Annotated in this window: 102 protein-coding genes, 1 pseudogene and 1 riboswitch (1 of these 104 cut by a window edge); of the genes and pseudogenes, 16 read left to right on the forward strand and 87 right to left on the reverse strand. The window is 57.2% G+C overall.

Annotated elements, in window-relative coordinates:
* Nucleotides 1-140 precede the first annotated feature (140 nt).
* The 23 genes and pseudogenes from G7K71_RS05350 to G7K71_RS05460 all read right to left on the reverse strand — a co-directional run bounded on the left by G7K71_RS05350 (nucleotide 141) and on the right by G7K71_RS05460 (nucleotide 18,848).
* Nucleotides 141-356: a sulfurtransferase TusA family protein gene (locus tag G7K71_RS05350; RefSeq protein WP_166344020.1), complete on the reverse strand. Its 216-nt coding sequence runs from the start codon at nucleotides 354-356 to the stop codon at nucleotides 141-143.
* Entirely contained in the window at nucleotides 340-1,422 is a 1,083-nt protein-coding gene (yedE, locus tag G7K71_RS05355; RefSeq protein ID WP_166344022.1) for a YedE family putative selenium transporter, read from the reverse strand. The genes G7K71_RS05350 and yedE overlap by 17 nt, the downstream gene beginning before the upstream one ends.
* A 113-nt stretch (nucleotides 1,423-1,535) precedes the next feature.
* Complete coding sequence (locus G7K71_RS05360) at nucleotides 1,536-1,781, reverse strand: hypothetical protein (RefSeq protein WP_207712661.1); 246 nt, start codon at nucleotides 1,779-1,781, stop codon at nucleotides 1,536-1,538.
* An 80-nt stretch (nucleotides 1,782-1,861) separates the two neighbouring features.
* Entirely contained in the window at nucleotides 1,862-3,034 is a 1,173-nt protein-coding gene (locus G7K71_RS05365; RefSeq protein ID WP_166344024.1) for a permease, read from the reverse strand.
* A 364-nt stretch (nucleotides 3,035-3,398) separates the two neighbouring features.
* Nucleotides 3,399-3,641: a thioredoxin family protein gene (locus tag G7K71_RS05370; RefSeq protein WP_166344026.1), complete on the reverse strand. Its 243-nt coding sequence runs from the start codon at nucleotides 3,639-3,641 to the stop codon at nucleotides 3,399-3,401.
* Between the two features lie 115 nt (nucleotides 3,642-3,756).
* A pseudogene (locus tag G7K71_RS05375) lies at nucleotides 3,757-4,107 on the reverse strand (arsenic resistance protein); the annotation flags it as partial.
* Between the two features lie 150 nt (nucleotides 4,108-4,257).
* Nucleotides 4,258-4,539 carry a hypothetical protein gene (locus G7K71_RS05380; protein ID WP_166344028.1) on the reverse strand — a complete coding sequence of 94 codons (282 nt, stop codon included), beginning with the start codon at nucleotides 4,537-4,539 and terminating at the stop codon, nucleotides 4,258-4,260.
* Nucleotides 4,540-4,671: 132 nt separating this feature from the next.
* Entirely contained in the window at nucleotides 4,672-4,908 is a 237-nt protein-coding gene (locus tag G7K71_RS05385; protein ID WP_313884891.1) for a DUF2703 domain-containing protein, read from the reverse strand.
* Nucleotides 4,909-4,930: 22 nt separating this feature from the next.
* Nucleotides 4,931-5,158, reverse strand: coding sequence for a heavy-metal-associated domain-containing protein (locus G7K71_RS05390; RefSeq protein ID WP_166344030.1), 228 nt, complete (start codon nucleotides 5,156-5,158; stop codon nucleotides 4,931-4,933).
* Nucleotides 5,159-5,275: 117 nt separating this feature from the next.
* The gene (locus tag G7K71_RS05395; RefSeq protein WP_166344032.1) at nucleotides 5,276-6,244 is read right to left on the reverse strand and encodes a sulfite exporter TauE/SafE family protein; all 969 of its coding nucleotides are present in this window, start codon (nucleotides 6,242-6,244) and stop codon (nucleotides 5,276-5,278) included.
* Between the two features lie 103 nt (nucleotides 6,245-6,347).
* On the reverse strand, nucleotides 6,348-7,160 hold the full coding sequence (locus tag G7K71_RS05400) for an extracellular solute-binding protein (protein ID WP_166344034.1): 813 nt from the start codon (nucleotides 7,158-7,160) through the stop codon (nucleotides 6,348-6,350).
* 54 nt (nucleotides 7,161-7,214) lie between these two features.
* A complete protein-coding gene (locus tag G7K71_RS05405) occupies nucleotides 7,215-7,613 on the reverse strand; it encodes a PadR family transcriptional regulator (RefSeq protein ID WP_166344036.1) in 399 nt (132 codons plus the stop codon).
* 109 nt (nucleotides 7,614-7,722) lie between these two features.
* Nucleotides 7,723-8,862, reverse strand: coding sequence for an MFS transporter (locus G7K71_RS05410; protein ID WP_166344038.1), 1,140 nt, complete (start codon nucleotides 8,860-8,862; stop codon nucleotides 7,723-7,725).
* A 153-nt stretch (nucleotides 8,863-9,015) separates the two neighbouring features.
* Nucleotides 9,016-10,635, reverse strand: coding sequence for a radical SAM protein (locus G7K71_RS05415; RefSeq protein ID WP_166344040.1), 1,620 nt, complete (start codon nucleotides 10,633-10,635; stop codon nucleotides 9,016-9,018).
* Between the two features lie 123 nt (nucleotides 10,636-10,758).
* Nucleotides 10,759-11,325: a DUF2284 domain-containing protein gene (locus G7K71_RS05420; protein ID WP_166344042.1), complete on the reverse strand. Its 567-nt coding sequence runs from the start codon at nucleotides 11,323-11,325 to the stop codon at nucleotides 10,759-10,761.
* A gap of 16 nt (nucleotides 11,326-11,341) precedes the next feature.
* Nucleotides 11,342-12,421, reverse strand: coding sequence for a methyltransferase (locus G7K71_RS05425; protein ID WP_166344044.1), 1,080 nt, complete (start codon nucleotides 12,419-12,421; stop codon nucleotides 11,342-11,344).
* 137 nt (nucleotides 12,422-12,558) lie between these two features.
* Nucleotides 12,559-13,833, reverse strand: coding sequence for a B12 lower ligand biosynthesis ThiC-like protein BzaB (gene bzaB, locus G7K71_RS05430; RefSeq protein WP_166344046.1), 1,275 nt, complete (start codon nucleotides 13,831-13,833; stop codon nucleotides 12,559-12,561).
* 3 nt (nucleotides 13,834-13,836) lie between these two features.
* Entirely contained in the window at nucleotides 13,837-15,135 is a 1,299-nt protein-coding gene (gene thiC / locus G7K71_RS05435) for a phosphomethylpyrimidine synthase ThiC (protein ID WP_166344048.1), read from the reverse strand.
* A 107-nt stretch (nucleotides 15,136-15,242) separates the two neighbouring features.
* Nucleotides 15,243-15,523, reverse strand: a riboswitch (cobalamin riboswitch).
* 63 nt (nucleotides 15,524-15,586) lie between these two features.
* Nucleotides 15,587-16,345 (reverse strand): fumarylacetoacetate hydrolase family protein, encoded by a 759-nt coding sequence (locus tag G7K71_RS05440; RefSeq protein WP_166344050.1) that lies wholly within the window; start codon nucleotides 16,343-16,345, stop codon nucleotides 15,587-15,589.
* Nucleotides 16,346-16,569: 224 nt separating this feature from the next.
* Nucleotides 16,570-17,628 carry an Rpn family recombination-promoting nuclease/putative transposase gene (locus G7K71_RS05445; RefSeq protein WP_166344052.1) on the reverse strand — a complete coding sequence of 353 codons (1,059 nt, stop codon included), beginning with the start codon at nucleotides 17,626-17,628 and terminating at the stop codon, nucleotides 16,570-16,572.
* Between the two features lie 204 nt (nucleotides 17,629-17,832).
* Complete coding sequence (locus G7K71_RS05450; protein ID WP_166344054.1) at nucleotides 17,833-18,030, reverse strand: DUF2283 domain-containing protein; 198 nt, start codon at nucleotides 18,028-18,030, stop codon at nucleotides 17,833-17,835.
* The gene (locus G7K71_RS05455) at nucleotides 18,014-18,445 is read right to left on the reverse strand and encodes a hypothetical protein (protein ID WP_166344056.1); all 432 of its coding nucleotides are present in this window, start codon (nucleotides 18,443-18,445) and stop codon (nucleotides 18,014-18,016) included. The genes G7K71_RS05450 and G7K71_RS05455 overlap by 17 nt, the downstream gene beginning before the upstream one ends.
* Before the next feature lie 139 nt (nucleotides 18,446-18,584).
* Nucleotides 18,585-18,848 carry a DUF4351 domain-containing protein gene (locus G7K71_RS05460; protein ID WP_243174572.1) on the reverse strand — a complete coding sequence of 88 codons (264 nt, stop codon included), beginning with the start codon at nucleotides 18,846-18,848 and terminating at the stop codon, nucleotides 18,585-18,587.
* Nucleotides 18,849-19,064: 216 nt separating this feature from the next.
* On the opposite strand from G7K71_RS05460, the gene G7K71_RS05465 reads away from it, so the two are divergent.
* Both G7K71_RS05465 and G7K71_RS05470 read left to right on the forward strand, forming a co-directional pair.
* Nucleotides 19,065-19,298: a hypothetical protein gene (locus G7K71_RS05465; protein ID WP_027357524.1), complete on the forward strand. Its 234-nt coding sequence runs from the start codon at nucleotides 19,065-19,067 to the stop codon at nucleotides 19,296-19,298.
* A 1-nt stretch (nucleotide 19,299) separates the two neighbouring features.
* Nucleotides 19,300-19,728, forward strand: coding sequence for a type II toxin-antitoxin system VapC family toxin (locus G7K71_RS05470; protein WP_243174573.1), 429 nt, complete (start codon nucleotides 19,300-19,302; stop codon nucleotides 19,726-19,728).
* A 350-nt stretch (nucleotides 19,729-20,078) separates the two neighbouring features.
* On the opposite strand, the gene G7K71_RS05475 is transcribed toward G7K71_RS05470, so the two are convergent.
* From G7K71_RS05475 to G7K71_RS05490, 4 genes are all read right to left on the reverse strand, one after another.
* Nucleotides 20,079-21,161, reverse strand: coding sequence for an Rpn family recombination-promoting nuclease/putative transposase (locus tag G7K71_RS05475; protein WP_166344058.1), 1,083 nt, complete (start codon nucleotides 21,159-21,161; stop codon nucleotides 20,079-20,081).
* Nucleotides 21,162-21,323: 162 nt separating this feature from the next.
* On the reverse strand, nucleotides 21,324-22,259 hold the full coding sequence (locus G7K71_RS05480) for a DUF4351 domain-containing protein (RefSeq protein ID WP_166344060.1): 936 nt from the start codon (nucleotides 22,257-22,259) through the stop codon (nucleotides 21,324-21,326).
* A 259-nt stretch (nucleotides 22,260-22,518) separates the two neighbouring features.
* Complete coding sequence (locus tag G7K71_RS05485) at nucleotides 22,519-22,689, reverse strand: hypothetical protein (protein WP_166344062.1); 171 nt, start codon at nucleotides 22,687-22,689, stop codon at nucleotides 22,519-22,521.
* A 367-nt stretch (nucleotides 22,690-23,056) separates the two neighbouring features.
* Nucleotides 23,057-24,127 carry an Rpn family recombination-promoting nuclease/putative transposase gene (locus tag G7K71_RS05490; protein WP_166344064.1) on the reverse strand — a complete coding sequence of 357 codons (1,071 nt, stop codon included), beginning with the start codon at nucleotides 24,125-24,127 and terminating at the stop codon, nucleotides 23,057-23,059.
* Nucleotides 24,128-24,390: 263 nt separating this feature from the next.
* On the opposite strand from G7K71_RS05490, the gene G7K71_RS05495 reads away from it, so the two are divergent.
* On the forward strand, nucleotides 24,391-25,344 hold the full coding sequence (locus G7K71_RS05495; protein ID WP_166344066.1) for an Rpn family recombination-promoting nuclease/putative transposase: 954 nt from the start codon (nucleotides 24,391-24,393) through the stop codon (nucleotides 25,342-25,344).
* Between the two features lie 416 nt (nucleotides 25,345-25,760).
* Here the strand turns inward: G7K71_RS05495 and G7K71_RS19260 are convergent, their stop codons facing one another.
* The 13 genes from G7K71_RS19260 to G7K71_RS05560 form a co-directional block, all read right to left on the reverse strand.
* Nucleotides 25,761-26,669, reverse strand: a complete 909-nt coding sequence (locus G7K71_RS19260; RefSeq protein WP_243174574.1) for a hypothetical protein — start codon at nucleotides 26,667-26,669, stop codon at nucleotides 25,761-25,763.
* 234 nt (nucleotides 26,670-26,903) lie between these two features.
* Entirely contained in the window at nucleotides 26,904-27,749 is an 846-nt protein-coding gene (locus G7K71_RS05505; protein ID WP_166344068.1) for an REP-associated tyrosine transposase, read from the reverse strand.
* 57 nt (nucleotides 27,750-27,806) lie between these two features.
* The gene (locus G7K71_RS05510; RefSeq protein ID WP_166344070.1) at nucleotides 27,807-31,355 is read right to left on the reverse strand and encodes a transglutaminase domain-containing protein; all 3,549 of its coding nucleotides are present in this window, start codon (nucleotides 31,353-31,355) and stop codon (nucleotides 27,807-27,809) included.
* A gap of 112 nt (nucleotides 31,356-31,467) precedes the next feature.
* Nucleotides 31,468-36,798, reverse strand: a complete 5,331-nt coding sequence (locus tag G7K71_RS05515; RefSeq protein WP_166344072.1) for an Ig-like domain-containing protein — start codon at nucleotides 36,796-36,798, stop codon at nucleotides 31,468-31,470.
* Nucleotides 36,799-37,130: 332 nt separating this feature from the next.
* Nucleotides 37,131-37,595 (reverse strand): hypothetical protein, encoded by a 465-nt coding sequence (locus G7K71_RS05520; RefSeq protein WP_166344074.1) that lies wholly within the window; start codon nucleotides 37,593-37,595, stop codon nucleotides 37,131-37,133.
* Nucleotides 37,596-37,871: 276 nt separating this feature from the next.
* On the reverse strand, nucleotides 37,872-40,883 hold the full coding sequence (locus G7K71_RS05525; protein WP_166344076.1) for a cohesin domain-containing protein: 3,012 nt from the start codon (nucleotides 40,881-40,883) through the stop codon (nucleotides 37,872-37,874).
* 19 nt (nucleotides 40,884-40,902) lie between these two features.
* Nucleotides 40,903-41,712: an Ig-like domain-containing protein gene (locus tag G7K71_RS05530; protein WP_243174707.1), complete on the reverse strand. Its 810-nt coding sequence runs from the start codon at nucleotides 41,710-41,712 to the stop codon at nucleotides 40,903-40,905.
* A gap of 112 nt (nucleotides 41,713-41,824) precedes the next feature.
* Entirely contained in the window at nucleotides 41,825-43,672 is a 1,848-nt protein-coding gene (locus G7K71_RS05535) for a dockerin type I domain-containing protein (protein ID WP_166344080.1), read from the reverse strand.
* Between the two features lie 193 nt (nucleotides 43,673-43,865).
* Nucleotides 43,866-45,674 carry a S8 family serine peptidase gene (locus G7K71_RS05540; protein WP_166344082.1) on the reverse strand — a complete coding sequence of 603 codons (1,809 nt, stop codon included), beginning with the start codon at nucleotides 45,672-45,674 and terminating at the stop codon, nucleotides 43,866-43,868.
* 281 nt (nucleotides 45,675-45,955) lie between these two features.
* On the reverse strand, nucleotides 45,956-50,296 hold the full coding sequence (locus tag G7K71_RS05545; protein ID WP_166344084.1) for a hypothetical protein: 4,341 nt from the start codon (nucleotides 50,294-50,296) through the stop codon (nucleotides 45,956-45,958).
* 124 nt (nucleotides 50,297-50,420) lie between these two features.
* Nucleotides 50,421-51,575, reverse strand: coding sequence for a hypothetical protein (locus G7K71_RS05550; RefSeq protein ID WP_166344086.1), 1,155 nt, complete (start codon nucleotides 51,573-51,575; stop codon nucleotides 50,421-50,423).
* A gap of 23 nt (nucleotides 51,576-51,598) precedes the next feature.
* Nucleotides 51,599-53,242 (reverse strand): S-layer homology domain-containing protein, encoded by a 1,644-nt coding sequence (locus tag G7K71_RS05555; RefSeq protein WP_166344088.1) that lies wholly within the window; start codon nucleotides 53,240-53,242, stop codon nucleotides 51,599-51,601.
* 105 nt (nucleotides 53,243-53,347) lie between these two features.
* A complete protein-coding gene (locus G7K71_RS05560) occupies nucleotides 53,348-53,590 on the reverse strand; it encodes a helix-turn-helix transcriptional regulator (protein WP_313884892.1) in 243 nt (80 codons plus the stop codon).
* Nucleotides 53,591-53,892: 302 nt separating this feature from the next.
* Here G7K71_RS05560 and G7K71_RS05565 point away from each other — a divergent pair, with 302 nt between their 5' ends.
* The gene (locus G7K71_RS05565) at nucleotides 53,893-54,321 is read left to right on the forward strand and encodes a helix-turn-helix domain-containing protein (protein WP_166344090.1); all 429 of its coding nucleotides are present in this window, start codon (nucleotides 53,893-53,895) and stop codon (nucleotides 54,319-54,321) included.
* A gap of 162 nt (nucleotides 54,322-54,483) precedes the next feature.
* Nucleotides 54,484-55,020, forward strand: coding sequence for a hypothetical protein (locus tag G7K71_RS05570; RefSeq protein WP_166344092.1), 537 nt, complete (start codon nucleotides 54,484-54,486; stop codon nucleotides 55,018-55,020).
* Here G7K71_RS05570 and hflX read toward each other — a convergent pair whose 3' ends face one another.
* From hflX to G7K71_RS05590, 4 genes are read right to left on the reverse strand one after another with little or no spacing between them, the layout of a single operon-like run.
* Nucleotides 55,021-56,340, reverse strand: a complete 1,320-nt coding sequence (gene hflX / locus G7K71_RS05575; protein WP_243174575.1) for a GTPase HflX — start codon at nucleotides 56,338-56,340, stop codon at nucleotides 55,021-55,023.
* Between the two features lie 40 nt (nucleotides 56,341-56,380).
* Entirely contained in the window at nucleotides 56,381-57,379 is a 999-nt protein-coding gene (gene amrS, locus G7K71_RS05580; protein ID WP_166344094.1) for an AmmeMemoRadiSam system radical SAM enzyme, read from the reverse strand.
* A gap of 26 nt (nucleotides 57,380-57,405) precedes the next feature.
* Nucleotides 57,406-58,809: an AmmeMemoRadiSam system protein A gene (amrA, locus tag G7K71_RS05585; protein WP_166344096.1), complete on the reverse strand. Its 1,404-nt coding sequence runs from the start codon at nucleotides 58,807-58,809 to the stop codon at nucleotides 57,406-57,408.
* 46 nt (nucleotides 58,810-58,855) lie between these two features.
* Nucleotides 58,856-59,680, reverse strand: coding sequence for a LysE family transporter (locus G7K71_RS05590; RefSeq protein WP_313884893.1), 825 nt, complete (start codon nucleotides 59,678-59,680; stop codon nucleotides 58,856-58,858).
* A 108-nt stretch (nucleotides 59,681-59,788) separates the two neighbouring features.
* Here G7K71_RS05590 and G7K71_RS05595 point away from each other — a divergent pair, with 108 nt between their 5' ends.
* From G7K71_RS05595 to G7K71_RS05630, 8 genes are all read left to right on the forward strand, one after another.
* A complete protein-coding gene (locus G7K71_RS05595) occupies nucleotides 59,789-62,212 on the forward strand; it encodes a 3-hydroxyacyl-CoA dehydrogenase/enoyl-CoA hydratase family protein (protein WP_166344098.1) in 2,424 nt (807 codons plus the stop codon).
* 59 nt (nucleotides 62,213-62,271) lie between these two features.
* Nucleotides 62,272-63,447 carry an acetyl-CoA C-acyltransferase gene (locus G7K71_RS05600; RefSeq protein WP_166344100.1) on the forward strand — a complete coding sequence of 392 codons (1,176 nt, stop codon included), beginning with the start codon at nucleotides 62,272-62,274 and terminating at the stop codon, nucleotides 63,445-63,447.
* Nucleotides 63,448-63,489: 42 nt separating this feature from the next.
* Nucleotides 63,490-65,238: an acyl-CoA dehydrogenase family protein gene (locus tag G7K71_RS05605; protein ID WP_166344102.1), complete on the forward strand. Its 1,749-nt coding sequence runs from the start codon at nucleotides 63,490-63,492 to the stop codon at nucleotides 65,236-65,238.
* Nucleotides 65,239-65,268: 30 nt separating this feature from the next.
* Nucleotides 65,269-65,862 carry a TetR/AcrR family transcriptional regulator gene (locus G7K71_RS05610; RefSeq protein ID WP_013821402.1) on the forward strand — a complete coding sequence of 198 codons (594 nt, stop codon included), beginning with the start codon at nucleotides 65,269-65,271 and terminating at the stop codon, nucleotides 65,860-65,862.
* 446 nt (nucleotides 65,863-66,308) lie between these two features.
* Nucleotides 66,309-66,623, forward strand: a complete 315-nt coding sequence (locus G7K71_RS05615) for an autorepressor SdpR family transcription factor (RefSeq protein ID WP_114679211.1) — start codon at nucleotides 66,309-66,311, stop codon at nucleotides 66,621-66,623.
* Nucleotides 66,613-67,284: an SdpI family protein gene (locus tag G7K71_RS05620; RefSeq protein ID WP_166344104.1), complete on the forward strand. Its 672-nt coding sequence runs from the start codon at nucleotides 66,613-66,615 to the stop codon at nucleotides 67,282-67,284. Before G7K71_RS05615 ends, G7K71_RS05620 begins: the two co-directional genes overlap by 11 nt.
* Nucleotides 67,285-67,435: 151 nt before the next feature.
* Nucleotides 67,436-67,699, forward strand: coding sequence for a hypothetical protein (locus G7K71_RS05625; RefSeq protein WP_013821400.1), 264 nt, complete (start codon nucleotides 67,436-67,438; stop codon nucleotides 67,697-67,699).
* Between the two features lie 123 nt (nucleotides 67,700-67,822).
* Nucleotides 67,823-68,200 carry a hypothetical protein gene (locus tag G7K71_RS05630; protein WP_166344106.1) on the forward strand — a complete coding sequence of 126 codons (378 nt, stop codon included), beginning with the start codon at nucleotides 67,823-67,825 and terminating at the stop codon, nucleotides 68,198-68,200.
* 380 nt (nucleotides 68,201-68,580) lie between these two features.
* Here the strand turns inward: G7K71_RS05630 and G7K71_RS05635 are convergent, their stop codons facing one another.
* The 4 genes from G7K71_RS05635 to G7K71_RS05650 form a co-directional block, all read right to left on the reverse strand.
* Nucleotides 68,581-69,207: a flavodoxin family protein gene (locus tag G7K71_RS05635; RefSeq protein WP_013821397.1), complete on the reverse strand. Its 627-nt coding sequence runs from the start codon at nucleotides 69,205-69,207 to the stop codon at nucleotides 68,581-68,583.
* A gap of 424 nt (nucleotides 69,208-69,631) precedes the next feature.
* On the reverse strand, nucleotides 69,632-70,417 hold the full coding sequence (locus G7K71_RS05640; RefSeq protein WP_243174576.1) for a thermonuclease family protein: 786 nt from the start codon (nucleotides 70,415-70,417) through the stop codon (nucleotides 69,632-69,634).
* An 80-nt stretch (nucleotides 70,418-70,497) separates the two neighbouring features.
* Entirely contained in the window at nucleotides 70,498-71,862 is a 1,365-nt protein-coding gene (gene rlmD, locus G7K71_RS05645) for a 23S rRNA (uracil(1939)-C(5))-methyltransferase RlmD (protein ID WP_166344108.1), read from the reverse strand.
* 31 nt (nucleotides 71,863-71,893) lie between these two features.
* Nucleotides 71,894-72,385, reverse strand: coding sequence for a DUF523 domain-containing protein (locus tag G7K71_RS05650; RefSeq protein WP_166344110.1), 492 nt, complete (start codon nucleotides 72,383-72,385; stop codon nucleotides 71,894-71,896).
* A gap of 252 nt (nucleotides 72,386-72,637) precedes the next feature.
* Here G7K71_RS05650 and G7K71_RS05655 point away from each other — a divergent pair, with 252 nt between their 5' ends.
* Nucleotides 72,638-73,120, forward strand: coding sequence for a ferritin-like domain-containing protein (locus G7K71_RS05655; protein WP_313884894.1), 483 nt, complete (start codon nucleotides 72,638-72,640; stop codon nucleotides 73,118-73,120).
* Nucleotides 73,121-73,239: 119 nt separating this feature from the next.
* Complete coding sequence (locus tag G7K71_RS05660) at nucleotides 73,240-73,470, forward strand: hypothetical protein (RefSeq protein ID WP_166344114.1); 231 nt, start codon at nucleotides 73,240-73,242, stop codon at nucleotides 73,468-73,470.
* Between the two features lie 16 nt (nucleotides 73,471-73,486).
* Here G7K71_RS05660 and G7K71_RS05665 read toward each other — a convergent pair whose 3' ends face one another.
* The 24 genes from G7K71_RS05665 to G7K71_RS05775 form a co-directional block, all read right to left on the reverse strand.
* Nucleotides 73,487-74,119: a corrinoid protein gene (locus G7K71_RS05665; protein ID WP_166344116.1), complete on the reverse strand. Its 633-nt coding sequence runs from the start codon at nucleotides 74,117-74,119 to the stop codon at nucleotides 73,487-73,489.
* 46 nt (nucleotides 74,120-74,165) lie between these two features.
* Nucleotides 74,166-75,587, reverse strand: a complete 1,422-nt coding sequence (locus G7K71_RS05670; protein ID WP_243174577.1) for a trimethylamine methyltransferase family protein — start codon at nucleotides 75,585-75,587, stop codon at nucleotides 74,166-74,168.
* Nucleotides 75,588-75,628: 41 nt separating this feature from the next.
* Nucleotides 75,629-77,089, reverse strand: a complete 1,461-nt coding sequence (locus tag G7K71_RS05675) for a trimethylamine methyltransferase family protein (protein ID WP_166344120.1) — start codon at nucleotides 77,087-77,089, stop codon at nucleotides 75,629-75,631.
* A gap of 270 nt (nucleotides 77,090-77,359) precedes the next feature.
* On the reverse strand, nucleotides 77,360-79,246 hold the full coding sequence (locus G7K71_RS05680; protein ID WP_207712663.1) for an aldehyde ferredoxin oxidoreductase family protein: 1,887 nt from the start codon (nucleotides 79,244-79,246) through the stop codon (nucleotides 77,360-77,362).
* Nucleotides 79,247-79,271: 25 nt separating this feature from the next.
* On the reverse strand, nucleotides 79,272-80,261 hold the full coding sequence (locus G7K71_RS05685; protein ID WP_166344124.1) for a 4Fe-4S binding protein: 990 nt from the start codon (nucleotides 80,259-80,261) through the stop codon (nucleotides 79,272-79,274).
* Between the two features lie 148 nt (nucleotides 80,262-80,409).
* Entirely contained in the window at nucleotides 80,410-81,360 is a 951-nt protein-coding gene (locus G7K71_RS05690) for a glycine betaine ABC transporter substrate-binding protein (RefSeq protein WP_166344126.1), read from the reverse strand.
* A gap of 98 nt (nucleotides 81,361-81,458) precedes the next feature.
* Nucleotides 81,459-82,100, reverse strand: coding sequence for an ABC transporter permease (locus G7K71_RS05695; RefSeq protein ID WP_166344128.1), 642 nt, complete (start codon nucleotides 82,098-82,100; stop codon nucleotides 81,459-81,461).
* Nucleotides 82,097-83,218 (reverse strand): betaine/proline/choline family ABC transporter ATP-binding protein, encoded by a 1,122-nt coding sequence (locus G7K71_RS05700; protein ID WP_166344130.1) that lies wholly within the window; start codon nucleotides 83,216-83,218, stop codon nucleotides 82,097-82,099. The genes G7K71_RS05695 and G7K71_RS05700 overlap by 4 nt, the downstream gene beginning before the upstream one ends.
* A gap of 59 nt (nucleotides 83,219-83,277) precedes the next feature.
* Entirely contained in the window at nucleotides 83,278-83,928 is a 651-nt protein-coding gene (locus tag G7K71_RS05705) for an ABC transporter permease (protein ID WP_243174578.1), read from the reverse strand.
* 144 nt (nucleotides 83,929-84,072) lie between these two features.
* Nucleotides 84,073-86,103: a urocanate hydratase gene (locus G7K71_RS05710; protein WP_166344132.1), complete on the reverse strand. Its 2,031-nt coding sequence runs from the start codon at nucleotides 86,101-86,103 to the stop codon at nucleotides 84,073-84,075.
* Between the two features lie 162 nt (nucleotides 86,104-86,265).
* Complete coding sequence (locus tag G7K71_RS05715) at nucleotides 86,266-87,726, reverse strand: sigma-54-dependent Fis family transcriptional regulator (RefSeq protein ID WP_166344148.1); 1,461 nt, start codon at nucleotides 87,724-87,726, stop codon at nucleotides 86,266-86,268.
* A 106-nt stretch (nucleotides 87,727-87,832) separates the two neighbouring features.
* Complete coding sequence (locus G7K71_RS05720; protein WP_243174579.1) at nucleotides 87,833-88,480, reverse strand: cyclodeaminase/cyclohydrolase family protein; 648 nt, start codon at nucleotides 88,478-88,480, stop codon at nucleotides 87,833-87,835.
* 15 nt (nucleotides 88,481-88,495) lie between these two features.
* Nucleotides 88,496-89,401 (reverse strand): glutamate formimidoyltransferase, encoded by a 906-nt coding sequence (gene ftcD, locus G7K71_RS05725; RefSeq protein ID WP_166344150.1) that lies wholly within the window; start codon nucleotides 89,399-89,401, stop codon nucleotides 88,496-88,498.
* A 4-nt stretch (nucleotides 89,402-89,405) separates the two neighbouring features.
* Nucleotides 89,406-90,677: an imidazolonepropionase gene (hutI, locus tag G7K71_RS05730; RefSeq protein ID WP_166344152.1), complete on the reverse strand. Its 1,272-nt coding sequence runs from the start codon at nucleotides 90,675-90,677 to the stop codon at nucleotides 89,406-89,408.
* Nucleotides 90,678-90,713: 36 nt separating this feature from the next.
* Nucleotides 90,714-92,261 (reverse strand): histidine ammonia-lyase, encoded by a 1,548-nt coding sequence (gene hutH, locus G7K71_RS05735; protein ID WP_166344154.1) that lies wholly within the window; start codon nucleotides 92,259-92,261, stop codon nucleotides 90,714-90,716.
* Nucleotides 92,262-92,981: 720 nt separating this feature from the next.
* Entirely contained in the window at nucleotides 92,982-93,788 is an 807-nt protein-coding gene (locus G7K71_RS05740) for a methyltetrahydrofolate cobalamin methyltransferase (protein ID WP_166344156.1), read from the reverse strand.
* Nucleotides 93,789-93,916: 128 nt separating this feature from the next.
* The gene (locus G7K71_RS05745) at nucleotides 93,917-94,354 is read right to left on the reverse strand and encodes a HutP family protein (protein ID WP_166344158.1); all 438 of its coding nucleotides are present in this window, start codon (nucleotides 94,352-94,354) and stop codon (nucleotides 93,917-93,919) included.
* A gap of 147 nt (nucleotides 94,355-94,501) precedes the next feature.
* Nucleotides 94,502-94,627, reverse strand: a complete 126-nt coding sequence (locus tag G7K71_RS19795) for a hypothetical protein (protein WP_279286275.1) — start codon at nucleotides 94,625-94,627, stop codon at nucleotides 94,502-94,504.
* Between the two features lie 165 nt (nucleotides 94,628-94,792).
* On the reverse strand, nucleotides 94,793-95,032 hold the full coding sequence (locus G7K71_RS05750; RefSeq protein ID WP_166344160.1) for an MTH865 family protein: 240 nt from the start codon (nucleotides 95,030-95,032) through the stop codon (nucleotides 94,793-94,795).
* 112 nt (nucleotides 95,033-95,144) lie between these two features.
* A complete protein-coding gene (locus tag G7K71_RS05755) occupies nucleotides 95,145-95,477 on the reverse strand; it encodes a hypothetical protein (RefSeq protein ID WP_166344162.1) in 333 nt (110 codons plus the stop codon).
* Between the two features lie 17 nt (nucleotides 95,478-95,494).
* Nucleotides 95,495-96,178: a Crp/Fnr family transcriptional regulator gene (locus G7K71_RS05760; RefSeq protein WP_166344164.1), complete on the reverse strand. Its 684-nt coding sequence runs from the start codon at nucleotides 96,176-96,178 to the stop codon at nucleotides 95,495-95,497.
* Entirely contained in the window at nucleotides 96,175-96,741 is a 567-nt protein-coding gene (locus tag G7K71_RS05765; protein ID WP_166344166.1) for a DUF1638 domain-containing protein, read from the reverse strand. The genes G7K71_RS05760 and G7K71_RS05765 overlap by 4 nt, the downstream gene beginning before the upstream one ends.
* Nucleotides 96,742-97,149: 408 nt before the next feature.
* Complete coding sequence (locus G7K71_RS05770; RefSeq protein ID WP_013821386.1) at nucleotides 97,150-97,575, reverse strand: PaaI family thioesterase; 426 nt, start codon at nucleotides 97,573-97,575, stop codon at nucleotides 97,150-97,152.
* 330 nt (nucleotides 97,576-97,905) lie between these two features.
* Nucleotides 97,906-99,033 (reverse strand): ATP-binding protein, encoded by a 1,128-nt coding sequence (locus tag G7K71_RS05775; protein WP_166344168.1) that lies wholly within the window; start codon nucleotides 99,031-99,033, stop codon nucleotides 97,906-97,908.
* 475 nt (nucleotides 99,034-99,508) lie between these two features.
* Here G7K71_RS05775 and G7K71_RS05780 point away from each other — a divergent pair, with 475 nt between their 5' ends.
* Nucleotides 99,509-99,958 (forward strand): nucleotidyltransferase domain-containing protein, encoded by a 450-nt coding sequence (locus tag G7K71_RS05780; protein ID WP_166344170.1) that lies wholly within the window; start codon nucleotides 99,509-99,511, stop codon nucleotides 99,956-99,958.
* Between the two features lie 399 nt (nucleotides 99,959-100,357).
* Here G7K71_RS05780 and G7K71_RS05785 read toward each other — a convergent pair whose 3' ends face one another.
* From G7K71_RS05785 to G7K71_RS05855, 15 genes are all read right to left on the reverse strand, one after another.
* The gene (locus tag G7K71_RS05785; RefSeq protein WP_207712664.1) at nucleotides 100,358-100,813 is read right to left on the reverse strand and encodes a type VII toxin-antitoxin system HepT family RNase toxin; all 456 of its coding nucleotides are present in this window, start codon (nucleotides 100,811-100,813) and stop codon (nucleotides 100,358-100,360) included.
* Entirely contained in the window at nucleotides 100,797-101,243 is a 447-nt protein-coding gene (locus G7K71_RS05790; RefSeq protein ID WP_013821379.1) for a nucleotidyltransferase domain-containing protein, read from the reverse strand. Before G7K71_RS05790 ends, G7K71_RS05785 begins: the two co-directional genes overlap by 17 nt.
* A 100-nt stretch (nucleotides 101,244-101,343) precedes the next feature.
* Nucleotides 101,344-101,862 (reverse strand): 2-amino-4-hydroxy-6-hydroxymethyldihydropteridine diphosphokinase, encoded by a 519-nt coding sequence (gene folK, locus G7K71_RS05795; RefSeq protein ID WP_166344172.1) that lies wholly within the window; start codon nucleotides 101,860-101,862, stop codon nucleotides 101,344-101,346.
* Between the two features lie 311 nt (nucleotides 101,863-102,173).
* A complete protein-coding gene (gene folB / locus G7K71_RS05800; protein WP_166344174.1) occupies nucleotides 102,174-102,530 on the reverse strand; it encodes a dihydroneopterin aldolase in 357 nt (118 codons plus the stop codon).
* A gap of 76 nt (nucleotides 102,531-102,606) precedes the next feature.
* Nucleotides 102,607-103,821 (reverse strand): dihydropteroate synthase, encoded by a 1,215-nt coding sequence (gene folP / locus G7K71_RS05805; RefSeq protein WP_166344176.1) that lies wholly within the window; start codon nucleotides 103,819-103,821, stop codon nucleotides 102,607-102,609.
* Between the two features lie 33 nt (nucleotides 103,822-103,854).
* On the reverse strand, nucleotides 103,855-104,370 hold the full coding sequence (locus tag G7K71_RS05810; protein WP_313884927.1) for an HD domain-containing protein: 516 nt from the start codon (nucleotides 104,368-104,370) through the stop codon (nucleotides 103,855-103,857).
* 41 nt (nucleotides 104,371-104,411) lie between these two features.
* On the reverse strand, nucleotides 104,412-104,897 hold the full coding sequence (locus G7K71_RS05815) for a DUF134 domain-containing protein (protein WP_013821374.1): 486 nt from the start codon (nucleotides 104,895-104,897) through the stop codon (nucleotides 104,412-104,414).
* A gap of 218 nt (nucleotides 104,898-105,115) precedes the next feature.
* Entirely contained in the window at nucleotides 105,116-106,876 is a 1,761-nt protein-coding gene (locus G7K71_RS05820) for a formate--tetrahydrofolate ligase (protein ID WP_166344179.1), read from the reverse strand.
* Nucleotides 106,877-107,035: 159 nt separating this feature from the next.
* Nucleotides 107,036-107,440 (reverse strand): thioesterase family protein, encoded by a 405-nt coding sequence (locus G7K71_RS05825; RefSeq protein WP_013821372.1) that lies wholly within the window; start codon nucleotides 107,438-107,440, stop codon nucleotides 107,036-107,038.
* 127 nt (nucleotides 107,441-107,567) lie between these two features.
* The gene (gene ndk, locus G7K71_RS05830) at nucleotides 107,568-108,017 is read right to left on the reverse strand and encodes a nucleoside-diphosphate kinase (RefSeq protein WP_166344181.1); all 450 of its coding nucleotides are present in this window, start codon (nucleotides 108,015-108,017) and stop codon (nucleotides 107,568-107,570) included.
* 364 nt (nucleotides 108,018-108,381) lie between these two features.
* Nucleotides 108,382-110,268: an ATP-dependent zinc metalloprotease FtsH gene (ftsH, locus tag G7K71_RS05835; RefSeq protein WP_395858250.1), complete on the reverse strand. Its 1,887-nt coding sequence runs from the start codon at nucleotides 110,266-110,268 to the stop codon at nucleotides 108,382-108,384.
* A 2-nt stretch (nucleotides 110,269-110,270) separates the two neighbouring features.
* Complete coding sequence (gene tilS, locus G7K71_RS05840) at nucleotides 110,271-111,701, reverse strand: tRNA lysidine(34) synthetase TilS (protein ID WP_166344185.1); 1,431 nt, start codon at nucleotides 111,699-111,701, stop codon at nucleotides 110,271-110,273.
* A 112-nt stretch (nucleotides 111,702-111,813) separates the two neighbouring features.
* Nucleotides 111,814-114,258, reverse strand: coding sequence for a stage II sporulation protein E (spoIIE, locus tag G7K71_RS05845; protein WP_166344187.1), 2,445 nt, complete (start codon nucleotides 114,256-114,258; stop codon nucleotides 111,814-111,816).
* 65 nt (nucleotides 114,259-114,323) lie between these two features.
* Nucleotides 114,324-115,229: a Ppx/GppA phosphatase family protein gene (locus G7K71_RS05850; RefSeq protein WP_166344189.1), complete on the reverse strand. Its 906-nt coding sequence runs from the start codon at nucleotides 115,227-115,229 to the stop codon at nucleotides 114,324-114,326.
* A 92-nt stretch (nucleotides 115,230-115,321) separates the two neighbouring features.
* Nucleotides 115,322-115,343: the 3' portion of a S1 RNA-binding domain-containing protein gene (locus G7K71_RS05855; protein ID WP_013821366.1), read on the reverse strand. It continues 368 nt past the right edge of the window; only the last 22 of its 390 coding nucleotides appear in the window; its start codon lies beyond the right edge, outside the window — the gene reads right to left on this strand; its stop codon occupies nucleotides 115,322-115,324.

A 115,343-nucleotide genomic window follows, 5' to 3' on the forward strand; every position in this document is an offset into this window, starting at 1 on the left:
TGTAAACACCTTTTCAAAATTTCCTGGCCTTTACCTTAAAACCAAAGTCTTTTAAGTTTCCACTAACATTAAAAAGCCCCGTTTCCATAAAACAGGAAGCGGAGCTTAAATAATCCTTGAAATTACCACTGAATTACGAATTACCTTTTTGTTAAGACCAGTAAAATATCCTCACCCTGTTCCAGGACCTCAACCTGCCAACCCCTGCTTTCAGCCAGCCGGGACACATTCTCCCTGGCCGCGGCGCTGCTGACCAGCACCTTAACGGTTCCGGCCCCGAGAGTTTCCAGAGCCTGTTTGGTCAGTAAAACCGGCTCGGGACATAACAAACCCCTGGCGTCAACTTCCCTTACCAACGCTCACACCTCGCTTTACTGCCACTGGACGGTTTGCGCAACCTATAATAAACACTGCTATCAACCCAAGAATAACAGCTATCTGGCCGCCTACCGGCACGCCGGTGGGGCTGCCGGCCAGGCCGAAGTTATGCGAAACTGCAGCTCCAAATATAATACCCATTACAGTCAAAGCACTGTCGGTATTTCCTTCGGCGGCGGCAACCAGCTGGCGCAGCGGGCACCCGCCCAGAAGCACTGCCGCCCATCCGGCCAGCGCCATCCCCAGAAAGTTCCAGAGCCCGTCGGTATGAGCCACCGGCTGTCCCGCAAACCCAATCTTGAAGGCCCCCACCGCCAGGTTTACCACCAGGGCGACCACAAATATGGCCACAAAACCGTACAAGAGGTGGGCATCCCGGAACATAATGAAGTCCCTGATTCCGCCGACCATGCACAGCCGGGAACGCTGGGCCAGCACACCAATCACCAGGCCCGCCCCCAGGGCGGCCCATACGGGAGCATGCATGGAACCGGGACCCTTCTCGCTGAAAAATATAAAGGATGGGCGCGCAAGCAAGAGAATGAGCAAAAGGAACATAAATAAAGTAAATATATAGCCGTTACCCTTTTGCTGGGGAACAGCCCGCCCCAGGCTGAAACCGGACTTAAGAAACTGGACCCCGATGGCTACCCCTGCTCCCAGACCCAGCAGCCCTACGCCGGCGTTGAGATCACCGCCGGCCAACCGCAGGACGGCACGTACGGGACAGCCCAGGAAAACCAGCATGCCGATCATGGCCAGAAAACCCAGTACAAAGCGGGTAAAAGAACTGGAACCGCCAATGGGCCGGAACTCCTTTGTTGCCTGGGATGCAAGGAAGGCTCCCAGCACCAGACCAATAATTTCAGGCCTTATGTACTGTACCGGGGCTGCCCGGTGTAAACCCAATCCACCGGTGATATCGCGGAGGAAACAGGCCACACAGTAGCCCATGTTGGCCGGGTTGCCCATGGCTACCAGCACTACCGCCAGTAAACCAAGGGTACCCCCGGCCGCAACAACCAGCACCCTTTTGCTGTTCAAACATTACCACCTCCCGGAAATATTACATTCTTTTATTTTCGATTGTCTCAAAAAATTCCTTTATCACTCGCATTTAATTTTTAAATACATCAATTTTATGTAAAAAAGTTTGCTTATAATTGTGTATTTGCCTGGAGCATCACCACCGTCATGAATCCCACCCGCCTGGCCGCTCCAACCACTTCGCCGATTTTAATTCCCACCATCATGGGATACAGCATAATGAACAGCGCTACCGGGTAGAAAACCTGCAGCCGCTTGCCGGTATCGGGCAGCAGGTAGCCCAGCAGCAGTCCCAGGGCAATTACCGCCATCAAAAGCTGGATCATGTGTTTATTAATGAATTGTGCCACTCGCACGCGATTTCCCTCCAGCTATACCAGAATCTCAAGTTGGATGCTGCACTGTCCGTTTAGGGCCAGCAGCCCCGGCCGGGTTTCTATCCCCAGATGGCTCCGTAAATCATCCCGGCAATGGTGGACATAATCACAACCAGTGAAATATAGACGGCGGCCTTTTTGGTTCCCATTATCTGCCTGATCACAATCATGTTCGGCAGACTTAAGGCCGGCCCGGCCAGAAGCAGTGCCAGTGCCGGGCCCTTGCCCATCCCGCTGCCGAGCAATCCCTGCAGGATGGGAACTTCCGTCAAGGTAGCAAAGTACATCAGGGCCCCGACTATGGAAGCAAGGAAGTTGGCGCCAAGGGAGTTTCCTCCCACCAGTGCCGAAATATATTTGGCCGGGATGATCCCCGTATCGGCCCCGGGCCTGCCCATGAGAAAGCCGGCCACCAGCACGCCGCCCAGCAGGAGCGGGAAGATCTGCCTGGCAAAGCCCCAGGTGGACTCCACCCAACCCACCAGCTCGTCTTTAGTAAACCAGAGCTTCAATATTATAGCCAGCACGACCAGGAAGAAAGCGGTGAGGTACCAGTGCACCTGGTAAACTGCACTGAAGAAGCCTACGGGCTGGGCCGGCTTGCCCCAGGCGGCAAAGATCAGGATCAGTACCAAGGTCAGGAAGTAAACTCCGTACTGCCACAAAGACCTCCTGTCTTCCGGAGGGGGCGGTAAAGTAAGGGCGGCCTCTTCCCTGGCCTTTTCCTCCTTGATAAAGATCAGGTGCATGAGCAGGCCGATGATAATGGAAAAGACAACCGCACCCACCGCCCGGGCCACTCCCAGATCGAAGCCCAGCACACGGGCAGTAAGAATAATGGCCAAAACATTGATGGCCGGGCCGGAATAGAGAAATGCCGTGGCCGGGCCGATACCGGCACCGCGGGTGTAGATCCCCGCAAAAAGCGGCAACACCGTGCAGGAACACACCGCCAGTACGGTACCCGACACCGAGGCAACGCCGTAGGATAAAATTTTATTTGCCCCCGCCCCGAAGTATTTTAAGACCGAAGCCTGGGAAACAAACACCGCAATGGCCCCGGCGATAAAAAAGGCCGGCACCAGGCAGGTCAAAACGTGCTTCTGTGCGTAGTCCTGGAGCATGAAAAATGCTTCCAGGATGGCCGACTGAACCCGCGGGTTGTGCAGCGGGATGAAAAACGCCGCCAGGAAAATAGCAACCATTAAAAGGAATTTGTCGCGTTCTTTCATTGCCGGCACCCCTTTCACCATTTAATTTACACGCTTTTTAAACCCCGGATTTCTCAATGTAATTCCACCTCCCGTAACCATTGCTTAATTCAAGTATATTAGTATATTGTAATATTGACAATGACTTATTGGTATTGGTAAAAATAAAGTTTAAACAGAAAAAGCGGGGAGTGTTTCTCCCGCGCATTTTCGTGCCCGCAGGTATCGGGCAAAGTGAGGAGATTATTGTACAGGCAGCATCTCAGGCTTATCGTGCGCACCACCCTCACCAGTTATTTACAGATTACACTGCAGGCGTCTCTTCACTTCCGCACAAACTTTCTCGATGTCATTTCTTTCGAGGTCGAAATTATGATTCTTTTTGTTATTGTTTCTCCTCCTCGATGTAACGCTTGATGTCTTCTTTTCCGGGCACCCTGCCGAACACCTTGAGCTTGCCGTTAACCATCAGGCCCGGGGTTAGCATGACCCCGGCTTGAACTATCTCCTCTAATTTTTCCACCTTCTTAACATCAGCACTCAAGCCCATCTCGCTGACCACTTCAGTCACCGCCTTATGCAGCGCCTTGCATTTTGGGCAGCCGGGCCCGAAAATCTTGATCTCCATAACAATCTGCACCTCCATGATTTACTGGCATATTACCGGCATTGATTATGCCAGAATAGCTATCCCGTGGAACGGAACCTGCCAAAAGCCGGTCACATTTGAAAAACTGGCTGGCTCAGCGCAATTCATACGCGAAATACTTGCGCCTGAAGGCAAGGGCCACGTTGACCAGGCCGATCAGCACGGGCACCTCCACCAGGGGGCCGATGACGGTGGCGAAGGCCTGGCCGGAGTTGATGCCGAAGACCGCCACGGCCACGGCGATGGCCAGTTCGAAGTCGTTGCTGGCGGCGGTAAAGGCAAGAGTGGTTGTAGTTGCATAATCCGCTCCAATCAATCTCCCCAGGTAAAAGGTGACCAGCCACATGAACACAAAATATAAAGTGAGAGGGATGACCACCCGGATTACATCAACAGGTAATGTAACGATCACTTCACCCTTCAAGGAAAACATCACCAGGATAGTTTGCCCATTGAGCCGTAAAACACCCACCGGGTGCTAATTTAACAATCATTATTATACTATATGCTATTACTCTAATACAATAGGCTGTTGTAAATTGCCATAGTTTTTGCATTTTTGTTCTGAGCAACAACAGCTGGCAACAAACGCCTGTCATAAAAAAGAGTGGCTTTTACGCCACTCTTTTTTATAGAAAAATTGCCTCTGAAAACCTACGGCCTTGTGCCGTAGGATGAAAGAGGCATCGCCCGGTAGGGCGATAAATACTTCACAAACATCTGTTTCCGTGGTATAATATTCCTGTGCTCTTTGACAATCAGTATGGGGTTGCAGCGGGTCAATGGGCCGCTGCGTAAAACTGATTCCCGAAAGAGACTGGTGCTTTGAAGTAAGCACGTATCTACGTAGCCAAATGGCGAAGTAGTAGACGCCCATGGACCGGGCCTTCCCGGCAAATGCCGGGATGTAGCTCACGAGGAAAGCGTAAGACCTGCGCTTTAGCAGGCAGCATTCCGATGACATGAGAAACCTTCGGGACGAAGCCCCCGGGCTTGTCCCGGAGGAGGTTCACGTTTCTTTATTTCGCCGGGCGGCGAAAAACCGCTTCAAATTGTCCGGCAGGGTTTCCATTTTAGAAGGACCATGCACCGCCCCGGCTGGTCCCCCATATACTTCCCGGAGGATGGCATCGATGATCATTCCTTTGGGCGGTGTGGTGTATTCCTTTCCCTGGTAAACCCAAACACGGCAGTTCACATCTTCCCCGCAGAGATCACCGCAGGATTCGCAGAGGCTTTCCTTCACATCCAGCTGGATGTCCCGCCCGTTAACTGTTAAAAAACCGCTTCACCGTGTAGCCCGCTTCCATCACCGCATTAATCAGCTCATCCTGGGGAGTGTGATCGGGATCGAATATAACCACAGCGGTGCCGGCCGTTTCGTCCACGCAAACCCAGCTGACACCGTCTATACTTTCCAGAACCTTTTTTACTTCCAATCTATCATCCTCGGAACGGATACCCTCGATACGCAGGACCAGATTTTCACTGCCCACCACCACTATCCTCCTTATTAGGCCAAGCCGGAGCATATTTGACAAGTGGGTCTATCGAATCTGAGCCCATGTTAACATAACGACTTCCGCTTTTCAATGAATAATAGACGACATTTTTTAAACAAAAAATTGCAGGATGTAACTTACTGCCAGAAAGGTGACCAGGGAACCCAGGATCCCCCGGATCAGCCGGTCGGGCAAATACTTTTGGAGATAGGCTCCAAAATAGGTGCCCAGCAGGCCACCCACGCCAAAAAGCGCTCCAAGCAGCCAGTCGGGAGAGACGCTGGCCTGGGCCCCTACTGTAGTAAGGGACAGGAGGTGGTAGACGATAACCCCGGCAATGGAGGTGAGAAAAGTGCCGGCCAGTGCGGCCCCTGCAACGGTATATACGGGCAGACCCAGAACAGAGACCACAAAGGGGGCAATGATGGCTCCCCCGCCGATGCCGTAAATACCGCCGATCAAACCAACCACCAGGGCCAGGGTAAAAACTACCATGGTGCTGAAGGAAAAGGTTTCCCCCCAGAAATCATATTCGATTTTGCGCAGGGATACCGAGCGGGTTTTGACCACCGCCTCCGGGGGCAGGCCCGCAGCAATGCGGCCTGCCGATTCGCTTTTGATCTGCTGCACCCGCTCGCGGAACTTCTTTTCCAGGTTTTTGGTCTGCTCTTTGCTCTTCAGGTAACGCCCGGTGGTTTCATACAACAACCGGACACCCAGGTAGAGCAGAACCAGGCCCACAAAAAACTTAAAGGCTTTCGGGTCGGGCAGGTACCGGATGCGGATCCAGGCACCCAGTAAAACGCCCGGTAAGGTGGCAATTACCACCACCCAGGTGAGGGGCCAGGCCATGCGCCCCTCCCTTATGTAACGGGCCAGCCCCCCGGGGATGGCCACAATATTGTAGATCAGGTTGGTGGGACTGACGGCAGGAGTGGTAAACCCGAGGACGCTGACCATAAAAGGCAGGAGCAGAAAGGCTCCGGACACCCCGGCCGAGGCCGTAACTGAAGAAACCAGGAAAGCTACCAGGGGGGGTATAAGGGGGAAAACATCAACTCCGGACACGGGGAAATGCATAAGAAGACCTCCTTTGTCATGATTTTACGCAATAGCTAATATCGGCCCGGCGGTAGAACAAAGTCAATTAACTGAATACCTTGATTAATCCAAGCCTCCCCAACTAACAGGGAATAAGCCCGCAGCCCTCCAGGATCTGCTGGCCCTCCACCCCGGTAATGAACTCTACAAACCATTGAGCCTCCACGGGATAGCGGGCATTGCGGGGCACTGCCACGGCAAACTCGATGGGCGCACCGGTAAGCAGAACCTTTTCCCCCGGCTTCCTGCCTTCCAGAGTGACGCTGGCCGCGGCATAGTAATCGGCCAGGGCGGGGTTGGAAAGATTGATCCGGGAGGGCAGGTTGACCTGGCACAAGCCCAGCTGGCGGACTACCGAGGAGTACAAAAATGCGTAGTCCACCCTTCCTTCCACCAGCGCCCCGGCCAAATCGATGGATTTGGGATATATCCGGGAACAACCGTCCTGCAGGGCTTCGTAAAGCCCCGGCCGGCCGTAAAACTTTTCCGCCAGCTGCCAGACCATCAGCGTCCGGTAGCCGCAGGGATCCAGGTTATGGTTCGAACGGCCGTAGATCACCCCCGGAGAAAGGAGCACATCTATCCAGTTGTCCCGGGTGATTTCCTCACTGCCCCGGGAAAAGCGATCAAAGGCCACCACAATCTGGTCGGTGGCAAAGACAAAATAGCAGTCCACATAATCGGGTGCCAGCCAGCGGGCAAATACAGCTGTATCGGCCAGGGCCACCACATCATATATGCCGCCGTCGCAAATGCGAGCGGCACATTCCCGGGATCCCGCCGACTCCAGCTCCACGGGAAGGTCCGGGTAGCATTCCTTGAAAACCTGCGCGCACTCCCCCATGGGCCTCCGCAAGGCCCCGGCATGGAGGATGCGAAAGGGAGCTCGTGACATTGTTCACACACACCTCCACAGCAACGGGCAGACACAAAACTCCAGGGCGGACAATCATCCCTCCGGTAATAGGTTTTCACCTCCCCGTGCCTTTTCCGAGTTCAGGTGATTTTCATAAAGCTGGATAAACTTCTCCAGCTTCTCCTTCTGCCTGCGTACGGCCACCATCCAGGCATCCAGCAACTCGTCCCCTTTAGGCGTGACCGCGTACCTGCGGCGGGCCGGTCCGGTTCCCGTAGCCTCCCAGCTGGAGATGACCAGCTCTTCCTGCTCCATGCGGCGCAAATTGCGGTACACCGTGGCCGGATCCGCTTCCCCCTCCAGCAAATCGAGCTGCGCCAGCCTCTGGATGAGTTCGTAACCATGGGAAGGCTTTAAACGCAGCAGAAACAGCAGTACCGGCTGCAATAACCGGTCCGCCGTTAAGTTCCAGGAACAATCGTTCTTGCACATAATAGCGCACCTCAGCTATTAGCACGCTGCACTTATTCTTAAAAATATAATAGCATAACCGGTTCCTGCCGGCAAGAACCAGTTATGCTCTGGCAGCAATGCTATTTTTTCATCGAGCTGAATGCCCGGGCGCCTCCCGGGCTGCCGGTACGGCCACCAGCAGGCCGGCCACCCCCAGCCCGGCTGCGAAAAGCATCACTCCATGGTACCCCCAAATCTCGGCGATCAACCCGCCCAGGAAGGGACCCACAGCACCACAGAGGTTTAAGGTGGACTGGAAGATACCGCTGGCGGTACCCCTTTCTTCCCCGCTCCGCAGGACAATAATCAGGGCGCCTACATAAAGACAGGACCACGCTACCCCCAGGAGGGCCTGCACCGCAAACAAGGCCGGCCGTGCGGTGATAAAGGCATAGGCGGTAAATACCCCGATGGAGAGCAGTTGACCAAAGGCAAAGACTTTATTTTCGTCAAACCTTTCCAAAAAGCGCATAACCACAAACTGCACGGCAAAATTAGTTCCCCAGAGCAAACCGATCCAGAACCGGTCTATGCCCAGCAACGAAAAGTACAGGGGCAGGATAATCCAGACGGCCGTGGCCCCCAGGTGGCGCAGGAATACAGCCAGGTAGAGCCGGAAATTGCGCCTGACCACCAGCCTTATCTTCGGGTTAATTTTGCTCTTTTTAACGGCACTTTCCTTGAAAGCCAGGGAAAGGACCAGGGCCACCAGGCAGCAGATGGAGCTGGTGATAAAGAGCAGGTGGAATTCCTTCAACAGCGCCGCCCCCAGAGCGCCGAAGATCCAGCCCAGGGAGCCGTAAGAGCTATATTTGCCCATATCGGCGCCGGACTCAAAGGCGTAAGCAATCAAGGCCGCGGTGGCAATTCCCAGGGACAGGCCCACGGCTGAACGCACCACGATCAGAACGAAAAGATTTTGAACCAACAACTGGGCGGCAAAGGCCATACCGCTGGCGGCTAACCCCAGGCGCACAAATAAAAGCCTTCCCAAAGAGTCGGACTTCCAGCCGCAAAAAAGGGAAGAAAAGAGAAAGGCCGCCCCGTAAGATGCCCCCACCAGACCGATTTGCCAGTCCCTCGCCCCCAGCTGGGCTCCCAGCAGGGGGATGAAGATAAGGGAGCCCTGCACGGCAAAGTTGAGCAAAAAATTGACCAGGCTGATGAACAGGATATGGGGCGTCCTTTGAATGGCTATATTTGTTTCAGGTTCCGGGTATGTACCCAAAAAGCATGCCTTCTTTCCGAGATGAAAAACCTTCCCGTAAATTATTATATAATTAATTTAACTCTCTTCCGTCAATTAGTCCATAGAACATATGACCCTGCCGGTGCCGCCACCGGCGGCAACCGGAGAAAAAGCTGCCTTCCGGCAGCTCTGCTAAGAGTTCCTCACGATCTCCTCTATTTCCGTATGTCCCGCCGCGACAAAGCCGGCCACCGTGCCCAGGTTCAGTTCCCCCCTGCCGGCGGCATCCAGGAGCCGGGAAAGGAAGTCCTGCAGGAAAAGATTTAACCGCCGGAAAATTTCCTGCCGCTGGACATGGGCCGGGATGGAACGGTTGCCGCCACCGGCAGTAAGACCTTCACCCAAACCGCTGCGGCCCTCATCGCCCACTCTCCCGCAGCAGCTCACCTTCGGCCCCCTGGCAGTGTACAGGTCCTCGCCTCCGGTTATCTCCAGCACCAGCCGGCACACCCGGCCCATCACCCGGGCCACCGCCTCCGCCCGGGGGTCTACGATGGTGTACTCCCCCTCGTGGGCGGTGAAACCAACCGGCCTTAACTGCCCCCGGGCCAGCAGCTGGTTGTAGGCCGGGGTTCCCCGCAGGACGACCTGGCGGTGAAAAAACAGGTGGGCGGTGGTGGAGGGGCAGTCCAGCAGCTCCATGCGCTGCAGAAAGTCCAGGTTCTCCCGGATTTCTTCCAGCGTGGTACCGGGATCGAAATTAATGAAACCCAGGGAGATGTTCAGGCCCAGCCGGCGCAGGATAGTAATGGCCCTTTCATTCTGGGCCACGGTGGTGCCCTTTTGAAAACGGTCCAGGGCGCTCTGGGCGCCGCTTTCCACCCCCAGGAACACATCCCGCAACCCGGCCTCCACCAGTCCGGCAAACACCTCCTCATCCACATCGGAGGACCGGCATTCCAGGCCAAAGACCAGGGGGAAGTCCCGCTGCTTCAAAAGCCGGGCCAGTTCCAGGGCGCGCTGCCGCCCCCTTTCCCCGGGGCCGAAAAAGTTGGCGTCGGCAAAGTAAAAGGAAGGGTTGCCGGTGGCCTTGTATACCTCATCAATTTCAACCACGATATTTTCCGGGCTGCGCCCCCGCCAGACCGTTCCGGGTCCGTAAAAGGAATTGAGGTAGCAGAAAGTGCAGCGGCCAAAACAGCCGCGGCTGCCCAGGATGTAGTTGTGCATGCTGCGCCGGGCGGCCAGCTCCGGAGAAGGCCGCAGGGGGAAAGGCAGGGCATCCAGGTCGGCGATGGCACAGCGCGGGGAGTTTTGCACCGGGCCCCCTTCGCCATTCAGGGCCAGCCCTGCAGTGCCTTGCCAGAACCCTTTGTCCAGGCCTGCCAGGCGGCGGGCCAGATCCGTGAGGGTGAGCTCCGGTTCGCCCAGAACCACCGAATCCACAAAGGGAAACTGCCGCAACAGCGGTTCCCAGGCAAAGGTGGGGTAGTGGCCGTAGAGATTGAGGTGGATGTGGGGTTTCTCCCGCTTGATCTCCTGCAGCATGGTCATTATTTCCGCCGTCCGTCCCCACAGGAATTTTAAGTGCACACCCAGCAAATCAAAGTCTTCGGCCAGCAGCTGCTCCCTGGTTGCCTCCACGTCCAGCCCGGCCAGGTCCGCATCCATAACGGCTACGTCCAATCCGGCCTGCTTTAAACAGGCCCCGGCGTAACCGGTGAGCAGGCAGGCCGACAGGGGGGCGTTGACCACCAGGTCATCGGTATAGGGATCGGTCAGCAGGGGTGGGTTGAGGAGCAAAACCCGCATGGCAGCTCACCTCACCGAGAAGTAATGTTAAGGGTAATGTTCAGCAGCCATTTTCACTCACAGTTTTTTCGTACGGGTAACGGCTGTGCCTCGTCGCTGTCTTTGCAGTTAACAGGGCGGTTTTTACTCCAGCAGCACGAGGCCCACCCGGGGGCAGGGTTCTCCCGGTTCCCGGGCCGGGGTTAGATTCAGGCCGTTGTTGCGTGCCGTCTGGAACACATCTATACCGCAGGCCTCCAGGGAAGGGCGGGCCTCCCCGGGACGGCGGCACGCCCCCCCGGTATTGCATTCCTCACACAGGCCGCACGGCCCCGCCCCCAGCCCGAAGGCCCTGTAATAACCGGCCCGGAAGGCAAGGTGCTCCAGGTGGGCTGCCAGGTAGCGCACCAGCCAGGATGTCGGGGCCAGAAAGAGAATGCCCGTACGGTAACAGTCCAGCACTTTTTCCGTCTCCTCGGGCCGGGGGCTGAAGGGAGGGCAGGTAAGGCTCCTGCCGTAGCCGGGGCAGCCGTACTGGCATTTCCAGCGCACCCAGGGGGCCACGGCCACCGTTTTGACATCTATTACCCTGGTTTCCGTTGTTCCGGCTTCCCGGGCCACCCGGCAGAGATGCTCCACCAGGTCATCCAGGGCCACGGCTTCAGCCGGCCCGGCAACGGGCCCGCCCCTGTTGTTAAAAGTTCCTGTCACGGGCTCCTCCTCCCTTCTATTTGTCATTCCATTTTCTCCCTTTTAACAGCCCGCTGCCCGGGGTCAGGGGGTGGTAAGTCACATCCACAAAACCGGCGTCCTCCAGCCAGCTGCCCATTTCCTGAACGCTATACACCCGGCCGGTAAGGGTGCCCACCAGCATGTTCAGGTCAAAGAGGGCGGCTTCCAGGGAGGGCTCTTCAGCCAGGACGTAATCGTGGATCACCACCTGCCCGCCCGGGCGCAGGGCCCGGAAGACCCGGTCCATGATTTGTCGGTTGGTGGCAGCGTCATAAATGTGCACCACATTGGAGGCCAGCACCAGGTCGTAAACCCCTTCACCCAGTTCGTCCCTGGTGAAATCCCCGGCACATAGCTCCACCCGCTCCATCATCCCCGCCGCTTCTATCAATTCCCGGGTGATCTTCAGGGTGGGGGCCAGGTCCAGGATGGTGGCCCGTGCCCGGGGCTCTTTCTTCAACAGGGCAACGGTATACACCCCGGGCCCGCCGCCCAAATCCAGTATGCGTTCACAACCGCTTAAATCCAGGGCGGCAGCCAGCTGCTCCGCCTTGAGCCGGGCCTGGTCCCGCATGGCCAGGATGTAGTCCCGCAGGCGCTCTTCATAGTTCGCCCGTTCCACGGCCTCAAAACCCACCGGGCGGCCGGTGCGCACGGCCTCGCCCAGCCGGGACCAACCCTCGGCCAGGTTGGCAAAGTGGTGCACCGCATGGCCCAGGTAGGCGTCCCTTCCCCGCACCAGGTGGCGGCCGGCCAGGGGAGCGTTGCGGTAAAACTCGCCCTCCCTTTCCACCAGCCCCAGGCCCTCCAGGGCAACCAGCAGGCGGGCGGTGGCTTCCGGGTGGGTGCCCAGGGCCGCGGCCACCCGGGCGGGAGTTTGGGCGCCCCGGGCCAGGATGTCGAAAAGGCCCAGGTCCACGGCCGTAAAAAGCACCTGAGCCGCCCAGTGGCCGCGGCAGATGTCCATTATATACCAGCCACTGGGGGAAAAACGCGTTTCACCGGTATACATCCGCCTGGCACCTCCGGTAGAACCGGCAGCAGCCGCAGCAGCCAGCAGGGTTCTTAACTTCACCGGTATACAAGTACCTGTCACCTCAAAGATGCCATGTTATAACCGCCGGAACCTGCGGTCGTCCCCCGCCGCCCCCGTTGAGGACCGCTGCCCGTACCTCTTTGGTTCTGCAACGGTTTTTTGAATAACCGGGCGGGTCACTGCTGAAAATACTCCGAGACCAACCGCAGGGCGCATTCATCCCCGCAGGCGCTGCAAGGTTCCCCTTTTTCTTTCTCAAGGTAACAGCGCACCAGGGCCGGGTCGATAGCCAGGCCGGCCACGGCCTCCCGGTCCAGGGAAGCCCGGGCCCGGGCCATTTTTAAATCCCACTCCCAGGCGCCTTTTACACCTTTGGCAATGTCGGCAGCGTGGGCGGCAATGCGGGCGGCCATCACCCCCACGCGCACGTCCTCTTCCGTGGGCAGGCCCAGGTGCTCCGCCGGCGTGACGTAGCAGATGAAGTCCGCCCCGGAAGCCCCGGCCAGGGCGCCGCCGATGGCCGCGGTGATGTGGTCGTACCCCGGAGCCACATCAATGGCCAGGGTGCCCAGAACAAAATAGGGAGCCTGGTGGCAGAGCTGCTTTTGCAAAAGCATGGTGGTTTCCACGTGATGGATGGGCACGTGCCCCGGCCCTTCCACCATCACCTGCACCCCCTTTTCCCTGGCCCGGGCCACCAGCTCCCCGGCCACCAGCAGGCCCTGGATCTGGGCGCCGTCCAGGGAATCGGCAATGCACCCGGGGCGGATGGCATCGCCCAGGCTCAAGGTTACGTCGTACTCCCGCAGGATGTCCAGCACCCGGTCGAACTCCTCATAAAGGGGATTTTCCTTCCTGTTGTGCAGCATCCAGCCGGTGAGGAAGGCACCGCCCCGGCTGACAATATCCGTCACCCGGCCGGTTTTCTGGAGGCGCTCGACCACTTCAAAATTCAGGGCGCAGTGAATGGCCATGAAATCAATGCCCGCGGCCGCCTGCTTTTCTATGGCTTCAAACATCTCCTCCGGGGTCATGGCCACAATGCCGCCCCTCTTCTCGATGGCCTCAATGCCCGCCTGGTAGATGGGCACGCTTCCCACGGGAACCGTGGCCCTTTCCAGGCTAACGCGGCGCATGCCGTCGATGTCCCCCCCGGTGGAGAGATCCATAATGGCATCAGCCCCGGCGGAAATGGCCACTTCGATCTTGCGGGCCTCCATTTCCGGGTCGTCCCGGTCGCTGGAGGTGCCAATGAGGGCATTTACCTTGGTCCGCAGGCCCCGCCCGATGGCGCAGGGCCGGATTCCTTTCCGCAACCTGTTTTTCGGGATGACGATGGTACCGGCGGCCACCCCGGCCCGGATAAATTCCGGGTCCACTCCCTCCTGCCGGGCCACCTCCTCCATCTCCGGCGTAATAAAGCCCTTCCTGGCTGCCAGTAACTGGGTCATAACCTAACACACCCCCTGCTCTTTGCCCAGATATTCCCCTACCACCTGCATGGCGCAGTACCTGCCGCACATGGCACATGTCCGGTGTGAGCCGCGGCTGCGCTCCCGGCGAAGGGCACCGGCCCGGCCGGGGTCGAGGGCCAGTTCGATTTGCCTGTCCCAGTCCAGGGCCTTGCGTGCCCGGGACATTTCCAGGTCCCACTGCGCCGACCGGGGCTCCCTGGCCACGTCGGCTGCATGGGCGGCAATACGGGCGGCAACGACCCCTTCCCGCACCTGTTCCACATCGGGCAGTCCCAGGTGCTCCGCGGCGGTGACATAACAGAGAAATTCCGCCCCGGCCCAGGCCGCAAGGGCCCCGCCGATGGCCGCCGTAATATGGTCGTATCCCGGAGCGATGTCCGTAACCACCGGGCCGAAGACAAAATAGGGCGCCCCGTGGCAGAGCTGCTTTTCCAGTTGCACGGTGGCCTTCAGGTGCCCCAGGGGGACGTGCCCCGGCCCTTTAACCATCACCTGCACCTGCTGTTGCCGGGCCCGGGCCACCAGTTCCCCCAGCACCACCAGTTCCTGCACCTGGGCCGCGTCCAGGGAATCGGCCAGGCAGCCGGGGCGCCACCCGTCGGCCAGGCTCAAGGTAACATCGTAGCGGCGGCAGATCTCCAGCAGCCGGTCGAAATGCTCGTATAGGGGATTCTCCTGCTGATTGTAAATCATCCAGCCCATTAAGTGGCTGCCCCCGTGACTGACCAGGTAATCGACCCGGCGGTGTTTCTTTGCCGCCCGCAGGGTCTGCCAGGTGGTGGCGCAGTGCAGGGCCAGAAAATCCACCCCGTCGGCGGCCTGCCGCTCGATCACCTCGAACATCTCGTCCACCTTCATTTTGACCGCCGCCCCGTACTTCTCCCGGGCCTCGGCCAGGGCCTGGTACACGGGCAGGGTGCCCACGGGCGTGGTCGTTGCCGCCAGTACGGCCCGCCGGGCGCCGTCAATATCCCCGCACACGCTCAAATCCATGATGGCGTCAGTCCCGGCCTCCACGGCGGCACGCACCTTGGCCACCTCGCCCTCGATGGTGTCCCCTTCCCCCGCCAGGCCCACACTGGCGCTTACCTTCACGGCAAGGCCCGTTCCGATGCCCACGGGATCGATGTTCTTTCTCATGCGGTTGCGGGGTATGACGATGGTGCCTTCCGCCACTCCCCGGCGGACGAACTCCGGATCCACCCCCTCCCGCCCGGCCACCCTTTTCATTTCCGGGGTAATCTCCCCGGCCAGGGCCCTGGCCATTTGCGTCGGCATTTTCGACCCACCTCCATGGAAGTAAAATAAAAAGTCCCCAGCCCAAACTTTACCCGGCTGAGGACTTTACCATCATCCTCCGCGCACGGCCGCCCTTTCTCGCGAGGGCGGCCATCCCTCAAACAGGCAGGTCTCCTGGCTAACGGATCATCGCTATTTATCCAGGCCTTCCCGGCCAGCACTCAGCCGTGACAGCGCTTGATCATGCCGTTTTCACTGCTGAACAAGCGTGCCATTGGATGCAACAGCTCACCAGTGAGTGCTGGGCCAGTGACCGGGATCAGCTCCCCGACTACAGTGGCGGGACCGCGCCGTTTCCGGGTGGTATGCCACCCGTCCGGACTTCCCTATTCTCCCCCTGCGGGGCACCTGTTTGACTATTCAGTTATTGTTTATATGGGATTCTACCACACCGGCCCGGCAACGTCAAGCAAAATTTGGAACGGTTATTTTATTTTTTGACTACCGGGTTGGCCAGCCGGCCGATGCCGGATACAACCACCTCTACCGTGTCCCCCGGCTGCACCGGCCCCACCCCCGCAGGCGTACCGGTAAGGATGACATCGCCGGGCAAAAGGGTCATGATGCGGGAGATAAAGCTGACCAGCCGGTATACCGGAAAGATCAGCTGGGACGTGGAGGAATGTTGTTTTCGCTCCCCGTTGAGGTAGAGCGAAACTTCCCTGTCCCCCGGGTCAACGCCGGTGACGATGTAGGGACCCAGGGGCAGGAAGGTATCAAACGACTTGGCCCGGGTCCACTGCCCGTCCTTTTTCTGGAGGTCCCGGGCGGTAACGTCGTTGGCACAGGTATAGCCCAGTATGTACTCATCCGCTTCTTCTTCCCTCACCTGCCGCGCCTTTTTCCCGATCACCACCGCCAGCTCGGCCTCGTAGTCCACCTGATGGCTCATGGCCGGGTAAACAATGGGTTCCCCGGGGCCGATCACGGCGGTGGACGGCTTCAGGAACAGGACCGGTTCCTCCGGCAGGGCCATACCCAGCTCCAGGGCGTGGTCCCGGTAATTGAGCCCCACACACACCGCCTTGGTGGGCAGGCAGGGAGCCAGCAGGTCCAGCTCCGGCAGGGCGAACTGCCGCCCGGATACCGGTTCCAAAGATTGAAAGGGATCGGCCACCGGTAGAACCGTGTCACCCTCAACTATGCCGTAGAAAATTTCTCCCCTGTGATGAAAACGGCCAATACGCACAAAAAACACCCCTGTTCTGCCGGATGAGATTTCAATGCCATTATTTTAACAGAAGGATTGTCCCCGGTAAAACAGTTGGATACCCAGGAATGGCCGTGCAATAGCGAAAAATACTAGCCCCGAATTTGCCCTCCAGTACCGCCGGTGAAAAGGAAAAGCCCCGCCGGCGCGGGGCCGAGGAGCGCTCGATAAGTTAATAAGTTAAGTGCCTGGCACCAGCCTGACTACTGGAGGGACTTATTGATGCCTTCCCCGATGATGGCCCGCGCCTCTTCCAGGGTGTTGGCGGCAAACAATTCCTCCATGATGCCGTCCAGCACTTCCAGGCTGGTCATCTCCCGGACTTTCTCCTGCAGGCCGGCGGATGCATCGCCGAACCTCCTCCTGAGGTATTTGCAGATGGCATCCTGTGCTTTCTCAACCTTGCCCCTCGCCTCGCCTTCGGCCTTCCCTCTCAATACGCCTTCCATCACAGCTTGCCTCTTCATCTCATCCAGTGCCCGTTCTATGTTGGTGATCATCTTTTCCACCTCCCGGGGATCGTTTTCCTCCAGCACGCGTTCCACCTCTTCTCGCAGGTGTACCGGCAATTTGCGCTTGATGACGTTCTTCAGCCACACCGTCACCTGACGAAACTGCTCCGGAGTCATCCCTTTCAGTACGCCGGCGAGCTTCCTGAGCCGGACTACCAGCTCCAGGGGATTCACGGTCTGGTCCAGGTAAAACACGCTGGACACCACGTTGGCCGCCCGGTACAGATCCTCTTCGCTGTACCGGACGACGTCGAAAAGGATGTAGGAGAAGTCCAGCAGGTAACCGGGGAACCGCTCGTGCCCCGCCTGGTATTCCCTGAAGCTCCTGCAGGCCGTCCAGCTTCTCCTGCCGTTGTAGAGGACGGCGGGAACGATGGCCGGCAGCCTGAATCCCTTGCGCCTCCGCTCCTTCTCCGGCGTGTTGTTGTAAATGTCCCGCCATATCTCCACCATGTACAGCAGCAGCCGGAAGGGCATCAGGTAGTCCACCGTTGACTGCAGCTCCAGCAGAACGTAGAATATCACGTCGTTACCTTTTGCCCTCAGCCGGTAGATAATATCTGCTTCTTTCTCGCTGAAGTCCTGCAGGATATAGGACTTTTCCACCCGCACCAGACTGTCTTCGTCTATGTCTTTCGCCCATTCCTCACGGACAAAGGTCTTGAGCAATTCCAGAAACGCCCGCTTACTGGAGAGAAGTTCCCTGTATCCTCTGTCGTGGGAATGGTGGGGCTGTCTTTTGTCCGGCACGGGTTCATTCCTCCTGTGGCTGTATTATACCACATCCGGCCGGAGATTGACATGAGGCGGAACTGGACCGGATACTGAACAGTACACCAAGTGAAAAGAAAAAGCCCCGCCGGCGCGGGACCGGAGCTCGATAAGTTAATAAGTTAAGTGCCTGGCACCGAACCGTCCTGGCACCGAACCGTCCTCGAACCGTCCTGGCACAATTTACAAAGCCGCCCTCTGCTCAAGCGGTTTAATAACATCTTTAAACAACTTTGAGGCATTAAATAATTCTATCCCAATTAGATTACCATCCTTATCCAACTCAAGATTTATTCCAGGATGTAGTTCTATAACTTCTCCTTCAACACCCTCTCTAGACAGGTAAAGGATATCAGCTTCTGAATCATAATAGGCTTTCAATTTTAACCCACCTCCTACTTCTAACTCTGTTTTCCCTTTGACCGTCCTTTAGCGGGTGCAAAGTTACTAACACTATTTTTCCTTCAGACATACTGTAGGTCAAAGCCATGTCTCTCTCCGCGCCCTGGAATTCCATGTGTTTCACTGCAATAAAGTAATCGGTCTGAGTATCCTTATAATGCTCATCGGCCTGGGTAAAAATCGTTTCAGCCATCCCGTCTGGAATGCCACGCAGTTCTTTACGTATTGCAAAATGTTTTGAATAAACTACATTCAAGATATCTCTCTTATATAACCTCCATAAACATAATGACTCGATGGTTAGCGTTTGCCTGATCCCGGGGTTCACCATGGCTATAGCCTCTTCACGCGGGCGCTCGTCAACCTTATTATACCAGATTTTGCGAATGGCCAAACTCCCCTGCTCCGTTAATAATAAGTTAACAGGTTAATTGCCTGGCACCATCGATTCCTAATAAAATCCCCGCAAGCCTTATAACATGCGGGCTGCAGGGATGAGCTCTTCCTGCAATTATGCAATTATGTCGTTTCCCTCACTGCATAAACCTCTCAATGCCGTCCCTGATGATGGCCTGCGCCTCTTCCAGGGTGTTTGCAGCAAACAATTCCTCCATTACGCCGTCCAGCACTTCCAGGCTGGTCATCTCCCGGACTTCCTGCTGCAGGCCGGCAGATGCATCACCGAACCTCCTCCTGAGGTATTTGCAGATGGCGTCCTGTTTTGCTTCAACCTTACCCCTGGCCTCTGCCTCGGCGCGCTCTTCCCTGACCCACTCCTGGAAAATCGGTGATTCCATGACCATTTCCCTCCTTATCATTGACATGAGGCGGAACTGGACCGGATACTGAACCGTGTACCGCCAGTGAAAAAAAAGCCCCGCCGACGCGGGACCAGGGCTCGATAAGTTAATAAGTTAAGTGCCTGGCACCGTCCATTTCTTACTTACTTGACAACAGTTGTGTAATGCGTAATAATTAAGTGTGTAATAACTATAGCTTAAGGTGATGCTTGTATGAGGCGCATGCAGGTGGTAGTGGAAGAGTGGCAGTACCAGTTCCTGCGTGAACTGGCCGCCCGGCAGGGCCGCTCCATATCAGCCGTTTTACGGGAACTCATTGCCAGCAAGGCAAATAAAAGCGGACAAAACGCAAAGGAACCTCTTCTCGAAGCAGCAGGGATCGCCCGTGAGCCATTACTCAAAAACTTGATCAGCGAAAGTTTAGATGAAGCTCTTTACAGGACGTGATATGTTGCGGCAGATTTTAGTGGATACCAGCTTTTTTTACGCCCACGCCTACGCAGACGACCCCCATCATCGTGAAGCGGTCAAGTTCCTGGAGACCCCCCCAGTTCCTCTTGTGACGACGAATTTTATTTTTGATGAATTGATGACCATCCTGCGATATAATTTTGGTCACCGCGTGGCGGTTACATATGGGCAGAGCCTGCGAAAAAGTAAACTTGTAAATATTTTACGCATAACGCCGGAAGACGAAGAGTCGGCGTGGGAAATCTTTTCCAGGTACAACGATCAGAAATTCAGTTTTACGGACTGTACGAGTTTTGCACTTATGCGACGCCTGGGAATCACAGAAGCAGCGGCATTCGACATTCATTTCGAAGTTGCGGGTTTTCTGCGCCTGCCACCCGCCTCCCTTGCCAGCCGCGGGCGGTAGGGATTTTTGCTTTCCAGCTTGAAGGCGATCGCGGAAAGATACTTCCTGGTTTTTTGCGTGGCACTTTTAGGGGTCCCATGGTCTGGAAGTGAGCTCAGCCGCTTTATTGGTATGTCTATCCTTGGCATTCACGTTCGCTGACCCTCTTCTGGATAACTCGTAAGATCCCCACCAGCCTCTAAAAAATCAGCTTATCTCCTTTCCTGAATTGCACCACACGGAACGGGGATCTGGTACGGCGGGATGCCGGGGTGGCCTGCTTGAAAAGTAAACCCCCGCTGGCGCAGCTGCCGGGGAAGGCCCACGCCCAATACATTAATAAGTTAAGTGCCTGGCACCATCCACTTCCCTCACTGCATAAACCTCTCAATGCCGTCCCCGATGATGGCCTGCGCCTCTTCCAGGGTGTTTGCGGCAAACAGTTCCTCCATTACGCCGTCCAGCACTTCCAGGCTGGTTATCTCCCGGACCTTCTTCTGCAGGCCGGCAGATGCATCACCAAACCTCCTCCTGAGGTATTTGCAGATGGCGTCCTGTGCTTTCTCAACTTTGCCCCTGGCTTCGCCGATGGCCTCGCCTTCAGCCCTGCCTTCGGCCTTCCCTCTTAAAACGCCTTCCATCACAGCTTGCCTCTTCATCTCATCCAGTGCCCGTTCTATGTTGGTGATCATCTTTTCCACCTCCCGGGGATCGTTTTCCTCCAGCACGCGTTCCACCTCTTCTCGCAGGTGTACCGGCAATTTGCGCTTGATGACGTTCTTCAGCCACACCGTCACCTGACGAAACTGCTCCGGAGTCATCCCTTTCAGTACGCCGGCGAGCTTCCTGAGCCGGACCACCAGCTCCAGGGGATCCACGGTCTGGTCCAGGTAAAACACGCTGGACACCACGTTGGCCGCCCCGTACAGGTCCTCTTCGCTGTAGCGAACGACGTCGAAAAGGATGTAGGAGAAGTCCAGCAGGTAACCGGGGAACCGCTCGTGCCCTGACTGGTATTCCCTGAAGTTCCTGCAGGCCGTCCAGCTCCTCCTGCCGTTGTAGAGGACGGCAGGAACGATGGCCGGCAGCCTGAATCCCTTGCGCCTCCGCTCCTTCTCCGGCGTGTTGTTGTAAATGTCCCGCCATATCTCCACCATATACAGCAGCAGCCGGAAGGGCATCAGGTAATCCACCGTGGACTGCAGTTCCAGCAGGACGTAGAATATCACGTCGTTCCCTTTCGCTTTCAGACGGTAGACGATGTCTGCTTCTTTCTCGCTGAAGTCCTGCAGGATATAGGACTTCTCCACCCGCACCAGACTGTCTTCGTCTATGTCTTTCGTCCATTCCTCACGGACAAAGGTCTTGAGCAACTCCAGAAACGCCCGCTTGCTGGAGAGAAGTTCCCTGTATCCCCTGTCGTGGGTGTGGTGGGGCTGTCTTTTATCCGGCACGGGTTCATTCCTCCTGTGGCTGTATTATACCACATCCAGCCGGGGATTGACATGAGGCGGAGCTGGACCGGATACTGAATCGCACACCGGCAGTGAAAAGAAAAAACCCCGCCGGCGCGGGACCAGAGCTCGATAAGTTAATAATTAAGTGCCTGGCACCGCTCACTGCATAAGCCTCTCAATGCCGTCCCGGATGATGGCCTGCGCCTCTTCCAGGGTGTTTGCGGCAAACAGTTCCTCCATTACGCCGTCCAGCACTTCCAGGCTGGTCATCTCCCGGACTTTCTGCTGCAGGCCGGCAGATGCATCACCAAACCTCCTCCTGAGGTACTTGCAGATGGCGTCCTGCGCTTTCTCAACCTTGCCTTCGGCCCTGCCCTCAGCCCTGCCTCTGGCTTCAGCTTCCGCCCGCTCTTCCTTTACCCATTCCTGGTAAATCGGCGATTCCAAAATCATTTCCCTCCTTATCATCGAGTATACCAGTTCAGCCGCATATATGCCGCCGGCCAAGATCCCCATGACGGCCAGCAAGTCCTGCTGCAGTGATCTGTCCTCAACTTCTCTCACCACCTCGATGCTCTGCTGCAAGACCTGCTTCGGGTCTTCTCCCGCTTCGCCCTTCATCAGCGGGAGCAGGGGGTATAGACCGACCAGCCTCTGCTCAATTACGGGCTGCCGGGGCTGCTCCCACACCCGCACCACCCGGTAGGTAAATTCCACCGTCTTCAACTCTCCCCAGCGGTCGGTGAGCCGGTGGTTTTTGTTGTCGTGCTCGGGGTAAAAGAAGAACACAGCCTGGACAATGGGCGGCGTGCCTTTCCGGTCATTTAAGGTCGCCTCCCAAATATCGCTCCGGTAGCGCATCATCCTGGCGGGCAGCGCCACGTCATGGTAGCCCATCGGCTCGAAATTCACCAGGTAATAACCGCCGGGGTCTTCTACTTCAAACACGTTGTCCAGCCTGGACTCTACCCTGGGGGTGTATTCGCTCTTGAACGGCCTGACCCGGTCTTCCGCACATCCGGGGTTCAGGTATTTTACCCAGTCACCCGGCCTGCGCTGAACAAGGCGCTTGACGGGTATGTCTATTTTGGGCATTGACAGTGTTTCACCCTTTTTGTTATATATTTTACCACATGATTGGGGTTTTCGTCTCTCACGGCTCAAAGTCCTGCTGAACTTCAATGCAAGGGGGGTATTGGGCCGCCGCCGGGCAAAGATTACGACCCGATCTTCCACACCGGGCTGGAAGTTGACACGGGGCGGGGATGAGGTGGAAACTGTACCGCACAGCCGGTGAAAAGAAAATGCCCCCGCCGGTGCGTGACCGCCAGAGGCCGCTCGATAAGTTAATAAGTTAAGTGCCTGGCACCACTTTGATAATTGTGATATACGTTTCCGCAAGTTTTTGCCCCGAGGTGGCGGTCAGGCCGGCATCCACCCGCAGGGTGTACGTCTGGCCGGATAACAGGGCATCGCGCGGCTTGAGCCAGAAGGTGGTATAGCCCCCGGTTTCACCCGCGTTCACCTCACCTACAAAATAAAGGGTGCAGGGCAGTTCAGCACCGGCAGTCATCAAGTGGAAATGGGAGGCGGTATTCCCGTCTATCTTAACCGCGGATCGTTTGGGACGTACATCATATGCAGGGGATAATTGGGCTCCGCATTCCGCATACTCTACGCGCCCGCTCCGCTCCTTTAGCATTCTGAGCAAAAAGGATGAGATTACAAAAGTAAAACGCTCCGGGAGACCCCCCAGGGCACCGGCCCTAACGCCGTTAATAATAAGTTAACAGGTTAATTGCCTGGCACCATCGATTCCTAATAAAATCCCCGCAAGCCTTATAACATGCGGGCTGCGGGGATGAGCTCTCCCTGCAATTATGTCGTTTCCCTCACTGCATAAACCTCTCCATGCCGTCCCTGATAATGGCCTGCGCCTCTTCCAGGGTGTTTGCGGCAAACAGTTCCTCCATTACGCCGTCCAGCACTTCCAGGCTGGTTATCTCCCGGACCTTCTTCTGCAGGCCGGCAGATGCATCACCAAACCTCCTCCTGAGGTATTTGCAGATGGCGTCCTGTTTTGCTTCAACCTTACCCCTGGCTTCGCCTTCAGCCCTGCCTTCGGCCTTCCCTCTTAAAACGCCTTCCATCACAGCTTGCCTCTTCATCTCATCCAGTGCCCGTTCTATGTTGGTGATCATCTTTTCCACCTCCCGGGGATCGTTTTCCTCCAGCACGCGTTCCACCTCTTCTCGCAGGTGCACCGGCAATTTGCGCTTGATGACGTTCTTCAGCCACACCGTCACCTGACGAAACTGCTCCGGGGTCATCCCTTTCAGTACGCCGGCGAGCTTCCTGAGCCGGACTACCAGCTCCAGGGGATCCACGGTCCGGTCCAGGTAAAACACGCTGGACACCACGTTGGCCGCCCGGTACAGGTCCTCTTCGCTGTACCGGACGACGTCGAAAAGGATGTAGGAGAAGTCCAGCAGGTAACCGGGGAACCGCTCGTGCCCCGCCTGGTATTCCCTGAAGCTCCTGCAGGCCGTCCAGCTTCTCCTGCCGTTGTAGAGGACGGCGGGAACGATGGCCGGCAGCCTGAATCCCTTGCGCCTCCGCTCCTTCTCCGGCGTGTTGTTGTAAATGTCCCGCCATATCTCCACCATGTACAGCAGCAGCCGGAAGGGCATCAGGTAGTCCACCGTTGACTGCAGCTCCAGCAGAACGTAGAATATCACGTCGTTACCTTTTGCCCTCAGCCGGTAGATAATGTCTGCTTCTTTCTCGCTGAAGTCCTGCAGGATATAGGACTTTTCCACCCGCACTAGGCTGTCTTCGTCTATGTCTTTCGTCCAGTCTTCATGGACAAAGGTCTTGAGCAATTCCAGAAATACACGCTTGCTGGAGAGAAGCTCCCTGTATCCTCTGTCGTGGGTGTGGTGGGGCTGTCTTTTGTCCGGCACAGGTTCATTCCTCCTGTGGCTGTATTATACCACATCCAGCCGGAGATTGACATGAGGCGGAACTGGACCGGATACTGAACCGTGTACCGCCAGTGAAAAGAAAAAGCCCCGCCGGCGCGGGACCTGGGCTCGATAAGTTAATAAGTTAAGTGCCTGGCACCAGCTATCCATCTTCCTGCCGCCGCCCGCGGCATGATATAATAGATATTAGATATAGTATACACGCAAGATTTAATTGCCTGCCGTTGAGAGGACTGGGATAGTTGGTCGTTAATGTCATTGACCGAAGTCTCAAGGCTTTGGCCCGCCGTTACCCGAAACCCTTTGTCAAACTTGTCCTGGGCTCCACAGAAGGGGTGGCCGTGGCCACCATCGAAAACCCGGAGATCAACCTCCCGGAAAGGCGGCTCGATTTCGTCTACGGCCTGCGCCTGGATGACCAGGAGTACCTGCTGCACCTCGAATTCCAGCTCCAGCACGAGACCGACCTGCCGGAACGGATGTTCACCTACAACGCCCTCCTGACCGCCGCCTACCGGCGACCGGCCATCTCGGCGGTCATTTACCTGGCGCGGCAGGAATACCGCCGTTTACCCGAAGCCTATGCCGTGACCTTCCGGAGCAGGGCGGTCCACACCTTCACCTACAGGGTCATCAGGCTCTGGGAATACGAAGAAGCCATTGCCGGCGGCGAGCTGAAGGAGCTCGCTCCCCTGCTCGTCCTGCTGGCCGAAAAGGGTAAAGAAGAAACTGCCCTGGCCAGAACTAGAGAATTGGTCCTGGCCATCGACGACGAGAAGCACCGGGCCGATGCCCTGTCGGTGGCCATCACCGTGGCGGCGCGCTACTTCAGTCGCGATTTTTTGCTCGAGTTTTTCAAGGGGGAAATGGAGATGCTGCAGGAAGCCAGTATTGTCCAGGAATGGATTAACGAAGGCCTGGAGAGAGGCCGAAAAGAAGGCCTGGCGGAAGGCCTGGAAAAGGGCCTGGCAGAAGGCCTGGAAAAGGGCAGGAAGGCGGGAAAGCTCGAGGGAGAGATCGAGACGCTGCAAAGGGACATCCAGGAAGTCCTGGAGGAACGCTTCGGCCGAGTCAAAAAAGGTATGGGCAAGAAGCTGGCCGCCATTGACGACCCGGCGGTGCTCCGTTCACTGCTCAAGAAAAGCGTCAGGGTGAAGAGCCTCGAGGAGTTCGCTCGGCTCTTGGAAGAAGTGTAACGTCCGGAGACAAGGTAAAGCCCTACCGGTGGCCTGCGGAGGGGCTTTCGGCTGGGGCCTGGCTCGAAAATAGTTGAAGCCATTCGTTTCGGGTCCGCATTATTTCGCCCTCCGGCGTGTCAAAATCCCTAATGCTCGGGGCGCCCAAATGCCGCGGAATCATGGCCTAAAGCAATGTCATTTATCTAAGGGACTTCGCTTTCCAGCTTGAAGGCGATCGCGGAAAGATACTTCCTGGTCTTTCGCGTGGCACTTTTAGGCACTTTTAGGAGTCCCATGGTCTGGAAGTGAGCTCAAACCGGGGTGGCCTGCTTGAAAAGTAAACCCCCGCTGGCGTAGCTGCCGGGGAAGGCCCACGCCCAATACGTTAATAAGTTAAGTGCCTGGCACCGTTCTGACTACTCTGCACAAACCTCTCAATGCCGTCCCTGAATGATGGCCTGCGCCTCTTCCAGGGTGTTGGCGGCAAATAATTCCTCCATTACGCCGTCCAGCACTTCCAGGCTGGTCATCTCCCGGACCTTCCGCTGCAGGCCGGCGGATGCATCACCGAACCTCCTCCTGAGGTACTTGCAGATGGCATCCTGCTTTGCTTCAACCTTGCCCCTCGCCTCGCCCCTGGCCTCTGCCTCGGCGCGCTCTTCCCTGACCCACTCCTGGAAAATCGGTGATTCCATGACCATTTCCCTCCTTATAATCGATAGTACCAGGTCCGGCGGGTACTTACCGCCGGCCAGTATCGCCATGGCTGCCAGCAGGTCCTGCCGCAGCGATTCGTCCTCTATTTCCTGCACGGCGTCTATACATTTCTTCAGTGCCTGCTCGGGGCTTTCCTTTGCATCATCGCCTTTCATCAACGGCAGCAGGGGGTAAAGCCCCACCAGTTTGGCGGTTATCACCGGTTGCCTGCGCTCTTCCCACACCCGGATCACCGTAGAGGAATATTCCAGCCCTCCCGTATCCCACCGGTCACTTAACCGGTGCAGTCCGTTGTCGTCTTCCTTGTAGAAAAACATCACCACCTGGCGTATGGACGGGGTGCCCCTTCCGCCAGCCAGCGTGGCCTCCCATATGTCGCTGCGGTAGCGCAGCATGCGGGCCGGCAGCGCCTCGTCGCGGTAGCCCATAGGCTCGAAGTGAAGCAGGTACGGGCTGCTGGGGTCATCTATTTCCAGTACGTTATCCAGCCGGGATTCCTTTCTGGGGGTGTACTCCGTTTTATAGGGCCTTACCCATTCTTCCCTGCAGCCCGGTTGCACGTATCTGGCCCAGTCGGCGGGCCGGCGCTGGAACAGCCGCTTTATTGGTATGTCTATCCTGGGCATTTACGTTCATTCACCCTCTTCTGGATAACTCGTAAGATCCCACCAGCCTCTAAAAATTAGCTTATGTCCTTTTGGGATGGGGTTGTCTTTTGTCCGGCACGGGTTCATTCCTCCTGTGGCTGTATTATACCACATCCGGCCGGGGATTGACATGAGGCGGAACTGGACCGGATACTGAACCGTGTACCGCCAGTGAAAAAAAGCCCCGCCGGCGCGGGACCGGAGCTCGATAAGTTAATAAGTTAAGTGCCTGGCACCAGACAGAAGTTTGTAAACAGCCACCGAAGAGATGCGAATATTTTCGCCTATTTCTTGCAAAGTATATCCCTGCGCCAGTGCTTCCCTGGCGTACCAAACTTTATACGGCACCAGCGATCTTTTTCTGGATCCGCTCTTTATTTGCGCAAACTCTTCCATATTCACTCCGGAAGCCATGAGGATTTCATCCAACCGCTTCCTGGTGGGTACAGCCTGTCTTGGCTCAACCTTTAAAGCAAAAGATTCCCGGCCGATAAATGAAACATTCTCCCAGTCCTTATCATCATCCTGTTCCATAAGTAAGACATACTTTTTAAAAGCCCTCCCCGGATCGTCATCCAGGATGTCCAGCAGCTGCTTTGTATGTACAAATCCACTACCCTCTCCGCGATAATCAGCATCGCTGCTCCATTTATAATCAGCCACTCCCGCGCATAAACCAGCCCGGACAGGATTACGGTGTATGTACCTGACAACTGCCAGAAGATACCGCTCGTTTTCAATTGGCACGGCCTTATACCTGCTTTCAAAAACGTGGCCGGTCCGACCCCGCTCACGGTTGTAATACCGGCTGAAGCGGGTATTCAAACGGTGCATTACTTTGCTCAGGGGCTCTTTATTCGTACGGACGGCCAGGTGGAAATGATTGTTCATTATTACATAAGCAAAAATTTCCAGGCTGTCCACGTTAACGGCGTGCCGCAACAGCTCAAGCAGATACTCCTTGTGCTCCGGCATAATAAATATAAACTCCCTGTTGTTACCCCGCTGGATTACGTGGTACATTGCGCCCTCAAACTCGATTCTTGGTCTCCTACCCAAAAAATTCACCCCCTGCCACCCATTGTAACAGGGGCCCCCCAACCCTTCAACTATAAGTTAATAAGTTAGGTGCCTGGCATCAATTACAAACTGCATTTTTACCGCATTCTTCAAATTTAGGCCGGATGTGGATTTAATACCCCTGCCAATATACAGGGTGTAAACCTGCCCCGGGGTGTACCCCGCCGGTGGTGGCTTAACTATAACCGACCTGCCGTCATTGCCCATTTCTACCGTAACATTTACTACATTACCGCTGGTATCTTTGACAGTTATGTTTTGAATGGTTATGGTACCTGGATCCACAGGCATATTGAATTTAATAGTCCACTCCTTATTGGGCGGCACATTTACTTGCGGAGCCCATTCCCGGGCATCGTCTTCTTCCCGGTCATTGCCGTATTTCACTGTTACTCCCCTGCTGATCAGCCTGGCAATATCTTGATAAGCCTGCGACCCTTCTTCCAGATCCAGGGGATTGTCCCGCAAATCCACCACCGCGCCCCATCCTAAACCGCCCTGTTCACTGTTTTTAACCAGAGGACTTATATCCCGGATATTGTTGTGGGCAAGGTTGAGGTATTTTAAGTTCTGTAAATTTTCAATCTCCCGGATACTTTCAATCCGGTTCCCGGCAAGATTTAAGGAAACCAGGTTAATGACAAACTCAAGCTTGGCGAGATCTTGAATGTTGCGGTAACCGGCATCCAATTGCTGTAAACCCTTTATATCCTCCCTGGTAACGGCGCCCAACGGTTTATTCAAACTCTTCCGGACTGCCGCCTCCAGGCCGGGATCCGGGAAGCCGATGGAATCAATGACGTGCACTATCCCCCGCTCACCAACCGCTACACAACGATGGTCACAGGAGGCAATGTCATTTATCTGGCCAAAGGGAAAGCCGGTGGGGTCTTTTATAACCCGATCCCAACTGGTTCCGTCCGGTGAGGTTAGGATGCTATTGATAGAAATAGAGGGAATGCCCACCCACTGGGAACCGCCCCAGGCAATGCGGACCGGCGCATCAAGGCAATCATATCTCTTCCACACCACACCATCGGACGAAGTAAGCACCTCGTTCTGCCCCGTTACTACCCACCGGCTGCCGTCCCAGGCCACATCACGCAAGTTGCCCGTGGTGCCGGAAACCTGCTCCGTCCAGTTCAGCCCGTCGGAGGAAGTAAGGATGAGCCCTTTATCGCCTGCTATTATCCACATCTTCCCGTTCCAGGCAATGGCATTGAATGTACGCGGCCCTTTTTCGTTCAGGTCCCGCCGCTCCCAAACATACCCGTCCGGGGAAGTAAAGATGAGGCCGTAACGTGAAATGGCCACCCAGAGGGAAGGGCTCCCCGCAACTCCTGCCAGGTAAGGACTGACAACGGACGTACTTCTTTTAACCCATTTTACCCCGTCCCGGGAGACAAAAAAGTGTTCTCCAACGGCCACCCACATCCGGCCGTTAAAAGCCACGGCCCGCAGCCTTTCCCTTGTCCCGGCGTCCTGTTTGGTCCAGCTAAACCCATCGGGAGAGGTATAAATGGCACCGTGATCGCCTACGGCTACCCACAGGCCCGCGCTGGCAGCCACTCCCCACAACGCCCCGGCACCATCTCCTATGGCCCCCACCGGCGCCCAGTAGGTGTCTGCTAGCTTATACCTACCTGCCACTGTAAGGTTATAAGTTCTGGTATCGCTTGCATTTCCCCTGGTCACGGTAGCCGTTAAACTTACAGGCTCTTCGATAATTGGATTTTCTCCCGAAAGATACTTCTCCACCAACCAGCGGGACATTACCGGCCGGGATACTTTTCCGTCTTCAGAGATGATCTCCGGCCTGTCGGACTGCCACCGGATGGTGGAGCCGTATTTTCCCTGCACCGGTAGGGTTAAATCACGGGTGACGCTGGTGCTGCTGTCTCCCGGGGCAAACCCGATGGCCAGGGCTGTCATGTCTTCGGCCACCGCGTAATAGTCGCTGAGGCGTATTTCGTATTTAAACTCCGCAACGTCGCTGACGTAATCCCAGTTGCCCAGCACCGCCACCGCTTTGACGGTCGTGTCGGCGGCTATGTGCACGGGCTTCCCGTCCCAAAGGCGGGCTGTGCCCGGCCCGGGAACACTGCCGTCGGTGGTGTAGTAAATGGCGCTCCAGGGATTGTCTTCCGTGCGCGGGCAGTCCAGGCTCACATCCAGGGGCCGGTCATACCGGCCCGGGGAAACACTGGACAGGGGAGGGCGGGGCTTTTGGAAACCGGGAGGCAGGGAATAGACCGTAAAGTCGATCTCCAGCATTTCGCCTCCCTTGGAAATAGTGACCCGCATGCCGCCCTTTTTTAAGTCAACAATCCTGTAGGGACTACCTGTTGCGCTAGGCCATACCGTAACCTCGTCCAGCGGCTCTGCCGAAATGATGAAGCCGGGTATGTAATTGCCCTTCTGGCCATTTAGAAAGTAGGCGTACATTTGGTAAGACTCCCTGTCCAGGGGGATGTCCACCAGGACGCCGCGCTGGGAGTCAAAGAATTTAACCCCTTCGTTAATGTGAATAAAAGGTATTTCCACATAGCTGACCACCCCCTGGGGAACCACGGCAATGGCCTTGATGGTGGTTCCATTGGTGATGTGCAGCGGGGTGGAGTAAAGGGTGGAGTTGCTGGTTGGCTCGGAGAGATCCAGGGTGTAAAATATTTTTGCCCCCGCCTCGGAACAGGAAAGTTCCAGGTCCAGTTCCTCCCCCTGGTAATCAAACCAGTTGGCGTTGACCAGGATTTTATGGTGATCGGCAGAGAATTGCTTTTCGTCAATAAGGTAATAATGCAGGTAATACTCTATAGGGAATTCCGGATTACGTTCCATGAAATCTTCGGAATGATATGCACATGAATCCCAGGTGACATCCACGCTGTACCACTTGCCGTCAATATAAATTTCATTCCAGGCATGATTTTCCCACCCTCTCCAACCGTCAGCATCACCCCAAACGTATTTCGCCGGAATGCCGCCCGCCCGCATCATGGCCGCCAGAAGGAGGGAAAACCCGTTGCAGACCCCCTTGCGCGCGTGTAAAGTGGGCAGCGCTTCGTAAATTGAAAAACTATAGTCATATTCAATGTTCTGAACCACCCACTTGTAAATGGCCGCTGCCTTTTCTTTATCACTTGTCAGACCGCGGGTTATTTCCTGCACCAGGCCGGTTATTTCCGGATCATCACTGGGAATGTCCCAGTACGGATCCCAGGGACCCGGCCTTAAATAGTCCCATGGGCTCCTGGGCAACTCTCTTGCCGCCGTTCGGAAAAGCTCTCTTTTTGCTGTCTTAAGCTGCTCCCCGAAAAGTTTTTTGCTCAACTCGGGCGGCAGGGTGGGCCGGGGTAAGCGGTCCCCATGGGGCACTGCCTTTATTTGGCCGTACGCCGCACTGGCAACGGAATCTACGGGCAGCAACTGGTTTATATCTTGCTGCCCCGCTTGCCCGCTCTGGTTAAACCCTGCTTTTCCATCAAAAGTACTTGCCCCGGCACTTCTGCCTGCCCAGGATGGCAATGAAATACTAATCACGAACATTACCAGCACCATCAGGCCTGTGAAAATGAGTTTTTTCATCGCCTTCACCTTGCCCTCAGTTTTTCAGCACCAAATCGTGGCGATAAGATAAAGCGCCCCCGGAAGGACAAGCCCCGGGGGCATCGGCCACGAGCACGCACTTATCAATAAGTTAATAAGTTAAGTGCCTGGCACCGTCCATTCCCGGTTGCATAACGACTATGACCGCCTTGCCGTTTTCCACGCGCAGCTCCTTTTGAACCTCCGGCCTGACGGTCCGGTAGCCAGGATCGTTAATGATCTCGGTGATTCGTTTGCCTGCGCCAAGGGCCTTCTGGTAGTCCAGGACCACCTGCGTGTCGGTTTCCACAATTACAGGCGCGCCGCTTACTTCGGCCTCACCCACGTACTGCTTGACGGCATTATACAGGGTATTGTCATCATTCATGGCATCGTTTACTGCCTTGGCATAGTCCACCACCACCATATCGCTGCCGCTCTGGAAATATACATACCGGGGCACCGCTTTCTTGTGGGTAGCCGCGGTGGTGAAGCTGAAAGCGTAGTCTCCGGCCAGGCCGTTGCCCGCGGCATCCTGCACCGCACCGGCGGGGATGGTGACGGTATAGGTGGTGCTGCAGGCGAGGCTGGCGTTGGGCTTGATGGTGAGGACCCTGCCGCCAATGTTCTTGGTTACGGACACGGCACCTCCTGCCGCGTTCTTCAGAGTGATGGAATCATAAGCCGGTCCCGGTTGCACATCCTTGCTGAAGGTCACGGTGATGGCCCTGTCCACCGGCACATCGGTGGCTCCGTCGACTGGTTCAGTACCGGCCACAAAAAGCCCTTCTACAGTGTACTGGAGGACTCTCGTTGTTTCATTTCCGGCCCTGTCTTCTACCCGCAGCATGATTACGTTGTTGTCCGGCAAAAGAACGCTGCCGCTGAAACTGCCATATATGTCGACGGCAACTGACTGCTCATTTATCGTTAAGCTTCCGCCGGGGATGGTTGTTCCCTGAATGAGCACATAAACCCGGCCGTTTTGCATTTCCTTTTCCACCTTGTTTATCTCCAGGAAGGGCTTTATGTCGTCATAGTAAATTTCATATTCTTCTTCGGCTTCGTCACCCTCCCGGTCAACGGCGTGCACCCGGAAGTAATTGCACCCTTTATCCAGGATAAATGTCTCGCTGATGTTCCCGGTTAACCCGGTGCGGACCGGTTGCCCCTGGTGGTAAACTGTAACAGCCACGCCTTCATCGAGGGATGCCGTTAAAGTAAGCTTTTCATCAGCAGTAATGCCCGTGTCATTGGACCAGTGCAGGTCCAGCACAGGCGGCGTCGCATCGACAACCGCAACTCTTGTTTCCACCGGAACACTGCGCACATCTCCTGCGGTGACGGCTTCCAGCTTCACCAGGTATTCCCCGGGAGCGATGGCCTCCCTGGAAATATGATACGATTCTTCGCCTTCCACCGGAAAAGCCAGCAGGATGTCCCCCGTTCCGGGGTCGATGACGGTTACCAGGCAGCAGGTAACACCAGGCGGGTTCTTCCAGGAGAGGTCCAGCCCGCCGTTACGTGTTCTCGCGCTCACCCCTGCCGGAGGTGGCGGCGCCTGCGGGTGAACGTGGTCGATAGGCGTGTCGCTGTAAACAGTAACCGGAGCATTCTTGCCGTCGTCAACTTTGGCGTAAACGTAATACCGGCCCGTGGGGATGTTAGACAAATCCCACCGGTATGTGCCCTGGTGGTCACCGGTAAAGAAGCCAGAAGCAAAGGGGATGCCATCGGCACCGCTCTTGTCCCTGTCGTAGCACAGCGTAATTTCGGCGTTGTCGTCGGGATCTTCTGCCGTCCAGCTGATCTGTACCGCTTTTTGCGCCGGATCGTAGCTGACTTCAGAGAAGGTGAGGGTTGGCTCGATATTGACGTTCAGCGCTTCCACCTGCAGGCCGGTTAATTTGTTTTCGTCATACTCCACCCGGTACGTCCCCATTGCCGGCCTCGTAAGCACAAAGTAGGCCTCTTTTTCCAGCTTCAGTGATTTTACTCCGTATAATTCGGTTATGCTTTCCTGAGCAGCAACTCTGGTCCCGTCCGGCGTCACCAGGGTAATGGCTGAGTCGCCTTCCTCCCAGGTTACACAGACGACCACTTCGTTATAGGGCTGGTCCAGCACAAAGGACGGGCCGCCCGCCTGGGCACCGTAACTTTGCATTTGAGCTTTTCTGGTGGCGATTGGTTTTAAATTGGTGCCCACATCCACCCGCTGGCCGTCGATAACGTAACTTCCCAGACAACTTGCATTGCCTTCCGGCTGCAGGCCCAAAACCTGGAATCCTGAGGCATAGTAAAACTTTACCGTGACCTTGAAAAGCTCCAAGAATTTAAACCCTGTGGAAATCTTTTCGCTGTCCACCACGCCTTCCACTTCTGCTATTTCTTTTCCGCCAATCACCTTCCAACCTTTGGGAGCCCTGATTGTGCCTGTAGCCGAGCCGCTGACATACAACCGGGGCGTTACCTTGAATCCCGTTTTGCCTTCAAAAATATCCAGCAAATTGATGGAGGCCGAAACGTCCAGTCCCTCAGCGGCGCTCAGTGCGGCCTTGGCGTCGCCCAGCTTATACTTAAACAGGTACACGTCTCCTTCCGTTGACAGACGCCAGGAAAAATCGATAGTTGCCGTTACGTCCTTGGCGCTGAAGATCGGGTAGCCATCAATTTTTATCCCCCCGGCAGCTGCCAGGTCCGTCTGGCCTTCGATGGTGAGCGGCCCTATAGCCATATTATTTGCTTCTCCGTATAATCTGGTCATCACCATGGAGGTGGAACCAAGGGGGACACCGGGATCAAGCTGGGCACCCAGACCCAGTCGATTTAGTTTCCCCTCCCGGAACCCCAGAGCGCCGTGCAGGCCGTTGATATTCCAAAGCTTCGGTATGCCTACGGTCGATTCTCCATCCAGTATGTCCTCCATCGAATCATATTTTAAGGTAACGTTTTTAAGCTCGAACCCCTTGTAAAGGATGGGGAAATTTTCGCTCCCCTCGAGCTTTACCTCAAAGGAAATCCCCTGCGGGCCAATCCTCACTTTTTTAATGCTGTATCTGGCGTTTATGATCTCGCCTTCCAGCTCAGCTTCCAGCAGGCCGTCGACCAGGGATAACTTCTTTAGCTCAAACGGCATCCCGTCCAGGTAAATTTTCCCCGGAACGTTGGACAGCAGCTGGAGCTCACCGCCCTGCAAAGCAATTTCCCCCTGGTAGATGACAATTTTGCCTGCCTTTGCGTTAAGCCCAAGCAGTGAGCCCGGAGTAATGTACAGAGAACCAAAAGGAGCGCGTATTTCCTTTTTAGCTGTATCAATTGTCAGATCAGCGTCGGTGCGGATCCAGCCGTTCAGGACGACATTTCCCTTTGCCTTGTAGGTGCTTTCGCTGATCTTGGTGATTGTATCCGCAAAAACGGTCCACGGCCCCACCGTAATACTTTCGCGGTTTTTTATCTCTTCAACCACTTGACCCTCACCAATGACGCCAAGGAATTGCGATGTGATACTGAATTCCCCCTGATCATCGGTAACGGTAAGGAGGACCCGGTAATAGCCGGGATCTGTGTAAACGTTTGTCGCGCGAGGATCCGTTGTCTTTAACCTGGTACCGTCACCAAAGTCCCATTCATAAGTAAGGCTGCCGCCGTCCGGGTCGCAGGAGGCGGAGGCGTCAAAGGTAATTTCCTCGCCCGCCACCGGAACAGCCGGGGTGAAGGTGAAGGAGGCCACGGGGGGCTGGCCTCCGGGGTGCTGGTCCCCGGGGAGTTGATCCCCGGGGGGCTGGGGCTTGACATTTAGATCTCGCACCTGCACCGGGGTAACACGGCTCTTCTTGGTACCGTCGCCCAGCTGGCCGAAATAGTTATACCCCCACGCCCAGACCGTGCCGTCGGATTTAAGTGCCAAGGAGTGAGAGGCTTCGCCTGACACTGCTATCACGTCGGTGAGACCCTGAACCTGCACCGGGGTAAGACGGTCCTCCCTGGTGCCGTCGCCCAGCTGGCCGGCCCAGTTACGCCCCCATGCCCAGACCGTGCCGTCGGATTTAAGTGCCAGGGAGTGTTCATCTCCGGCTGCCACCGCCACCACATCAGCAAGACCCTGAACCTGCACCGGGTAAAGACGTTTCTCCCTGGTACCGTCGCCCAGCTCGCCGTACCAGTTACGCCCCCACGTCCAGACCGTGCCATCGAATTTAAGTGCCAGGGAGTGAAAATCTCCAGCTGCCACCGCCACCACATCAGCAAGACCCTGAACCTGCACCGGGGTAAGACGGCAGCACTCCTCGGTGCCGTCGCCCAGCGCGCCGTAAGCGTTACTCCCCCACACCCAGACCGTGCCGTCTCGCTTGACCGCCAGGGAGCGTTCGCATCCAGCTGCCACCGCTACCACGTCGGTGAGACCCTGAACCTGCACCGGGGTAACACGGGTCTTCTTGGTGCCGTCGCCCAGCTGGCCGGCCCAGTTACGCCCCCACGCCCAGACCGTGCCGTCGGATTTAAGCGCCAGGGAGTGATACCATGTGGCTGCCACCGCCACCACATCAGCAAGACCCTGAACCTGCACCGGGGTAAGACGGTCCTCCGTGGTGCCGTCGCCCAGCTGGCCGTAATCGTTACGCCCCCACGTCCAGACCGTGCCGTCGGATTTAAGTGCTAGGGAGTAACCGACTCCGCCTGACACTGCCACCACGTCGGTGAGACCCTGAACCTGCACCGGGGTAACACGGGTCTTCTTGGTGCCGTCGCCCAGCTCGCCCCAGCCGTTGTGCCCCCACGCCCAGACCGTGCCGTCTTGCTTGAGCGCCAGGGAGTGGTACCCTCCACCTGCTATCACCCCCGATTTCACACCTGCCGCCTGCGGTCCCCGGTTTTCTTCAGCCAGGGCCTTAAATTGCGGGTGAGCACCCTGGTCCGGCCCTTCTTCAGGCCGGATGTCTTTGCTACCTGCCGGCGGTTTCTCGCTCAGGGGGTAAACAACCAGCGTTTCCCCGGATGCCAGGTACGTTTTGCCAAGCGCCGTTTCTTCCCCGCCCCCGGGCTCCACAAACCAGCCCCACGGCCCGGGCGCAAAGGGCAGGCGCAGCGCTTCCTTCCCCCCGCCCAAAGCCGTTATCGCCCAGGGTATTTTCCTCTGCTCCAGGGCTAGGGCCAGGGCCGCCAGAGCCGTGGGCCGGTCATAGCGGTAGACCTCCCCGCCCGGCAGGGTCAGCTCCCCTGTGCCTAGGGTTACCTGTTCTTCCAGTAGCAAACCGTGCCTCCCGTAAACCTTTACCGTTACCGTTTCCGTTAAAGCCGCTTTTCCGCCTGCTTCTGCCAGTTGCCCTTCTGCCGTGCCCTCTTCCTGCGCCGCCCACGCCCCGCCTGAGCCCAGGGCAAGGCAGAAAATCAACAACGGTACTATAAATAACCACTTTACCCGCCAGTTTGAAGCTGCAAGCATCCCCCTCTTGCCTCCTTAGCACCATATTAACCAACCTCAAGCGCTACGCCGGCCTGTGCCGGGCACGAAAAAGGCTCTCCCCCGCCAGGAGACTTCTTCACGAAGGAACCTTCTGGAAAGGCTCAACCCAAAAAGCCCAACCCGAAAAGCCGGAATGCCCGGGAGTAAACCTGCCAAAAGGGAGAGCCGTCGTGACGAAAGATTAATTTCTTAATCAAATTGCGAACGGCTGCGCTGATCACTGGCGACATGGAGGGACAAGCACCGGGGGCACCGGCCACAAGCATACCTTTATCAATAAGTTAATAAGTTAAGTGCCTGGTACCGTCCCTTTAGTAGATATCTATTACTTCCGGTACCCCCGATCCCGGTTGTAATTCGCCTATGACCGCCCGGCCGTTTTCCACGCGCAGCTCCTTCTGAGCCTCCGGCCTGCCGGTGTGGTAGGCCGGGTCGTTAATGATCTCGGTAAAGCGCTTGCCTGCGCCAAGAGCCTTCTGATAATCCAGAACCTTTTGCGTATCGGTTTCCACAATTACGCGTGCGCCGCTTTCTTCGGCCTCACCGACGTACTGCTTGACGGCATTGTACAGGGTATTGTCATCGTTCATGGCATCGTTTACTGCTTTGGCATAGTCCACCACCACCATGTCGCTGCCGCGCTGGAAATAGACGTATTTCGGTACGGCGGCAAAGGCCGCGCTGGAAAACATAAACACCAGCGCCAGGGCCAGAACCAGAACCCCCAGGCATTTCATACGCAACATGAACTGCCATACCCCCTTTATGACTTCCATTAAGTTTTGAGCCTTCAATTGCTCCCTGTGAACCAGCGCACCAGTACCAGCATGGTACCGGCCGGTCCATCACCACTTGATGCGCCCCTTCAGCGGTTGCCACTGCAATGCCACAGGTTGCGGGAGGGCCGGAAGTCCTTTCAAGACTTCCGGCTGCAACAAAACATCCCTCACCGCTACCGGATCTGCCTTTGAAGCGGGGGCCTCACCGGCAGCATGACCTGTGACCGGCAATGGGAGCTAGCTATTATGACCAAAGAACCGTCCCGGTGATCACTACTCATTCACCGTGACTATCTCCGAGGCGTCCCCTTCACCGGCCTGGTTGAACGCCTTGGCCACATAGCGGTAGGTGGTCGCCGGGTCCAGCCCTTCCAGCTCCACGCCAATGTTCTGGTTGATGCCGCCCACGTCGGGAGTGAGCACTTCCTTGACCAGCTCCTGCACCTGGCCGGCCGCGTTCACCCGGTAGATGCGGAAGCCCTGCTCATCCCGGGAGCGGTCCTTGAGGGTGATGGTCACCCTGCCGTCCCTTAAGGCGCCGGCCTTGATCAGGGGCGGGTTCAGGCTCCTGCCGGTTCCGTAATAGGGGTTAACGATAGATACGCGCACGGGGTCGCTTTCCAGATTCATGGTGGGGTCCCAGATGGTAAATATCCTGGTGAATTCCTTGCTGTTCTTGTCAATTTCGATGTAGTCCTCGTACTTCTGGGAGGACAGGCTCACCTGTCCCACCTCATGCATGTCCTGATCGTACACCTTGAGGATCATGCCGGGCTCGCCCTTCCTGTACCAGCGCCAGATAATCTTTTCCGAGGTTATTTCGGTGACCCGGGCAAAGATGACGGGCGGCTTCACCTTATAAGCCTTTGTCTTGACTGTTTTGGGCAGGGACGGTTCGCTTTCCACCATATTGCCCAGTTCGTCAATCACATAAGCCGAAACCGTGCGCTTGTACTGGGTGTTGGGGTTCAGCCCCTTTTCCACGTAAAAGGTGGTATTGGCCCGGTCTATTTTGGCCACCACGCTGCCGTTCTCGTCCTTGAGCAAAACGCCCTGCTCGTTATCGCTGTTGTCCTTCCACGTCCAGGTGATGGAGAAGGCCGAGGTGGCCCTGCCCTTCAGGTCGGTCGGTTTTGCCGGTATCTTCACGGGTTCAATGGCCCTCTTGCCGGTCCTGAAGACCCACTGCACGTCCTCCGGGAAGGGTTCCTCCTTCTGGTTGTACAGGTTGGTGGTGACCACCACCGTGTATTCATATTCTTCGGCCAGGTCGGATACAGGATCAATGGTCACCCGCTTCTTGTCCAAGCTCAGTTTCACTTTGGCCGGTATGGCCGTTCCGTTCTGGTTCAGCACATACACCGAGTTTTCATCCACCGTTTCCTGGTACAGAGGCTGCGAAAAATCAATGACGATGTTTGTGTCCACCGGCACATTGTCCTCTTCTTCGCCCGGGCTCATGGCCACGATGACAAAGCCGCCCTCACTGTAGGAAGTGATGTTGACGGTATATGTTCTGGTGGTGCCGTCCGGGGCGATCACGGCAATCTCCACCCGGGCATTGCCCTTATCGTCCAGGGTATTACCGCTGATCCGCACCGTGCTGCCCGGGTCCTCCGGCCTGGCCTTCACGTCCAGCGTCTTTACGCAATCGGGAATGGCGTAATCATAGGAAAGCCTGTCTTTGCTGAACCCGGGCAGCTTTTTGCCGTTTATGGCCAGGTATTTCAGGCTGGCATTGCTGCTCAGGGTTCTGGCCACAATGATGATGGTATAGGTCTTGATTTTAGTGTTATCTACGGCGGACATCACCTGGATGGTTGCTGTGGCCATACCCTTTTGATCGAAGGCTCCGGTGGTAATGCGGACGAAGTCGTCTTTATTGAGAGGTGTGGCCTCAATTTTCAGCTCGCCAACCTTTTCCACCTGCACGGTGTAGGTGAGCTGGTCCGGGTTGCTGACGGTGACCCTGTTGCCATTGACGGTGAAGAAGGCCAGCCCCAGGGCGTCAGAGGGTGCTCCCTCCTCTTCCAGCGTTATGCGGCCGCTGGTGCAGGGCACGTCCCGGTCGTTGACCTGCGCGCTTTTTATGGCCAGCGCCAGGGGGCTGACCCTTTTCAGCACCCTGAACTTAAGGCGCAGGATCTCGCCGTCGGCCTTCATCGGGGAAGCAGTAAAGCCGCTGATTTTGACCGTGCCCCCGGCATCATTGGCAAAAAACTGGAAGCCTGCGGCCATGGTCCCGGGCTCCACCCCCTCATAGCTCAGGCAGGTGCTGTCATAGGACACTTCCAGCAGCAGCCCCTCCAGGGGGTTGTCATTGGTCAGGCCACGGATCATTACGGGCAGGGTGAAGCTCTCTTCCCCCGCCGGCACGGTCAGATCCGCAAAGTACACCCCGGTGGTGGAGCTGCCGGTACCGACTGTTACCGTGCCGTTTTCCACGGGCACGTCCAGGTCGTTGAGCTGCGCTTTGGTGATCTTGATGCCGGGATCGGCCTGGCGATCTTTTATTTTGAACTTGAGCTTCAGTATATCCCCGTCGGAAGTCACCGGCGAGGCGGCAAAGCCGGTGATGAGAAGAGTGCCGGCTTTATCGTTGTCAAAATACTGGAACCCGGGGGCCACGGAACCGCTGGCCAGACCGGCATAGCCAACCGCCTGCGGGTTGTAGCTCACTTCCAGAAGAACGCCGGCCACGCCGCTGTCCGGCGCTATTCCCTTTACGCTGACCGGTACCGTAAATTCGGACTGATCGGATGCCACCGTCACATCGGCAAAGAATACCGTCAGGTTCCCTGCCGGGGCGCCCTGCTGGAAGGAGATGGTGCCGTTTTTCACCCCCACCGGGGCGTCGTTGATTTCGCATTTCACAATCTTAAACTGCACGGGGTTACCCCTTTGTTTCACATTGAATTGTAATTTCAGCACTTCGCCGCCGGTGGTGACCGGTGAGGCGGTAAAACCGGAAATGAGCAGCCTGTTGCCCTGTACATTGCCGAAGCACTGCAATCCCGGGGCGCTGCTCCCCGCCGCTATGCCGGTATAAGCCAGCCTTGTGCTGTCAAACTCTATTTCCATGTACAGCCCGGCCAGGGCGTTATCCGGGGACAGCCCGTCAACCTTCACGGGAATGGTGACGGACGTGGCGCCGGATGGGATGACCATATCGTCAAAGCCCGCGCTGGTGCCGGCCGCCAGGGCCGCCTGCCCGGCGGTAAAAGCCAGGAGCAGGGTCAGGAGCACCAGAAGGGGTGTTCGCCTGGGGCGTTTTCTCTGTTCCATAGCAGCAACTCTCCTTTCCCTACTGTTCAATGACCACAACCATAATCTGGCCGGTGGAAGGGTCCACCAGCGCCCGGGCGTTCCTGCCGCTGTCCGCCGCCGCAGAAAGGTCCGCAGCCCGGCCCGGGCGGACGAGGTCCCCGTTCTGGTCCACCAGCTCGATCAAGGCCTGGTCCGCCACCGGATAAGCTCCCGGGTGGTTGACGAATCTTAATTTGGAGCCGGAGAAATCCCAGATCTGGTCCACGATCAGGTTCTCGGGAGCCACGGGCACTACGTTGCCGCTGCCGTCCAGCATCACCGGGCTGGCCTTGCCGTAGGGATACCAGCTTTCATTATATTCATAGAGCAGGTTCTGACCCCGGCCGGCCACATCCACGTAAACGGTGCCGGTTTCTTCATTTATTTGCCGGACCATGCCGAAAAGGCGGTCGGAGGACGAGCCCGCACCCGCGGCAATGGTAAAGGACATTCTTACCTCCTGCCGCAACCCGGCTCCCGTTTCCGAGGTAACGCTTTTCAGGATATACAGCGTGTAGGTGGCCCCGGCCGTATAGGGTTCCAGGGGCTCCACCAGCACGGTCCTGTGCAGGGGGTCGGCGGGATCCAGCCTGACGTTCACCGGCACGGAGGCACCGCCGGCATCCAGCACATAAATATTTGCGCTGTTAATGCTGTCAGCCCGCATGGGCACGCTGAACTTGACCTGCCACACCTTGTTGGGGGAAACCCCCTGCTGCGCAGGCCAGCTTTTAAAGGCACTGTCCGCCGCCCCGGCCGGGCCGGCCAGGAGGAGGGCCAGGAGCAGGCCCGCCAGAAGGGTGATCATTTTTTTCACTGATTCAACCTCCCTGGACAATAGTCGTCGGTCATCATACTCCAGTCGTTGGATTATGAAGGAATTTGCCCTGCGCATTCCAGGTTGAACCTGTTTAACCGGTCTACTTGCCAATCAGATAGAGGGCAATTTTCTGGGCGTCCATGATGGTCACCCGCCCGTCACCGTTGAAGTCGGCGGCAGCCTTCTGGGCGTCGGTAAGGGTCTCCAGGCCGATCACCGCCCGGGCGATCTTTACCGCATCCATGATGGTCACTTTCCCGTCCCCATTGACGTCGCCCCTGCCTGCGGGGGGAGAGGTGGACTGCCGGGACACATAGACGGTGTAAACTTTTTTCGTTCCATCCTGGGCGGTAACGGTAACGGTCACTGTGGCCGCTCCGTTGACCAGGGTATCGCCGCTGACGGACACGCTGGCGGTGCCGTCCTCCGGCACGGCTGCAACGGTGAGCCGGTCGGGGGCGCTGTCAGGCACGGTCATGGTGTAGGAGGTAACTTCCGGGCTGAAGCCGGAGGGGGAAAGACCGTTGATGGTCAGGGATTTCAGGTTGGCGTTGCCGGAAAGGCTGGCATTGCCCACCACAATGGACTGGTTGAAGGCACCGCCCTGGTAGGTGGTCACGTCCACCCAGGCAATGTTGTTGTAGGCGTCCACCAGGGCCACCCTGGGCAGGGCGTAGACCCCTTCCTTGTCAAAACTTACGTCCATGGTATAGGTATCGCTCTGTTCATTGTAGGTGAACTGATTATTGGTATAAAAAGGAGCGTTTTCGCCGTCCACCAGGAATACGCCGAAAATGTGGGAGTCGTCACGCAGCCGCAGGGAAAGGGTCACCTTTTCGCCCACGGCCACCCTGGTGCGGTCGGCTGTATAGGACCGCAGAACCGGCGGCGCATCGTCCATGTCGATATCCTCGTCGATGTTGATCTTGTTCTGGGATACCGGTTTATAGACTGGGGTGGCGTACTGGTTGTCGCCTTTCACACGATATTCTGGTGAATAATAAAACCAGTTTCCCGTCACATTGGTCAGGCCCTTCTGCTGGGTGCGCAGGTAAAAACGATAGTGATTAAAGTTATTATGATGAAACTGGTTGTTGTTGCTGGCCAGAACTATATGTATATCTGTTCCGCTCAAGTCCCAAGATCCAAAGTCATTTTGGCGAATTTTATTATAGTTTCCCTTAATATAGTAATAGTAGTTATCATAATAGTAAGAACCGTAAAAACTCAGTCTGCACTGCTGGATGATGTTGTTGTCTCCATTAATCAGGTCATGTTGCTTTTCTCCAGCGATGTTAAGTTTGCATTTCCTTACTTCATTGCCGTTGCCGGTTATCTTAAAACCATAATGGGAGTAATAACCAATTTCGCTAGAAACAGTGGAACACTCCAGAATCTTGTTCCCGTTGCCCTGGATGTTTATGGCGCCCAGGGTGGATTTCTGGATGGTGGTGTTGTCGCCATTGATGGTCAGATCGACGCCGCAGTCGACATTTTCGATGACATTGCCGCCCTGGTTATAGAGAACGATCTCCGCCTGTACTTTGTCGCTTGATTTTCGCAGCACGATGCGTTCGCTGTCGGTGCCCTTCAACACCAGTTTGCCCCAGACCTTCAGCTGGCAGGGGTAGGCCTCGTCGGCAAAATACACAGTGACGCCCGGCTCGATGGTCAGGGTGACGCCCTCCGGCACCGTCACGCTGCCCGTCATATAATACGGGCTTTTGGACTTCACCCAGGTGGTGTCCTGCTCAAGAAAGCCCCGCACTTTGGTCCCGCCCCCGCCCGGCACCGTTCCCATAGACGTGTAAACGGGAGCTTCGCCCTGATTGCCGTAAACTTCCTGCCCGACGCTGTCCGGCTCAACCGCCGCCCCTGCGCCCGGGAAGAAGATTACCAGTCCCAGCAGGAAGGCCAGAATCACTGCGTATCTGAACAGTCCTTTCACCCGCAATTCCCCCTTTAAAAAAGGTGTTCCCGAAAAACAAGCGGGAAGGCCTGCCCGGCCCTTCCCCTTCCGTCAAATCCCTCCGCTGCCACGTAATTATGAAAAAACTGTACTTTTACCCTCCGGCAACCCCACCTCCCTTCACCATTTTCATCCTGCTGCCGGTGCCCGAGCGGCATGGGTACCCGGTAAGTTAAGAGCTCTGCACCGTAACAAAGTGGGCCACCACCCCTTCCTTCAGGTTAAACCCCGCCCGGCTCCTGATGGACGGCCTGACCACCACCCAGTACCGGGTGGCCGGTTCAAGGGCTTCCTGCGGCCTCATTTGAAAAGTAAAGTCATCAATCCGCCGGATTATCACGGCCACCGGCTGCGCCGTATCATACCGGTAAAGCTGCAGGCTTTCCCCAGTTACGGTTTTCTCATCGATGGGCAGGGAAAATTTAACGGTAAAGGTATGATCCAGCGGGATGTTTTCGCGCGCGGAACCCAGCACCCGCCAGCCGGCGAACTGGTCATCCAGGATGGACGGAACAACGAACGGGGCCTGCCCGCCGGCCACAGTTTTACCCGTATTGTCCAGCAATTCCACCGCCAGGGTGTGCATCCCCTTAGCCAGCGCTTCCACATTTAAAACGGTATTGTAACAACCGGCGGAGGGGACCTTCTGCGAACCGTAAAACAGGCCGTCCACCCTGAACCGGGCGTAGCCGCTGAAAGTCCCGTATACGGCATAGGAGACGCTCAACCGGTTGCCCTGTGCCACAAAGGGGCTGGGAGCTAAAATTTTTAAACTAACCGGCTCATTGATTAAATAGTTGCTGAAATTGATGATCCCGAAACCATAGTAAGGATCTCTGCCCTTCTCCCCTGCATCATCGGCATTCAGGGCAATAGCATTTTCAACCTGCTGCACGGTAATACTGCCATCATTGACGCGCAGGAGGGCGGCTATTCCCGATACAAAGGCCGCCGCCATGGACGTGCCGTCATAGGAAGTATAACCATCCAGAATACCGTCGGTGTCCGCATCCAGCGGGACACTGGAGACAATGTCCTTGCCGGGGGCGGCTATATCCACCACGGTACCGTAATTGGAGAACTTTGTGATGGTATCGTTACGGTCCACGGCCGAAACGGTAATACAGGCCTGGATGCCGGCCGGCGAGTAGCCGGACGCATCGGCAGAGCTGTTGCCGGCGGCGGCCACCACCACCACTCCCCTGCTTACGGCATAGTTGACGGCTTCCTCCAGAACCGGGGACCGGCCCGGCCCCCCGATGCTGAGGTTTATAACGTCGGCGCCGTGATCCACGGCATAGTATATGCCGTCGGCAATGTCCGAATCATAACCTTTACCACTGCTGTCCAAAACCTTCACCGGCAGGATGCGCACCCGCTGGTTGCCCGCTTCCATGGCAATGATACCGGCAATGTGCGTGCCGTGACCGTTATCGTCCGCAGCATCATCGTCCCCGTTTGCAAAGTCATATCCCGGCAGCACCCGGCCATAAAGCAGGGGATGCCGGGCATCCACACCGCTGTCCACCACCGCCACCACCGCTTCGCTGTTGCCGGTCACCCGCTGGCTGAGCTTATCGGCTCCCGTCCGGGCAATGCCCCAGTTCTCCCCGGCGACGGTAGCGGGGAGCAAACAGGCCTGCCTTATATAGTCAGGCTGGACCAGCTCCACATCGCTGCGGGAGCGGTAAACATCCATCACGGTTTCCAGTTTTTCTCCCCCGGGAACCTTTATAGAGTAAGCCCGGCGCATGTGTCTCATGGCCCTGGCGTCAGCCGGGGCAGCATAATAATTTTTGCCCGGCTTAAATTTGACAATTATCCTGTCGGTGCCGTATGTTTCTGCCGCCGGCGGGCCCGTAACGCCTTTCGCCATGGCCACACCTGCCGGCCCTCCAAATAGAAAGCAAACCGCTAAAAAGACCAGCACATATAAAGAAGGGCGGGCAGCCGGCCGGCGCCCCGGCAATACCAGCTTCATAACCTTCTCAGGTCCTCCGAACTTTAGATATTGCCACGCAACAATTTAAGTTAATAGGCCGCACCATTGCCTGCTTCTGTAAAATTCCACCGCCATGATGTTCATAAAGGAGGGGGGTTGGGGAATGCCAGTCAACAGACCACCTGCCGGAAAACACGGTACCGTAAAAGTTAATGAAAGGCGCCCCTGTGGGGCTCAACCCACCGGGGCGCCGGCCACGGGCACGCACTTATCAATAAGTTAATAAGTTAAGTGCCTGGCATCGTTTGCATCCCATCGGTCTATTGGGTGATGGTAACGCCTGCAGTTGAGGTCTTCCTGTAGGCGTTGCCGGCAGCGTCCCAGATATCCTTATCAGCGTTGAGCTGGGACTTGACGTTGACCTTAACAAGATCGACGTCAATTACGCTGTCGTCATCCAGCTTGATCACTACCTTCGTGCCGTCGGCAGCGTTGCCGGTAAACCGTAGGATTTCCGGGTTGCTACCGAAACTGTTGGCACTGATATCGAACTCAAAGTCGTTGATGACGTCGGCATAGTTGTCGGCGACGTTGACGCCCTCGCTGAAGGTTAACACGACGTAACCATTAGTGTTCGTCTCATTGGTGTCCTGAGTATCGCCGTCACCGTTAAGATCCAGTGCGTTAGCGACAAACCGGGCTGCCGTGAGGGCCGGGCCGGTGGTGTCGTCTGAGGTGATGGCAATGTTATTACTAAAATCGATATCTTTGGCAGCCTGGCCCCACTTATTGGCAAGGTCGGCACTCGTAAGTGTTACCTTGAGAGAGGCGACGTCGTTCAGGTTCACTGCTTGAGAGCCACCAACGATGATGCCACCACTAGCCAGCCTTACGGTGACGGTCTTGCCGCTGACAACCGCGCCGTCCTGGAGGGCTATGCTTTCCGTAGTCGCATCAGTATTATCACTCACGCCAATACTGTTTTCATTGAAGTCGCCGTCGGAGGCAACCACGTCCACGTCGAAGGTGAGCACCAGCTGGTCGCCTTCGTCAATGGCGCCGCTGTTGTTGCTGTCGGCGTACTTGACCGACTGCAGGGTGGGCGGCTCCACACCGACCGGCGGCAGGATTGTCCGCAGCTCGCCTGTAGCCACATTCTGGCCCGAGGCAGCGGTGATGGCGTCCTGGCCGCGTGCAAGAGCAATCTGCTTACCGACCGGGTTAGTGTCAGCCCCTAACGTAATCACCAGTTCGTTCGAGTTGGCCCCCGCAGCGAAGGTGGCGTTGGGCAGGTAGTCTACGGGGCTGTCCGCATTATCTTTGACAAAGTCGCCAGCGGACAACTCGGCCACGTCAATCACTACCGGCTCCTTAAACACCAATGTGATGGTATCGCCGGCGGTCAGGCTGCCGGAGCCGTCAACGTCCTTGATCCTGATGTCGCCGGTTTCCAGCGTTACGGCGGCGGCAGTGGCACCGGTTGCCCGAATCTCCGCGGATTCGGTGAAGCTGTTGCCGAAGGTGTCCTGGATGCCGGTCGCCTTGAGCACGTAGGTCGCGTCTACGGTAAGGGCCGTAGCCGTCCAGAGGTAGGCAGTTTTACCGTCGGCGAGGAGGTCCACCTTGGTAATAGCCACCTGGTTGGCCGGGTTGGCCTTAAGGTAGAGCTGCCAATTAGCGGTGTTCTCCACGCTGGCGGCGTTCATGTTGCTGTCGAAGGTGGCCTTGAGCAGCTTGAGATCTGTACCGGTCTTGGACGCGACTATCGCGCTAGCCAGAGCCGAGGTGGCGCTGCTGGTGTAACTCACCGCGACCTGGGTCTCCGCGGTACCGGCGTCGTTACCGTTGCCGTTAGTGTCCACCAGCACGCCGGAGTTCCCCAGGCGCAGCTTGAGGGAGGTCTTGTCGGCTATGCCCTCAATGCTAGTAGCAGCGCTGTCCGGAACGCCGATCCACACCTCACTGGCGTAATCGCCGGTATTCGCGTAATCCTCGGACTTAGCGGCATCCTTGTAGAAATTGCTCACGCCAGTCAGGTCAGCGACTTCGGTCTGGTCGTTCCCGTCGGCGAAGAACTGGACGTCGTTGTCTTCATTGAAGTTATCCACGTTCATGCTGACCTTCTCGTTGAAGACCAGGTGTAACAGGTTGGTCTCCTCGTCGTAGGAGGCGGAGACGATGTAGGGCTTAACGTCGTCGTTCACGTAGGTCAGTGCGCCGTCCGTTACCCGGGCGTTGGCCTTGCCATCAATACCGGTAAAGACGCCACTGGTGATGTCAATGGCCGGCGATGCCGGAGCGTCACCTGTGCCCTCAAATTCAGAGATTGCCTCATCAGCAGTGGCTTCAAAGACCAAAGTGTCGCTACTGGTAATGGTCTTGAGGACCGCGCCCAGGTTGGCCAGGGTCTTGTTAGCCGCACCCTTCAGGGTTACGCCGGCAAAATTGGTGAAGGCGGAGACGTCAATGGCCCTGTCAAACACCAGGGTGAGCTGGTTGGCAAGCTCGTCGTAGGTAGCAGAAAGCAACCGGACGTATACCGCGGAGGTGGCCACGACAGATCCTGCGGCGTTGTCATTGCCAGCCAGGTCCTTGAAGGCGCCGGCCTGGACGTTTACCGTCAGGTCTTCCAGGGCCGCAACCTGGGACTTCAGCTCGGCGGTCAGGTCCAGCACGATACTTTCGGAGGAGCCAGTGCTGGATACGGTCGCCGTAGCCAGGCTGATGCCGCCGATGCTGATCTTACTCTGATCCACGTAAGCGTCGGACGCCTGGACTGTCTCGTTAGCAGTAAGGGTTAGCTTCCCGTTGGTACCGGCGTCCAGGTCGAGGGATGCGCTGACCAGGACCGGGGCCTGGGTGTCGGCGCCAATCCCGCCGGTGAAGTCTTTATAGCTGTTGACCGCAACGTAGTTCCCTACAGTATCCTTCACTCTGGTAGCAACGGCAGACGTTACCGGGTTTACAAACAGCCGGTACTGGACGGCGTCCAGGGTGCCCATATCCTCAACGCCCAGTGTGTCGGTAGTTGCTGTACTTAAGGTGATCAGCACTGTCTTGCCGTCGGCCTGCAGGACGGCATAGTCAGCATTACCACTGCTACCCAAGGTCAATTGTTCACCGGTGGTAACGTTACGCAGCACGTAGTTACTGATGGTTTCGGCGTTATTCTCGTCGACCGCCTCGCTGAAGACCACGACAAGCTGGTTGCCGTTGACGTTCTCAACGGAGACGATCTCCGGGGCCTTCTTGTCCACCAGGGTCACGCTGACCTGCTCGGCCGCGTTGCCGGCCTTGTCGGTGACGTCAATGGTCAGGGTCTGATTGGCGCCCTGCACTTCGTTCAGCAGCACGGAGTAGGTGTTGGCCGCTTCTTCGGCGGTGACTGCCAGGGTCTGGCCGGCCTGGGCCACGGCGATGTCCTCGGCGGTAACGTTGGCGTCTTCAACGGTAAAGGTGAGCTTCTGCTGGTCGGCAGTCACGTCCACGGTGGCCGCGGCGACGGTGATGACCGGAGCAGTCAAATCAATGGTGAACCTCACGGTCTGGGTGGCTTCGTTGCCGACTGCGTCAGTGGCAGTGACTACCAGCTCGTGGGCGCCCTCAGCGGCGATCTCGGAGCCGTTGTACTCGGCGCCATCCAGGGTCATGGTCACGGTGGCGGCCTCATCATCCACGGTGATTACCGGGGTGACGGCGCTGTTGTAGATCTGGCCATCGGCCACTCCTTCAATGGTGATGACCGGAGCCTCGGTATCGGGAGCGGTGTAGTTCACGTCTACGGTGAAGGTCTGCCCCCTGTATTCGAAGGTGACGGTGTTGGTACCATCCACCAGCGGGGACGGGGTGAAGTCGGTGATGGTGGCGGTGGTACCGTCGCTAAAAGTAACTTCAATGGTGGTGGCGTCAATAGCACTGACACTTTTTACAGTGAGCGGAGCTTCAGCTTCAACAGTTACAGCGTTTGAGTCAACATAATTCCCAGAGTCGCCGTAAGCTACGCTGTATACTACTTCCTGATCAGCATTGGTGGCTTCCGGCAAAGCTACTCCTATTATTCTCAATGTTTTTGTTGCCTCGTCCCAGCTGGAAGTTCCGCCTCTCCATACGAATGTTTCGTCCAATTCGCCGTTAATGTATCTTTTTATATCAACAGATGGAGCCGTTGGAGTTTCCTCGGGAACAGCGCTTAAAACTACTTCCAGGTCTACGGAACCATTAGCTTTAACAGCGCTCACCGAGACAATCTCCACCACTTCCGGCCGGATGTCGCCAATCACGGCCTGGCCGTTTTCCACACGCAGTTCCTTTTGAACATCAGGCTTGTTGGTCTGGTAAGCGGGGTCATTGACGATGTCGGCGAAGCGCTTGCCCGCACCAAGGGCCTTCTGATAGTCCAGGACTTTCTGGTCGTCGGTTTCCACAATAACCGGCGCGCCGGTTTCTTCAGCTTCACCGACGTACTGCTTGACGGCATTGTACAGGGTGTTGTCATCGTTCATGGCGTCGTTTACAGCTTTGGCGTAGTCCACCTTCACCATGTCGCTGCCGCTCTTGAAGTAGACGTACTGCGGCACGGCGGCAAAGGCCACGCTGGAGAACAGGAACACCAGCGCCACGGCTAAGGTGATAACCCGCATGTGCTTAACGCGAGGCATCAAGTGACACAACCTCCTTTGATTTCCTGAACGTTTTTCACATTACAATCATCAACAATTCAGTTATTTGTTATGAAACACCCTCACACTATCCCATCACCCCTTTGCAATGGCTGTCCAGTTTCGTTTAAGAACCCATGGCAACCACTGTTGCGGTGCCTTCGTCGCTGCTCCCGTTGGTGGTGGTGACCACGACGTTAACGGTGTCTCCCACCTTCAGGTTGTCCAAAACGCCTTCCCATCTCTGATCCACTGCATTATACTGCAGGGCCTGGCCGTTGGCGGTGACGGAAGCAGCTTCAACGCCTTCATTAAGGAACACCCAAACGCGGGTCTGGCCAAACAGGTCCAGTTTGGCGCGTATTTCCTTGATGGCCTCCACAGGGCCGGGAGCGGGAGGTTCCTGTACGGTGATGACGATCTTGCCGGCCAGGGATTCCGCAGTGGTGCCGGCGGGCACTTCCGCGCGCCACTTGCTCCTGTCGGGCTGCTGCACCGCCGCCTTACCCGCGATGGTCACGGCCGTTACCTTATCCACATACTCGGCCTTGATGGTGATGGTGGCGTAGGTCTTCTGGGTAAGGTCGCTGTAGCTGATCAGCGGCAGCCCTTCCATCTCGGCAGGCCACTGGCCGGGAGCGGGAGGTTCCTGCACGGTGATGACGATCTTGCCGGCCAGGGATTCCGCAGTGGTGCCGGCGGGCACTTCCGCACGCCACTTGCTCCTGTCGGGCTGCTGCACCGCCGCCTTACCCGCGATGGTCACGGCCGTTACCTTATCCACATACTCGGCCTTGATGGTGATGGTGGCGTAGGTCTTCTGGGTAAGGTCGCTGTAGCTGATCAGCGGCAGCCCTTCCATTTCAGCGGGCCACGGTTTGGCTACGGGTTTTTCCACCGCTTTGCCGGTTTCATCAACCACCAGTTCCACATCGGGCCTGGGTTCGGTTCCTTTGTAATTATCGTCGGCCACCACCTGCTGGTAGGGCTTTTTGTCCTTCAAGGCCTTGCTCCAGTCAACCACCGAGCCGTCGTCGTTTTTTACCACAATGGGCCGGAAATTGTCCTGGGCGTCAATATAGGCCCTCTTCAGTTCCTGCAGCAGGGCGGTATTCCCGGCCGCAGCCTGGTCCATAGCCTTCTGATAGTCCACCTGCACTATCTGGCCTGCGGCATTTTGATAGAAAATGATACTGGGAGTTGCTGCGAACGCCACGGCGCTGAACATGAACACCAGCGCCAGGGTCAATGCCAGAACGCGCAGCGCTTTTTTAGCGTTCATTTACGGCTCTCTCCCCTTTTTCATTAAAGTTCCCGCACGGTAATATCCCGGGTCTGCACACCCTGAGCCGTGGTTACCTTCACAGTTACCGTGTCGCCCTTATTCAGCCCCCAGAGAGTGACCTTGTAAAAGTCGCCGCTCAAGGTCATGGGCTGACCGTTGGCGGTGACGCTGGTGGCAGTCACCCCGCTTTTGAGCCATACATATACGTTGGTATCGCCGAACAACCCCAAACCGGCATCGGCTTTCTCTATCACATCCACCGCCGGCTTCAGGGTAACCTTAAAGTCGGCGTCCACCACGGTGACGCTGCCTTCCAGGGTCTTCTGCCACTCATTGGTGCCGGGGCGCCGGTTCATCACCTGACCCTTTACCGTGACCGTATCGACCTGCTCGGCATACTCCGGCTTGATCTCGGCCACCACCACGGTGTTGCCCAGGGGGTCGGTCAGAGTCACATAGGATTTAATCTCTACGGGCAGAGCTGACACGGGCGGTGCCGGATTAACCGTCACCACGCAGGTAGCCGTCTTGCCGCCGTCTTCGGTTTTAACGGTGATGTTGGCCGTGCCGGCCGCCACTGCGGTCACCCTGCCGGTGTCGTCCACCGTGGCCACGGCGGTGTTGCTGCTGCTCCAGGTAACCTTTTTATTGGTAGCGTTGCTCGGTGACACGGTGGCCGTCAGCTGGACACTTTCACCGACGGTCATGGTCAGGCTGGTTTTATCCAGGGTCACGCCGGTAACGGGTATGGTGGTCGACCCACCGCCGCCACCGCCGCCACCGCTGGTACGCACTACGGTCACTTCGCAGGTATCTTTAAAATTGCCGTCCGCGGTGGTGACAGTGATGGTAGCCTTGCCTTCAGCCACGCCTTTAACGTTGCCCTGGTCATCCACGGTGGCGATCTTCTCGTCGCTGGTGGACCAGGTCACTTTCTTGTTGGTGGCGTTGTCCGGGATAACGGTGGCCTTCAGCTGCACCGTGGAGCCTACGCTAAGGCTCAGCGTATTCTTATCCAGCTTTACCCCGGTAACCTTCACTTCTTCCTCCGGCGGTTGCGGAGTTTCTCCGGTGATGGCCCGGTCAAGAACCACCACGGTTTCCGCCCGGGTGATGGACCTGGTCGGCCCAAAGGTGCCGTCGGAGTAGCCGCCCATCACGCCTTTGGCCACCACAGCGGCCACGCTGCCCCGGGCCCAGCTGCCGATTCGACCGGCGTCCTTAAATTTGCCCAGTACGCTTGCATCGCCGCTCCCCAGGTTCAAAAGACGGCTGATGATGGAAGCGGCCTCCTGGCGGGTGATGGGCTGGTTCGGCCGGAAGGTCCCGTCTTCATAGCCGCCCACATAGCCGGCGCTCACGGCTGCGGCAACCTCACGGTAAAACCAGTCACCGGGCCTGACATCTTTGAAATTGACTGCTGCGCCGGGATTCTGCTTCTCCATGGCCCTGTTTACCAGGGCAACGAATTCGGCTCTGGTCACGGCTTTATTCGGCCGGAAGGTGCCGTCCTGGTAGCCGCCCACCAGGCCCTTATCCGCCCATTTTTCCACCTGTTTCTGCGCCCAGTGGCCGTTCAGATCGGGAAAACCGGCATAGGCCGCACCGGCCAGGGCCAGAAGCAGGCAGAACACCAGGGTTACTGCCAGCAATTTCGACTTCATCGCGCGCTATTACCACCTTTCCCTAAATGCAACCCTTCAACAGCGCTTCCTGCTCGCGTCTTCCACCGGAACATCAGCCCTGATAATCAAAATTCCCAGCATTAATTACTGCTGTTCCCCCGGGTCAGGTTCCTCCAATCGCGAACCGTGATTATCCCGGCCAAAAAAAAGCTCGTCCACGGTCACGCCGAAGAAGTCGGCCAGTTTCTTCTCCACCTCCTTGCGGGGGTGGCGGTGACCGCCTTCAATCATGGCGTAGGAGCTCTGGCTGATGCCCACAGCTTCGGCTACCTGCCGCTGGCTGAGGCCCATTTTGAGCCTCAACTGGTACATCTTTTCATTTCTCACCCCGCTCACCCTTCGGCTGGTGTTGAAAGAACAAAACCTCCCCCCTTCCTGCCCGGCTGCAGCACCGGCCGGCCCGTTTCAACCCCGCGGTGCCAGCCGGCTGCCGTCACCCTCTGACTATTACTATAATCACAATTCGCGATTGCTGTCAAGGGTCCACCGGTTAAAATTTGCGCCGAACGTAAATAATTAGTAGAAGGTTTTTATTTCTTATCACATTATGCGCTTGAACGGAAAATCCGTTTTTTATTTTCTTTCCCGACTTCACAAAACGTGTTAAATTACGATCGGGGTGAACCAACATGCCTTCCCTCGGCGAAAGGCTGGCCTATTTGCGTAATCAAAGGGGATTGTCCCAGGCGGAACTGGCCCGCCTGTTACATATGGGGCAGAGCACCATTGCCATGTACGAGAAAAACAGGCGCTCGCCGGACAACCAGTCTCTCAAACGGCTGGCCGATTTCTTCGGCGTTTCGACGGATTACCTGCTGGGACGCACCGACCGGCCTTACGGAACCGGCGGAGAGGGTGCACCCGGGAATGCACCCCATGACGAGAAGCTGTATGCAGTTGCGGCCGACCCCCTGTTTGCCGACCTGCTCAGGCAGGTACCGGACCTGACGGAGGAAGAAAAACAGTCCCTGGTTGAGCACTGGGAGTGGGCCCTGCGCTTTATAAAGAAGGAGAGGGAGCGGCGCAGGAAAAGGGAGGAAGGGAACCGGAAGGGATGACAGGGCGAGGACAGCGCCTCATCCAACGAGGAGTAATGATTTTTTTATCCTCCCCAGCCTTTCGACAAAATCCGACACAACCGTGGTTTATAATAAAATGAGAAATAGTTCAAGGACACGCTGGTATCCTTGAGAATGTTTCTGCCGAGCGGAGGGGTAGCCTTGAATTCAGCCGTCCGGCTGGCCCTGGCCCTGATCAAGAAGTACCGTCTCGAGGGGCCACCGGGTGTTTACCAGCTGTACAGGATAGCCAGGAGCGAAGGGATCATCCTGACCCGCTTCCCGTTTAAAGGCCGGGTCAGGGCAAGATACGTACGCACGGGGGACGGCATCGCGCTGCTCACGGTGAAAAAGGGGCTTACCAGGCCGGAACTGAAGCACATGCTGGCCTACGGGCTGGGCCAGCACTGCCTGAATGTCACCAGCGGCATATACGTGGACGGGTTGACCGGGAGAGGGGAAGAAGAAAACGCCGCCGAAGATTTTGCCGCCCTCCTCCTGCTGCCCCCGGGGACGGGCAGTGCAGGGACAAAATTCCAGAAGATTCATGAAGTGGTGGATGCCTTTCACATACCCGCACCCCTGGTGCGCCGCCGGTTCAACCTGGAAAAGTGGTTGACAAAGCACGAACATGTGGTTCAGGAGTACGCCCCCTTCCCGGCAGGCGCCCGGCCGGCCGCCGGTAGACTTCAGGCATGATTACCCGGAAATTCTGCCGGGATTATCCTTCCCCAGCCGGGCCGCCGCCCGGGAGGCCCACACCGCACCCAGTTCCACTTCCAGGCGCACGCCCTCCGGGGTATATTCCCGCGACAATACCTCCCCTTTTTCGTAGAGCAGGTTGAGCACGTCTCCCCGCTGGTAGGGCACCAGGAACTCCCGCCGCACCCTTTGATCCCTCAAGACTTCCATGATGAGCCGGCGCAGTTCATCCAGGCCCTGACCCGTTAGAGCGGAAACCGCCACCGCCGGCCTGCCCGACGGAAGCAGCCAGGGTTCTTCAGCAGTCAAACGGTCAACTTTATTGAAAACCAGAATGGCGGGCTTCTCCCCCGCCCCCAGGGAGGCCAGCACATCGTCCACCGCTTTAACCTGGTCCGGGTAATCCGGGTTGCTCACATCCACCACGTGCAGGAGCAGGTCCGCTTCCGTCACTTCCTCCAGGGTGGCCCGGAAGGCGGCCACCAGGTGGTGGGGCAGGCGGCGGATGAAACCGACCGTGTCAGTAAGCAGCACCACCTCATTGTTGGGCAGTACCAGGCGCCGGGTGGTGGGGTCCAGGGTGGCAAACAACCTGTCTTCGGCCGGTACGCCCGCCCCCGTGAGGGCATTGAGGAGGGTGGACTTGCCGGCGTTGGTATACCCCACCAGGCTGACCAGGGTCAGGGGCACGTCCTGCCGCCTGGTGCGCAGCAGGGTCCGGTGCCGGCGCACTTCGTCGAGCTCCCGGCGCAGATCGGTGATGCGCCTTTTTATGCGCCGACGGTCGGTTTCCAGCTTCGTTTCGCCGGGCCCCCGGGTGCCAATGCCGCCCCCCAGCCGGGAAAGCCCGGTTCCTTTCCCCGCCAGCCGGGGGTAGAGGTATTCCAGCTGGGCCAGTTCTACCTGCAGCCTGCCCTCCCGGGTACGGGCCCGCCGGGCAAAGATGTCCAGGATGAGCTGGGTGCGGTCGATAACCCGCACCCCCAGTTCCTCCTCCAGGTTGCGCACCTGGGCGGGGGAAAGCTCATGGTCGCAGATTACCAGGTCAACCCCCAGTTCCCGGCAGGCGGGAGCTATTTCATCGCGCACCTTGCCCCGCCCCAGAAAGGTGGCCGGGTCCGGCCGGCGGGCGCGCTGCACCACCCTGCCCACCACCCGGGCCCCGGCCGTGTCCGCCAGCCGGGCCAGCTCGTCCAGGGATTCCTCAACTTCACGTTCATCTTCGTGCGGCAATTGAAGGGTTATAAGTAATACTTTTTCGTAATCAGGCAATTTTTGCATGCGCACCAAACCTTCAAAGACTTTTTTAATCCGCATAACTTCCGTGGCTATTTAGGTACGGGCATTGCACCTCATCTCACACCACCAACTTCACTTCCGCCCCGCAGCAACGGCAGCGGTTCCCTTCCAGTCCACGCACCTGCACCCTGTAGCCGGTGCGGCGGATGAGGGTTTCGCCGCAGGCCGGGCAGAAGGTGTCGCCGCCGTTCAGCTCCGGGGCGTTGCCGATGTAGACGTAGCGGAGCTTTTCGAGGGCTATCTCCCGGGCTTTTTGCAAAGTCTCCAGGGGCGTGGGCGGCAGGTCAAACTTGTAATTGGGGAAATAGCGGGAAAAGTGCAGGGGTATATCCGGGTCGAGCCCGGCCACCCAGTCCACCAGGCGGCGTATCTCCTCTTCCGAATCGTTTAAGCCGGGAACCAGCAGGGTGGTCAGCTCCACGTGGCAGTGCCCGTGGGCGATCTCCACCGCACGCAGCACCGGTTCCAGGTGGCCGGCGCACGTCCCGCGGTAATATTCATCGGTAAAGCCCTTCACATCAATATTCATGGCGTCGATGTAGGGCAGGATCTGCCGCAGGGGTTCTTCGTTGACGTATCCGTTGGTAACCAGTACGTTCTTCAAACCCTCCTGGCGGGCCAGGCGGGCCGTATCGTAAACGTACTCGTACCACATGAAAGGCTCGTTATAGGTATAGGCCAGGCCCACGTTGGGGTAGCCCCGGGCGATTTGCTCCCTGGCCGCGGCCACGGCCTGGGCCGGGCTCAAATAGAGGGTATGGGGGTCGGCGTGGGCAATCTGCCAGTTCTGGCAGAAGCCGCAGCGCAGGTTGCAGCCCACGCTGCCCAGGGAAAGGATGTCGCTGCCCGGGTAGAAGTGGTAAAGGGGCTTTTTTTCAATGGGGTCCAGGGCGTAAGAGGAAACCCGACCGTAATTGAGGGTGTAAAGGATGCCCTGCTGGTTTTTCCGTACCCGGCAAAAGCCGGTATGGCCGTCCCTGATGCTGCAGAGCCTGGGGCAGAGGCGGCAAAAAGTGCGGCCGCGGTCCCCTTTTTCGTAAAAAAGCGCCTCCTGCACGCATAATTCCCCCCCGTACCCCACCTTCAGTGATACCTTTTCACTTCAAAGCGCATGAGCTTGACGGGCTCATGGGGGCCGATGCCCGCCTTCCGCCGGGCGATGGCCACCTGCTGCTCGGCCGTGTCTACACCCTCCAGGTCGGGCAGGAGCAGCCCCTGCCGGCCGCCCGCCTGCACAATGACGCCGTATTTTTTGGGATCCAGGCCGGCCATGCTCTCCACCGGTTCCGGCTCCTGGAGCACGTCCACGGAGATTTCCAGCTCCGGCAGTTCATCTTCCGTAACCGGGTAAAACCGGGGGTCCCGCACGGCGGCGCTGATGGCGTTCATGGCCACCTCTTCCACGATGTGCTTGTACTGGGGCGTAACGGTCCCGATGCACCCCCGCAGCTGGCCGTGCTTGTGGAGGGACACAAAGGCACCGGCCCGGCGGGCAAACTCGGGCGGGATGCCCGTATCGTCGTAAAGCCGGGACCGGCCGGCAAAGTAGTTTTCCAGGGAGCGCCGGGCCACCCGCACGAGAAAGCTTTCATTACGTAGACGTTCTTCCCGGGCCTTTTGTTCCGCCGCGTTTAGTTTTTCCCAAAGCCGCCTCCGGGGATCCGGTTCTCCGGGAGCAAGGGAGGCCACCATGTAACCCACGCCGAAAGGCCCTTCGTAGGAAAGAACCTCCGCCTCTACGGCCAGCCCGTCAAAGGCGCCGAAGGCCATGATAATGGGCCGCAGGCCGCATTCCCCGGCCCGCTCCACCAGCCCGGCGTCCAGGTTCAAAATTCCCTCGATGTCTCCTGCCGCCACCAGGCGGGCGATTTCCCGGTCGAACTCCTGGCCCCGGGGATCGTAACCGGCCGGCGCGTCCGGGGTCAGGCGGTGGGACAGGTCGCCGCTGGCCAGGACGGCCACCTTTTTGCCTAGCTTTTCCGCCGCCCCGGCCACGGCCATGCCGAAGGCGTAGAGCTGGCGGTAAGGCAAAAGCCCCATGGCCACCGGCACCAGGGGCAGGTTCACACCCGCCGCGCGCAGGAAGTAAAGGGGCACCATGGTCCCGTGGTCCAGTTCCAGGTCCAGGCCGTAGCGCCGGGCCGTTTTTTCATCCACCTGCAGGACGGTTATGCCCGGTTCCCCGGCCCGGGCCGCTATTTCCCGCACCAGGGCCGGGTCGTTTTCCACCTTGAAGCTTACCCGGCGGGCGCCAAACCGGCCCAGGTCACCCCGCACCTCTTGAGCCGCCAGGATGGCGATACCGTCCCGGAAAACCGGGCCGTGAGGGGAAATCACCACCAGCGTATCGGCCCCGCTTTCCTTCACCCGGCGGCCGAGTTCCAGCATGGCCTGCCGGGTGGAAATGACCTTGTCCGCCTCCGCCCCGCCCACTTCGGGGACCATGACCGGGGGGTGGGGGCAGATGCCGCCGTAGACTACGGGCATTTCAACCACCTCGCTTAACCGCGGATTCCACCAGGTGCAATAAAAATTATATCGCCATGCGCCCCACAGCACCCATGTAGATGAAGGAAGCACCCAAAAAAACCAGGAAGGCGCCGCAGGACACCAGGATGCCCCGGTAAATGGACGGGGTTAAAAAGCGCCGGCCGCCGGCCACCGCCGCCGCCACCAGGCCGTACCAGGCCAGGTCCGATAAAATATGGCCGCCAAAGAAACTCACCAGCCCGGCGGTTCCCTGCTTTAAGGAGAGGACTATGTAACCCAAACCCACCGTGGCCCACCACAGCGTCCAGTAGGGGTTGGACAGGCTGACCAGAACCCCCGCCAGCACGGGGTGCATCCTCCCGGCGGGCAGGGGGCCGGCCTTTCGAGAGGCGGGGTTGGAACCGCCTCCCGGCGGCGCCGGACCTGCCTGAACCGGCTGCCCGCAGCCCACGTTCAGCACCACCCGGCCCAACCAGGCATCCCGGGCCATGCCCCAGCCCAGGTAGATTAAAAAAATCCCCCCCACCACGGCAATGCTCCTGCCCACCACGGGAGCGGTGAGCAGGGAAGCCAGGCCCAGGGACAGGGCAATGACCAGCGTCCCCTCCAGCAGGGCATGGCCCAGCACAATCAGGGGGCCGGCCGCAAACCCCCGCCGGGCGCTTTCCCCGATGGTCACCGTGAGAAGAGGCCCGGGCATCATGGCACCGGAAAGTCCCACCACAAAAGCCGTTGTAAAAATGGCCATCAGTTCCAATAAAATCCCTCCCCGGGCAACATTTTCTGTATATGTGGAGGAAAATCCTGCCCGGGTACAAAATTTTGCCCCGGTACCCGTGTTGGACCCGCCGGACAAAATGATTATCATAAGTGTTCCCCTTTTCCCCTTTTTGTAAAAACCCCTTGACCGGCAAGAAAAAATAGAATATTCTTTATATGACTGAATGCTCACTCATTTCAAAAAGGAGGCGAGGTTATGCGGCGCAGGATCAGGAAAGCTGCCGTGCTGGGCGCCGGCGTGATGGGCGCGGCCATAGCCGGACACCTGGCCAACGCAGGCATCCCTACTTACCTGCTCGACATCGTACCCCGGGAACTCACCCCGGAGGAAGCCAAACAGGGCCTGACCCTGGAACACCCCCGGGTACGCAACCGCCTGGCGACAAAGGCCATTGAACAACTGGTGAAGGCCAAACCGGCCCCCCTCTACCTGCCGGAAAACGCGGAGCTCATTACCCCGGGCAACCTGGAGGACCACCTGGACAGGCTGGCCGAAGTGGACTGGATCATCGAAGTGGTGGTGGAACGGCTGGACATCAAGCAAAACCTCCTGGCCCGGGTGGAGAAATACCGCCGGCCGGGCACCATCGTCAGTTCCAATACCTCGGGCCTTTCCATCAACAAGATGGTGGAAGGCCGCCAGCTGGAATTCAGGCAGCACTTTCTGGGCACCCACTTCTTCAACCCTCCCCGCTACATGCGCCTTTTAGAGATCATCCCGGCCCGGGACACCCTGCCGGAAATCGTGGACTTCATGAAGGATTTCGGTGAACGGGTGCTGGGCAAGGGCGTGGTAATCTGCAAGGACACCCCCAACTTTATTGCCAACCGCATAGGCGTCTACGGCATGTGCGCCACCATCCGGGCCATGCTGGACACCGGCCTCACGGTGGAGGAGGTGGACGCCCTCACCGGCCGGGCCCTGCTGCGGCCGAAAAGCGCCTCCTTCCGCACCCTGGACATGGTCGGACTGGACGTGCTGGCCCATGTGGCCCGGAACATGTATGAGGCCGTGGACGACCCGGCGGAAAAGAAAACCTTTACCGTTCCCGACTTCTTAAAGGAAATGGTGGCCAGGGGCTGGCTGGGGGATAAAACCGGCCAGGGCTTTTACAAAAAAGTGAAGGGCGCTGCCGGAACCGAGATCTATGCCCTGGACTACAAGACCCTGGAATACCGCCCCAGGCAAAAGGCCCGGTTCCCCTCCCTGGAAATGGCCAGGACCGCCGGCAGCCCCGACAAACAGCTCCAGGCGCTGCTTTTCGGCAAGGACAAGGGGGCGCAATTTGCCTGGCGCATTACCAAGGAAGTGCTGGTGTACGCGGCCAGCAAGCTGCCCGAAATTGCCGGCGACATCCAGTCCGTGGACGAAGCCATGAAATGGGGCTTCAACTGGGACCTGGGCCCCTTTGAGCTGTGGGACGCCATCGGCGTGCCGCGCATGGTGGAAAGGCTGAAAGCCGAAGGGGAACCCGTGCCGCCCGTGGTGGAGGAACTGCTGGCAGCGGACCGGACCTCTTTCTATGAAAAGAGGGAAGGCATCCGTTACATCTTCGACTGGCGCACCAGGGAAAGCAGGCAGGAGCACATCCCGGAAGGGGTCATTTTCCTCGCCCCCCTGAAGGAGCAGAACCGGGTAGTCAAGTCCAATTCCGGCGCCAGTTTAATTGACCTGGGCGACGGGGTACTCTGCCTGGAGTTTCATTCCAGGGCCAATGCCATCGGCGGCGACATTGTTCAAATGATTAACTATGCCGTGAAGGAAGTGGAACAAAATTACGAGGGCCTGGTCATAGGCAATTACGGTCGCCACTTCTCCGTGGGCGCCAACCTGATGCTCATTTTAATGGAAGCGGAAGACGAGGAATGGGACGAACTGGACCTGATGATCCGGGAGTTTCAACAGGCCAACATGAAGTTGAAGTTCTGCTCCAAACCGGTGGTGGCCGCGCCCCACAGCATGGCCGTGGGCGGGGGCTGCGAGGTCTGCCTGCACTGCCACCGGGTCAACGCCCACGCAGAAACCTACATGGGCCTGGTGGAGGTGGGCGTGGGCCTGCTGCCGGCAGGCGGCGGGTGCAAGGAAATGGTCCTGCGGGCCATGGAACGGCAGACTCCCGAAACCCAGATCAAGGTGGGAGGCATCAACACGGTCCAGCCCCTGATTAACCGGGCCTTTGAAACCATTGCCATGGCCAGGGTATCCACCAGCGGCCCGGAGGCCGTCAAGCTGGGTTACCTGCGCCCCACCGACCGCATCACCACCAACCGGGACCGGGTTATCGGCGATGCCAAGAACCTGGTGCTGGAAATGGCCCGCCGGGGTTTCCGTCCTCCCCGCCCGGCCACCATCCCGGCCGTGGGCACCGCCGGCTACGCCGCCCTGCAGCTGGCCATCGAGACCCTGCGCTGGGGCAACCAGATCACCGAACATGATGCCAGGATCGCCAAAAAAATTGCCTGCGTGCTTACCGGCGGCGGCGTAACCCCCGGCACTCCCATCACCGAGCAGGATCTTTTGGACCTGGAAAGGGAGGCCTTCCTGAGCCTTTTAGGCGAACCCAAAACCATCGAACGGATCCGCCATATGCTGGCCACCAACAAGCCCCTGCGGAATTAAATCATGCGAAAGACGACCGCCTTCAGCCAATCTGTACTGAGAACGGAGGGATCTCGGAAATGCAGGAAGCCGTAATTGTCAGCGCCGTGCGCACGGCGGTGGGCAAGGCCCCCCGGGGAAAATTGAGGAACACCCGCCCCGAGGACATGGCAGAAGCGGTGCTGAAAGAAGCCCTGGCCCGGGTACCCGGGCTGGATCCGGCGGAGATAGACGACGTAATTTTCGGTTGCGCCTTTCCCGAGGCCGAGCAGGGGATGAACGTCACCCGCAACATAGTCCTGAAGGCCGGACTGCCGGACAGCGTCCCGGGAGCCACGGTGAACCGCTACTGCTCCTCCGGCCTGGAAGCCATAGCCATCGCCGCCACCCGGATCATGGCCGGTTTCGCCGAAGTTTATGTGGCCGGGGGCGTGGAGAGCATGAGCCTGGTGCCTATGGGCGGCAATAAAACCATGCCCGACCCGGACCTGATGGAACGGATGCCCGAAGTCTACATGGGCATGGGCTACACCGCCGAAAATGTGGCCGAGCGCTATAACATCAGCCGGGAAGACCAGGACGCCTTTGCCCTGGCCAGCCACCGAAAGGCCATCGCCGCCATAAACGCGGGGAAGTTCAAGGACGAAATCGTACCCCTGACGGTCACCGAGAGGATCCGGCAGAACGGGAAACTGGTGGAAAACAGCTTTGTCTTCGACACCGACGAGGGCGTCCGCCCCGACACCAGCATGGAGGCCCTGGCCCGGTTAAGGCCCGCTTTCAAGGTGGGGGGAACGGTCACGGCGGGCAATTCCTCCCAGACCAGCGACGGAGCGGCCTGCGTGGTGCTGATGAGCGGGCGCAAAGCGGCGTCCCTGGGGTTAAAGCCCCTGGCCGTTTTCCGGGCCTACGCCGTGGGGGGCTGCCCGCCGGAAATCATGGGCATCGGCCCCACCGTAGCCATTCCCAAGGCGCTTAAACTGGCCGGGCTGACCAAAGATCAGATTGACCTCTTTGAGCTGAACGAAGCCTTTGCTTCCCAGGCCCTGGCCTGCATCAGGATTCTGGAGCTGGACCCGGCCAGAATCAACGTCAACGGCGGCGCCATCGCCCTGGGCCATCCCCTGGGCTGCACCGGGGCCAAGCTGACCACCACCCTGCTCTACGAGATGCAGCGCCGGCAGGCCCGCTACGGCGTGGTGAGCATGTGCATTGGCGGGGGCATGGGAGCAGCAGGAGTGTTTGAGAGAACGTGAAGCCCCATGTTAAATAAGTTCAAGACTAAGGAGGTTATTCTCATGCTTCAAAAAGGCGGCGCTTTTCTCTTGGAGGACATTGACCCCCAGGATGTGTTTACCCCCGAGGATTTTACCGATGAGCACCGCATGATTCAAAGCACGGTGGCCGACTTCGCGGTCAACGAGCTGGCCCCTAAAGCCGAGGAACTGGAGAACCAGCCCGAAGGGCTCATGCGGGAGCTCATGCAAAAGGCGGGCGAATTGGGCCTGCTCTCCGCAGACATCCCCGAGGAATACGGCGGCGCAGACCTGGGGAAAGTAGCCTCGTGCCTCATTGCCGAAAACGTGGTGGCAGGCGGGTCCTTTGCCGTTACCCACAGCGCCCACACGGGCATCGGCACCATGCCCATCCTTCTTTTCGGCAACGAAGAGCAAAAGAAAAAATACCTGCCGCGGCTGGCCAGCGGTGAGGCTATTGCCGCCTATGCCCTCACTGAGCCCAACGCCGGTTCCGACGCCCTCTCCATCCGCACCAGGGCCGTCCTTTCGCCCGACGGCAAGCACTACCTCTTAAACGGCGAAAAGATGTTCATCACCAACGGCGGCATTGCCGACGTGTATATTACCTATGCCAAGGTAGACGGGGATAAGTTTACCGGCTTCATCGTCGAGCGGAATACTCCGGGATTCTCCCTGGGCCAGGAAGAAAAGAAAATGGGTATTAAGGGTTCCTCCACCCGCAGCCTCATCTTTGAAGATGCCAGGGTACCGGTGGAGAACGTCCTGGGCGAAATTGGCAAGGGGCACCTCATTGCTTTCAACGCCCTCAACATCGGCCGCTTCAAGCTGGGCGCGGCCTGCGTGGGCTCCTGCAAGCTGGCCCTGGAGCACGCAGCCAAGTACGCCCTGCAGCGGGTACAGTTTGGCCAGCCCATTGCCCGGTTCGGCCTCATCCAGCACAAGCTGGCCATGATGGCAGCCAGGACCTATGCCGTCGAAAGCGTCATTTACCGCATAGCCGGTATGCTAGAAGAGGCCCTGGCGGATAAAAAAGAAGGCCCTGCCGCTGTAGAGGCTATTAGTGAGTATGCCATCGAATGCTCCATTGCCAAGGTACTGGCCTCCGAGGTGCTGGACTACGTGGTGGACGAGATGGTGCAAATTTACGGCGGCTACGGCTATATTCAGGAATACCCCGCCGAGCGGTTCTACCGCGACTCGCGCATCAACCGCATCTTTGAGGGCACCAACGAGGTCAACCGGTTGCTCATTCCGGCCACTATCGCCCGCCGGGCCATGAAGGGACAGCTCAATTTCCTCGGCGCTGCCAGGGCCCTTGCCCGGGAAATTTTAAACCTGCGGGCCACCCTGCCCGAAGACGACGGCAAGCCCCTGGCTGCCGAGCGGCAAATGCTGGCCATGGCCAAAAAGCTCTTCCTCTTCATTGGCGGTCAAGCGGTGGAAAAATACATGGATAAGCTGGCCCAGCAGCAAGAAATCATGGGGATTTTGGCTGACCTGGCTATTGTCATCTACGCCATGGAAAGCGCTATTGTGCGGGTGTTAAAAGCGCACGGAAACGGTCAGGCGGATAAAAAGCTTCTCCTGGCCCAGGCCTACGTGCACGACACCTACCCCCTGCTGGAAAAGTGGGCCCGGGAGGCCATGTGCTTCCTGTTCGAAGGGGATATGCGGCAGACCCAGCTCTCCATCGTCAAGCGGATGTGCAAACACCAGCCGGTGGACCTGATCGGCCTGCGCCGGCAGATTGCCGACCGGGTACTCACAGCGGAAAAATATGTGGTATAATATTCCCCAGTACGGGAAAGGAGTTTACACGTGGCCAGGAGAAGCGGCGACAAGTACAGGGCTATTATTGAAGCGGCGGTAAAGGTGATTGCCGAAAACGGCTACCATAACGCCCAGGTTTCCAAAATCGCCCGGGAGGCGGGGGTGGCCGACGGCACCATCTACCTTTACTTCCGCAACAAGGAAGATGTGCTCATTTCCCTGTTCAAGGTGAAGATGGGCGAGTTTATTGCGGCGGTAAAGCGGGAACTGCAAGCCTGTGCCGGGGCCGCGGAGCAGCTGGCCCGCCTGATCGAGCTGCATTTCACCAGGCTGGAGGCGGACCGCCACCTGGCCACGGTAATGCAAATACAACTGCGGCAGTCGGACCCCACCATTCGCCAGGGCATAACCGAACCCCTGAGGGCTTATTCCCGGCTCATCGAGGGGGTTGTCTCCCGTGGCATCGAAACCGGGGAGTTCCGGGCCGACCTGGACGTGCGCCTGGCCCGGCAGATGATTTTCGGAACCATGGACGAGGTGGCCACCTGCTGGGTGATGTCTCACCGCCCTTACAGCCTGGTGGCCCTGGCGCCGGAGGTTTACCGGTTGCTTTTCCGGGCCCTGGCGGCAAAGGACGGCTAACCCCGGAATGGCTATAAGGGCCTGCCCCTGCCGGCAGGCCCTTTGGTACAGTTATGGGTTTCTTTGATTTCGTTTGACCTTTCCTGCTGTTCGTTAAGGAAAGGAGAGTTATACAAGGGTGTCCATGGAAACGGTATGCCGCAACCAGCACGGTAAGGAAGTGGTCATTGGCCGCAGCCATGGAATTATTCGAGAGTAAGTTTGTTTAAAAACATGGTCGTTCCAAAATCTTTCGAGCCTGCATACCGCAGGCCTTTTTTTGTGGGGCAAAAACTGGCTTGAAGCCCCGGCATCAACAAAAGTAAACCTGTAGTTACCGGGCCTGCTACATCATAACTATTTAGACAAGTATAGAACACCATTATCAACTTGACAAGGAACCAAACTAAATAATATAATGAGGTTAATTTGATAATCTTCGAAATGTCCGGAAGGACGTGATTACCATGGGACTGAGCATGGTCTTCAAGGCACTGGGAGACGACACGCGGCGGGAAATCCTCCGCCTCCTGGCCCGGGGAGACATGACCGCCGGCGAGATTGCCCGCGCCTTTTCCCTTTCCCGGCCCACCATCTCCCACCACCTGCATATCCTCAAAGAGGCCGGCCTGGTAGCAGATGAGAAAAGGGGACAATTTGTCGTCTATTCGCTAAACACTACCGTTTTCCAGGATGTTACCGGCTGGGTATTTGAGATGTTAAGTTCCCTTACCGGCCGGAACCGCTACAAAGGAAGGGAGGAGTTGGACAATGGAAAATAATTACCGTGTCGACCGTAAGATGGTGGTCGGTGATTGGCCGGCCCTGGCCGTGCTGCTGGCGATGTTTATTGCCGGCGCGGCAAGCTACCCGCACCTGCCGGAGCTGGTGCCGGCACACTGGAACCTGCGGGGGGAGATAGACTCCTATTTCTCCCGGTTCTGGGGGGCCTTCGCCCTGCCCCTGCTTACCGGGGGAATTTATCTGGGCATGCTCTTCGCCCCTTACATTGATCCCAAACGAAACAATTACCTCCGTTTCCCGGAAGCTTACCGGGCGGTGCGCCTGGGGCTGGTCTTCTTTTTTGCCGCGCTCCACGCCATGATCCTGGCCGTAGCCCTGGGAGGGCCGGCGGATCTGGTCAGCCGGTTTACCCCCCTGGCCCTGGGCGTTTTTTTGGTCATCACCGGGAACTATCTAACCCGGGTACGGTTCAATTACTTTTTCGGCATCCGCACACCCTGGACCCTGGCCAGCGAAGAAGTCTGGCGGCGCACCCACCGTTTCGCGGGCCCGGTTTTTGTCCTGGCCGGGCTGGTGGCCGTGGTGGCGGCCTTCCTCCCTGCCCCCACCAACTTTGTGCTGGGTGTGGGGGCGATCATTGGCGCCGCGGCAATAAGTGCGATATACTCTTATGTGATTTTCCGGCGGGTGCAGGGATAGGTATTATCCTACTTATTTCTACAATATAATATTTAAATCGTTTAAATTTGAGGCAGGAATAATCCCTGCTCACGGCCAATTTATGTTTTATAATAACAGGCGAGACAGGCGGTACCGCCCATTTATTTTGTACATGTTAAGGAGAATTCCCATGGCCGCGAAGATAGTCAAAACCCCGTTTCTGGTCAACGACCTGGTCGTCTACTTTGTTTCCCCCCGGGTAGCCCACGTGGTTGAAGTGGATTGCCGGATTGAACTAACCACCACGCCCGAAAGCTGCACATGCTGCACTTTTCGTTTCCGCTCCCGCCTCGACCCGGGCTTCCGCTGCCGGCACATAGAAGCAGTACGGCAGGTACTGGAGCAGGCCCGCCGCGCCGACCCCGGCTCCGAACGGGTTATTTGCGGGCACTAAATTGGAAATAATAATCTGGTGAGGCAGGAACTCCGGGTAAAAATTTTTTAACCCAAAAGTGGACAACCCGGCCTGTCCTGAAAACCGGAACATAAAGAAACATAAAGAGCAGGTGTGTGTAAGATGCCGGCAAAAATCTATCCCTTCCCCAGCACGGAAGACCAGCAGGTGATCCAAACCGCCATCCACGTTTTTCTCACCAGCCAGACCGGACGCGCCCGGAACACCATGCTTAAGACCATCCGGGCGGTGCTGGATCGCTACCGCATCTCCAGGTTCTCTTTTCCCGACTACGTGGTGGAGGCCACCCGTACGCCGGGTTACTCGGTGGTGCGGGCGCGCAAATATGTCACCGGTACGGTCTGCCCCCAGTGCGGCGAAAAACTGTACGGCCTCTCCAGCAGGGTACGCATATTAAGCGTCCAGGAGCGCCGGAACTGCCACCTGGTCACTTACGGCTGCCGCTGCGGGAAAGTTTTTGCCAAGCAGGAGCAATGTTAGAGACAAGGTTCAAATAAGGTTAAAACATCCCCCGATTCCCGGGGGATGTCTATTTTTTGCATAATAAGCCCCTACTGGTAACATTTGTCTGAGGAAAAACATAGTATAAAAACAAAACTAGAAAAAGGAGGAATTACACATGCCGGATGTTGAAACCAAGCGTTTCAATCCCACCGTCGAGTTGATACTCGGTATAATTATAGCCTTCCTGGGCGTGCTGGTATTCATTGCCGGCATACTGGTAATCATTTTCTAAAAGGACGCAACCGTCCTTTTCGCAAGTCATTCTTTCAACCGGTCAGCCGAAAGGATGGCCGGTTTTTTCTTTGTTACCTGAAGGGCCTGGCGCACGGCCATAGCGCGCGACGTTCCAGGTTTTCTTAAGCCCGTCCAAGACGTTTAATCATCTCCACCATATTGCGCCCCAAACGGCGGCATTCCTCCAGGGCCAGCAAATCCTCGTGCACGCCCCGTTTCCAGGAAATCTTGCCTTCCTCCAGATTGTTAAACATGGTTCCCATGGCTCCACCGTTGCAAATGCCGCTTTCCTGGTCGCGGGTATCGACCAGAATAAGCCCCTGGGCAACCAGAAAACGTTCCATGATGGCCAGGGCGTGCTCCTGCCCCCCGTTCCGCAGACCGGCATGGGTAACCGCTCCCCCCACCTTGCCGTAAAGCAGGTTCCTGGCCATGTGCATCCAGCGGGTACGGTCGATAAAATTTTTCATCAGGCCGGTCACATTGGCCCAGTACACCGGGGAACCGAGTACAATCCCGTCGGCCGCCAGCATTTTCTCGGCCAGCACGCCCATGTCATCGTCTTTGATGGAACATTCCGTTTTGCCCAGGCAACGGTTGCAGGCCAGACAGGGCTTGATGTTGTAATCGGTAAGTTCCACCAGTTCCGTCTCCGCGCCGGCCCTGGCGGCTTCGTCCAGAACCGCCTGCAACATGACGGCAGTGTTCTTCCCCTTACGGTGGCTGCCATTAATCGCCAGGATCTTCATATAAAATCCTCCCTTTTTCATAAAAGGTAAATGTTCAGACAACCCGCTTATGGCACGGCGTTATCCCGCTCACTCATGTGCTCCGCGCCGACAGCACCGCGGTTCGCTTCGGGCCGGCTCTGGCTCTCTGCGGATTGCCATCGATACTGTTTTTATGCTGTTTCACTTTTTCTACCCGATGTGGTTCTTCCACATTTCCCTCGCCTGGTTTCGTTGGCGTCCTCGAGAGCCGAGCCGGCAACCTCGCTTCACCGGGTGCTGTTACCGGCGCTCCGCAAAATCGTTCGCTCCGGATAACGCCGTGCCTTTGTAGTTAACAGAGCGGTTCTACTGAACATTTACCATAAAATTTTTATTTTTTATACGTTCGCCCTGATAACCCGTAACTCCTTCCATGCCCGGGCTTCCAGGTGCAGGAATTTTTCTACGGCTTGCAGGCATTGCAGGGCTCGTATCCCGCGTCCAGGGCCTTTTCCCTGGTGGCAAACCTCACCCGGTTGTCCGGAGCCGTCTGCCGGCCGTATTCGCAGTCAGGGCGGTGGAATTTCTTGCTGCGGGCATTGCCGATGTAATAGGGCTCCCTATCCTTAACCTCCAGGCCCCACAGGCCCCGCTTCTTTTCCCGGGCTTCCCGCTGAAGCCGCACAAAAAAGTCCGCGTATTTCACATTGGGCGGGACCGTCATCACCTGGGCATAGCCTTTGAGCAGCAGTTCGGCGTTGAACATGCGGCTGCGCACGGCGTCTTCCCCCGGCTTATCCCCCGCTGGCGGTTCAAGCCAGGCATAGGCCAGGATGCGCCCGTAATGGTCCCTTTCCTGCACATCCCTCTCCAGCCAGATGCGCCGGCCGTCCAAACGGCTCCTGGTGTAGGCGGAGGCTTCTTTACCGTAGGGCTCCACCTCCCTGGTTGACTCGGGAGTGTTCACGCCGATCAGGCGCACCGTCTCGCTTTTCCCGTCCTTAAGGCGCACGACCAGGGTATCCCCGTCCACCACCCGGGTTACGGTGGCGGCCAACAGCCCGGCGGGCACCTTCTTTTCACCCGGTTCAACGGGGGAAACGGACTGGCTTTGGGCGGGCGGCTTTTGCACTTTACCGCCCGCATCCTGAATTTGGCCGTTATCCGGAGCGCCCCCGGAACAACCAACCGCCAGCAGCATTAAGGTAACAAGCAAAACTGCCAGTATTTTAGACTTATGCCATTTCAAATCGCCATCACCTCTCTCCAAAAAGAACAGAGTAGATGCATCACCGCACGCATTCCATCTGCCCGGTCGTTCGCTATAGCCTAAATACTGGTCAGCAAACAACAACACTCCACATGGTAGGTCTGGGGGAACATATCCACCGGCTGGACTTCCACCACCCGGTAGCCGTGCCCGGCCAGGAAGCCCAGGTCCCGGGCCAGGGTCCCCGGGTCACAGGAAACGTAGACCACCCGCGGCACCGGGTAACGGGCCAGGGCTTCCAGGACAGACCGGTGGCATCCCCGCCGGGGAGGATCCAGGACCAGCACATCGGGACCGTCGCCCCGGTCAAAGAGCCGGGGCAGGAGTTTTTCCACCGCTCCCCGGACAAAGGAGACGTTGTTCAGGTTGTTGAGCCGGGCATTTTGCCGGGCATCGGCCACGGCCCGGGGGGACACCTCCACACCCAGCACTTCCCGGGCCTGCCGGGCCAGGAAAAGGGCAATGGTACCCACGCCGCAGTAGGCGTCCACCACATTCTCCATCCCCGTAAGGCCGGCGTACTCCCTGACCTTTTCATACAGAGCCCGGGTCTGTACGGGGTTGACCTGGTAGAAGGAAGCGGCGGAAATCCGGAAGACGAGGTCGCCCAGGCGGTCGGTGATGTATCCCCTGCCGTAAAGGGTCCTTGTCCGTCCATCGTCAGGCTCCCTGCCCGGGAGGACGGCCGTTTGCTGGACGACCGTCGTTACCCGGCCGGTGCCGGCCAGCTCGCCGGCCAGTTCCTCCTGCCGGGGCCAGCGGTCTTTGGTGGTGGCCAGCACCACCATGGTTTCTCCCGTCGCCACGGCTTTGCGCAAAGTTACATAAGACAGGAGGGTTTTGAAGCCGTCCAGGAGGCTCTCCCGGTATTTATTCAATAAACACTCAATCCTGAGGGCCAGGTTATTCAGTTCCCCGTCCAGGATGTGACATACGGCATCCCGTGCCATCCAGTGTCCCAGGACGTGGGAACCGGGGGCATAAAGGCCCAGGGCCAGCCTCCCTTCCCGGTATGCCACGTGAAACCTTACCTTGTTACGGTAGTGCCAGGGGTTGTCCATTCCCAGAATGGGCAAAACTTTTACCCCGGTTAACCTGCCGATGCGCTCCAGGCTGTCCCGTACCAGCCTGGTTTTGTACTGCAACTGGTAGTCGTAAGGCAGGTGCTGGACGTGACAGCCGCCGCAACGGGCAAAAGAAGGGCAGCGGGGGCGGCAGCGTGCGGGGCCGGGGACCAGCACTTCTTCCAGCCGGGCCCGCAGGTATTTTTTCTTAACCTCCACCACCGTTACCCGCACCCGGTCGCCGGGCACGGCCAGGGGCACAAATACCACCCGCCCCTGCCAGCGGCCCACTCCCTCGCCGCTGTGGCTGAGGTTTTCCACCTCAAGTACGACTTGCTCTCCGGGCTGTATACCAGCCATGGTTATCCTCCAGGTAAAATTAGTCATACGATTATATTTTCTCCCGGCAGCCCGCCCCGTACGCCGGCCATTCCTTTTCCACATCTTCCTCTGTAAATATTTGAAAACCCGATTCCACCAGTAATGCCGCAGTCACGCCATGACCTGCTTTGACTTTCCCTTTAAACGACCCGTCGTAAATACGGCCATACCCGCAGGAAGGACTCCGGGCCTTTAAAATGGCAGCCTGTATGCCGTGCTTCCTGGCGATCTCCAGGGTAGCCCGGGCTCCCCGGATAAAGGCCCCGGTAACATCGCCCCCCTTACAGTTGACCACCCGCGCCCGCCCCTCCAGCACGTCCACTCCCGTACCGCCCTGTATTTCCGAGGCCGGACGCGGTACGGGCAACCCGCCCAGGCACTCCGGGCATACCGGTACTGCCCGGCCTTCCCTGACCAGCTTTTCCACAACCGCACAGGTCCGGGGCAATCCATCGTAGGAGCAGGAATGCCCGGCCAGACATGCGCTTACAAGATATTTCACTCATTCATTCCCCCTCTTATTACCGGCAAAAATGCAGAAACATAACAAATCCATTGCGCAAATACCGGCATTGATATTCCGGGTCATGCCACCGTCCACAGCCAGGTTGGCACCGCTTCCCGGCGAAAATTTCACCCCGGACACGGAACCGGCATACTTTTCCCGGCTGGCTTTATTCCCGCAGGCTTTTATCCATTCCAGGCGTAACCGGAAAAAAGACGGATTCATAACATATAACAGAAATGGAAAGGAGTGATACCTTTGGCCAGCCAGCAACAACTGGATCAAATCATCAGCGGTTTAAACCTGGACCTGTCCTGGGAGTATGCGGCCATGATCCAGTACATCCAGCATGCCAGCATGCTCACCGGCCCCGAGTATACGTACGTTATTCAGGAATTGCTGGAACATGCCCAGCAGGAACATGAGCACGCCGTAATTATCAGCGACCTGATTCAATATCTGGGCGGCATACCCACAGTGGAAGTGGCCACCAGGCTCACCTCATTGAACAATGTGGAAATGCTGCGCCAGGACCTGCAGGCCGAATATGACGCCATCCGCCGCTATTTACAGCGCATTGAACAGCTGGAAGCCCTTTACCTGTATGACTCGGCACAAAAGATTAGAAACATTGTGGTGGTGGAACAGGAACACGCCATCGACCTGGAAAAGGCCCTGGGCATCCAGAAAGTACGCCCGGCCTCCGCATATCCCTTCTCCCTCACCCCTTAAAATCCTTCATAGTGTTGCCCGGCAGTCCAGAAATGCGTTAAACTACGCTTATCAAAGTATGGTACAATACGGGCCGGAAAATCGAGGACATCACCCCCAACTGGCGGCGCCAGGCGAAAATGATCAAAAAAGCCCAGGAAATGGGCGTTTCCCAGGGGGTGGACACCGGCGCCGGGGCCACCGGCGTATGCTACGGACGGGGTTTTCTGGAGGAACCGCTGCTTAGGTTTCTCTATCAGGCCGGGGATCCGGTAAAAACAAGGCCGGCCCCGTTGCGGGCACAGGCCGTGCCGGGCGCACTTGAGCCGGGCACAGGGCTGTACACGAAAAAGGGACCGGCAAATATATAGGAAGCGGGTCTTGACGTTAATTCACGAGCTGCTTGCACAGCTCCGCTGCGGAAGCCGCGTCGGGCGCATAGCCGTCAGCCCCGATCTCATCGGCAAATTCCTGAGAAACGGGCGCCCCGCCGACGATCACCTTAACGCTCCCACGCAGGTTTTCTTTATCCAGGGCCGAGATGACCTCCCCCATGACGGGCATGGTGGTGGTCAACAGGGCCGACAGCCCCAGGACCTGCGGGCTGTGCTCCTTCACCGCCCTGACAAACTTATCTACGGGCACGTCAATGCCCAGATCGACCACATTGAACCCGCTGCTCTCCAGCATCATGATGACCAGGTTTTTCCCGATATCGTGCAGGTCGCCCTTTACCGTGCCGATGACCACTTTGCCCGCGGTGGGAATATCGGCTCCGGCAATGGCGGGTTTCAGGACTTCCATGCCCGCTTTCATGGCCCTGGCCGACCGCATCATCTCGGGGACGAACATCTCCCCGTCCCGGAAACGGATGCCCACTTCATTTATGCCGGCGATCAGCCCTTCGTTGATGATCTCCAGGGGATCTTCACCCGCATCAAGGAGTTTTTTGGTCATTGCCTCCACCCGTTGAATATCACCATCGATTACCAGCTGGGCCAGCTCCTGGTATTTACTCATTTTTCCAAACCCTCCTGAGTCAATTCTTGGTTGTCCTTTTTATCTTCTAGGCGCCGAACCTTTCCTGTGCCTTGAGCACAATATCGTCAATTTTCTTTTCCACATCGGGTGCCAGCGGCTGGGGCTGGTGGGTATCCAGAATCTTCCTGATCTTCTCCCGGATCCGCTGCCCCGCCGTCTTGGCGCCGGCGGCCGCCCAGGCTTCGTAACCGTTGAAATCGGAAATGTCGGGCTGCCAGCCTTCCCGGAAATGGTCGGCGGTGTGGTCGTCGGCCAGGAAGTTCCCTCCCGGCCCCACCCGTTTGATTGCCTCGACGGCCAGGTATTCCGGGCTGGTGTCCACCCCGCGCAGGAAATACCTCACGCGGGAAATCACCTCGTTGGTCAGCACCAGCAGTTCCAGGGATCCGGTGCGACCCGATTCGATGTAAAAGACGTCGTGCATCAGGTTGCAGCCCTGCAGGGCGCCGGTGAGGGTGAACATGGTCCCCTCCACCACGGCCTGTTCGTCAAATACCTTTGAGCTGCTGCAGCCGGCGTAACCCCAGGACGGCAGCGCGTAGTAGCGGGCCAGGTCGCAGAGGCACCCCTGGAGCAGCAGAGCCTCCGGCACGGCGTAGACCGCCTGCATGGTGCGCATGTCCAGCGGCGAGTTCCCGTACCCATACAGGAACGGCGCCCCCGGGTTCTTGAGCTGGTGGACGACCAGCCCGCACAGGGCCTCGGCGTTGGCCTGGGTCACCGTCCCGGCCACCGTCACGGGCGTGGACGCCCCGGCCAGTGCCCCGCAGGCAAAGTTCACGGGAACCCTGTGCTCGGCCGCCAGCAACAGCTTGCCCACCGACTCGTAGGGCAGCTGGAGAGGCGAAGTGGGCTCGCAGTAAAGGGCGAAGATGGGCTGGTGCCTGAGCTTTTCCCTGCCCCCCACCGCCGCCGCGGCCATTTCAATGATGTCGGCCAGGGTGTCGCTGTCTTCGGCGATCACCACCTGGGGCTTGATGCTGTTCTTGATCATCAGGGCGTACTGGACGCGGTTGTTCATGCGCTTGTCCACATCGCCCGGCATGCCCATGGACATGACGAAATCGATCTGGGGTAGGGCATCAACGACCCGCACCGCCGCGGCCACGTCATCCCTGGTCCAGGGTCTCCTCTCCCCGCTGAAGGGATCGATGTAATACAGGGTGTCGGACCCGGTGCCGAAGTACACGTTGGAGCCCTCCAGCCACATGGCCGGCGAGCCGAGCCGGTTGTAAACGGTGATCCTGGAAGGAGCCGTCCGGATGGCCCACTCCACAAGGGAGTCGGGAAGGTAGGTACGGCCGCTGCCGTCGGTGTAAGCCCCCGCCTTTTTGAGGAGTTCTGCCGCCTCGTCGTGGTGAACCACCACGCCGACCTCGTTGAGGATGCGGCAGCTGGCGCTGTGAATCTCCTGGATTTGCTTGACAGACAGTGTTCTAAACGCCATTCCCCGTCCGTGCCTGCTTGCGTAAAGCATGTGCCCATCTCCTAACCTTTGCACTCGGTTTCTCTACGCTTGATGACGGCCTTCATGGCTTCCACCGCCCCGTCGGGTAGAGCCGCCGCCCGGTGCTCCGCCAGAATCTCCCTGACCTTCCTGGTGGCCAGGTCCAGCGGGGTTTCCTTCCCTTTGGCGGCCCACTGCTCCCAGCGGTACCTGATGAAGAAGCGCGGTGACCAGATTTCCTCACGGAAATACTTGAAGGTGTGGTCGTGAGCCATGTAATTTCCTCCGGGACCCACCTCATCGATGCAGTCAACCGCCAGGTGTTCGGGAGAAGTTTTGGTACCGGCTCCGGTGTAGCGGGCCATGTCGATGATGTCGTCGCAGATGGCCAGGAAGGGGAGGTACCCCGTTTTTCCGCCCTCCAGGTAGCCGACATCGTGCACCAGGTTGCAACCCTCGAGCTGGGTCATCATGATGCTCATGGCCGCTTCCACCCCGGCCTGAACATCGGGCAGCGGGGCATTGACACAGCCGGCTTCGGTGAAGTTGGGCAAACCGTAGAACTGGGCCAGCTGCGTCATGACGGCGTAGTTCATGGAGGTTTCGGGGGCGCCGTAAAGGGTGGTGGAGTACTTCATGTCCATCGGGGTTGCGCCACCGCCGATGATGATGGGTGCCCCTTTCTTGTAGAGCTGGGCCATGACCACCCCGGCCAGCCCCTCGGCGTTCATTAGAGTAACGCAACCCGCCTTGGTAACGGGGGTGGTGGCTCCCGCCAGGACGCCGGGGGTGTAAACAACGGGAATGTCGTAGTCGAAACACTTGAACATCTTCCCCACTCCGTCATGGGTGTGGACGAGCGGGGAGATGGGTTCCGAGTAAAGGATGATGTAGGGGTTCTTCCGCAGGTTGTCCTCCCCGCCGACGCAGGCCGCCGCCATTTCAATGATGGCTTCGGTGTTGGCGGCATTGTGGGCGGTGAAGATGATCGGCTTGCTGCTGTTGACGGTCATCGCTTCAAACTGGTGCAGGTCGCTGACGCAGGACTCCGTATCGGTGGCAATGGCATAGCTCATGATGAAGTCGTAGTTCGGCAGGCAATCCATAACCTTTGCCGCCTCTTCCACGTCCTTTTTAGTGGACACCCTGCGTTCCCCCGTATTCATGTCGATGGTAAAGGGGAGATCCGACCCCGTTCCGTAGTAAACGCGGTTCTTTTCCAGGGGCATGACCCGTTTCCCCAGCCTGTTGGCCACGACAATCCGCTTGGGGGCCAGACGCAGGCATTCCTCCACCAGCCAGGCGGGTATCCACACCCTGTCTTCCCGGACGCGGCAGCCCGCGGCTTTAAGCAGGGCCAGTGCCTCCTGGTTTTGAACAATGATCCCTGTTCTCTCCAAGACTTCCAGCGATGCGTAGTGGATCTGCTCCAGCTGGGCATCGGTTATCCATTTTAAACGCGGGGTTACCTGTTCATCGTAATTGGATAAGTAACGCTCCACTGTTCACCCTCCTTCAATATGCTGCCGGATAATCGAGTTTTGCAAAAACCATACCAGCTCCGGCAGTGCCGCTTCCTGAAATTTCACACTTGTCTAATCTGCACATACGAACCCGGCCTTCCCTCTGCAAAAAATTTTTGCACGATGCTTTTACCCTGGTACTTCCGCACGTGCAAAGAATATTTGCATGCTTTATCTTTATGCATTAAAAACAGTGTTCCCCGGTTGGCCGGGCGGGCTGAACCGGGGAAATTTTATCAGTCCGGGCTTTTAGATCCGGGCGAGGTCGTCTTCTCCGGTGAGCCCCTCCAAACCGAGCTCGCTCTTTTTAGCCTCGCCGACCGACCCGTTTTCGTTCCAGCCCATCAGGGAATAGAACTCCTTCAACATCGGTTCCAGGTGAACCACGGAGCCTTTGCAGGGGCCTTCCGGCACGGGTTCGGTGAGGAATTTCCCCGGGAGGGTATCGTCACTGCCGGTGGCTCCAAACCGGAAATTAAACAGCCTTTCCGCGTTGATGATCCGCTCGCCGATCTTGAGCAGTTGTTCACCTGTGAATTCCTCCCCCGCAAAGGCCGAGAGGACCTTTGCCGCTTCGGCCAGGTCGAAATCCAAAAGCATGGCGAACTCGGGAATCTTGCAGATCCCCAGGGAGTCGATGACCGCATTGGCACACAGGCACTGCTTGACCAGCAAAGGCTTGCCTTCTTCGGAGAGCCTGTCGGCGACCTTTTCGGTCCCGTAAGCCGCAAGGGCCTGCTCCGGGGTGTAGGCGTATTCCGGCTTGGCGTAAACGTGGCAAAAATCGGCCCCCCTGCTGGCCACCGCGTAGCCCAGTCCGCTTCCCTTGAAGCCCCTGGGGTCCATGATGGGCAGGCTCAAGCCCTTCACATGGTAGGCGTATTTTTCCGCACCCCGGCCGATGATTTCGGCAGCCCGCTTTATCCCCTGGGTCAGGACGTTTCCCAGCCAGGTGCGGCGGTTGGCCATGCGGTGCACCATTTCCTCCATGGCCAGGGCGTTGCCCCAGGTGAGCTCCAGTCCTTCCGTGTCCTCTTTGGTCAGGATTCCCCGCTCAAACAGGTCTATGGCAAAAGCGACGACACTGCCCGTTTCCATACTGTCGATCCCGTATTCGTCACATAGGTTGCAAAGGTAGATGCTTTCCAGCCCGTCGGGGTTGCCGCAACGCGGCCCCCACATGGAGAGGGGCTCGTACTCGCCGCGGTCGCCTATAAAGCCCGCGTGCCGGCCCCGGTCGATCCGGACGAAGGCCCGGCAGTGAATGGGGCAATTGTAGCAGGAATGGTGCTTTAAAAGGAGATCCCTGTAGGCGGAACCGCAGGCAGTTTCTATCCCTTCAAAGGTCACCTGGCGGAAATTCTTGACCCCGCAGGCGCCCAGGCGGTCGGTCCATGAAACGCTGGTGGAAGAGCCGTCCGTGGTCCACTCCTCCCAGCAGGGGAGGGACTTCAATTTTTCGATGTACTCCTTAACCGCCCGGACTGCCTTCTCCGGCACTTCCCTGTTGAAGGAAGCCGTCTTCCTCGCCACGACAGCCTTCAAATTCTTGGAACCCATGACCGCCCCCATGCCGGTCCTGCCGGCGGCGTGCCCCACATCCGTCACCACGCACCCCAGGGCGGAAAGATTCTCCCCGGCAGGACCGATGAGGATCACCCTGGCCTGGTTGTCACCCGCCAGTTCCTTTAGCTTCCGGCGCGCTTCATGGGTTTTCAGGCCCCAGACGGGAGTTGCATCCTCAATGGTCACCTCTTCCCCCCTGATATTGATAAAGGATGGTTTTTCCGCCCTCCCCGTGACGATGAGGGCTGAAATACCGCAGGCCTTGAGTTCGGCGGCAAAATGACCGCCCCCGTTGGAGGAACCGAGAAAACCCGTGAGGGGGGAGCGGGCGCTGATGTGCAGCCTGCCGGTGGTGATCATCCGGGTGCCGCTTAAGAAGCCGGGCGAAAAAACAAGGATATTTCCGGGATCAAGCGGCTCCACAGACCTGGACAAATACTTCAACAGGATGTAGTCGGCCAGTCCGCGCCCGCCCAGATAAGACTTAATCACGTCTTCCGGCCACGGCCTTCTTTTAATTTCCCCGGTGGTCAAATTTACATGGACCAGGTCTCCCGCAAGGTGGTTCATCACTTTCTCCCCCTTCTCGTGCGATTCATATCACCTTTCTGATCATGACGATGGCCCCGCCGGGGCAAGCGCCGGCGCAGATCCCGCACCCCCAGCAGAGTTCGGGGTTAAAGGCAATATTTGACTTTAGTCTGCCGTTTTTTTTCACCTTCGTACCGTCAAAATAAAAGGCACCAAAATGACAACGCCTGGCACATAAGCCACAAAAAAGACACTTCGCCCTGTCATAATGAGCCAGGTAGCGTGACCTGGGCCACTTGCCGCGGGTCCCCAGCCGCATGGCCGCCCGGAAGGGATAGCAGCAGCATGCACAACAATTGCAAACAACACCGGGACCTTTCTCCCGCCAATCCGGTGGCCCTCCGGTATGCATCAGACCTTCCTGATCGAGCTTACGCACCAGCTCTTTGGCTTCTTCCCTGGTCAAGTCTCTTCCCCCCGTCCGGTCAGAAATCCGTTGCGGATCTAGGATCAGGCAGACCTCCCGGGAGTGATCACACCGACCGGCCAGCATTTTGCAGTTACACGGCAAAACCCTTATCACTGGTGCAGAGTCGATCATTTCCTCTACTTCGTTTAAAAGGAGCACCCACTCGTTGTGGCAGTCTGTGTAATCGGGCTCACCTTGTAAGACTTTCTCGAAGTAGTTGTTTCTTTTCAGGTATTCTTCAAAGCACCATGCGTCTAGCTCGTCCCGCACCTTTCTAGGAAGGACGTGGTAGTTACCGAATTTGCAGAAGTTGTCCAGCCGGTCATAAAAATTGCCGGCGCTGTAAAGGACAACTCCATCCTTTTCCTCCCTGTTCAATATATGGCGCCAGTAGGCACTTTCCAGCCAACCCTTGATACCTTGGTAAGGCTTGGCCATTATGGTAGCTATCTCTTCCCCGGTCAGGCTCCTGTTCCCCAACACCGCCACGAGGCGCATTTCTTCTTCCGTGACGAAAAAATGTAGATAGGGTTCAATAAATGCGGGGACTCCAAAGACCCTGCTGAAATCTTTCAGAAGCTGCAATGGTAACATCTCCCGCAAGAAATTATATTAACCCTTTTAAGTCCGCCCGCTGCCGCCGTCACAACCGGCGGCAGCGGGTTGAACCAGCCGGGTCGAACCAGGCTGGGCAGGCGAAAGGACCACCTGCCCAGCCCCGGCTTGCCGTCAGTTAACTGATCAAGCCGCTTTTCTTGAGGAACTCCCTGGATACTTCATCCACGCTCTTCTTGTCCACGTCCACCTGCTTGTTCAATTCCATGATGGTTTCGTCGTCAAGCAGCGAGCTCAGCTTTTTCATCTGTTCGGGAAGTTGGGGATAGGCGTCGATGATCTCTTTCCGGAAGACCGGCGCGGCATTGTAAACCGGAAAGGCCTTCTTGTCGTCTTCCAGCATCACCAGGCCGTATGCCTTGACCCGGGCATCCGTGGTGAAGGCAAGCCCAGCCTCGGCCTGCTTTGACTTTAACGCTTCATATCCAACGTTAAGCGCGGCGTTGATGAGGTATTTTTTAGGATATTTGAAGTCGTATACTTTCTCGAAGTGCGCCAGGCCGTCAGGCCGTTCGTTGTACTCCTGGGTGCTCACGAACCTGATGGGCTCGCCCTTCTTGATCTGCTCGATCAGGTCGGAAGTTTTCTTCAGGTTGTACTTTTCGGCGATGTCCTTTCTCACCATGATCCCGTAGGTATCGTTGAGCGGGGCGTAGTCCAGCCAGATCAGGCCGTTTTTCTCATCCCACTCTTTGACCAGCCTGTAGCATTCTTCCTCGTCAAAGCTCGGCTCGTGTTTCATCACGTTGATCAGCACTGTTCCCGTGTATTCCCAGTAACCGCTGATCTGCCCGGACTCCAGGGCGGGCCTGATCACGGCCAGCTCGCCGAGGCCGACCTTGTTTTCCACCGGATAGCCCAGGTGCTGCAGGTACTGGTAGGTCATGGTGCCCAGCAACAGTGCCTCGGTAAAGGTCTTGGAACCGATCACGATGGTCGGCTTATTTTGGCCAGCGGAAGTCTTGGCATCCTTGTTGTCGCCGGATTGGCCGCCCGAACACCCGAATATGCTCACCATCAGGGCGAGCACAAGCACTGCCGCAAGACCATACTTGAAAAATCTCTTCATAACAAATTTCTCCTTTCCTTAAATTTTTCCACCTCCGCAACTAAACACGCCATTAATGCATCTGCTGCACCATCCCCTCCTTTCCCAAAGCTTAGTTATTAAGCCCCGTACCCTGGTGGAGTGATCCTGTGCTCCAGGTAACCAAGGGCCCGGTCGAGAAAAATGGCCAGCAAAGCTCCCAGGCCGGCGCCCACGATCAGGAATTCGGACCAGAACATGTTCAACCCGGTCACGATCAGGTCGCCCAGGCCGCCTCCCCCGATGTAGGCGGCGAGGGTGCCCACGCTGACTATATACACCGTGGACGTCCGGATCCCCGCCAGGATGACCGGCATGGCCAGGGGGAGCTCCACTTCCAGGAGGATTTTTTTCTGCGGCATGCCCATGCCCAGCGCCGCTTCTTTGACATCGGGATTCACTCCGGCCAGGCCGGCAATGGTGTTCCTGGCGATGGGCAAAAGCCCCTGAACGACCAGGGCGACGATGGTGGGTTTCAAGCCCATGCCGAGAACGGGCATGGCCAGGGCCACGATGGCCAGGCCGGGGACGGTCTGCAGCAGGTTCAGGATGTTCAGCACGACGACCCCCAATTTCCTGTACTTCGGCCTGGTCAGGATAATGCCGGTGGGAACGGAAATGGCCACCGCCAGGGTTACCGCGATCACCACCATCAGGATATGGACGGCCAGGGCTTCCGGGGCTCTGTGGAAAAGGGCATCCTGAAAACGCAGCCAGTTCATTGCTCGCCCTCTTTTCTGCTGATATACTGCCTGATATCGCCCAGGGTAACCACCCCCACCGGTACTTCCCGGTCCAGGACGCCGAGGTATTCCGTGTCCAGTTCCAGCATCAGCGACAGGGCATCCCGCAGGAGGGTCATCCCCTGAACAAAAGCCTCTTTGTTGCTCAAGGCCAGCTGCTTCAGCATTTCGGGAGCCACGGACCCGTTATTGGCGATGGTTTGTGCCGTCACAAAACCGGCCGGCTTGCCCGCGGCGTCCAGTACAAAACAGGCATCAGCGCCCTGATCCTTCATTTTTTGCGCCGCGCCGGGCAATTCGTTTTCGGAGACGGTACAAACCCGGCGCCTTACCAGTTGCTCCACCCTGAAGAGGCTCAGCATCTTCACAGCCCTGTCGTACCCGATGAAATCGCGGACAAAATCGTTGGCGGGCCTGGTCAGGATCTCCTGCGGGGTGCCGTACTGAACCAGTTCCCCCCGGTTAAAGATGGCGATCTTATCCCCCATCTTGATGGCTTCATTAATATCGTGGGTGACAAAACAAATTGTCTTCTTCAATTCCCTTTGCAGCCGCAAAAACTCGTCCTGCAGGTAATTTCTGACGATGGGGTCCACGGCGCCAAAAGGCTCGTCCATCAACATGATCGGGGGATCCGCCGCCATGGCCCGGGCCACTCCCACCCTTTGCATCTGGCCCCCGCTGAGCTGGGAAGGAAACTTGTTTCTGGTCGTTTCCGGGTCCAGCCCCACCAGTTCCAGCAGTTCGTCCACCCGCTTCTTGATTTTTTCCCTGGGCCAGCCGTACAGTCGCGGCACTATGGCAATATTTTCCGCCACCGTCCGGTGAGGCAAAAGCCCGATCTGCTGGATGACATACCCTATGCCCATCCTCAGCTTGTCCGGGTTGCTTTCCCTGATGTCCTTGTTGTCGATTAAAATTGTCCCGGAGGTTGGCTCGATCAGCCGGTTGATCATGCGCAGGGTGGTACTTTTCCCGCAACCCGAGGGTCCGACAAAAACGCACGTTTCTCCCTTGAGGATCTTGAGCGAAAGTTTGTTCACCGCCGGAACCGTCTGTCCCTTGTAAATTTTCGTGACTTCCCTTAACTCGATCACCTTGCCTCCCCCTTCAGATAAAGCCCAACACAGGCAACCACTGTTCCTTAATTACTTGCTTAACCACGGCGGACGCGCAGACCCCGGGGCACCATTTTCTTTTCCAGGCCGCCGAGAACGGTGTCCAGAACAATGGCAATACCGGCGATCAAAAGCGCCCCCACCACGATCATCTCGATGTTGAACCTGGTGAGACCCTCGGCAATCAGCCGGCCCAGGTTCCTCTCGCCGATATAAGTGGCCACCGCCGCAATACCGGTGGTCATAACGACGGTTACCCTGAATCCGGCAAAGATCACCGGCGTGGCCAGCGGGAGCCGGATCTCCCACAGAATCCTCCAGGAATTCATCCCCATGCCTCTGGCGGCCTCGATTACGCTCGGGTCCACGGACTTAACCCCCTGATAGACGTTCCTCACCAGCGGCATCATGGCATATAACACCAGCGCGATCAGGGCGGACCGCCTTCCCAAACCCAGGAAGGGGATGGTCACCATCACCGCAAACAGGGATAAGCTGGGCACGCAGAAAATGGTGTTTGCTATGCCCAGGACCCGGTTGGCCCACTTCTCGTCCCTGGTGATCAGAACGCCCACCGGGACCCATAAAAGCAGCGAGATGACCACGGCCCAGAGGACAAGGGTTAAGTGGTTGTGGCCGTACTCCATGAGCAATTGCGTATTTTTTTGCACAAATCTGATATACTCCAAGAACCCACCCCCTTTGAGCAATCCGCAAGATACTGTCGCATAACTACCCGGGACGGCGGTCGTCACCCGTCGTTCCGTGCTACCAAACACTGGAGTGAACGAGCACAGTACCGCATCCAACCGGGCTCACTGAATATTACGAAACTACTTTAAATTAAAGGTCTTTGCCACCAGTTCATCAAGGAACTTATCATCGGCCAGATATGGTAGGGTGATATGTCCCGCCCCCTGGTATTGTTTATTAAATTCGATGCTGGTTTCCAGGGAATGCTCGTTTCTCGCCCAGGAACGCCTGGCCACGCCGCCCATCACATCCCACAGCAGGGCCGATTTGATAATTTCGTCAACCCTTTCGCTTCCATCGAGGACCAGGCCGAAGCCACCGTTGATGGCCTTGCCGATGCCCACACCCCCGCCGTTGTGCAGGGCCACCAGGCTCATCCCCCTGGCCGCGTTTCCGGCAAAGCACTGGACGGCCATATCGGCCATGATATTGCTGCCGTCCTTGATGTTGGCGGTTTCTCTGAAGGGGGAGTCGGTTCCGCTTACATCGTGGTGGTCCCTGCCCAGCATTACGGGCCCGATCTCGCCTCTGCGAATCATTTCATTGAACTTGAGGGCGATCTTCACCCGCCCCTCGGCATCCTGGTAGAGGATCCTGGCCTTGGAGCCAACCACCAGGTTGTTCTTCTCCGCGTCCCGGATCCAGACGTAATTATCCCGGTCCTGGGGCCGGCGGTTGGGGTCGATGCACTCCATGGCCGCGCGGTCGGTCTTCACCAGGTCCTCGTGCTTACCGCTCAGGCAAACCCACCTGAAAGGGCCATATCCGTAATCAAAGAGCATGGGTCCCATAATGTCTTCCACGTAAGAAGGCCAGATAAAGCCGTCCTTCTCATCCACACCGTTTCTGGCGATCTCCTTGACGCCGGCGTCAAACACCGCCTTCATGAAGGAATTGCCGTAATCAAAGAAATAAGTACCCCTTTCCACCAGGATTTTAATCAGCTCGTAGTGGCGCCTCAGACTCCTGTCCACCAGAACCTTGAATCTCTCCCTGTCGGTAGCTAAAAGCCTCGTCCTCTCTTCAAAGGTCACACCCTGGGGGCAATACCCTCCGTCGTAAACGGCGTGGCAGGAGGTTTGGTCGGAGAGGAGGTCGACGGGGATGTTGTGCTTGACGATGTACTCCAGGAGGTCCACCACGTTGCCGTGATAGGCGATGGACAGCGGTTCCCTCCGGGACAGGGATTCCCTGGCCATCCGGAAGACCTCGTCCAGGTCGGAAGACACCCTGCTGACCCAGCCCTGGTCGTAGCGCGTCTTGATCCGGGAGTAGTCCACCTCGGCGATGATGCCCACACCCCGGGCTATCTCCACCGCCTTGGCCTGGGCTCCGCTCATCCCGCCAAGGCCCGAAGATACAAATAAACGCCCGCTCAAATCCCCGTCGTGGGGGATCCCGAGTTTCAACCTCCCGGCATTCAACAGGGTATTGTAGGTGCCGTGAACGATCCCCTGCGGCCCGATGTACATCCAGCCGCCCGCCGTCATCTGGCCGTAGTTGGCCACACCCATTTCCTCGGCAATCTCCCAATCATGGGGGTTGTCGAACATACCGACCATCAGGGCGTTGGTAATAATTACCCTGGGCGCATCGGGTTTCGACGGGAACAATCCCAGGGGGTGACCCGATTGTACCACCAGGGTCTGGCGGTCGGTCATGACCTCAAGATACTTTTTGATCAACCTGTACTGCAGCCAGTTCTGGCAGACCCTCCCTGTTTCCCCGTACGTAACCAGTTCATAGGGATAGAGGGCAACCTCGAAGTCCAGGTTGTTGTCAATCATCAACTGGAACGCCTTGCCTTCAAGGCAATTCCCCTTATACTCGTCGATGGGCCTGGCATAGATCCTTCCCGGCGGCCTGAAGCGGTAGGCGTAGATCCTGCCCCGGGTCAGCAGTTCGTTTAAGAATTCCGGCGCCAGCTTCTCGTGGAGTTCTTCCGGCACGTAGCGCAGCGCGTTCTTCAGGGCGATCTTGGTTTGGGCAGGGGTGAGCCGGAAACCCCTGCTGGGAGCCCTTCTGATACCCTCCACAAATTCCGGCATTTCCGGCAGTTCGTTGTCCAGCTTTATGGTCATCGCTGCCGCTATTTCCCTGTTGCTGATCATTTCTCTTTCCTCCCCTTCGCAGCTCCGGTGTTACACTGTTTCAGCACCACACGCATGAAGCTGCACATTTTTTATGCACCCCGCCCCGCTCCGGGCCTGGCTTTAAGCCGCAAATAATCCTGGTGTGCAAAACTTTTGTGCGCCTGGCGGGCGTCCGGAACTTCATTCCAGCGAGCCGGCCTCCACCTTTATTCCCAGCCTGCGCATGCGGTACTGCAGGTTCTGCCTTAAAATGCCCAGGGACCTGGCCGCCCTGGTAATGTTTCCCTGGTTTTTTCTCAAAACATCCTTGATGACCTGCCTTTCCACATCCTCCAGGATCTGGTGGAGATGGCTGCCTGCCTGGCCGGAGTTAAAATTGAACGTATGTTTGCATCTGGAAAATTTCGGCCTGACGCAGGAGGGCAGGTGGTTGAACGTAATCAGGCTTTCGCCGGGATCGAGCATAGCCAGGCAGCTTTCGATGATGTGCTCCAGCTCGCGGACATTCCCCGGCCACTGGTAACGCAGAAACGCTTCTTTCAACTCCGGCTCCAGCTGAACCCGGCCCTGGCCGTAAATCTTGCCGTACCTGTTGATAAAGTGGGAGATGAGCGCTTCGATGTCCTCCGGCCTCTCGCGCAAGGGAGGGATATAGATGGTGAAAACGGCAAACCGGTAATACAGGTCTTCCCTTAAGGTGCCCCTCCTGATGCATTCCCACGGGTCCATATTCGTGGAGGTGATAATCCGGCAGTTTACCGGGATCTCTTTCTGGCCTCCCACCCGGCGAAAGGTTCTCTCCTGCAGCACCCTGAGCAGCTTGGCCTGCAGCGGAGGGCTCATGGAATTGATTTCGTCGAGAAACAGGGTCCCCCGGCCGGCCTGCTCGATCAGCCCCGCGCTGTCCACGGCGCCGGTAAAGGCCCCCTTGACGGTGCCGAAGAGAAGGCTCTCCAGCAGCGTATCCGGGATTGCCGCGCAGTTGATCCCTACAAAGGGTTGGTCCTGCCGGGAACTGGCATTGTGAATGCTCTGCACAAAAACCTCCTTGCCAGTGCCCGTCTCACCGTACACCAGCACGGAGCAATCCGCCTTGGCCACCTTTTCCGCCTGGCGCACCAAGTTTTCCATGGTTTGGCTTGCGTAGACCAGATCTTCAAAGGTATACCGCGTCCCGTTGCCTTTGAAGTTTTTGGTTCTGTTCCCGGTCCGCAAATGTTTCTGGAGCCGGATACTTTCGCTCAGGAGGTCTTTTAACCTGGTGATATCACGGCAGACGGAGAAAGCGCCAATGACCTGATCATCCTTGTAGATGGGGTAAGTGCTGGCGACCAGGCTGATTTCCCGTCCTTCGCCGGTAAAATACTGCTTGGGCTGCTCTTGAACGGGCTTTCCCGTCCTGACAACCGTCATGTGTTCGCTCTTTTCCGGTATCACCCGGTAAACCTCGGTCAGATAGCGGCCGACCACCTCGCTGCTCTTCAGCCCCTCCATCTTTTCAAGGGCGCGATTGTAGTAAATAATCCTGCCATCCACATCAGTAATGATGATGCCTTCAGAAACCGCGTCCAGGGCGCTTTCCAGCATGGCCAGCAGGGCTTCTACGCCGGTCTTATTTGTTTTTGGCGGCCTTTCCCGCATCTGTCGATACTCCTTTCCAAGCTGCCTAAGCAAGTTTATTCGATAGAGATCGACAGATTACCTGCCGGTTTTTCGCACGGGTGCATAATGCTTTTGCAGGAAGCATTTACCAATCAACTGGATAGGACAGTTTGGAATTTACAAGCACCCGGACTTCAGCAAGCACTTGTGCGGCTTCGTCCATCAGTCCCTTCATTTCGGCGGAAACCTTTTTTTTGAACTCCGTGTCCTTGATACCGCCGAGGTTAGTGGCGACATTGAACAAGGCACCGACCAACCCGCTGTAAGCCATGAGGGAGGCAACCCCGGCGTCGCTCAAGGCGTTGGGGTTGCCGGAGGCCACCGCTTCCCGGCAGTGGTGCAGAACCTTCAGGCACTCCCCGGCCACCTTCAAGGGATGCAGGGCCGCGGCCTGCAGGGCCTGCTGGATGGCCAAAGAGCGCTCTTCTTTTTCCCGGCCGGTTTGTTTGGGCATCCGGTAGGCCTCCATTACGCGGTTGAAGGCCCGGGCGTCCTCGTCCACGGCAGCCCCCAGGTTTTCCATCAACTTCGCCGCCTCATCCAGGATAAGCCGCATCTTCTGCTCCCGTTCCGCCGCCTCCGCACCCGCCGGCGCAGTGCTCAGGTTGGCCACCATGGACACCAGGGCCGCACCCAGCGCCCCCGCCAGGGCGGCAACGCTGCCGCCCCCGGGAGCGGGAGAGGCCGACGCCACTTCCTCGAGAAAATCCTTGAGAGTCATCCCCGTCAGCAACGTTCCATGCACTCCTTACTCAGAAAGGTCCAGGAGGCGTTTTTCCAGCACCTGCTCCGGCTGGAAGCCTTCCAACCGGAGGTAGAAAGCCGCCGCGTCCAGGAGCGCCTCCATGGGCACCAGGCCCACAATCTCGCTTCCCACGATGTTCACCCCGTAGCGGCCGGCCTCGCTGCGCACCGTTTCAAATACCCGGTGCAGGGGAACCTCCCGGTAGTTGCACACATTGATCGTCACCTGGGCGATCCCGCGGTCTTCCAGCATCACCCCCAGGGCCTTGATGCTCGGATACGCCCCGCTGCTGCCGCGGATGGCTTTGGCAATCTCCCTGGCAATCCTCACGTCGCTCGTCCCCAGATTGATGTTATAGGCGATCAGGGGCGGGCGCGCCCCCACCGCGGTGGCCCCTGCGGTGGGGTGCAGGCAGGCCGGCCCGAAATCGGGGGCCCTCTCCGGCCGGGTTATGGCCTCCTTCAAGCCCTCGTACTGTCCCTCGCGCACCTTGGAAAGGTTTTTGCGCTCGGGTCGGGTGGCTGCCTCTTCGTAGAGATAAACAGGGATCCCCAGCTTCTCTCCTATCTCCCGGCCCAGCTCTCTGGCCAGATCAACGCATTCCTCCATGGTGACGCCGGCGATGGGAATGAAGGGGATTACGTCGGTTGCCCCAATGCGGGGGTGTTCCCCGTGGTGCTCCTCCATGTTGATCAGCTCGGCAGCCCTGGCGGCGGCCAGGAAAGCGGCTTTCTTCACCTGCCCGGGCTCCCCGATAAAAGTAACGACCGTCCGGTTATGGCTGGCGTCGGAGGAGGAGTCAAGAAACCTGATTCCCTCCACCCCCCTGATGGCCTCCAGAATCTGCTCCACCACCTCCGGGCGGCGGCCTTCGCTGAAATTGGGCACACACTCCACCAGTTTCCTCACGGCTTCATCCTCCTACCACGATTCTTCCCGATTTCACCACGGTCTGGACCAGGTTGGTGCCGAACCGGTACATGAGGTAACGGTATGTGGGGGCGTCGAAGATCACCAGGTCCGCCTTTTTTCCCGGCTCCAGGCTTCCCACTTCGGCGGCGCGGCCGATGGCGTGGGCCGCATTGATGGTTACCGCGGTGATCACTTCGGCGGGTTTCATTTTCAACTGGCGGCAGGCAATCCCCATGACTATTTGCAGCGAGTTTACCGGGGAACTCCCCGGGTTGAAGTCGCTGGCCAGGGCGACGGCCACCCCCTGTTCGATCATCTCCCGGGCCGGGGCGTACTTACTGCCCATCAGGCAGAAGGTGGTTGCGGGCAGGAGCACGGCTACCGTGCGTGATCCGGAAAGCCGCCGGATCCCCTCCTCCGATACCTGCACCAGGTGATCGGCCGAGGTCGCCCCCAGTTCTGCGGCCAGTTCCGCCCCTCCCAGGGAAACGATCTCATCGGCGTGCAATTTAAGCTTCAACCCCAGGTCGCGGGCTCTGGCCAGGATCCGGCGGGTCTGCTCGACGGAAAAAACGCCCTCCTCGCAAAAAACATCGCAAAACTCGGCCAGCCCCTCCCGGGCCACGGCGGGAAGCATCTCGTCCACCACCAGGTCCACGTAACCCTCGGGGTCATCCTTATATTCGGGGGGTATGGCGTGAGCCCCCAGAAAAGTGGGCACCAGGTCGACGGGCTGGCGCTGCGCCAGTTCCCGGATGACTTCCAGCGTTTTTACTTCGTCCGCCAGGGTGAGGCCGTAACCGCTTTTGGCTTCGGCGGTGGTCGTTCCCTGGACCAGCATCTGGCCCAGGTATTTGAGCCCGGTGGCGATCAACTCCTCGCGGCCAGCCGCCCTGGTGGCGCGCACCGTATCCAGGATCCCCCCTCCCCGGGCGAGGATCTCCAGGTAGCCCACACCCCCGATCTTCATTTCCAGCTCGTATTCCCTGGAACCGGCGAAAACGACGTGGGTGTGGGGATCAACCAGGCCGGGCAGCACCACTTTGCCCGCCGCGTCGATGACCGTGGTATTTTCATCAACCTTCACCCGGTCCATAACCTCGGCAGTCTTCCCCACCGCCAGGATCCGCCCGTCCTTCACGGCCACGGCGCCGTCCTGAATCAGGCCGATCTCCGCCATTTCGCGGCCGCGCCTGGGGCGTGCGGAGCCCCCGGCAACCGTTACCAGCTCCCCGGCATTCCGTACCAGCAGGTCGATCCTTTCCCTGGTCATGTCAGGCACATCCTTTCCAGACCGTTCTGCACTGCTTTAGATCAGCGGACCGGTTTCCTGCTCCACCCTCTCGGTGATCAGGCCGCTCAACAACAGGTCGCGAACCCTGTGCAGGTCCCGGTAGAGGATTCTATCCCCGTGCCAGTGCGGCACCACTTCCCTGATCAGGCGGTGGACGATCCGGCTCCCCGCCCCCAGGGTATGGGAGACGAAATCCAGCGCCTGGGAGGCGGCCAGCATTTCCGCAGCCACGATCCAGGAAACATTTTCAACCACGGACCTCGCCTTGAGGGCTGCGATGGACCCCATGCTCACGTGGTCTTCCTGGTTGGCCGAAGTGGGGATGGAATCAACGCTGGCCGGGTGCGAAAGGACCTTATTTTCCGAAGCCAGGGCGGCGGCGACGTACTGCAGGATCATCATCCCCGAGTTTAAACCGCCATGCTGCGTTAAAAAGGGTGGCAAATCACCGTTGAGGGCCGGGTTGACCAGCCTTTCCAGACGCCTTTCGGAAATACCCCCCAGCTCGGAGACGGCCAGGGCCAGGTAGTCCAGCGCCAGCGCCAGGGGCTGCCCGTGGAAGTTGCCCCCGCTGATGACACAGCCTGAATCGGGAAAGATGAGCGGGTTGTCGGTGGCCGAATTAATTTCCGTTTCCAGGACGCCCCTGACGTAATTGATGGCGTCAAGGGACGCCCCGTGCACCTGGGGGATGCACCTGAGGGTGTACGCGTCCTGTACCCTTTTGTGTTTTGTCCTGGTGAGCAATTCGCTGCCCTCTAAAAGTTTCCGCATGGCCAGGGCGCAGCTCCTTTGTCCAGCGTGCGGCCTGACGTCATGGATTCGCGGATCGTAAGCGCTCGGGATTCCCTCCAGGGCCTCGAAGGTCATGGCCGCAGCAATGGATGCCGCCTTGACCAGTTCCAGGGCGTCGGCCACCGCCAGGCAACCCAGGGCGCTCATGTACTGCGTTCCGTTGATCAGGGCCAGGCCTTCCTTTGCCGCGAGGCTGACCGGTCTTAGCTTAGCCATTTTGAAAGCCTCTTCCGACGGCATGACCTGCCCCAGGTATTCCACTTCCCCCAGGCCGATCATCGCCAGAGCAATATGCGCCAGGGGAACCAGGTCGCCGCTGGCCCCCACCGAACCCTTGCACGGCACCACCGGGTGGATGCCCTTGTTCAACATGTCCAGCAAAAGCTGAACAACCTCCATCCGTACACCCGAGTAACCCTTGGTCAGGGAGTTGGCCCTGAGGATCATCATCGCCCTGACCGCATCCCGGGGTAGGGGGTCTCCCACCCCCCCGGCATGGCTCATAATGATGTTTTTTTGCAGGGCATTGCAGTCCTCCCGGGATACGGTCACCTCGCTAAACTTCCCGAACCCGGTGGTAACACCGTAGACGGTTAACCCCTCGGAGATAATTTTTTCAACGATTTTCCTGGATTTAAGGAGATTGGCTTTTCCGGCCACACCCAGGCTGACCGGCATGTTTTTCCGGGCCACTGATAAAACCTGATCCAGGGTCAGGCTGTTCCCGTCGATGAATAAGGAATTAAGGGCGGCTTTTGTCTCAATCATGACTGTTCCTCCTGTCGCTATCTCTGGGAAAATAAAAGGGAGCAGAGCGCGACTCATGATCGCCTCTACTCCCTGATCAACTAACGCCTGTGAGTAGAATTGGCAACAAACTCTTAACTATTCACGCAGCGGTTTTGGGTCAATTGAAAATTTAACACTCTTGCGGATTATTTTGCCACTGTAGCAACCACAACTTGCTAAGTATGGCTGCCTGTTCCTAAAATCCCATCCTGAACACAGGTTTTCGTTATTGCGGTTATTATTTGCCTCACGCTGAAGGACCTGTCACAGGTGACGGTGGGGGATACGCCGGCACCTGAAATGTTTTATATTTTTCTCAATATTTTTATATAGAATAGCATAAAATCAAGCTCACCGCAAGATGTCTTTTTACTGAGTTATCCCCACTTTCCAACTACCCTGTTTTGGCTCCCGCTCGCTCCAGTGAGCCTCGCGGGCCAAACTAGTGCTCGGCTCAAAGCTCCGGCAGGCTTCCCGGCAAATTCGGCATCCTGCCTCAGTTGCCGGCCTCGGGCATCCATGCCCTCGGGCCTGCCTTCGCTTTTCGCCTCGCTAAGTTTGGCTGGCCGCTCGGCTCAAGTCGCTCGCTACCGAGCCAAAACAGGGGCTTAAAAAAACTGGGGATACTTCAGGTCTTTTTAGCCTTTTTAGAACTATGATTCATATAGTGGCCTGGTGCCGGTCGGGCGGCAGCGCCACTCAATCTTTCTGGTATAAACCGCTGCGGTGAGCTTTCAGGTACTCAGAACAATAGGGGTCTTTGCCCAACAGCGCCTGGGATGCATAGTAAAAGCCCATCAGGGTCCTGTCCAGCGGGTCCAGGATGTAGGCGTCCATACCCGCAGTCATGGTCTGGATCAGGAATACCTGGTTCAACACCGGCCTGTTCGGCAGGCCGTAACTGATGTTGCTGAGGCCGCAGATGGTATGCACCGCGGGATACTCTCTCCTGATGAATTGCAGGGTCTCGAGTACTTCCACGCCTGCGCTGTCGCCGGTGCTCACAGGCTTGACCAGCGGATCGATGTAGATATCGTCTTCGGGAACCCCCGCCTGCACCAAGCCGGCAACCAGTTTCCTGACAATAGCAATGCGCTGTTCGGCTGTATCAGGCATGCCGCTGTCATCCATCAACAGGGCGACCACTTTGGCCTTATATTTAAGCACCAGGGGCAGAACGCTGTTGTATCGCTCCGCTTCCGCGCTAATGGAATTGACCATCGGCTGGGCCCTTTCCGCCGCCAGCTCCAGCCCCACCTCCAGAGCCTTGGGGTTGGGGCTATCAATGCACAGGGGCAAATCGACGGCCTCCTTGACCAGGTTGACCAGCCAGGCCATGATTTCCGGCTCGTTGCGCACCAGGGTCCCGCAGTTGACGTCTATGTAATGTGCTCCGGCCTCGGCCTGTTTTCTGGCTATTTCTTTGATGTATTCAGCGTCTTTGTTTTCCACCGCCTGCTTTATGGGTTTGCGGCTGGTGTTGATCAGCTCGCCCACAATAAGCACCTGACATCCTCCCTTCTGAATTTCTGGGCCGGGATATGCTTAAGAATATCCCCCAATCCCCCTCGCATCTATGTTTACACTGTCGCACAACCGCCCGGATGGCGGTCGTCCTTTGAGGAGGGCCTTACCTAAAGATGGTTTATTCCCAACCCGATAACCTCGTGTTCAAATCCCTTTCTGGGCGCCCCGATGGTGCCGTACAGCGCGACCGCAAGCCATTCGTCGCCGTTGCCCTCAGCCGGGAGCGCCCGGGGACCCCTGACTACTGCAAAATTAAGACCAACGGTACGCAGTATTTGACCCAGTTCCAGCTGGCCGCGGCAGACCCCGTAAAAAGCCTCGATGATAGCGTGGTAGAGGGAATGGACGTGCCTGTACCCGTCTTCCAGGAGCTCTTCCCGCTGCACGGCCGTTTCCACCGCAGCCACTATCTTTTCCGCCGTCATGGAGCCCACCTTACCCACAACGGCCCGGTACCCCGACCTGACGACCCCGGCGAGTAGAGACGGAAGCTCTTCCTTATCCGCTACGGCCAGCTTAATGGCCACCCTTCCGATGGTTTGCATCCTCCCACCCCCGGCCATGCATAATATAGCGCCTGAAAGTTTGACCCCTCACGCTTTTAATTTGCGGTGCAAAATTCATGCCAACTCCTGTATTTCATGTCCGGACGGAGTACATACAAGGGTCCCCTCCCTGTTTTATATGGTGCTTCATGTTTCAGTTTGAGCAATTTTTCCGGCGTTATCTTCAGTTATAGCGCCGGTAAGGTGGGCATCTATGGCCACCGCCACCACATCATGCTCCCCCGCACAGCTCACTATTTCAAACAAGGACATCTTTTCAAGCGTCCCAACTCAAAAAAGAGCCACCCGCAAATCGGGACGGCCCTGGAAATCAGTGTCCGGCCGCACCAGTCGCGGGTGGCTTCCCCACCATAAAAATTTTGAAAAGAGGACCGCCTTTCATCCCCTCCCTTATGGGGGGACTTCCCGGCAGGATAGTTAAAGCCCGGCCCGGTTAACAATGGTTTCAGCCACTTCTTCAGCGGACTTGAAGGGAAAATCACCTGCTTTCAACAGTTTGCCGGCCTCGCCGGCGGTCATCTTTAAGTCGCCAGCCTGGCATGTGGTTTCGGCTCCCCGGGGAAACGCCGCCAGCAACTCCTCAGGGGTGTGGATGGGAAAAGTCGCCCCTTTCAACGCCCCGATAATCTGCGCTTTGATGGATTCACGTACGGACATGGCTGAATTCCTCCTTCTTTTACTGATTTTTTCTTTTGTAGAAAATATAAAGTCCACCGGCTTACTGAATCTGTTAACTGGTTTACAAGAAAATCTAAAATTTTATGTTGCGTCACTTCATTCCGTCCCTGCAGGACTCAAATTTAAAGGCCGCTTCCAGTTGATCAAGGAATTCCCAGAGTTCTTCCGGAGTAACCCCTGCGGCTTCGGCAAGAACTTTAATCGGAATATTCTTTAAATTTCCCCTTTTGTTACCCGCAGCGTATTCCGAATGCAGGTAGAGATTTAAAAACACGACCAGAACCCTGCCCAGGGGTGTTCCGGCTTTGATCTCATACAGCAGAAGGGCCATAAACTGGATTTGCCCGGCTAAATTTCGAATGATCTTCAGGGCGAATGTTTCATCACCGGCAGCTGGAGTTTTACCAGATTGTTTATCATTCATTATAATGTCACACTTTCTCAACAGGCTTCCATGGCTTCAGCCAGCTTTTCCCGGTCCAGCAGGCAGATGCGCTGCCCCCTGGCGGCAATGATCCCTTCCTGCTTCAAGAGCCCTAAAATCTTTGTAACCATCACCCGGGAGGCGTTGACCAGGTTGCCTATATCCTGGTGGGTCAGCTCGATGTCGATGGTAATACCTTCCGGAGAGGGAACTCCGTACTCATCCGCCAGGCTCAGGAGCGCAGCGGCAATCCTTCCCCTTACGTCCCTGAAGGCCATGTTGGCCACCTGGTCGGTAAAATCGTTCAACTTTTTTCCAAGCAGTTGAATGATCTTCAAGGAAATTTGGGGGTTTTTAAGCAAAACGGCAAAGTCCTCCCTGCTGCAGGAGCACACGAAGGTGTCCTCCATAGCCTGGGCGCTCATGGTATGCAGGGTATCCTCGAAGAAGGTGTTTTCACCGAACATGTCGTCTTCTTTGAGGATGTCCAGGATGATCTCCCTGCCTTCACCGGATACCTTAAACAGTTTCACCCGGCCGTATTTGATGAGGTAGATGGCGTCGGCAGGTTCTCCTTCCCTGAAGACAAATTCGTTCTTACGGTACACCCTTTTGCGGGCCAGAGCGCCGATCCTTTCCCTTTCGGTAAAATCAAGGGCTGAAAAAATTTCCAGATCCTTCATGCAGCGTATCTTTTTCATGATTTCCCCTCTTCCAGAAGCTTTTCCACTTCCCTGCGAAAATGTTCCAAATCTATGGGCAGTATTTCAACGGGCACCCGGGTATAATCAAAGAACTCCAGGATTTTCTCGTCGTCAAATGGGATGATCCCGGTGTCCAGCAGCAGCATACGGTCATAATAACCGAAATTCTGCCGGGCGTCAATCTCGTCCCATTTCAAACCTTCTATGAATATCTTGCGCCAGTTCTCCAGCCAGCCGGCGGTCAGGTAAAAGTTGCGGCCCCCGGCATCCAGCTCGGCCAGCCGTTCTCCCAGCAGCATCTCAATGCAGTTTTTGGCCCGGATGACCCGCCCGCCCCTCCTGGTCACCATCCGCTCCATTTCCGGGTGGCACTGGAGGCCAAATACCACGGCGACACTGTCTTCGTTCATGCCGTCCAGGGCCTGCACAAGGGCTTCTCCCAATTTGTCGAAGTCCACGTGGAGCCCCGGTTCCAGGTAATGAATTTCAACTTCTTTTCCTTGCAGGACGTACTCCAATTCCTTTTCCAGAATGCCGCAGCATAAAATTTTTTGGGGCATACCATTCCCTCCTGAAGATTTGTTCTTTATGATCAAAGCTTAACTTAATGTCCCTCAATCGTCTGTAAACTGTTTAACAAACCCCGCTGCTCCGCGAAAAAATTGCGAGATTTGGTAATTCCAGGAGCAGGGGTGCGGCAAGTTACGATTTAGCCCACATCCGAAAAGCCAGCAAATTAAGCCCCACCGCTTCGAACGAGCAGCAGGCCAATGAGAGAAGAACCCGTATAAGACGCCGCCAAACAACCCGACCCCGGAGAGGAAGAATAAGTAGTAAGCAAAAGTCCTGGGTGAATGGCCCAGGGCTTCCCTTATTCCGGCTGTACTGTGCTCCCGTTTCTTAGTCCGGCCAATAACAGGTCCAAACACAAAGGAGAACGGATCCTGCGGACCATGTAGAGACCGGGGTCAGGTTTCCTTTTGCCGGCTCCGCCGGTAGACCAGGCCCGAAGCCACGGCCAGCAGTTCCCCCCGCTGGTTCTCCACGGTGATCCGGTACAACCCGGTATGGCGGGTTAAATTTTCCTCCCGGGCGGTAGCCACCAGTTCATCGCCGGGAACACTTTTCTTTAAATAGCTGATGTTCATATTTATACCAACGGCTGGCACACCCCGGGAATTACTGGCGATACCAAAGGCCACATCGGCCACGGTAAAAATGACCCCGCCATGGGTAATGCCGTGAATGTTGGTCATATGCTCCGTCACCTTCAACCTGACCCGGGAATAACCGGGTTCAAGCTCCACTATTTCCACTCCCAGCAACCTGGGGAAAGGATCGTTTAAGAGCCACTCTTTCAACTCCCGCGGCAGGGTGACATGTTCATCGTTCATCCTATCTCCCCCGTCTTTGATCCAAACGGATTATTTGTTAGGAACTGGAACCTCCTCTCCAGGAAAAACGCTGGCAACTGGTAATTGATGCCAGGCTGACCGGCTTTTGTAATCTTATTTTCAGGTTTATACCCGAAACCTCTTTGCTTAATTCCTGCTAGTTAAAAGAATGCCGCAAAGTGGAACCAGATTTCAAGAGGGGTGATCTGTCCTTTTTTATTCAGAATAAGTCTCTGATTATTTGACAGCCATAGTCCAGGGCTGATTTCCCATTCATGTTCCTCAGGAGTTATTTCTTACCAGCCTGGAATCTGAATTTTGCAGGCCACACTAAGATAGTTCCCGCAAGATATATTCCTGGAACATCGGTTCAGTAAATTTATACACTCCGCGCCCGCTTTTTTCTATGACTCCTTTGGTCATCAGGAAATCGATAGCCCTTTTGACCTCGTTAGGGTGTTCCTTTCGGGAATAAGCTCTTTCCCCCCGGGTAATTCTCTTTAAAACCTTGCCGGAGTGGGGGTTTTCGTTTAATTCATCAATTATCCTGTCGAACAGGGGGGAGAGCGCGTACAGCGCCCGCTCGTACCCAATTCTGACGGTTTCGAGGGAAAGCTTTTTTTCGGAAGCTTCGAGGAGGAAGTGATAAACTTCTGAGCACACAATCATGGTGTCTTGTGGGTGTCCTCCGGTAAGCTTCACAATTTCCCTTACACTGTCCTCGTCAGCTGTTAAGCCTGCGCTGGCGAACTTTCTGGCGATGTATTCTATCCAGGCGTCTTCCGGAATAGGGGGAATGGGAAGAGTTAGGGCAAACCTGTAGAATGCCTGCTTGCTGCTGGCAAAAATGTTCTTCATGAGGTCTTCTTTGGAACCCAGGAAAAGGTAGGACACGTTTTTGTGCATTTGAAAGTGCGCTCTCATCTTCTTGTAAATTTCCCCGCCGGCGACCCGAGAGGCTTCCTGGAATTCGTCAAAGACCACCACCATTTGCTTCTTTTCTTTTCTGGCCAATTCATCGGGCAGGTCCAGGGCATAGTCGAGCAACCTGCTTTCGTCCCGGTCCCTTTCCAAGAGGCGGAAGTCGATTTCGAGATCCCTCAACTTGAGCGCCAAACTGGCCGAACCTGCAATGTTTTTGATGTTTCCGATGAGCTCACTTACCGTTTTCCTGATTCCCGTTCTGTTCTCCAGGCATGCGTCGATGATGGACAGGGCGAAGTCGCGCCTGTCAGAAATGCGGAACATGTCCACGAATGCCGTGTAGCACCCTTCTTTTCTCAGCCTCCTCAAAACCTCCAGCGCGAGGGAAGTTTTTCCTATCCTGCGCGGGCCAGCCAGTGTAATGCTCTGGCCTTCGAGAAGCCTGTTTGTAAGGGAACTCAAGAAGTTTTCCCGGTCGACTATATCTTCCTCGGAAACCGGCCCCCCCAGGGGGAATAATTTTTCTTTTTTCATTTGCCGGATCACCTTATTATCATATTCTTTATGATAATATATCACTAAACTTGTGATAATAAAATATCTTTTTGATTGGGGTCGTTTTCGTGCCCCAACCCCGGTTGTCTGGTCAAAGTGATAACCGCAGAAGCAATACAAGCGCAGGTAGAGAATGCACGTTTTTATGTGGAAGATCCTTTTTCCAATGTCGTTCCGGGGACGCACGAAACGCCTTTCAGGTTGCAGGGAAAGGATATACTTTCCATAAAGATATGTGAACATGGTGCCGGTTATGGAGGAAAAAACGCAATAAAAATAAAATTATCTATAATACAAATAAACTGCGACAAAAGGCGGCGGACATCCGTCAGGCCCTGAGCAGGCTTAAGCCGGTGACGGAGCTCACCAGGGAGGAATTTTAGCTGGCGAGCAAAGGGTTGCCGCAAGCAAGTATTAACTGATTGAGCTCTGACCATCCGAAAGGAATGGTTTTATGTACAGGCGATTTTCCCTGCCGGAAAAGGGACGCCCATCGATTTGCCGGCTGGCCGCCCGCCTGCTGGCTAAAAGAAAAGAAATTATCTTCGCCTACGCCTTTGGTTCTTTTCTGGAAGAAGCTGCCTTCCGGGATATTGACATCGGAGTGTATTTGCAAAAGGAAACCATCCCCCGGGAAAAGGCTCTCGAATACGAACTTTCCCTGGGTGCGGAACTGGAGCGGGAAATACATTACCCGGTGGATATAAAGGTGTTAAATTATGCTCCCGTAACCCTGTGCCATTCGGTTACCCGCGGGAAGGTGCTTTTCAGCCGCGACGACGAGGTACGGTATGAATGGGTGGAAAAGACCTGGGATGTATACCTCGACATGCAATATTTTTTACGCAATTCCCTGCGGGATTTGTTGCTGTCACCGGGGCAGCCGGACCGGAAAAGGAAGTGAACAGCCCGGCTGTCAAACCGGGCTGTTGTTACGCTAACTAAAAAAAAGAAGGATGTGCTTGATTATGGGTTTGGGAACTCTTTTTCTTCTTGGCTCAATAATAACGGCTTCTTATGGGATTATTAAAAAATCCCTGCCATGGTATATATTGAACTGTGTTATATACTACCCCTGGATATATTATTTGGGGAATTTACCTGCATTTTATTATATACCATTTTTTGAATTTGTATTAGTAGTTTTGTACTTACTCCCTGCTATAGCAATTAAACTAAATAAAAGGACACTTGCCTGGATAATTTGGGGTCTCGTGTTACCAATGCCGATATGGGCTCTGATTTATATCAACGTAAACAGAAGTTAATAAAGCTCGTAACGGGGAGCAGTCCCTCTTTTTCTTTAATCAGCCGGTAACATCTGTTCCCTATCTTCCTCTTCCAGTACAGCCCCGATTTCGCGAATAAACTTTTCAAAATCACCAAGTTCTTTTCGTGCAATTGCATATACCTTTTCGGCGGAAACTTCCTGATAGCCATGGACGACACGGTTGCGAAAACCAATCATCGCTGAATAGATCATCAATCTATCCCTGGTAATCAATCCACCTTCAAAAAGTACGCGCATGGCATCCCTGGCATCTCCCGGGGCATGACCGAATCTTTTGGCTGCAATATGGTAGGCCAGATCGATCATTGCTTCCACCGCTGTTTGCAGGGAATATTTTAAGCCTTTGACCAGCCAGGGGTCCATTAATATGTCTTCTTTTTTTTTGCTATTCAACAACTCATTGATGCTGGCCACCTGTTCCCGTATATAGCTGATTTTGGCCATTATCCGTTCACGATCCAGGCCCACCGGCCATCACCCCGACAAAAATTTCTTCCAGCGCCGCCCGGTACCGCGGGTACAAATCGGCATACCTTCTACTGACGTACTCCATTACATCGGTAATGCGCTCCATATTCCTGGCATAGATTAATTTCCCTTCTTTAATCACCCGAAAAGCAAAAAGCGGCTTCTCCGGGTTCACCAGAACAATATCATAGGGATGCCCTTCATAAGGCGGAAGCAAAAAGGATATGGCTGCTTCCAGCCGATCCGATTCGACACTGTCCAGTACTATCCCCGGCTCCAGTATCAGGCCCAGGTCAATGTCACTATCCGGCCGGCATAGCCCCAGGATGGAGCCAAACAGATAAGCACCGGCCACCTGGGGGAAATTTTGCAGTGCTGCCTTAACCTGCTCAACCACCGGATCGAGATTGACCCGCACCAGTTCGTTCACTCTAACCACCACCTCTATAGCGCCGGGACTATTGTATTATGATAGATGCAACCAGAAATATTTTATCACAAATATGGAAATGATGCATGTTTTTCCAGCTTTATCCGCCGGCCTTCCGGAACGGCCAGCCTTCACTTTTCTCCAGTTGTTCCACCCCCTGCCGGTCAACGCCGGCCAGCAGCTCCCTCACCCCGCCCCGGCCCGGGATGACCAGATCCGGCGCCAGGTCGGCCAGGGGCACCAGGACAAAGGCGCGCTCGTGCATGCGCGGGTGGGGAACCACGAGAGCGGGTTCATCAATGACCTCCCCGTTGTAAAGGAGCAGGTCCAGGTCAATCACCCGGGGGCCCCAGCGCACACCCCGCACTCTCCCCAGGCGGTTCTCCACTTCCAGGCAGGCGGCCAGCAATTCCCGGGGGGAGAGGGTGGTTTCCACTTCCGCCACGGTATTGACAAACCAGTCCTGGTCCGTATAACCTACCGGTTCGGTGCGGTAAAAGGGGGCCACCCTCAAAATTTTAACCCCCGGCACCCGGCCCAGCAGTTCCAGGGCAGCCTTTAAATTGGCTTTCTTCCCCCCCATGTTCGATCCCAGGCCGATATAGGCTACAACTTCCATCTTAAGCCCCCCATATGGAACATGCCAATCCCGTCAGTTTATAAAAAGCGCCCCTGAAAACCCACCCCTTGTGGGGTGGATCGAGCGGCATCGCCCGGTTAGAGCGATCAGCACTTCCGACATGAGAAACCTTCGGGACGAAGCCCCCGGGCTTACCCCGGGGGAGATTCACTTAAGGGAACAGCGGCGCCGGCCGCCGGATGGACAGGAATGACCGGGCCGCGCTATTTCCAGTCACGAAGTTGTAAGGGTGGATGCAGCCGCGGCCGGCGGGTGAGTGAGCGGACAACTGAACATGGGGATGTTTCCCCTCAGCGCCGGCGGCGGATCTCCACGCCCATGTATTCAAAATGACCGGCCACCGGGGCGCCGGGTTTCTTTACCCGGACCAGCACCTCGCTTACCGGAAAATGTTCCAGGATGGCACCGGCCACCTTTTCCGCCACCGCCTCAATCAGACGGCAGGGGGCACCGGTAACCACTTCCTCCACCAGCCGGAAAACCCGGGCATAGTTCACCGTCTGTTCAGGATCGTCGGTCCTGCCGGCGGGAGCCAGGTCCAGGAACAATTCCACATCGACAATAAACCGCTGGCCCAGGTGCTGTTCCTGGGGTAAAACACCGTGAAAGGCGTAAAACTCCATGCCCTTTAAAATCAACCGATCCACTGGCTCTGCACCCCAAATCCGTATAATCCATGTCTTAAAAAGAATTAAAGGCGGCAATTACAAACAGCCGCCAGTCTTACCCCTCCCCGCAGGCACAGCGCGCGGGCTTCCGGCGCACCATGGCGTCGGTCATGCGGGCCACCCGCACCATTTCCCTGACATCGTGCACCCGCACGATGTCCACCCCGGCGGCAATGCCAACGGCCACCGTGGCCGCCGTACCCTCCACCCGCTGGTCCACGGGCAGGTCCAAAGTCCTGCCGATCATCGACTTCCGGGATGTCCCCAGCAGCACCGGCAGCCCCAGGCAGGCCAGCTCTGAAAGCCTGTTCATAACCTCCAGGTTTTGCTCCACGGTTTTGCCAAAACCAATCCCCGGGTCGATAATGATTTTTTCAGGGCTTATGCCAGCCTCCAGGGCCAGGGCGATGCTTTCCCGGAAGAAGCGGATGATATCCCCCATCAGGTCCTTATACTCCGTACCCTTCTGGTTGTGCATGAGGATCACGGGGGCATCGTAGCGGGCCACCACCGCCGCCATTTCAGGATCGGCCCGCAGGGCCCACTGGTCGTTGATGATGTGGGCGCCAATTTCCAGGGCTTCCCGGGCCACCGCGGCCTTGGTGGTATCAACGGATATGGGCACGGAGATCTCCTGCACCAGCTTTTCCAGAACCGGGATTACCCGGCGCATTTCTTCCTCCGCCGTTACCGGCGTGTACCCCGGCCGGGTGGATTCCCCGCCCAGATCGATAATATCAGCCCCGTCCTCCACCAGCCGGTGGGCATGCTCCACCGCCCGCGACGGATCGCTGAACCTGCCGCCGTCGGAAAAGGAATCGGGGGTTACGTTGAGAATGCCCATGACCAGGGTCCTTTCCCCCAGCACCAGTTCCTTTCCCCGGCAGCTCAGCCGCCTTGCGGGCCGGCCCTCCAGGTGCTGCAGGACGCGGCGGATCTCCTCCCCCAGGGCGGCGAGGCCGAAGGGCTGGAGCTTGAGCTTGGCCAGCAGGGCGTCAAATTGCTTCAGGGTGCCCATGAGCAGCACATCGGTTTTGTCCACCGCATGTTCGACTACCCCCCGGGCCACGGCCGCCTCCCCACCTTTAGCCAGCATTTCCTGCTTGAGAATATTGGCCTGGACCGGGGTCAGGCCGCTGATCTTTAAAACCCGGTGGACCGCCTTGGGGGCCATCAACCGGCAGCCGGCCTGGTCCGCCCCCACGGCAGCTATTTCCTCCAGGGCCTGGGCCCGGTTTTTTATTTCAATATTCCGTACCTGTACGGGCAAAACAAATCACTCCCGGGCATCTCTTATATACTTTCAATAAACCAGCGTCTCCCGCAGGGTGTCCATACTTCCAGCCTTGTAGCATTGACCGCGGGCGGCACAAAGGGCACAGGGGCGGGCCAGGTCATCGGCCCGGCATAAGAGGCGCCCCAGCAACCCTCCCCGGGGCTCTCCCCGGCGGTGGGCGGCAATAGCCCGGGCAATCACCTCAATTTCGTGGGGCAGAAACCCCGCCCGTTCCAGCACCGGGCGGGCCAGGCGCGCCCCCGCCAGGGCGTGGTCTTCCCCGGTGTCATACTGCTGCCAGCGGGCGATATCGTGCAACAGGCCGGCAGCATAAACCACCTCCTTGGCCGCCTGGTGGCTACCCAGCCGGTTCTGGCCAATGAATTCGGAAAGCTGGTTGCCTTCCACCATTAAAATATAACTGATCCGGGCCACATCCAGCATATGCTGAAAATCGTGGCGACAAAAAGGCCTGTCCACTTCCCGGGCCGCATTCTGCTCCAGGCAGTAGCGGTAAAAATCATCCCCAATAATCCGTCCCACCCGCTGCAACGGACCCACCCCGCCCAAATCACAAGGAGATACTACCCGTTTTCCAACAGTCCGTCCTGTTTGCTGCACTTTTCCCAGCGCTGGCAGCGGAAGGGCCTGCCGTCCTGGTCGATACGGTAGAACTCGGTGCTCCCACAGCTGGGACAAACCATCTCCGATCCCCGGGGGCCCTGACCGCAGGGCAGCTCCCATTCGTGGCCGCAATTCTCGCAGTGAAAACGGCGCATAACCAGCTGGAAGTTGCCGCCCTCCACCCGGATGGCCTTGCCGTTGACCAGTGCCTCGGCCACCTTGGCCCGGGCGGCGCTTAAGATGCGGTGGTAGGTTGGACGGGAAACACCCATCCTTTCTGCACAGGCCTCCTGCTCCAAACCCAACAAATCCTTCAAGCGTATCGCTTCCAGTTCCTCAACTGTCAGGCCCACCTCTTCCAGGTCCCGCAGGGGAACCCCTGCCGGCTTGAAGAAGGTAAGCCGGGGCAAAAACTCCACCCGTCGGCATTTCGGCGGTCTGGACATCGACAACACTCCCAACTATACTGCGTTTTTTGGAAAATTCCTTACTCCGGCCCTGCCAGGCTCCTTCGCCTGATAAGATTGTTGGCCATTGATATCATTATAATGGCAACCTGAACGAGTGTCAATTTAATAACCAGATAGTTCGTATTTCTCTGATACCATTTTGAACAAAAATATACCCCGGGAAACCCGGGGTGTATTAGTAAATTCTTCTTCTTTTAGAAGAGGCCGATGACCTTTCCGGTATTTACGTCCACGTCTATTCTCCGGAAAGCCGGGTCGGAACTGGTTCCGGGCATCAGGCTGATGGTACCGGTCATCGGGCAGAGGAACTTGGCACCGGCAAAGATTAAAACGTCACGCACCGGCAGAACCCAACCCTTGGGTACGCCTTTGAGATTTGGATCGTGGCTCAAGCTCAAGTGCGTCTTCACCATCATGGTGGCAAAGTCACGATAGGCGGGGTTTTCTTCAATCATCTTGGCCTTGGCTTCCGCTTCCGGAGTCCAGACCACACCGTCGGCTCCGTAAACTTCCCTGGCGATAATCTCCACCCTCTGCCGCAGCGGCATTTCCAGCGGGTAAAGGAACTTGAAGTCCACCGGGTCATTGCAGGCATCGATGACGGCATCGGCCAGTTCCAGCGCGCCTTCGCCGCCCTTGAGCCAGTGCTCGGACACCGCGCAGCGGGCGCCGGCCTGCTCTACCAGACGGCGTACCAGCTTGATTTCTTCGGGTGTGTCGGTATAGAAGGAGTTGATGCAGACCACCGGGTTGATGCCGGCCTTCTTGACAATGCCGATGTGGTGGATCAGGTTCTCGATGCCTTTCTCCAGCAACGGCAGGTTTTCCCTGGTGTACTCTTCGGGGATCGGCCGGCCCGGCACGACCTTCGGCCCGCCGCCATGCATCTTCAGAGCGCGGATGGTTGCCACTATTACGGAAACGTTGGGCACCAAACCGCTCATGCGGCACTTGACGTTCCAGAATTTCTCGAAACCGATGTCGGCGGCAAAACCGCTCTCGGTAACGTGGTAGTCGAACATCTTCAGCCCGATCCGGTCGGCAATAATCGACGACTGGCCAATGGCAATATTGGCAAAGGGACCGGCATGCACCAGCACGGGCTGGTACTCCACAGTGGAGATCAGGGTGGGGTTGATGGTGTTGCGCATGAAGGCGGTCATGGCGCCGGCCACTTCCAGGTCACTGGTGGTAACCGGGTTGCCCTTCATATCGAAGGCCACGATGATCTTGCCTATGCGTTCGCGCAGGTCTTTTAGATCGTTCGCCACCGCCAGGATGGCCATGAGCTCGGAGCTGACGGCAATCTGGAACTTGGACTGCATCATGTAGCCGTCCATCCGGCCGCCGATACCGATGATGATGTTGCGCAGCGCCTGGGCACAGAAGTCGATGGTCCAGCCCATTTCCACCCTGGTGGGGTCGATATTAAGGCGGCGCAGGTTCCGCTTGGCCAGCTCGGCATCATCGTAGTTGCGTTCGTGCTGCATGCGGGAAGTAAGGGCCACCATGGCCAGGTTGTGGGCATTCATGATATCGTTGAGGTCGCCCGTCAGACCCAGGGAAAACTCGGTCATGGGGATGGCCAGAGCGTTGCCGCCGCCGGCTGCCGTACCTTTAATGTTAAAAGTGGGACCGCCCGACGGCTGACGGATGGCGCAGCCCACATTCTTGCCCCTCTTACCCAGACCTTCGACCAGGCCGATCGTGGTGGTTGTCTTACCCTCTCCCAGGGGAGTGGGAGTAATGGCCGTAACATTGATGTACTTGCCGTTCGGCCTGTCTTTCAGGCGCTCGATGATCTTCATGAAATCAAGCTTGCAGATTCTGCCGTAGGGAATGACCTCATCCTTCTCCAGGCCCAGCTTTTCCCGCCACTCATCGGGAGTAGGCATATTCTTTTCTGCTTCTTCGGCAATTTGCCAGTCCGCCATCTTGGTGGCATCGTAAGGCATTAATCTGTCCTCCCCTTTCTTTTACAAAAAATTAATCTTAAATCTTTTTACCCCTTTGACGCCGCAGCTAACAAATTCCTCTCCTTCCCCCCTCGATTTCAAAAATAATTTGGTATCAACTTACGATATCCCGGTAGGTGCCGGAATATCTATATCGACTTAAGAGGTGGTTTTAAGCTTTGCCGCCGTCCGGGAAAGAAAACGCTCCTGGTTTACAATAAAGCGCTCATGGGTACCCCGGCCGATCAACTCCTGTTCGTCGCGGGCTTCCACCCGGAACACCAGCCGTTTGCCGTCAATTTCCACCAGTTCCGAGCGGGCAACAACCTCCATACCGATGGGCGTGGCGGCCAGGTGCTCCACATCCACCCGGATACCCACGGTGATCTGCCCGGGTTCCAGCAGGGGGTCCACTGAAGACAGAGCCGCCTTCTCCATCAGGCCAATCATCGCGGGAGTGGCAAAAACCCTTGCCCCGCCGCTGCCGTAAGCCAGGGCGGTATTATCCTCCGTCACCCGGGTAACAGCTTCACCCCGCAAACCGATTTTTAGTTCTCCCGCCATCTCCCTTCCCCCCTTGTTATTCATTCTAGTTCGTCACTTTATCAGAGAATTCCTGCTTAAAAAAATTTTTTTATATGTTCACAAAAAATTCTGCACAGAACAAAGGAGTGGCTTCCTGCCGCCACTCCTATTCATAAATCCAGCGGTCCACATCCCGCCGGTAGTCCACCAGTTCTTCCGGGGAAAAGAAAAGGTTGATTTCCCGCCCGGCACTGGCCGGGGAATCGGAACCGTGGACCACGTTGCGGCCAATGTCCATGCCGTAAGTGGCCCGGATAGTTCCGGGAGCCGCCTTCAAGGGATTGGTAGCTCCCATCATTTCCCGTACCGTAGAGACCGCATCCTTCCCTTCCAGCACCATGGCCACCACGGGCCCCGAGGTAATGTACTCGACCAGAGGGCCAAAGAAGGGCTTGTCTTTATGTTCTCCGTAATGTTTTTCCGCCAGGTCCCGCGGGATGCGCATCATTTTCAGGCCGACAATCTTCAGCCCTTTCTTCTCAAAACAGGCAATAATATTCCCTACCAGGTTTCGCTGTACACCATCGGGTTTAATCATTACAAAGGTCCGTTCCATATACGACTCCTCCTGTATATAATTACCGGAGCAGTGAAACGTAAATATTCAGTGAACCCCGGTTGGATGCGGCGCTGTCCTCGCTTACTCCAGTGCTCCGCGCCGACAGCACCGCGGCTTGCTTCGGGCCGGCTCTGGCTCTCTGCGGATTGCCCGCCACTAATTCATTCTTCGTTGTTACCTGTTGAAATAATATGTCTTAAAAAGTCTTCTTCCGGGTAGTTCATCATGCGTCCTCGAGAGCCGAGCCGGCATCCTCGCTTCGCCGGGTGCTGTTACCGGCGCTTCGCAAGTCGTTCGCTCCGGACAGCGCCGCATCTTTGTCATAACGGCTTTCCTGAATATTTGAAACAGCCCCCGGTGCTTAATTCCTGGCACTGTGCTCCTCTTCACCGGCCTGTTTCATCAGGGCGGCAAACTCCTCCGCCTCCAGGGTTTCTTTATCAAAGAGGGTTTTGGCCACCAGGTGCAGCGTGTCCATGTGCTTTTCCAGAAGCTCTTTGGCCCGGTTGTAACAGCTCTCAATCATGCGCCGCACTTCCTTGTCGATGGCCGCGGCCACTTCCTCGCCGTAGTTCCGGTCCCGGGCCAGGTCCCGCCCTAAAAAGATCGTTTCCTGTTTACGCCCCAGGGTCATGGGACCAATTTCTTCACTCATGCCGTACTCCATGACCATGCGCCGGACAATTTCGGTGGCCCGCTCCAGGTCGTTCTGGGCGCCGGTGCTTATTTCTTTCAACACCAGAGCCTCCGCCACCCGGCCGGCCAGCAGCATGGTCACCTGGTCCAGGAGCATGGAGCGGGTCATGTAATAGCGATCTTCCTTGGGCAAAAGCAGGGTATATCCCCCGGCCCTGCCCCGGGGAATGATGGAAACCTTATGCACCGGATCGGTATTGGGCAGGAGATAGCCCACCACCGCATGGCCGGCTTCATGGTAGGACACCAGTTTCTTTTCCTGTTCGCTGATGACCTTGGATTTTTTCTCCGGACCGGCAATGACCCGTTCTATGGAGTCCTCCAGTTCCTGCATGGTAATCTGGGTTTTATTGTTGCGGGCGGCCAGGAGGGCGGCCTCGTTCACCAGGTTGGCCAGGTCGGCACCGGTAAAACCGGGGGTGCGCCGGGCCAGCACATCCAGGTCCACGTCGGGAGCCAGGGGTTTGCCCCGTACATGCACCTTGAGAATCTCCTTGCGCCCCGCCACATCGGGAATATCCACCACCACCTGCCGGTCAAAGCGGCCGGGCCTCAACAGGGCGGGGTCCAGGATGTCCGGCCGGTTGGTGGCGGCAATGATGATAATTCCCTCATTGGGGCTGAAGCCGTCCATTTCCACCAGGAGCTGGTTTAAGGTCTGCTCCCGTTCGTCATGGCCGCCGCCCAAACCCGCCCCCCGCTGCCGGCCAACGGCATCAATTTCGTCTATAAAAACAATGCAGGGGGCGTTTTTCTTGGCCTGGTCAAAAAGGTCCCGCACCCGGGAAGCGCCGACACCCACAAACATCTCCACGAAATCCGAACCGCTAATGCTAAAAAAGGGCACCCCGGCTTCCCCGGCCACAGCCCGAGCCAGAAGGGTTTTGCCCGTCCCGGGCGGCCCGTAGAGGAGTATCCCTTTGGGAATGCGGGCTCCCAGCTCGGCAAATTTTTTAGGGTTTTTCAGGAACTCCACAATCTCCTGCAGTTCTTCCTTAACCTCATCGGCACCCGCCACATCTGCAAAGGTTACCCGTTTTTTATCGTCGGTATGCAGGCGGGCCCGACTTTTGCCGAAGGACATCACCCGGTTGCCCCCGCCCTGGGTCTGCTGCATCATGAAGAAGAAGAGCAATACGAAAATCAAGATGGGCAAAAGGCTGGTCAGGATATTGGCCCACCAGCCCGGGGAGGGGGGCTCTTGAATTTTTACTTCAACCCCTTTTTCCAGCAAAAAAGTAGCTATCTGGGCATCATTTTTCAACCCTGTAACCTGAAACCTGGTACCGTTTTTCGTTGTTCCGGTGATCAGGTTTGTATGTTCCCGGGACTGAATGGTCACTTCCTGAACCTGGCCCTGATTTACCGCCTGGAAAAACCTGTTGTAAGTCCACTCTTCCATCCCTGTATTAGGCGGCTGGGTATATTTAATCAGCATTATAATAACCAGCACGATCAGCAGGTATATGCTTAAATTCTTCAGGACCTTGCTCAACAAAGCCACTCCTCTCGACAAAGCCGGTGAATTCAACCATAAGCTTAATTTTAACATATTTACGGTCCTGTTTCAATTATTTTTGCGCCCGGCACTTTTCCCTCCAGGATTTGCAAATAAAGGCACCTCTTTGTTTCAGGGGTGACTTTCCATGGTTCGCCGGGACGCACTCCCCCCACCCAGATAATTTCGTCCCCGGCCACAACCAGGGGCAGGCAATCCCGCTCTTCCCGGGGAATCCCCTGCTCAATGAGAAACTTTTTTAATTTCGTACGGGCGGCCATGCCCAGGGGGTGAAACCGGTCCCCGTCCCGGCGCCGGCGGACGGCCAGTAGCCCGGGCAGGGTATCAAAATCTAAAAGGGCTTCCCGGGCAGAAAGAAACCGGGGATCAGGGGCTTCGTCAATGGAAATGAGCCGGGCCTTGATGGAAGAATTAATCTCTGGAATATAAGTTATGCCCGGCACTTCCAGGGGATAACTGTAATCGGGCACACCAGGGGCATCACCCCCTATCCACAGGCGTAAAACCTGACCCTGGCGGGACGCCCTTACCCCCCGGGGGAGTTCCACCACTTTGCCTCCGGCAGGGTTATGCAAAAGGGCCAGCAGGGACTCCACCTGTAGATAGGATAAATCTACTTCACCGGTGAGGTGACGCCAGGCCCGGCGCAAAACACGGCGCACCAGGGCCGGGGGAGAGGATAACAGCTCGGTAACAGCAAAGCGCAGGTAGTGCTCCTTTTGAGTTTTTAATGCCCGCCCGTAAAGGAGGGCGGCCTGTTCTTCCAGGTAATCGTTTTCCTCCCGGCAAATGTGCCCCAGGTGTACAAGGGCATCAACCAGCCGGGGGTTATAATCCGCCTCCAGACGGGGAATTAATTCCAGGCGAATCCGGTTGCGGGTGTAAATGGTTTTCTTGTTGGAAGCATCCTCCCGCACGGGCAGGGAGTGTTCCCGGCAATAATCCTCGATTTCGCGCCGGCGGATGTCCAGCAGGGGGCGAATGTACTTTCCCCGGACAGGGGGGATGCCCTTTAAACCGGCCAGTCCCGTGCCGCGCAGGAAATTAAAGAGAATGGTTTCCGCCTGGTCGTCGGCGTGATGGCCCAGGGCCACCCGGGAGGCACCGGTACGCCTGGCTACTTCCTCGAAAAAGCGGTAACGCACCCGGCGGGCCGCATCCTGGGCCGAAAGGCCGGTGCGTTCCCGGTAAGCGGGCACGTCAAATTCTTCCACATGCACCGGCAGTCCCAGGTTTTTCGCCAGTCCTTCCACCAGCCGGGCATCGGCCCGGGCCTCCTCTCCGCGAAACATGTGGTTTAAATGGGCCACAGCCAGGGAAATTTGCAGCTCCTCTTTCATGCGCCAGAGCAAATGCAAAAGAGCCACCGAATCGGGGCCGCCGGACACCCCGACCAGCACCTTATCCCCGGGGGAGATCATGTGGAATTTATCCATGAAAATACGCACGTTTTGTTCCAAAGCCATCCCCGGCACTCCCAAATACGCATCCGAAATACTACAATTCCACAAATAATATCTTTTTCCTTCCCGGTGGTAGAAAATGTGATATCTTTAACGGTCACTAAAAAAGCCCTCCTTAGGAGGGCGTCGCCTTTTCCACCCGGGCCACCAGCACGGTCATGTCGTCCGCATTTTGTTTTTCCCCGCCCGCTCCGGTCTGGGCCAGCTTGAGCAGCAACTCAGCCATCTCCTGGGGGCTGAAGTCGCTTATCTCCTGGAGCACGCCAAGGATCCAGTCCTCCTTATCTCCCGAACCGCGGTAAGAGTCGATGATGCCGTCACTGACCATGACCAGTACGTCCCTTTCCAGAAGGGTCCTGGCCACGGAAGCCACGTCAATGTCCCTGATAATGCCCACCGGCAGGGAACTGGCGCGGATCATACTGACCCGCCTGTTTCTAATAAGAAAGGTAGGTGGGGCACCAATTTTGACAAAATCGGCCTGGCCTTCGTAAAGGTCCAGCATGGCCATGTCCAGGGTGGCAAAAGTTTCCCCGGGTGAACGGAGGATCATGATGGAATTAACGGTTTTTACGGCCAGGTTGCGGTCCAGCCCCGTTTCTAAAAGCCTGCCCAGCAGGGATACGGCCGTGCTGCTTTCCAGGGCCGCCTCCGCACCGCTGCCCATGCCGTCGCTTAAGACCAGGGCAAACTTGCCTTCCCTTAAGGGCAGGAAGGCGTAACTATCCCCGGAAACGGAGCTCCCCTTCTTACCTATCCCGGCCACCCCCAAATTGAGGGCAAACTTCAGCCCGCTATACAGGCGGAAGGTACACCACGGGTCAGGCTTAAAAACGGGACACTGACTGAAGGGCAGGGCGAAGGATTCCCCCATCAACCGGGATACCAGCGCCGCCAGATCCCTGCATTCATGCTGCCGCCCGCAGGCGCTGCGGGTGATCATGACCTCCGTTTTGCCATCCCCCTGGCGCTGGACATGCACTTCGGCCACCGGGAATCCCGCCTGTTTGAGCTTTTGTTTCAGCAGTTGCTCGTCGCCCGTAAGGGCCCGAACCTCAAATTCCAGTTCCGACGAAAGATTCTCAATAATCTGGGCCACACCCTTCAATTGTTCGGAAACAATCTCCCTGCTCTCGGCCAGTCTTTTCAGCCAGTAGCGGTTAAGCTTATAGGTTTCATAAAGGCAGGTGACGGTAATGGCCAGTTCCTTTGGCCGCGAACAGCGCCTTTGGAGCGTATCCGGCAGGTCAGCCCCGGTGACCTGCCCGTATATTTCCACCAGGGTAAAAAGATCCAGGAGGCTCTGGTAGGTGCGAAAAAATTCCCATTCCCAGCAGGTGCGGTAAAGACCGCATCCCTGGCACACCTTGTCAGCAATCTGGTTAAACAAGGACTGCAGGGACGGTTCTTCCCGCTCTTGGGGCGACGTGGCGCAACTTTGATTAAAACTGCGGGAAAGCTCGTCGAAAACCAGGGACCAGTTGCGCATGCGGCCGGCAACCACCGCCCGCACCCGGTCCGCGGCGGGCGTTGCACCCTGCACCCTCAAAACAACGGGGAACAGGGATTTACTCAAAGAGCCGATGTAGCGCCCCGGGATGAGCAGGAAAAGCAACACGGCCAGGGCAGTTTCCCCCATCACCGCCGTCAGATCCCCGAAATCAGCCAGGTAAACGGATAAAATGATATTGCTCAGAAGAAAACCCAAAGCAACCCCGGGCTTACCAAAACCCCGGCACAATCCGGCCAGCAGTCCTGCAAAGGAGTAGCCGCCAATCATAGCCGGAACTGCAGTATAAACCAGCCCCGGAATAACGCCCACCACCGCTCCCACGGCGGCGCCCAGCCCCACGCCTCCTAAAAGAGCCGCCAGCAAAATAATCAACCGGCTCAGGAGCCCCTTTAAGGTAAACATGGCCACCTGCAAGTCGCCCGTGCCGGCCACCACCGCCGCCAGTAGCACCAGCATGGAAAACAATTCTTCCCCCGTCAAAGAGGCCAGGCCGGTAAGCTTGTCCAGGGGAGGAAGGCCCGAAAGAAAAACCAGGGTTAAAAGGGCGGCAAACCCGCCTTCAAAAAAGATGGTAATGTACTGGTACGGAGAGGGCCCGGTAAAGGCCAGCATACCCGCTTTGACGACTACAGTCAGGGAAAAGACGGCTGCCGCCACCACCAGCTGCGGCCTTTTAACGCCACCGGGCATGGCCTGTACCAACAGCCAGGTAAACACCACGGTACCCAGTGCCCCGGCCAGGGACAGGCCGGAGCTTACAGTGGCCAGACCGGCACCGGCACCCAAAAGGGCGGCCAGTCCGGACCCTGGAAAGGTACGGGTTGCGGCGGCCACAAAGGCAGCAGCACAGGGAACAATTTCACCCAGCAAGACGGCCCGCCCTAAAAAAAAGCCGGCAATAAACAAAAGAAGTCCCTCGCGGGTCAGGAACGTTGCCCCCGCCGGCCTGCACAAAAACTGCCAGCGTTTTCGTTTTTTCGGCAAACGTTTTCTTTCTTTACCCTGTCCTGTCCGCTGGTAGGGATAGACGTTGATTTCGTCAGACACAAATGCCACCCCTTATTAGTCCCTCAATTGAAAATTATAGTACAGGGGGTGGGCAATTTTTGTCATCATTGGTAAATTACAACGTTTTTTCTTTCGACACCGGATGCAGCCTGAATGGCCAGACCGTGCATTATGTCCGTTTCGCTCACCTGCAGGGAAGGCATATCCAGTTCCCGCATCACCAATCGCACGATGCGCACTCCCGCGGTGATAATATCGGCCCTTTCCGGTTGCAGCCCGGGCAGGCGGCGTCGCTCTTCCAGGGTGCACCGGGAAAGAACGGCCAGTATATTTTCCACATCCGCCCGGGAAAGCACGAAACCGTGTACCCGGGCCGGGTCATAAACCGCCAGTTTTTGTACCATGGCCGCACATGTGGTAACCGTTCCGCCCACCCCCACCAGGCGCCGGGGGGAGCTGAGCCGGACCTGGTTCAGCGTGGGCGAGAGGAGACGGCTGATGGCGGCATCGTCATGCCCTCCTTCGGTCATGCGCACCGCTCCCACATTGACGCTGCGGCAAAAAAGGGACCCCTCCCGTTGCCAGATAAATTCGGTGCTCCCGCCACCAACATCCATAACCACCAGCCCCGCCCCATCCACCGCAAGCCCGGCCTGAACCCCTAGGTAACTGAGGTAGGCTTCCTCTTCCCCGGAAAGAACCGCTACCTCCAAACCAACCCTGCGGGCCGCCTCCAGGAACTCTTCCCGGTTGCGGGCATCCCGCACGGCACTGGTAGCCGCCGCCACCACACGCTCCACCTGCAGGGGGTGTATGCGTTCCAGGTAATGCTTTAAGGTCTCACAGGTGCGGGCAATGGCGTCCTTGTGCAAATACCCGGAGCCAATTCCTTCCCCCAGCCTGGTGGTCACCAGGTCGAAATGAACCACCCGTTCCACTTTCTCCCGGCGGACATCGGCGACCAGCAAACGGGTGGAATTGGTGCCGATATCAATGACCGCCACGCGCATAATCAAACCCCTTTCTCTGGCCAAAATTAAAAAAGCATTCCCTTTTTCGGAATGCTGTTATAACCAGCTTTGCGCCGGGTTATTTACCAACGCTAAAGAAACCGCCGCCCGGAG

Source organism: Desulfofundulus sp. TPOSR (assembly GCF_011393055.1).
GTDB classification, from domain to species: domain Bacteria; phylum Bacillota; class Desulfotomaculia; order Desulfotomaculales; family Desulfovirgulaceae; genus Desulfofundulus; species Desulfofundulus kuznetsovii.

Bases quoted from the DNA above. Each gene is read 5' to 3' on its own strand.
- ndk (WP_166344181.1), bottom strand. From the start codon at position 108,017: ATGGAACGGACCTTTGTAATGATTAAACCCGATGGTGTACAGCGAAAC.
- G7K71_RS05565 (WP_166344090.1), top strand. From the start codon at position 53,893: ATGCCTTCCCTCGGCGAAAGGCTGGCCTATTTGCGTAATCAAAGGGGA.
- G7K71_RS05415 (WP_166344040.1), bottom strand. From the start codon at position 10,635: ATGCGGGTTTTGCTCCTCAACCCACCCCTGCTGACCGATCCCTATACC.
- G7K71_RS05540 (WP_166344082.1), bottom strand. From the start codon at position 45,674: ATGAAGCTGGTATTGCCGGGGCGCCGGCCGGCTGCCCGCCCTTCTTTA.
- ftsH (WP_395858250.1), bottom strand. From the start codon at position 110,268: ATGTTAAAATTAAGCTTATGGTTGAATTCACCGGCTTTGTCGAGAGGA.
- G7K71_RS05715 (WP_166344148.1), bottom strand. From the start codon at position 87,726: ATGCGGGAAAGGCCGCCAAAAACAAATAAGACCGGCGTAGAAGCCCTG.
- G7K71_RS05710 (WP_166344132.1), bottom strand. From the start codon at position 86,103: ATGATCAGCAACAGGGAAATAGCGGCAGCGATGACCATAAAGCTGGAC.
- G7K71_RS05380 (WP_166344028.1), bottom strand. From the start codon at position 4,539: ATGGGCGTCTACTACTTCGCCATTTGGCTACGTAGATACGTGCTTACT.
- G7K71_RS05665 (WP_166344116.1), bottom strand. From the start codon at position 74,119: ATGAGTAAATACCAGGAGCTGGCCCAGCTGGTAATCGATGGTGATATT.
- G7K71_RS05820 (WP_166344179.1), bottom strand. From the start codon at position 106,876: ATGCCTTACGATGCCACCAAGATGGCGGACTGGCAAATTGCCGAAGAA.
- G7K71_RS05605 (WP_166344102.1), top strand. From the start codon at position 63,490: ATGCTTCAAAAAGGCGGCGCTTTTCTCTTGGAGGACATTGACCCCCAG.
- G7K71_RS05635 (WP_013821397.1), bottom strand. From the start codon at position 69,207: ATGAAGATCCTGGCGATTAATGGCAGCCACCGTAAGGGGAAGAACACT.
- bzaB (WP_166344046.1), bottom strand. From the start codon at position 13,833: ATGACCCAGTTACTGGCAGCCAGGAAGGGCTTTATTACGCCGGAGATG.
- G7K71_RS05765 (WP_166344166.1), bottom strand. From the start codon at position 96,741: ATGCCCCAAAAAATTTTATGCTGCGGCATTCTGGAAAAGGAATTGGAG.
- G7K71_RS05760 (WP_166344164.1), bottom strand. From the start codon at position 96,178: ATGAAAAAGATACGCTGCATGAAGGATCTGGAAATTTTTTCAGCCCTT.
- G7K71_RS05770 (WP_013821386.1), bottom strand. From the start codon at position 97,575: ATGAACGATGAACATGTCACCCTGCCGCGGGAGTTGAAAGAGTGGCTC.
- G7K71_RS05825 (WP_013821372.1), bottom strand. From the start codon at position 107,440: ATGGCGGGAGAACTAAAAATCGGTTTGCGGGGTGAAGCTGTTACCCGG.
- G7K71_RS05480 (WP_166344060.1), bottom strand. From the start codon at position 22,259: ATGCCCAAAATAGACATACCCGTCAAGCGCCTTGTTCAGCGCAGGCCG.
- G7K71_RS05590 (WP_313884893.1), bottom strand. From the start codon at position 59,680: ATGATAATCATTTTGTCCGGCGGGTCCAACACGGGTACCGGGGCAAAA.
- hutI (WP_166344152.1), bottom strand. From the start codon at position 90,677: ATGACCAGGGAAAGGATCGACCTGCTGGTACGGAATGCCGGGGAGCTG.
- G7K71_RS05850 (WP_166344189.1), bottom strand. From the start codon at position 115,229: ATGCGCGTGGCGGTCATTGATATCGGCACCAATTCCACCCGTTTGCTG.
- G7K71_RS05515 (WP_166344072.1), bottom strand. From the start codon at position 36,798: ATGCTTGCAGCTTCAAACTGGCGGGTAAAGTGGTTATTTATAGTACCG.
- G7K71_RS05550 (WP_166344086.1), bottom strand. From the start codon at position 51,575: ATGAACGCTAAAAAAGCGCTGCGCGTTCTGGCATTGACCCTGGCGCTG.
- G7K71_RS05365 (WP_166344024.1), bottom strand. From the start codon at position 3,034: ATGAAAGAACGCGACAAATTCCTTTTAATGGTTGCTATTTTCCTGGCG.
- G7K71_RS05530 (WP_243174707.1), bottom strand. From the start codon at position 41,712: ATGATCACCCTTCTGGCGGGCCTGCTCCTGGCCCTCCTCCTGGCCGGC.
- folK (WP_166344172.1), bottom strand. From the start codon at position 101,862: ATGGAAGTTGTAGCCTATATCGGCCTGGGATCGAACATGGGGGGGAAG.
- G7K71_RS05775 (WP_166344168.1), bottom strand. From the start codon at position 99,033: ATGAAAAAAGAAAAATTATTCCCCCTGGGGGGGCCGGTTTCCGAGGAA.
- thiC (WP_166344048.1), bottom strand. From the start codon at position 15,135: ATGCCGACGCAAATGGCCAGGGCCCTGGCCGGGGAGATTACCCCGGAA.
- G7K71_RS05670 (WP_243174577.1), bottom strand. From the start codon at position 75,587: ATGGCGTTTAGAACACTGTCTGTCAAGCAAATCCAGGAGATTCACAGC.
- G7K71_RS05750 (WP_166344160.1), bottom strand. From the start codon at position 95,032: ATGTCCGTACGTGAATCCATCAAAGCGCAGATTATCGGGGCGTTGAAA.
- G7K71_RS19260 (WP_243174574.1), bottom strand. From the start codon at position 26,669: ATGCCCAGGATAGACATACCAATAAAGCGGCTGTTCCAGCGCCGGCCC.
- G7K71_RS05695 (WP_166344128.1), bottom strand. From the start codon at position 82,100: ATGAACTGGCTGCGTTTTCAGGATGCCCTTTTCCACAGAGCCCCGGAA.
- G7K71_RS05690 (WP_166344126.1), bottom strand. From the start codon at position 81,360: ATGAAGAGATTTTTCAAGTATGGTCTTGCGGCAGTGCTTGTGCTCGCC.
- G7K71_RS05620 (WP_166344104.1), top strand. From the start codon at position 66,613: ATGGAAAATAATTACCGTGTCGACCGTAAGATGGTGGTCGGTGATTGG.
- G7K71_RS05370 (WP_166344026.1), bottom strand. From the start codon at position 3,641: ATGGAGATCAAGATTTTCGGGCCCGGCTGCCCAAAATGCAAGGCGCTG.
- G7K71_RS05815 (WP_013821374.1), bottom strand. From the start codon at position 104,897: ATGTCCAGACCGCCGAAATGCCGACGGGTGGAGTTTTTGCCCCGGCTT.
- G7K71_RS05615 (WP_114679211.1), top strand. From the start codon at position 66,309: ATGGGACTGAGCATGGTCTTCAAGGCACTGGGAGACGACACGCGGCGG.
- G7K71_RS05465 (WP_027357524.1), top strand. From the start codon at position 19,065: ATGAGGCGCATGCAGGTGGTAGTGGAAGAGTGGCAGTACCAGTTCCTG.
- G7K71_RS05460 (WP_243174572.1), bottom strand. From the start codon at position 18,848: ATGGAATCACCGATTTTCCAGGAGTGGGTCAGGGAAGAGCGCGCCGAG.
- G7K71_RS05780 (WP_166344170.1), top strand. From the start codon at position 99,509: ATGTACAGGCGATTTTCCCTGCCGGAAAAGGGACGCCCATCGATTTGC.
- G7K71_RS05660 (WP_166344114.1), top strand. From the start codon at position 73,240: ATGATCAAAAAAGCCCAGGAAATGGGCGTTTCCCAGGGGGTGGACACC.
- hflX (WP_243174575.1), bottom strand. From the start codon at position 56,340: ATGCGGATTAAAAAAGTCTTTGAAGGTTTGGTGCGCATGCAAAAATTG.
- G7K71_RS05625 (WP_013821400.1), top strand. From the start codon at position 67,436: ATGGCCGCGAAGATAGTCAAAACCCCGTTTCTGGTCAACGACCTGGTC.
- amrA (WP_166344096.1), bottom strand. From the start codon at position 58,809: ATGCCCGTAGTCTACGGCGGCATCTGCCCCCACCCCCCGGTCATGGTC.
- tilS (WP_166344185.1), bottom strand. From the start codon at position 111,701: ATGGCTTTGGAACAAAACGTGCGTATTTTCATGGATAAATTCCACATG.
- G7K71_RS05520 (WP_166344074.1), bottom strand. From the start codon at position 37,595: ATGGAAGTCATAAAGGGGGTATGGCAGTTCATGTTGCGTATGAAATGC.
- G7K71_RS05405 (WP_166344036.1), bottom strand. From the start codon at position 7,613: ATGTGCAAGAACGATTGTTCCTGGAACTTAACGGCGGACCGGTTATTG.
- G7K71_RS05395 (WP_166344032.1), bottom strand. From the start codon at position 6,244: ATGCATTTCCCCGTGTCCGGAGTTGATGTTTTCCCCCTTATACCCCCC.
- G7K71_RS05525 (WP_166344076.1), bottom strand. From the start codon at position 40,883: ATGGAACAGAGAAAACGCCCCAGGCGAACACCCCTTCTGGTGCTCCTG.
- G7K71_RS05400 (WP_166344034.1), bottom strand. From the start codon at position 7,160: ATGTCACGAGCTCCCTTTCGCATCCTCCATGCCGGGGCCTTGCGGAGG.
- G7K71_RS05755 (WP_166344162.1), bottom strand. From the start codon at position 95,477: ATGAATGATAAACAATCTGGTAAAACTCCAGCTGCCGGTGATGAAACA.
- G7K71_RS05510 (WP_166344070.1), bottom strand. From the start codon at position 31,355: ATGAAAAAACTCATTTTCACAGGCCTGATGGTGCTGGTAATGTTCGTG.
- G7K71_RS05595 (WP_166344098.1), top strand. From the start codon at position 59,789: ATGCGGCGCAGGATCAGGAAAGCTGCCGTGCTGGGCGCCGGCGTGATG.
- G7K71_RS05680 (WP_207712663.1), bottom strand. From the start codon at position 79,246: ATGAACCACCTTGCGGGAGACCTGGTCCATGTAAATTTGACCACCGGG.
- G7K71_RS05555 (WP_166344088.1), bottom strand. From the start codon at position 53,242: ATGAAGTCGAAATTGCTGGCAGTAACCCTGGTGTTCTGCCTGCTTCTG.
- rlmD (WP_166344108.1), bottom strand. From the start codon at position 71,862: ATGGCTGGTATACAGCCCGGAGAGCAAGTCGTACTTGAGGTGGAAAAC.
- hutH (WP_166344154.1), bottom strand. From the start codon at position 92,261: ATGATTGAGACAAAAGCCGCCCTTAATTCCTTATTCATCGACGGGAAC.
- G7K71_RS05630 (WP_166344106.1), top strand. From the start codon at position 67,823: ATGCCGGCAAAAATCTATCCCTTCCCCAGCACGGAAGACCAGCAGGTG.
- G7K71_RS05600 (WP_166344100.1), top strand. From the start codon at position 62,272: ATGCAGGAAGCCGTAATTGTCAGCGCCGTGCGCACGGCGGTGGGCAAG.
- G7K71_RS19795 (WP_279286275.1), bottom strand. From the start codon at position 94,627: ATGTCCTTGTTTGAAATAGTGAGCTGTGCGGGGGAGCATGATGTGGTG.
- G7K71_RS05470 (WP_243174573.1), top strand. From the start codon at position 19,300: ATGTTGCGGCAGATTTTAGTGGATACCAGCTTTTTTTACGCCCACGCC.
- G7K71_RS05745 (WP_166344158.1), bottom strand. From the start codon at position 94,354: ATGCAAACCATCGGAAGGGTGGCCATTAAGCTGGCCGTAGCGGATAAG.